The sequence below is a fragment of the Aquamicrobium soli genome, assembly GCF_042646345.1.
GTDB classification, from domain to species: Bacteria; Pseudomonadota; Alphaproteobacteria; order Rhizobiales; family Rhizobiaceae; genus Mesorhizobium; species Mesorhizobium soli_A.
In genome coordinates, this window is the sequence record NZ_JBHRTK010000001.1 from 112,422 (window position 1) to 224,305 (window position 111,884).

A 111,884-nucleotide genomic window follows, 5' to 3' on the forward strand; every position below is an offset into this window, starting at 1 on the left:
GGACGGTGCGCCAGTTCGGTCCGCGCAAGCGCCTCGCGGCACTGACGCTCGAGTTCCTCGCGCACCCGCACCGCGAACATTGACCTGAGATGGCAGAGCGCTGCACCAGCTCCCGCGATCTCCAGCAGGTCACCGATCCCGGCAAGGCCGAACAGGCCCCGATCGGGATCGCAGGCCTCGTCGGCCCCGTCGATGATGGCGATACCGACCTCCGAGACGGGCGGCGCCTTGCATTCGACATAGAGCCAGTCCGCCCCGATCAGCGCCACCGCCATCATCCGCTGGCGCAGCGCATCGAGCCGCCGCTCCTGGTAGGAGGCGATCGAGCGCTTGATGTCCATAATGAGTGCCCAATGGTGCTTGCGGTTCACCACCACCAGGTCCGGCGTATAGGTGGCGCGGTAATGGACATCCGAGCGCAACCGGATGCCTTCGAGCGAGGACCACTCGTTGCGTTCGAGGAAGGCCAGTGCCGCGGGCACGATCGGCATCGGCCGGTCCTGCGGCATCACCATGAGATCGGGATTGCAGGCGGCGATGCGCACGATGCCCGCCTCCAGCAGCTTGCCCTCGTGATAGGAGACCGAACGCGCCATGGAGATGAACGCGGCGAACTCGCCGAACACGGCGTCGGGCTTCGGATCGCCGGCAAGGATCGCGCCGATGGCCTTGTCGACCAGACGGGCAAAATCCTCTTCGAGATCGGCGATGACGGCCTCATGCGCATAGGCGGCAGCTGGTGATGCCGGCGGAATGGAATGAGTGGACATGGATACTCCCCTAAACAACGGCACGATCGGCCACCGGGGCGGCGCCTCGGGAATGAACGGGGAGAACCCGCCATCGCCGTCTGCGTCGACGCCGTTCGGTTTCGCACGGCCTCAGGCCGTCGCGCTGCCAGTCGTCTCGATAATGATGATGATGATGATACGGGTCAGCCGACCACGGCGACCGCGGAGACCGTCGGTCCTGCCTGTCCGGGCGCCGACATTCCGCCCGGCTTCTCGCCGCCGGGATGCGTCATCGATCCGGGAATAAAAGAACCTTCCCCGAGGGGAACGAACGCGATAGTGCTCGCCATAGCCCAATACCTCTCAATCAGGTTGCGGGTCAGGCCTTCGTCCGGTGTTGGTAGCACCGGCGGAGGCCGCCATTCCCGGCCGGATGGCGACGGGAACAGGGATGGCATACAGGGATCCGGATCGAATCTGAGCCCGTAAAATGCCGGGACGGCAAAATCAGCGATCGCATGGTTAACGCCGGGCTCGCGCCATCGACCGGGTTTGTTCCCTCGACAGGCGGTGAGACGCATCGGCGATGCGTTCCCACCGCTACCGGAGATCATCAGAGCACCGGGGCAAGGGAACGCAGCCGCGCCTCCAGTCCGTCGAGCTCGCATTCGGCAAGCTCGACCTCGGCGTCGAACCGGGCCAACGCCCGCCACAACGCATGAGGGCTTGCCGCATGGGCCGGGTTCTTCAGCTCGCTCCAGGCAGTATACAAACGCCGCACAAAGCCAAGCTCCGGTCCCGGCTTGAACCCGAACTCATCGTCCAGCTCGAACAGCCGCTCGATCGCCGCACGGAACCGCGCATGCAGGTCCCCAAACCGCGACGCATCCTCATAAATATCTGTTGAACGCACCATTCCCTCCTCACCGAATAGCAGCAGTCCGACCATCAGACCGCCTGCGACAAGGATGGGCGCAGGCCTTGCAAGCGACAAAAACCGGATCGTGTCGCGATGCAGGCCTGATCAATGATGGATTATGGTGACCCGGAGAACGCCTTGAAGGCGATCTCCAAAGCAAAGCCCCGCATCTCGCGGGGCTTCTGCAGCTTCGTCACCGGCCAGGAATTTTTATACGGCCTTCGATTTTGAACGGGGTCGCGCCCGGGTCTTTGGAGGTTTCCGGTTTGCGGCAGCACGGGACGCCCGGCCAGGCTTTGGCCAGGGAAGCCACGATACGCGCACCAGCTCATCGTCGTAGCGGACCGAGCCATCGGCAAAGACAACGCCGACACCCGCAAAGCCGGTGCCCGCGACGTTGAACGCGTGGTCGCATGCGCAAACGGATGAGGTAGTCTCGAACACCACCTCGTTCGCGACATTGAGCACGTGGTATCCAGCCACGATCTCCGACAGCGCTTTCCCGGGATCGGCCTTCCGGAAAGCGGCAAGACACAGCATCCTGCGGGCCCTTGCCAAGGCAGCCGGATCCCGTTCGCCATCGTCACCGCGCGGCCAGACCAGATCGTGGGAGCAACTGTCCAGATTGTCGTCAAGCGCGTCCTGGATATCGGCTTTCGAATCTGTCGACTGCTTCCCCCATGCAATGGTATCGACAAGATCTTCGATTGCGGCGTCTACACGCTTTGCCGGGATGCGGACAGCGGTGGTTTCGCTGACACGCCCCACAAGGTCGCCGTCACAAAGCCAGAGTTTTCCGTATCTGAACCCGCGTTTCCAGCCGGAGCCGCCCAGACGGATCTCAAACGTCTCGTTTTCCGGCACCGTCTCCAACGGCACATCGAGAAAGCTCAGATCACACTCGACCGCTTCGTTCTTCATCGCCTGCTCACATTCTTCGCAGAACCTGCTCCAGGCCCCGCCTCGTTGCAGAAGGCCACGTCAGCGCCTTCTCCAGCAGTTCCGGCAGCGGGCTGCCTCTTAGTCCGGCGTTTCGAAGAACCGTCGCCTTCTGTTCGGCGCTCAAGTAGTACGGCTTCAGGTCTGAAGGATCGCGCGGCTTTTCCAAGACTTGCCACAAGGAAGACCCTTTCGCGTCGTTGGGGCACGCCGAAATATTGAGCGTCGAGGACCGCCAGGCAATCTTGGCGTTGGGCCCAGACACCATACCTGCGTTCGTCCACCTTTTCCCTGGCGCAGGAATTTCACCGCCTTGCTTTTCGGCAAGCGCTCCCAGCAAGCAGCCGAACCCGTTGCCTTTCCTGGCATCCAAAACCCCCTTCACATTTTCCCATACGACGTATTTCAGCCCGTTCAGCTTCTGCATCCGGTAGGCGAGCTCGACAAACTGAAGCGTCAAATTACCCCGGTAGTCGTCCAGGCCAAGTCGCTTGCCTGCGATGCTGAAAGCCTGGCACGGCGATCCTCCCTCAAGAATGTCCACCGGACCAAGAGCAAGAAGGTCATCGTCCGTGATCTGAGACAAGTCGCCGAAATTCGGGACGCGCCCTCGGGGCCAGGCCTTGACCCGATTGTTTTTCCGCGCCGTCTCGTCGCGCCTCATCATCTCATCCGCGGCTGGCTGGCGCTGACCCCACCCCTCCAGGACCATCTCGGCAAACAAGTCCGGAAAATCAAATTCCGGGTCATTCCAATCGCGACCCGCAAATGCTGCCTGCCATTCCGTGAGAATTTCAGGCGTCGCATAATCGGCGAAAACCTCCCGGCAGACGGCCTCCATAATCGTCCTGTAATCGGGCAGGTATCGCGGCTTCGTCGCCCCGCATCGCTCGGAAAGAACCAGGCTCTGGAATGCCTCGGGCTCGCAGTAGCCCACAAACTCGAAGCCAAGCCTCTTCCACGCCGCTGTCGCAGCGGAAATGCCGCTAAAGGTAGAAAAAACCCGCATATGATCCCCCCCTCAGAAGGTCATACCGGGTCCCTTCCTGCCGAAGTATTAAAGGCTAGGCGATTTTTGTAACGTGCCCGTCACAGAGCTTAAGCGAAAGCGTCAGCCATCCGCCCGATCGGCGAACAAGATTTTCCTGACCTCCCCTCTGCCCTCTCCCGCCGCCACCTTCATTCTCATTGAATGCCGACATATTGACGTTATATTGCGTCTATGAACGCGTCATCAAGACGACAGGAGGCTAAAAGGATGGGCTTGGTACAATATTGCGACAACGGTTTCTTCGCGCCGCGTAAAATCGCTGACGCGTTTCGAACCACGAGCGAGGAGGTCGCTCGAACGGCAGGGCTCGGCAAGGACGCCGTTCAGCGCAAGGACCGCGTTCGATCGGACAAGACCCAACGCAGACTGCGTGAGGTGGTCGAGGTGATCAACAAGGTCGAGCCGCGTTTCGGCTCCACCTTGATGGCGTACGCTTGGTACCGGTCCGAACCGTTGCCCGGATTTTCTGGCCAGACGGCGATGCAACTCGTCCGCAGCGGGCGGACAGACGATGTGCTCGACTATGTCGACGCGATCGACGCCGGCATCCACGCCTGACGCGGCAGATGCTTTTTCGCGGCAAACTCTATCGAGCGCTGAACCCTGTTTACGCACGCGAACCGCTGTCAGGCCGAGGGGCTCAGCTTTATGGCGGACGCTTTAATCCGAAAGGCGTGCCCGCACTCTACGCATCATTGTCGGTGATGACGGCGCTGAGGGAAGCCAACCAGGTTGGCAACCTTCAGCCGACCACGCTCGTCTCTTACGACGCGGATATCGATGACATATTCGACTGCCGGGACGGAATGGCTCTCCAAGCGGAGGGCATGGATGACGCTGCGCTCGCCAGCGGCACATGGCGCGACCAGATGAAAGCGACCGGAGAAGCAAGAACGCAGGCGTTTGCTCGTAAGCTGATCGCCAGCGGCTATCGGGGCCTACTGGTGAGGAGTTTTGCGTCGGGCGCTAACGAGATCGATCTCAATCTCGTGCTTTGGACATGGAGTGATGCACCACCCTCACGCCTCATTCTGATCGATGACGAGAACCGGTTGCAACAGACGTGACCATGATTCTCGGTGTCCAGGTGGATCGTCGTGCGACCGACACCTTGTCGCTCTCCAGGACAGGGAAAGGCCGCACACGGACCGGTCACCGACCGCTTCCTGTGACTGGCGCAACCCGCGGAAATCCTGTGGGCGCACAGCTGCCGAGGCCTTCACCTCGATGCCGATGATCCGACCACACCTGATCTTTGGTGCGATAGTGGGAGAGCGACACGCGGCGCTCCTACCACGAGGCGAGTTTCAGCAGCTCCGAGACGACGAAGCTTTCCAGCACCGCGCCGAACCTGGACTGGCCCTGCCGCAAAGCCTGCTCCTCATTTTCGCGCAAGGCGGCAACAAGACCACTGTCGAGGAAATGCAGCTTCGGCGTTGATCAGGCGGCTAAGCCGGTTGCTCGACCACGGCGCCAATGTTCTGATCAGAAGAAGCCGCTCGAAGAGCGCGACATATTTCTGCGCGGTTATCAAAGGTCGATACTGCTCACTTACGGGTACAGCTTCGGCGTCCTAAAAACTGTCTGTGATCTGAACCCCGAAGACTGGACCGTTCAGAATTGGAGTTTTCCGCTGTAATTTCCTGGCTGGGAGAGGAGCGGAAGACGATGAAGGCATCGAAGTTTTCGGACGCCCAGAAGGCGTTCATTCTGAAGCAGGGGGCGGACGGGATTCCGGTGTCGGAGATCTGTCGCCGTGCCGGGATCAGCCATGCAACCTACTTCAACTGGAAAAAGAAATATGACGGGCTTCTGCCGACAGAGATGAAGCGGCTGAAGCAGCTTGAGGATGGGAACGGCAGGCTCAGGAAGCTGGTCGCCGACCTGTCGCTGGATAAGGAGATGCTGCAGGACGTTATCCGCCGAAAACTGTGAAGCCTGGTCGCAAACGCGAGCTGGTGGCGCAGACGTGTGGTGAGTGGAACGTGTCGATCCGGCGAGCCTGTCGGGTTCTGGAGTTCCACACCTCGACCTTTCATTACAAGTCCCGTCGCCGCGATCTGGCCGGCATCGAAGCTCGGATCAAAGACATCTGTGCAACGCGGGTTCCGTATGGCTACCGGCGCGTGCACGTGATGCTCACGCGCGAGGGCTGGGACATTAACGTGAAGCGGACCTATAGGATTTACAGGGGCTTAGGCCTTCAACTGCGAAACAAGACACCGAAAAGGCGCGTGAGGGCGAGCTGCGAGACGATCGCCAGCCCGCTGTCGAGCCCAACGACGTGTGGGTGTTGATTGCCACTGAGAACTGACCCGGCATTTCCACCGAGAATTGACCCGTTTATTAGATGTCGTTCGGGTCGGTGGTTGCGGTCAAGCTCTTCCTTTTCTCCTTCGTCATTTTGGGCTCATGAGCCGAACTATTCTTGAAGCGGAAGCTGTCGTTTCCGGTTTCAAGGATGTGGCAATGGTGGGTCAAGCGGTCGAGCAGCGCGGTTGTCATCTTGGGGTCGCCAAAGACGCTGGCCCATTCGCTGAAGCTCAGGTTGGTCGTGATGATGACGCTAGTATGCTCGTAGAGCTTGCTCAACAGATGGAAGAGCAGCGCCCCGCCTGAAGCGCTGAACGGCAGGTAGCCAAGTTCATCGAGGATGACGAGATCGGAATGCGCCAGGCGGTTGGCGATCTGGCCAGACCGTCCTATCGCCTTCTCCTGTTCGAGCGCGTTGACAAGCTCCACGGTCGAGAAGAACCGAACCCGCTTGTGATGATGTTCGATGGCTTGGACACCGATCGCCGTGGCGATATGCGTCTTGCCCGTGCCGGGACCGCCGACCAGAACGATGTTGTTGGCGTCATCGAGGAAGTCGCAGCGATGAAGCTGACGCACCAGCGCCTCGTTGATCTCGCTGCTGGTGAAGTCGAAGCCGTTCAGGTCACGATAGGCTGGAAAGCGTGCCGTCTTGAGCTGGTAGGCGGTCGATCGAACTTCACGTTCCGCAGTCTCGGCCTTGAGAAGCTGTGACAGGATCGGGATTGCCGCCTCGAACGCCGGCGATCCTTGCTCCGTGAGCTCGCCAACGGCCTGGGCCATGCCGTGCATCTTCAGTTGCCGCAACATGATGACGATAGCGCCGCTTGCCGGATTATGACGCATGGCGAGCCTCCGTCTTTCTCAGCGCATCGTAGCGTTCGACATTGGCCTTGGGCTCGTTGATGAGCGTCAGGGCCTGAGGCGCGTCGATGGTGGGCGGTGTGAAGGATTTGCCGTCGACGAGGCGATGCAGCAGGTTCAGCACGTGGGTCTTCGTGGGGACGCCGGACTTCAGCGCCATGTCCACGGCCGAGAGCACAGCCTGTTCATCGTGCTGGAGAACGAGGGCCAGGATATCGACCATCTCGCGGTCACCACCCGGCTTCTTCAGGAGGTATTGCTGCAAGGCTCGGAACGCATCGGGCAGTTCGGCAAAGGGTGCACCATTGCGAAGAGCGCCCGGCTTGCGTTGCACGACCGCCAGATAATGCCGCCAGTCGTAGATTGTCTGTCCCGGTCGATCATGAGAGCGATCGATGACACGGCGGTGCTCACAGACGATCTGGCCCTCCGCGGCGACAACGACACGATCCGGGTAGACGCGAAGGCTTACCGGTCGATTGGCGAAGGATGCCGGAACGCTGTAGCGGTTGCGCTCCAGATGAACGAGGCAGGTCGGCGTGACGCGCTTGGTATACTCGACGAAGCCATCGAACGGCCGGGAGACAGGCATCAATGCCAAAGCCTCCTCAGCCCAGATGTCGGCGATGGTGCCGCGCATCTGTCCGTGCGGGGTATTCGCCCACAATTCCTTGCAGCGCTGCTCCAGCCAGTCGTTCAACGCTTCCAGCGACGGAAAGCGCGGCGTGGGCTGCCAGAGACGATGACGGGCATCCTGAACGTTCTTCTCGACCTGTCCCTTCTCCCAGCCGGAGGCAGGATTGCAGAACTCGGGTTCGAACACATAGTGGCTGGCCATCGCCATGAAGCGCACGTTGACGTCGCGATCCTTCCCGCGACCAACCTTGTCGATCGCCGTGCGCATATTGTCGTAGATGCCGCGGCCAGGAATGCCGCCAAAGACGCGGAAGGCATGGTTGTGGGCATCGAACAGCATCTCGTGCGTCTGGAGGAGATAGGCTCTCACGATGAAGGCGCGGCTGTAGCTCAGCTTCGTATGCGCGACCTGCAGCTTGGTGCGCTCATTGCCGATGATGGCCCAGTCCTCCGACCAATCGAATTGGAACGCTTCGCCCGGTTCGAAGGCCAGAGGCACAAACGTGCCGCGTCCTGTGGTCTGAAGTTCCCTTTGCCTGTCGGCCTTCCACTCTCGGGCAAATGCCGCCACCCGATTATAAGAGCCCTCATAACCGAGGCCAACTAGCGCTCGTGGACAAAGGTTGACTGGGGAATCGGGTTTTGATTCAAGGCTTCCATTTGGAGGCAGCCTTGGGCGAACGGATTGGTCTGACGGACGATGAATGGGCGGTGATCGGTCCGCTTCTTCCCGCCGAGCAAGGACGCGGATGCCGCCCAGCCCAGGACAATCGGCGCTATTTCGAAGGCATGATGTGGATGGCGCGCACGGGAGCGCAATGGCGACACCTGCCAGATGAATACGGCAAATGGAACAGCGTCTTCCGCCGATATCGACGCTGGGTCGAAACCGGCGTGTTCGAAGCCATGCTCGAAACTCTGGCTGAATTGGTCGAGCGGGATCGAAGCGCCGACATGATCGACAGCACCATTGTCCGGGCACATCATTGTGCGGTCGGCATAAAAAGGGGACTCAGGAGACCGAGGCGCTTGGTCGATCGCGCGGCGGCTTCACCTCCAAGCTCCATGCCCGCTGCGATGCGAAAGGCCGTCCGCTCGGCTTCATCCTGACCCCCGGACAGACGCATGACACACAAGGCTTTGCGCCCTTGTTCCGGATGATCTCCAATCGGATCGAGGCTTTCCTCGCCGACAAAGGTTACGACGCCGATGCCATTCGCGACGAAATCGCCAGCGCCAGGGTCGAGGCCGTCATCCCCTCAAAAAGCAACAGGCGCGAGCTGATCCCACACGACAAAGCCAAGTACAAATGGCGCAACCAAATCGAGCGGCTCTTCAATAAGCTCAAGAACTGGCGGCGCGTTGCAACCCGCTATGACAAAACCAAGGAATCCTGCTTCGTCGCCATCGCCGCAGTCAAACTATGGATACCTTTTGTCCACGAGCGCTAGATCGGCATGCAGTTGCTTGATCGTCCGCTTCTGCTTGCGGCCCTTCTTCGATTCCGTCTTCAGCCATGCCGACAGCCGATCTGCAAACGGATCAAGCTTGCTCGGTCGCTCCGGCATGCGCGGCGACAATCAAGGTGAGATTCAGCGTCAATCAGGATGAGACTCGGCGGCGGGGGGTGTGACGTAGGGAGGGCGTAGCCCGACCGGAGTTACAGCCCCCCGCCGCGGCGCAATTTTTCGGCGTCTCATGATCGCGGTCGGCCCGGTAGCGTGAGTGGTTTTTTGGAATGGAGAATCACCTTTGTGCCGGGTCGCCATGTAACCGATCATCAGACGAGGCTTTTTATGAAGTACCGACAAACGCATTCTGTTGAGGTCGCCGCCGCGAAGGCGTCGATCAGCCGGGCGGCGGCTTACCGCATGGAGAAGGATGCACGTCTTCCATCGCAGAGCAGGCCGCCGCGCAGCCGGCGTCGCCCCGATCCGCTCGAGCATATCTTTGACGCGGAGGTCGTTCCGCTCCTGAAGGCCGCTCCCGGCACCTCGTGCTGCGCGTGAAGAACAGCGCGCAGGTCCCTCGGCCAGGAAGCTGGATCCTCCAGGATTATGACCTCCGCGCCCTGTGCGCTCAAGACGACGTCCCTTCTTCGTCGTAAACCAAACCCATATCAGCTTCTTCGTCGGTATCATCGATAGTCGGTTCGCCGTACGCGGCGACAGGAATATCGCCTGCCAGCAGTTTTTCTTTTGACAGCAGACCCGCGTCTTCGAGCGCCTCGAAATCCGGCAAATCCCGCAACGTCTCAAGCCCGAACTCCAACAGGAACTCCTTTGTCGTCACATAGGTATAGGGCGCGCCGGGCGTCGGACTGCGTGGCCCAGAGGCGATCAGGCCGGCACCGCGCAGATGACCGATAAGATCGCGCGAAACCTCCTTGCCGAAGAAGGAAGACAGCTCTCCGCGTGTAATCGGCTGGAAGTAAGCGATGCACATCAGCACCAGTATCTCCGACTGCGTCAGGTCGACCGCACGCTCGCTTGCGCCGACCGCGGCGCGGATGGCGTCGGCATAGGCTGGCCGGGTCAGGTGCGTCCAGCCGCCGGCCACAGTGACCAGATCATAGGGACGCCCGCGAAGTTCCTCACGGATGTCGTCGATCAAAAGATCAATGCTGCAGCTTCTGCCGACGATCTTCGCCAGCGTCTCGCGGCCGACCGGTTCTTGTGCCGCAAAGATGGTCGCCTCGACGCGGTGCATCCATTCACGCCATCGCGCTTCCGGCGGCAGATGATCCAGTTCCCGATCAAACAGACCGTCGTCTGGCCGGCGTTCGCTTCCCTGCCCTTCCTTCCGTCGCGTGGGCGCACTCTCCGCCATCGTTTTCAAAGTCCATAAATGCGGAAGGTTGGTCGGCCGGACAGCTCGCGCACGGCGCCGAGCTCGACCAGACGGTCGAACAGGCGGCGCAGACCACGGTCACTCATGCCGGCGACCTTGTCCGAAGCGACGATTGCGTCGTTGGACAACAGCCTCTCGACGACAAGATCGGATGACTGGGCACGCAACTTCGGTGCAACCGCGAGCAACCGCTCTGATCGGCGCCCAAGCTCGACCGCCCGATCAATCGCGCGCAACGCGGCACGTGTCTGTGCGGCCATCAGACTTTTCGACTGGGCGGTTCCATCCTCACTGCTTGCCGCGACGACGGTTGCGGATCGACGCGCGCGACCCGAACCCGCCGCATTGACCTCTGCACCGAGCAGCGGCAGCGCGTAGGCCCAGCCCAGCCGCTGCGCCAGCAGCCCGTCAGCCAGCCAGGCGCCAACGGCGCGCCCGAACCCATAGCGCTCGGCCGCGATCAAAGCGCCGGTCAGCATCTCAACCATCCCGCATGCGGCGAGCCGGCGAAGTTCGCCCGTCAGATCACTGACCGCCTCATCGTCGGGGGCATAGCCAAACTCCTCCAGCACCGCGCCGAGGTTTTTTCCCGCAAGCAAATCCTCCGTCGACCGTGTGGCCAACCGGCGCCACGCCAAAAGCATGCGGCCCGCCGGACCCACATCGTCACCCGCCTTCGTCAACAACGCGGCATCGCGCAGCGCCGCCTCGTCCTCGACGCGACCAGCCTGCTTTGCCGTCACCGCGGCGGCGGCAAGCGCCAGTCGCTGTCGCCAGGCCCCCGCCCACCGTTCCTGCCGGCGGACCACAGCGTCGAGTGCGCCGACAGCAGCGCCGGCAACGAGCGCGATATCTTCGATGTCTTTGCTGGCAAGGCTTTGCGCATCGGCGACGGCGCGGCGCAGCCAGGCCGGCACAAGGACCGCCAGCGGAACGGCTGTCCCCCCTGGCAGCGGGCCGGTGTGGCGGGAAACAGTTTTGGGCCGCAGAATCATCGCAAACAGGATGAATCAGTGCGGCGCTTTTGGCAATCAATTTGCGATAAATCCGCCGCGCTTGTCGTATGACAAAAACGACCGATAATGTTGCCTAATCGCTCCTCTTGGGCTTTAAAGGGCAATGGCCTCTTATAGCGATCAGATCCCGGAAGATCGGGCCCTGCCCTCTCCAATCCGACTAAAAGCAGCCGATCCCGTCCCGACCTCCGGCCTACCCTCTACCCTGCCGCCGGCAGCAGACAGCGCGGGTGGTCAGTCCCTAGGACATCAGGAAAAATCCGCTGGACCCACCCTCGGTCCTGCCGTGGCAGCCAGTTCCGCCAATACTCACCGCGCGTATCGATCGGACTGGAAGCAGTTCGCGAGCTGGTGTCGGCGCCAGGGGCATCCGCTCCTGCCGCCCGATCCGCACGTGGTCGGGCTTTATCTCACCGCACTGGTTTCCGATGCCATTGCCGGCGAGAGGAGGACTCTGTCAACGATCAAGCGCCGGCTTGCCGCGCTGGCATGGAATTACGCCCAGCGCGGCCAGAAGCTGGACCGGAAAGACCGCTCTATTGCTACCGCCATTGCCGACATTCGCGGCACCCAGGCTGCTCCTCCTCAACGGAAGGAAGTCGTGCGGCCGCAGGATCTTGCCGCCATGCTGGAAACGCTGGACCGTGGTACGCTCCGCGGCCTGCGCGACCGCGCCATGCTGCTGCTCGGTATCGCCGGCGGCCTGCGTCGCTCGGAAATCGTCGGGCTGGATGTCGGCCGCAACCAGACCGAAGATGCCATTGGCTGGATCGAAATTCTGGACAGGGGCGTGCTGGTGACGTTACGCGCTAACACAAGCTGGCGCGAGGTCGAGATCGGTCGGGGCTCTTCCAACGCCAACTGCCCCGTCGTGGCGCTGCAGACGTGGCTGAAATTCTCGCGAATCGCTAATGGCCCACTGTTCCGACGGGTGACGGGCAAAGGAAAAGCGGTCGGCGCCGATCGGCTAAATGGCCAGGAGATCGCTCGGCTGGTAAAACGAGCAGCGCTCGCCGCCGGCCTCCGTGGCGACCTGCCGGATGGCCAACGCGAAAGGCTGTTTAGCAGTCAGTCGTTGAAAGGCAGCTTTGCCTCATCCACGAAAGCCGGCCAGAGCAACGGGTAAAGCAGCCTCGCCACCTTCCACCGAAACCAAGATGATCGGTGACACTCGTGTCGGGGCCTGTACCACGAGACTGAAGTTCTTGAACGTCCGAGCGACGGGACATTAAGGTGCCCTGCCCCGCTCCTCCCCTCCCCTTTCGGCGCTTCCGCGATGGTGCGGTGGCCGCTCAGCAGCCTACGCGGGCCCTTCGCCGGCCGTCGGCAAGAGAACCGGCAAACCTCTCGAAAATGCGTACCAGGCGACGACTACCGTCCTAGCGGGTTTTCCAGAGGGACAACGCGCGGGTGCCCAGATTTTCTTGGTCGAGCGATTTTGATATGCAAGGTTCGCGCCGAGGCGGCTGGGACAGATCGCGCCTGCACTGGCGAAATCCGGCTCATCCAGACCGGCTAGTCGCCTTCCATAAGCCCGTCCAGTTTTTAACAGCCGCACCGTCGCTTGTGTTTTTTTCGAGACGGTCGGGCGGTGGCGCCATCCTCGCTCGTGGGGCAGGAACCAACTTTCCTGCGACCCCGAAGCCGCCTCCCCTAAGGACGGTTTGACCGTCAAGGTGGCCGTCAGCCGAATAGAGCGAAGCCGAACGGCGACGTCCCGCGCCTACTAGCTTGGCTTGGGGCCAGGCGTCATCGATTTCTGGCGCCGATCTGCGATCCTGGCTGCTGACGCCGGTGAATCGGTTGACAGCTGTCAACCCGGCCAGACTCATCGCACGAACCGGCCCTTCTAACACACTAATTTCCATTAACTATAAAGCGCTTGACCCGAATCGTCGCGTCCGTCATCTTCTTACGGTATCTACCGTATAAGATTGTCTTTCGCGTAACTGGCTGGCGTTCACGTTACCTGCGCTTCATTCCGTAGAAGATCGGACTGGCGTAGGCAGGATTCGGAATTGCCCACGAATCGGCGCATAAGGGGTGCAAAGATGGCTGTAGTCCATTCTGGAGAGGAAATGAGCGTGGCGCCTTCGAGCCTGCAAGCGGCCAATTCACGGGAAGACGGCCCCGATTCCTCCACCGACCGCGCCATCGCCAAGGACGCCGAAATGCTGTCGGCCCAGCTCCAGGCGATCCGCGACCGGCTTTATACGCCCGAGGCGAGCAAGACGCTACGCCGCTTTACCAGCGGTGAGGCTGCAAAGCTGATCGGCGTTTCCGACGGCTATCTGCGTCAGCTTTCCATCGCCGGCGAAGGGCCGCAGCCAGAGACCGGTGCCGGCGGGCGACGTTATTACTCATTGGAGAACATTAACGGGCTGCGCCGGCACTTGGCCGAGCAGAACCCAGCCAAGGCGCGGACCTACCTGCCGCGCCGCGATGCGGCTCGCGGCGAGCATCTGCAGGTGATCGCGGTCACCAACTTCAAGGGCGGTTCTGGCAAAACCACGACCAGCGCGCATCTGGCGCAGCATCTGGCGCTTGCCGGCTACCGGGTACTCGCCGTCGATCTAGACCCGCAAGCCTCGCTATCGGCATTGTTCGGCTATCAGCCGGAACTCGACCTTTCGGGCAACGACACGCTCTACGCCGCAATCCGCTACGACAACGAGGCTCTCGCGCTGTCGCAGGTGATCCGCCGGACCTATTTCGACGGGCTCGACATCGTTCCGGGCAACCTCGAACTGCAGGAGTTCGAGCATACGACGCCGCAGATGCTGGCGTCGCGCCATGCCGACAACGGCGCTGCCGGCGGACAGATGTTTTTCGCGCGAGTGCAAGCGGCGCTTGCCACCGTCTCCGACCGTTATGACGTGGTCGTCCTGGACTGCCCGCCGCAGCTCGGTTTCCTGACGCTGTCAGCGCTTTGCGCGGCGACCTCCGTGCTGGTCACTGTGCACCCGCAGATGCTCGACGTCGCCTCGATGAGCCAGTTCCTGTTCATGACCGCCGACCTGTTGTCGGTGGTGCGCGCGGCAGGCGGAGAGCTCAATTTCGACTTCATGCGCTATCTCGTCACCCGCTACGAGCCCAATGACGGGCCGCAGACGCAGATCGTCGGCTTCCTGCGCTCCCTATTCGGGGAACGGGTGCTGACCGCGCCGCTGGTCAAGTCCACGGCTTTTTCGGACGCCGGACTGACCAAGCAGACGCTGTACGAGGTTTCGCGGGAGAGCTTCAGCCGGGCTACCTATGACCGCGCGATGGAGTCGTTGACAGCTGTCAACGGGGAGATCGAAGGCCTTATCCTGAAGGCGTGGAACAGGCAGGCGTGAAGGAGACCCGAATGGCTGGACAAAACCGCAAGAACCAGTTGAAGGCGCTGTTCCAGGCGATGGAGCCGCCCGGCGAACGACCCGCCGCCGCCCCGCCTCCGGCGGCTCCCGCCGTACAGGCCCCTGCTCCGGCGCCGGAACCACGAGCCCGCACAGCGTCCGGGGCGATCAAGGCAATGGGGCTCTCGCTCGGCGGCCTGTCGCGGGAGATCGAGGACGCACGGCGGCTTAAAGAAAGCCTGAGCACGGCCGAACGCATCATCGAAATCGAGCCGGAGCTTATCGATTCCTCCTTCGTCAGCGACCGGCTCGGCCATGATGATGGCGACGAAGGCTTCTTGGCGCTGGTACAAAGCATCGAGACCAGCGGCCAGCAGGTGCCGGTGCTGGTGCGACCTCACCCGGAAAAGAGCGGCCGCTTCCAGACCGCCTATGGCCATCGCCGCATCCGCGCCGCAGCCAAGCTCGGCCAGCGCGTGCACGCCATCGTGCGCGAGCTTTCCGACACCGAGCTCGTGCTGGCGCAGGGCAAGGAGAACACCGAACGCCGTGACCTGTCCTTCATCGAGCGGGCGCTCTTTGCCTGGGCGCTGATCCGGCGCGGCTTCGAGCGCGGCGTCGTCCAGGAAGCGCTGTCGCTGCACAAAGCAGAAATGACACGTTATCTGCAGGTGGCGGAGGGGGTGCCGCACCGCATCGCCAACGCCATCGGCCCGGCCCCCAAGATCGGTCGGCCACGCTGGATGGCCCTAGCCGAGATGCTCAAAAGCGAAGCGGGTACGGTCAAGGCCGACGACGAGATCACGAGCGAACGTTTTCGCGCCACAACCGACAGCGACGCGCGCTTCAACCTGGTGTTTTCGCGGCTGCAGCGCAAGACGGCGGCCAAGGCCGGGGAAGCGCAAACGATCCGTGACGGGCAGGGCAGGGCGGTTGCCGTCGTCAGCGTCAGCAAGGGCAGGGCCCGTGTCGAGTTCGTGGACAAGTTAGTCGACGGCTTCGAGGTGTTTCTCGGCGAGGAACTGCCACGGCTGGTGGAGCGGTTCAGGCAGGAAGCAGGCGGCTCGACCGAACCGGAATGAGATCATCCCGGCGGTCAGGGGAGGATGCGCCGCATTCGCCCTTCGACCGAACGGGAGCGTAGAGCGTAAGTATCCAACGCGTAGCAGGTAGGAAACAGAAGGAAAAATCGGCAAGAAAAAGGCCCCCGAAACGTCGCCATTCCGGAAGCCCTCATCAATGTAGCAATTATGAGAGAATCATTTCCGGGCCGACTTGTCAACACTGGACGTGTTCCGGAACGCCTTCGGCTTGCCTTTTATTGAGGTGAACGAAGATGATCGAGCCTATTTCAACGACGCCGTTTGGGCGGCGATCGCTGACGTTTGCGATGTTGGCAGGGCAGGTGGCGTCCCAAAGATGCGAGCCCGGCGCCAGCGTCAACAAATGGCAGGTGTTTCGCGCCGTCTGCGAGGCCAAGAAGAAGCTTGGCGCCAGCGACAGGGCACTCGGCGTGCTCAACGCGCTGCTGAGCTTCCACCCCGAGACCGACCTTGTGGAAGGGGAGGGGCTGGTCGTCTTTCCATCCAATGCCCAGCTTTCGTTGCGCGCGCACGGCATGGCGGCGGCAACCCTGCGGCGGCATCTGGCCGTGCTGGTGGAATGCGGGCTCGTGGTGCGCCGCGACAGCCCGAACGGCAAGCGCTATGCCCGAAAGGACCAGAGCGGCGACATTCGGCAGGCTTTCGGCTTCGATCTGGCGCCGCTGCTGGCGCGGGCCCGGGAATTCGAGGCCATGGCCGAGGCCGTGCGCGGCGAACGGCGCGCCCTGCAGCTGCTCAAGGAGCGCATCACCATGCTGCGCCGCGATATCAGCAAGATGCTGTCCTTCGGCCCCGAGGAAGGGATTTTGACCGATTGGCAGGGCCACCGCCTTGCGTATCAAGAGATAGTCTCGCAGATTCCGCGCACGGCCAGCCACACGGAACTGGAGCCGATCGCACAGGCGCTCGCCCAACTGGCCCAGAGCGTACGCAAGGTGCTGGAAAACCATGTTAAAACACAAAATCCAAGCGCCAATGAGTCCCATAGTGAGCGCCACATACAGAATCCACAAACCGAATCTCATGGATTTGAACCGCGCGCCAAAAAAGCGCCGAAGCAAAATGTCCGCCCGACACCGGAGACTCGCAAGAAGCCGTCAACGGGTTACCCGCTTGGATTGGTGCTACGAGCCTGCCCCGACATTGCCCACTACGCCCGGAACGAAGTTTCGGATTGGGGAGGGCTGGTGGATGCCGCAAACCTGGTACGTGGGGCCCTCGGCATCAGTCCAGACGCCTGGCAACAAGCCTGTGCAACGATGGGACCCGTCGAGGCCGCCATCAGCGTGGCGACGATGCTGCAGCGGGCCGAGCAGATCAACAACCCCGGCGGCTATCTGCGCAGCCTGACCGAGAAGGCGAGGGCAGGGCAATTTTCCGCCGGACCAATGCTGATGGCATTGTTGCGGGCGGCAGAACGTGGGCAAAGAGCTAAGCCAAGTTGATCTCGTTCCTGGCACCCGCTCCATCCCGCGGCTTGCCCGACTGAACAGGAATCCCTGCAGTGTCAGAGAAAATGATCGAAGGATCAACGTCCGCGAGGATCAGTGCTAAGCAGAAAAAGCCGGTGCTTTTGGTGAAGCACACCACCATCGAAGTGCCTCAGACAGGCGTCTAAGATGTCCTCGGCGTTGACGGTAAGGGTAACAGGGCCCACCGCCAGGCCGATCTCGACGATGTCCGCATACGCATCGTCTTTGTCTCCGGCGGGAATTGGCGTATTATGCCTGCAGAAGGTTGTCGATGCGGATCCGGCTCTCCGATGGTGTTTTCTGCGACTTGCAGGAGAGGACGAAGCCCACTCTGCAGAACCTGGATTCACGCGGAAAGGCGTTCTCCCGTCAAGCTTGAGGAGAGCTGCTAAACACAAACATTATCGTTCGTTCTTGCCGGGTGACAGGCGCGGCGGATAGGGCGTAAATCGATTGCCAAAAGCGCCGCACTGATTCATCCTGCCATCGATGATTCTGCAACCCCAATCTCTCTCCCGCCATTCCGGCTCGCTTCCCGGAACTACGAGCGTTATGCAGGAAACCCGTGTGCCGAGCTGGCTGCGCCGCGCCGTCTCCGACACGCAAGGCCTTGCAGGCAAAGGCGTCGAAGAGGTCGCGCTCCTCGCCGGCGGCGCCATTGCCGCGCTCGATGCCGTGGTGCGCGCGCAGGGGAGATGGGCCGGTGCCTGGCGGCAGCGCCTGGCGCTCTCGGCTGCAGCGCTTGCCGCACGGCAGGCAGGCCGCGTCGAGGATCAATCCGCTCTGCGCGACGCTGTGCTGCTGACGCGACAGGGAGACGATGTCGGTCCTGCCGGCCGTATCCTTTTAGCTTGGCGCAGGCTGGCCGCGACGCCAGCGGACGAACTGTTGTCGGAGGTGAGTATCCGCATGGTGATGGATGATTTCGGGCTCGCCTATGACGACGGGAGCATGAGTTGCCTGATCGACGATCTTGGCCAGCTATCCGCCAATGACGGGACGGTTGCGATGACGACCAGGGCTTTCGCGGTCGCGGAACAATACGGCTTGGGGCGCGTCCTTGGGGCATGGCTAGCCGACGCTTTGCTCGCGCAGCGTCTGGGCTGGACGCAGGCGATGCCGCTGCTGGGTGCGGAGGCGGCACTGGGAACGACCCGTTCGCGTCGGGCGGTGACTGCCGGCCAGCCTCAGGCAGATGACGTGGAAGCCGGCAGGACCAAGAGCCTGCTTGCCGCACAGGCACGGGCGGCCCTGCGCGCCATCGACCTGTCGACCGAGCTCGGGCGCCGCGCGGACAAGCTTCTCGCCGTTGCGCCGAAGCTCCGGGCCAAGGCGTCCGACGCTGTCGTCGAGCGGCTTTTGTCGGATGACGCGGTCATCGCTTCGGAGAAGATAGCCGGAATGAGCGACCGCGGCCTGCGCCGCCTGTTCGATCGGTTGATGGAACTCGGCGCCGTGCGGGAGCTCTCCGGCCGGCCGGCCTTCCGCGTCTATGGACTGTGAATGCCATGGCGGAGACAGCACGCATTACACGGGGGAGAGGGCAACCGGGCGACGGCCGGCCAGACGGCCATTTGTTCGACCGGGAGCTAGCTCACCTGCCGCCGGAGGCGCGCTGGCGCGAATGGATGAACCGTGTCGAGGCGGCCATTTTTGCCGCGAGCGAGCCGGTCGGCCGCGAGACCCTGGCCCGCGTCGTCGGCGAGAATTGCAGCGTCGATCTTCTGATAGACGACATCCGGGAAGAGTTGCGCGGCCGGCCCTATGACCTCGTCGCCGTCGCCGGCGGCTGGAAGCATCTCACCCGACCTGCCTATGCCGATGTCATCCGCAGCGCATTCGGTACCGGCGCCGCCGGCAGCGGACGTGCCAGGGACCTCACCCAGTCCGACGTGCTGGTGTTGAATGCTATCGCCTATTTCCAGCCCATCACGCGCGGAGAGCTGTCGTCCTTCTTCGGCAAAGAGGTCAGCCGCGACCTGATCGGCCATCTGCGCGGCGCTGGCCTCATCGCCTTCGGGCCGCGCAGCCCGACGCCCGGCGCGCCCTATACCTATGTCACTACCAAAGAATTCTTGCTCGAGTTCGGCCTGGATACGCTGCGCGACCTGCCCGATTTCGAAGCGCTCGAAGACGCGGGCCTGCTGTCCGAGGAAAAGCTGCTGGCCGGGGATATTCCGGTCGGGCTCGCGGATGAAGAGGCCGGATAAAGCCGCCTCTAACCGCGACGGGTCGATTCCGCGCGAACCGCCGGATGACATTCAGACTGGCGAGGTTTCCGGCGACGGTTTCGGCTCACCGCGAAGCGCCAGATGGCTGTAACCTTTTTGTCGTGCTCACCTTGTCCCGAAACGTAGCCGCTTTCGGGAAATAGACGCCCCTCACAGGGAAATGACGAATCTCAGGGCGACCACGAGGAGGAATATCCCGAAGCTGATCTCCAGTTTTCTCTTGGACATGGCGTGAGCCATCCTGGCTCCCCAGGGGGCCGCCAGAGAGCTTGCCGGGAACACCAAAATGAGGCCGACCAAGGAAACATAGCCGATGCTGTAGGGCCACTGGAGCAAGGCTACATCGCCATATTGGCTCGACTTGCCCCATCCTGCCGCCATGTAGGACAGTGCGCCGGGAATGGCGATCAACGGCCCCAGGCCGGAGGAAGTCGCGACGGCGCGGTGGATGGACTGGCCGTAGAATGTCATGAACAGGCTTGAAAGCTGTCCGCCTCCAATCCCCATCAGGGCGGAAAGAACGCCGATCACCCCTCCGTAGAGGCGCATGACGAAGGCACCGGGCAGTTCCGAGGCGAACCGCCAAGTGTCGCGGCCGAATAGCAGCTTGATGGCGGAAACCGATGCCACTGCGATGAATACCAGCTTGAACAGGTTTTCGGGCGCGTACCGGGCAATGGCGCCGCCGACGATCACGCCGAGAACCACAGGAACGGCCCAGCTTCGCAGGATCGAGAAATCGACGGCTCCCTTTTTCCGGTGCGCCCGAAACGACAGGATAGAGGTCGGGATGATGATGGCGAGGGAGGTTCCGACGCAAAGCGGCATGCGAACTTCGTCGGGCACCTCGAACATGCGAAAGAACTCGTAGAGAATCGGCACCAGAACAGCGCCGCCTCCGACGCCGAAGACGCCCGCCAGCAAGCCGGTGAACGCCCCGGCGGCAAGGAGGCCACATACGATCAATATGAGTTCGGAAAGCGAAACATCCAAAATATGGCTCCAATCAGGGAAGAGGTGGCCTTGCGCTGAGACCCGCTCAGTTGTTGCGAGAGACGAACCGGGAAAATCGCTCGTTCGTCCCCTCGGCAAACAATTCGGCGGGTGTGCCTGACGCCTCTATGCGGCCACCATCCAAAAACACGATACGATTGGATACCTCGCGCGCGAAAGCGATCTCATGGGTAACGATGAGCATGGTGCGGCCTTCATCGGCAAGTTCGCGCATGACCTTCAGGACTTCGCCGACCAATTCCGGGTCGAGTGCAGAGGTCGGCTCGTCGAAAAGCAGCACCGATGGCTTTTGTGCCAACGCGCGAGCAATGGCGGCACGCTGCTGCTGCCCGCCGGACAAATGCCGCGGATAGCTTTCCTTCTTGGCGGACAGCCCGACCTTGGCCAGCAGCATTTCCGCCTCGGCGATGCATTCCTGCCGAGGCCGCTTTTGTACATGCACGGGCGCCTCGATGACGTTCTCCAGCACGGTCATGTGAGACCAGAGGTTGAAGCTCTGGAACACCATCGCGGCCTTGGAACGGATCCTGTCCACCTGCTTGCGGCTGGCCGGTTGGATACCCTGCCGGGTCGAGCGCATTTCAATGACTTCACCGTCGATCGCGATGGTTCCGGAGGTCGGCACCTCGAGCATGTTGACGCATCGCAGCATGGTCGACTTGCCCGACCCCGACGATCCGAGGATGGTGATGACCTCGCCCTGGTCGGCCGCGAGGCTTATGCCTTTCAGGACTTCGAGCCCGCCGAATTTCTTGCGAAGGTCGCTGATGGAAATAACCGGACGGGCCTTGCCCGCAGGTTCAGCTTGCCTGTTATCACGCATTGTTGGGCTCCGCTGTCGGCATGTCTCGAAGGTGGGGAGAAAGCCAGTATTCAATCCGGCCGATGACTTGCGCGATGAGGAAGTTGATCACCAGGTAGATCCCACCTGCGACGATGAACACCTCGAAGGCGCGAAACGTCTCGGAAATCAGCTTCGCGGCAAGACCGGTAACTTCCATCATGGTGATGATCGAGGCGAGCGAGGTGGCCTTGATCATCAGGACGATTTCGTTGGAATAGCCCGGCAAGGCCTGGCGAAAAGCGATCGGCAGGATGATCCGCCGGTAAAGAAGAAAACCCGACATGCCACAGGCCTTCGCTGCTTCGATTTGACCAGCGGGAACGGATTTAAGGCCGCCGCGAACGATCTCGCTGCCATAGGCTGCTGTGTTCACCGTGAGCGCGATGATCGCGCACCAGAACGGCTCGCGAAAAATGAACCACACGCCCCAGTCCTGCAGGAAGGGCCGGAACTGGCCCATGCCGTAGTAGACGATGAAGATCTGCACCAGCAGGGGGGTGCCCCGTATGCAGAAAACGTAGAAGGCAACGACCCGCGACACCACCGTTCCACCAATGGTCGCAAGAACGCCGAACAGCACCGAAAGGACGGCGCCCAGGGCAAGCGAAAGTGACGCCAGTTGGAAGGTGAGGGGAAGGCCGGGAACCAACGTCCTGAACGCTTCTGCCAGAAACGCGAAATCGATCACAGTGCTGCCCCCATCTTGCGTGCGGAATGCTGCTCGGCCCGCCTGAACAGAAGCGACGAGAAGAATGTGATGCACAGGTAAAGGGCGGCGGCCGTAATGAAGAACTCGAAGGGCCTGCGTGTAGACCCGGCCGCGATCTGGGCCTGCCGAACGAGCTCCACCAGCCCGACCACGGAGATCAGTGCCGTTTCCTTGAGGGCAAGCTGCCAGGTATTGCCGAGTCCGGGCAGCGCATAGCGCAGTACCTGCGGCGCGATGATCCGACGAAAAAGCAGGAAGCCGGACATCCCCACCGCCTTGCCGGCCTCCAATTCTCCGGGCGCAAGGGCGAGAAACGCGCCGCGGAAAACTTCGGCCTGATACGCGGCCGAGAGGATGCCGATGGCCAGAACACCCGTCAGATAGGTCGGCATCCCGACAAACCCGCCCGCCCCGAGCGCCTTGCCGACGGCGGTCAGCGCGGCGCTGCCGCCGAAATAGAGCAGATAGATGACAAGCAGGTCCGGAACGCCGCGGAAAACCGTCGTATAGCTGAAACCCAGGAAACGCATCGTCGCGCTTCGCGACAGGCGGGACCATGCCACGAACGTGCCGATTACCGATCCCAGCAGAAATCCACCGAGCGCAACCGAGAGCGTCACCGCTGCGGCTGCGAGCAAAAGATTGGCCCATCCGCCGGGTCCGAAGGAGATGAGGTCGAGGTAGCTCATCTTGGTTCCACGTTCATCGTTGTTGGTTGCGCGCGGCAGGCGTGGCCTGCCGGCGCCGGCCTGTCTAGGTTACGCATTCGGCGACACCATCGATCTGGACGAGAAAGTCCGGGTGGCTAAGCTCCGTGATGATTGTCGTTCTGGCCGGGAAACCCGCTGTAAAGGCCTCGCGGGAGATATCGTTCATCGCCGCGAAGTCCTGCTTGCGGCGCAGGTAGACGGTCGTCTTAACCATGAGGTCCATCCGGCTTCCCGCCGCTGCAAGAATCTCGGCGATGTTGGCGAGCACCTGCCTCAGCTGCGCGGGAAAATCCTCCCGTGCGATCTCGCGATCCCCCTTGAAAGGGGTGATGCCCGACAGGAATACGAGGTTGCCGGTTCGCACGGCATGGCTGATGGGATTGCGATAAGGCGTCACGTTCTCAGCGTTTATTCGTTCCATTGCCTTATCTCCCCAGCGCATAGCCCTGCATGCCACGAGGGTTGGCGGCGGCACGCAAAATTCCGTCGCGGATTGTCGCGGCCGACAGGCGGCCTTCGGACCAGGGGCCACCGACGATCACCTCGTGGCCGCGCCGTTCAAGTTCCGTGACCGTCGAAGCCGGCAACCGGCTCTCGACCACGAGTCGACCCGGATGGCCCGCACGCGGCCAGAACGAGGATGGGAAGTGCTCGCTGTGCCAGGCCGGCGCATCGATCGCCTGCTGCAGGTTCATGCCTGCATGGATATGCCGAAGCAGGAACTGCACGTTCCATTGATCCTGCTGGTCGCCGCCCGGCGTTCCCCAGGCCATGTAGGGCAGCCCGTCGCGGAGCGCCATCGTTGGCGTCAGCGTGGTGCGAGGCCGCTTGCCAGGTACCAGTGCGTTAGGGTGGGACCGGTCGAGGGAGAACATCTGGGCGCGCGTGCCCAATGCAAAACCCAGCCCGGGGATAGCCGGCGAGCTTTGCAGCCAGCCTCCCGAGGGAGTCGCGCAGACCATGTTTCCGTGGCGGTCGATGATGTCGAAGTGGCAGGTATCTCCACGCACGTCGCCCAGCCTGCCGGTCGTCGGCTCCCCGGCGCCGACAGTGGCGGCCTGTGCCTTCCCTTGCCGGATGCTTCCGCCGAAACCCTCGATGTCTCCAGGCCGCAGCTCGTTCGAAGACTCGTCGACGATGAGCTTGCGGCGCTCGTCATTGTAGGCCTTGGACAAAAGCTGCTCGACCGGGACGTCGGCGTACCGGGGATCGCCATAGAATTTTTCACGATCGGCGAAGGCGAGCTTCGCGGCCTCGACCTGCAGGTGGATGAATTCCGCACTCGTGACATCGGAGCCGCGCAGATCGAAGCCGCTCAACAGGGCGAATTGCTGGAGCGCCGCCAGACCCTGGGTCCACACTCCCGGTTTGAACACCCGGTATTCGCCATAGTCGTAGCCGATCGGGTCTTCGAGCGTGGCAGACCATCCGGCCATGTCCTCGCCTGTCAAGACCCCGCGATGCCTGCGGCCGCTCACGTCCATCATCGGTTCGCCCCGGCAGAACCGATCGACCGTTTCCGCCACGAAGCCCTCTGACCAGAGCTTGCGGGCACGCTCGATCTGCTGCTCGCGACCGCTGACGGCTTCCGCCTCGACGACGATCCTTTCATAGAGCGCTGCGAGAACCGGATTGCGCAGGAAGGAACCGATAGCGGGCGTCTTGCCGTCGGGGAGGAAAACGGCTGCGGAACTCGGCCACTCTTCGACGAAGAGCTGTTCAACCGTCGCGATCGTCGCGTGGATGCGTTCCAGAACCGGAATGCCGGCGTGCGCGTAGCCGATCGCCGCTTCCAGGACAGTCCGCAACGGCATTGTCCCATAGTCGCGCAGCAGCAGCATCCAAGCATCGAAGGCGCCTGGAATGCAGGGCGCCAGAAGGCCCGTCCCGGGAATGAGATCGAGATTCAGCGCTTCGAAATGTTCTATCGTGGCACCCTGCGGTGCCGGTCCTTGCCCACAGATGACGACGGTTTTGCCCGATGCTGCATGGTGCAGCATGATCGGTACGTCTCCTGCAGGGCCGTTGAGATGCGGCTCGACGATCTGAAGGGTAAAGCCCGCGGCGACGCCCGCATCGAACGCGTTGCCGCCGCGCTCCAGAATGCCCATGGCGACCGCTGAAGCGATCCAGTGCGTGGAAGCGGCAACTCCGAACCGGCCGACGATTTCCGGTCTTGTCGTAAAAGTCATCCTGACACCTAGAAGAAATGACGCTCGACATGGTCGAGCGCACGGTAATATCCGCCGACAAGCGGCAGGAACCACGGATTGCCGGAATAGAAAGGCATGGTGGGGAAGCCCAGCGTCTGGAAAGCGCTCGGCTCTTCTTCCGGGCGGGCGATCGACCTCCCAAGGCGAAAACCCAGGTAGTTCGACATCGCGACGCCGTTGCCCTGGCATCCGCCGGCAAAGTACACACCCTCATGCCGCGCTATGTGCGGCAGGTAATCGAAGGTGAAGCTGACATTGCCCTGCCAGGCATGCGTGACCCGGACAGTCCGAAGCTGTGGCCATACCGCGCACATGGCCCGATGCAGGATCCGGGCGATCTCCCTTTCATTGCAGGCGGTAAATCTCCCCCGGCCCCCGAACAGAATGCGCTTTCCGTCGGGTGATGCCCGGAAATAGTAGAGGACACGCTTCGTATCGGCGAAGAACCGGCCCTTCGGACTGATTTCACGCATCAGGTCGGGCGCAATTTCCTCCGTCGCGATCATATGGCTGGCTACGGGAACCAGCCTTCTCCGGAAGTGGGGAGACACGCCGCCGGTATAGGCATTGGTGGCCATGATCAACGTGTCCGCGTCGAGACGCCCGGCGGCGCCCGACAGCGAAAACCCGCCGGCTTTCCGCTCGACCTTGGTCACCGGAAAATGATTGTGAAGGGTTGCCCCGTTTCGTACGGCGGCCTCCGCAAGGCCCCGGTGAAGGCTGGCAGGATGCAGCCCTCCGGCGTGATCGATCAGCATTCCGCCATGGTAGAAGTCCGTATCGATCTCGCTGCGCAGATCGTCCTTGGAGAGCGCGCGTACCCCTGTTCCGGTCAGCCGGCTCAAGGGTTCGGCCATCCGTATCTGCGAGCGATGGGCGCGCTTCGAATATGCCAGCACCAGCCTTCCGCTCAGCTGCAGCGCGCAACTGATATTCTCCTGCGCAATCTTGCCTTCCAGATGCGCGAGCGACGCGACGGCCTCCCGGCGCAGCCGATCTGCCTTGTCGGCGCCGACACGTTTTTCGAGGTCGGCGGGCAGCTTGAGAGCCGCACTGATCATGCCGCCGTTTCGGGTGCTCGCACCTTCGCCGATCCTTCCCGCGTCGAGCACGGCCACGGACGCCCCGGATCGCGCAAGCTCGATCGCGGCGGACAGGCCGCAAAAGCCGCTGCCGACTATCGCAACGTCCACTTTGCGAGGCAGTGGCGCCGAAGCTTCGATTTCAGGCACGTCCTCCCACCAGTAGGGGGACGGCTTGAAATCCGGGTGAAGCATGGTTGAGCGGGCCATGGCTTTTTTCACCAGCCGATCGCGTAGGAGGGGCGGCGTGGATCGGCTCCGCCGAAATATCCGGCCTTGCCGGACACGACGGCGCACACGCCGCCGGCCAGCCAGCTATAATCGGGCCAACGCTCGACCTTGTGCCCCCGGTTAAGCAGATCGCCGTCGAGGCCCGGGTCGAGACGTGACTCGAGCTTGAGCAACTGCGGACGATCCTCATACGGATAGAATGAGGAAGGAAAACTGTAGGTGGCGAAACGCGGGGCCTCGATTGCAGCCTGAAGGTCCATCGAAAACAGCGACAGATTGAGAAACACCTGCAGCATCGCCTGTATCTGGACATCGCCACCCGGTGTCCCGAACGCGATGACGGACCCGTCGTCGGCCACGGCCAGCGCCGGGCTCGGCGTCAGACGCGGACGCTTGCCGGGAGCGAGGCCGGCCGGATGGTCCGGGTCCAGGCGGGACTGGGTCCCCCGGCAGGACGGCACCAGGCCGGTCCCCGGAACGACGGGGGCGTGCCACGAGCCGTCGCTTGGCGTTGCGGAAAAGGTGTTGCCCCAGCGATCGGCAACGCTCACATAGGACGTATCCGGCTCCGTGCCCGGCTCCGGTACCAGGTTCGCCCTGCCGGCATCCGATGCCTTTGCCGGATCGATGCCGGCGATGCATTCAGCGGCATATTTGTCGGAAAGAAGCGTCTGCAGGGGCACGTCCACAAACCGCGGGTCGCCATAGAAGCGTTCGCGGTCCCGGAAGGCGATCTTCAGGATTTCCGTCAGCAGATGGATGTAGTCGGCCCCGTTGCGGGGCAGGTGTTTCAGGTTTGAGTTCTCCACCATCTTGAGAGCCTGCAACAGGGTCGGGCCCTGGCACCAGGCATCGCAGGTATGGACGCTATAGGCGCCGAAGCGGCGCTCGACCGCATTTCCGACCTCCGAGCGATAGGCCGCCAGATCCTCCATGGCGAGAAGACCGCCGTTCGCCTGCTGGTGATCGACGATCTTCCTGGCGATATCGCCCAGGTAGAAGGCGCTTCGTGCGGCTTCATAACCGGTTCGCAGGTCACCGCCGGCAGCGCGTTCCTCGTCCGCCATATATTGGAGCGTCGCCGCGAGGTCCGATTGAACGAAAAGGTCGCCTGTGTTCGGGGGATTTCCGCTAGGCAGGTATATATCGCGGGTGCTCTCCCAGCGGCCGTAGTCTTCAGCCTTTTCCCGCAGCGTCTGCGCCATCAGGGCGTGCATGTGGAAGCCGTCCCGCGCGTAGCGGATGGCCGGTTCGACAATATCGGCAAACCGCATGGTGCCGAACCTGGAAAGGGCCGTGAGCCAGGCATCCGGGGCGGAGGGAACGACGGTGCGCAGGACGCCGATCGGCAGCTTGCCGCCGTGGCGGTTCATGAAGACGGCAGGGTCGAGCGCTGCCGGCCACCAGCCCAGTCCCGCAATGCTGACGACATCGGGGCTGTCGGTCATGCGCATCAGGATGGGCGCAACGCCCGCGACATTGACGATATCGCTTTGCAGTACGCCCAGGGCGATGCCCGCCGCGCAGCCGGCGTCCACGGCGTTGCCGCCGGCTTCCAGCATCGCGTGGCCGGCCAGGGTCGCAAGATAATGGCCGCTGGCCACCATCTGCCGCGTGCCTGTGATTGTCGGGCGGAGCGCCGCGCCGCTGGAAGCCGCTATCACCATGCGCGTTCCGCCACGAATTTGGTTACGAGATACTCGTCCAGGCCTTCGATGCCGCCCTCGCGGCCGAAGCCGGAATCCTTGACGCCTCCGAAGGGAGCTTCCGGCAGTCCGATGGGCTGGCCGTTGACCGAAACCATGCCCGCTTCAAGGGCCGAGCATAGCCGCCGGGTTCGGGCCGCGGATACCGTATAGACATAGCTGGCGAGGCCGTAGGGAAGACGATTGGCCTCGGCCACAGCTTCCTCCTCGTTGGCAAACGGATTGACGATTGCGATCGGGCCAAACGGCTCTTCGTTCATGATCCGGGCATCAAGCGGGACATTGGCGAGAACCGTTGGCTCGAAGAAAAAGCCTGCCCGATCGATGCGCTTGCCGCCGGTGACCAGCTTCGCACCCTTCTGAACGGCATCGGATACGAGTTCTTGCATGACGTGCAGGCGACGCTCATGAACGAGCGGCCCCATGTCGGAAACCGGATCGAACGCATCACCCACCCTCACCGCCGCTGCAAGTTCACTGAACCGGCGCAGGAAATCCGGGAAGACCTGGCTTTCGACGAGGAGCCGTGTCGGGGAAACACAGACCTGTCCTGCGTTGCGGTATTTGCCGGAAACGAGCGAACGGACCGCTTCTTCCAACGGCGCATCGGCAAATATGAGGGCTGGCGCGTGTCCGCCGAGCTCCATGGTCGCATACTTCAAGTGCTGTCCGGCTACCGCCGCGAGCATGCGTCCTACCGGAACCGATCCGGTGAATGAAACCTTGCGTACCGCCGGATGGGGAACGAGAATCTGCGAAATCCGGGCCGGCTCCCCGAACAGCAACTGGATGACACCGGCGGGCACGCCGGCGTCGATGAAAGCCTGGACGAACTGCACACAACAGAACGGAGCTTCCTCGGAGCCCTTGAGGATGACCGAGCACCCCGCCGCCAAGGCCGCGGCAACCTTTTTCGCCGATTGCGACAGGGGAAAGTTCCACGGTGTAAAGGCGGCAACAGGGCCGATGGGCTCTTTTTCGACGGCAAGCCGCACGGCCTGGTCTGCCACAGGAAGAAGGCGGCCGTAGATCCGGCGAGCCTCCTGGCCGTACCATTGCGTGACATCGGCGGAGCGCGCGACCTCGCCCATGGCTTCCGCTAGAGGCTTGCCCTGCTCCCGCGAAAGTGTGCGTGCGATCTCGTTCTGCCGTTCGAGCAGAAGCGAGGCAGCCTTTAGCAACACCTGCGAGCGTTCGGAGGCGGCAACGCCGCGCCAGTAGCGGAATCCGCGCACGGCATGGTCGACCGCAGCATGGATTTCCCCGTCGCCGACCATCGCGTGGTGGCCGATCAGCTGGCTGCTGGCCGGATTGATCACCGGACCGCCGCGCGCAGGAACGAACAGCCATTCGCCCCCGATCAGCGCGGGTGCGAATTCGTTCGAGGATTTCGCTTCACCAACCATGCCACCAACAACGTCCTTCAGGCGACCGCCTTGAAAGGAAGCATCATCATAAATTTCTTTCTTGCAACAAAAATCTTTATTGGATAAAAAGTTTTTTATTGATGAAAGGAAATGCCGTGAAGTCGATGGGCTTGAGAGAGAGACAAAGGCTTGCACGCAGGCAGGCGATCCTGTTCGCGGCCGGCGACCTGTTCGCGTCCGGAAGTTTCGACGCCACGAGCCTGGAGGATGTGGCCGCGTCGGCCGGCCTTTCGGTCCCGACCATCTACACCTTCTTCAAGTCCAAGCAGGAACTGCTGCTCGGGCTGTTGGAGGAAGACCGCATTTTGCTCGAGCCGAAGTTGGCGGCGATTGTCGGGCAGTTGCCGGGCGACGCCGTCGAGGCCTTTTTCGCCATAGGGCGGGCCATCATCGCGGACGGCTATGACGTGACGCGCAAGAACGTCTGGCGCGAGATACTCGCGGCCTCGCTTCGTTTCGGCTCCGAAGAACGCAACCAGTTCCGGGAATTGCAGTCGGTAAGCGCCAAATATATCGGCCTTGCGGTCGATGGGCTCCAACAGCGCGGGCTGCTCTCCCAGGACCTTGATCGCGATAGCGCCGTCAGGGTCGTTCACGGCCTCATTCGCCGGGTCTTCCAGCTCTATGTCGTGAACGACAGCGTGTCCGTCGAGGACATGATGGGGATGCTGCTCACCGACCTGAAGTCAGTCACCGCTGGCCTTGGGCAATAATACTACGAGGATAGAATGCTTGAGATCGCCCGGCGGAACACGAACCTCCGCGAGATGGATATCGCCTCCCATCTGCATGCCCAGACCAATCTGAAAGCGCATGAGACGACCGGCCCCCTGATCGTGGCGGGAGGCGAGGGCTGCTATTTCTACGATGACAGCGGCAAGCGCTATCTGGACATGCACGCGGGCCTTTGGAGCTTGTCGCTGGGGCTGGGCAACGAGCGCCTGGCCGAGGCGGCGGCCCGCCAGTTCAAGACGCTTGCCTACGCGCAGACCTTCGGGCACCGCTCCTCGGAACCCGTCATCGAGCTGTGCGACGCGCTCGTAAATCTCGCCCCCGTGCCGATGTCGAAAACGATGCTGCAGAGCTCGGGATCGGAAGCCAACGACACGGCCGTGAAGATCGCCTGGTACTACTGGAACTCGCGCAACGAGCCCGGCCGGCGAAAGATCATCGCCCGCAAGCGCGCCTATCACGGCACGACCGCGGTGGCTGCGAGCCTGACGGACCTTCCGCACATGCATGCCGGGTTCGGCCTGCCGCTTCCGGGCTTTCTCCACGTTTCCTGCCCAGACACCTACAGGGGCCCCAACGAGGGGGAAAGCGAGGCCGAATTTGCCACCCGCCTTGCCGAGGAACTGGATGCAACCATCCGCCGTGAAGGCCCCGAGACCATAGCGGCTTTCATTGCGGAGCCCGTCATGGGGGCCGGCGGTATCTATACGCCTCCGGATACCTACTTCCCAAAGATCCGCGAGGTGCTCGACCGCTACGGAATCCTCTTGATTGCCGACGAGGTGATCTGCGGGTTCGGCCGCACCGGCTCCTGGTGGGGGTCTCAATCCTACGGTGTCCAGCCGGACATGATCACCAGCGCCAAGGCGCTGTCGTCCTCCTACCTTCCGATCTCCGCCCTCATGATCAACCAGAAGATTTACGAGACGATCGCGGACAAGAGCGACAGCGTCGGCGTATTCGGCCACGGCTACACCTATGGCGGGCACCCTGTGTGCGCTGCCGTCGCCCTGGAGACGATCCGGATCTACCAGGAAGACGCACTCATCGATCGTGCCGCCGGGCTCGACGCGGTCATGCGTCGTCACCTCGAACCTCTGAAGGACCACCCTCTCGTCGGCGACGTACGCGGCAGAGGCCTGATGTGGGGTGTCGAAGTGGTTGCCGACAAGCAGACGAAAAAGGCATTCGAGCCGGCGCAGAAGGTCGGCGCGCGTGTCTCGAACGCCTGCTTCCAGAAGGGGCTCAACACCCGCGCCGTGGGAGGGCACGTCCTGGCTTTCACGCCGGCGCTGATCGTCACGGAAGAGGAAATCAGCACTGCTGCCGGCCTCCTGACGGACGCCCTGGATCAGGTCGAGGCAGAACTGAAGCAAGAGAACTGAAGCAAACCGAAAAACTATAAAACCGGAGGAAAATGAAAATGAAATCGCTACTTATCGGCCTGCTCGGCGCAGTGGCCATGTCCGTTGCCACGCCGGCGCCGGCGAAGGATTGGACCGATGTCGTGATCGGCATGGACCTCAGCTATAAGCCCTGGTCCTTCACGGATTCGGACGGCACGTTCATGGGCTTCGAAGTCGACCTGGCGAACGATCTGTGCGGACGCATGAAGGTGAAATGCGAACTCACCTCGCAAGCCTGGGACAGCATCATTCCCAGCCTCGAGGCCGGAAAGTTCGATGCCATCATCGCCGGCATGGCAATCACGCCGAAGCGCCTCGAGGTGATCGACTTCTCGAGCCCCTACGCCGACAGCCCCCGGGTCCTGCTGACGCTCAAGGACAGCCCCTACGCGAAGCTCGCGCTCTCCGACAAGATCTTCGACATCGAGAATGGCGGCGACGAGGCGAAGCAGCAGATCGAAATGTTACGCACCGAACTGAAGGGCGCGACGCTCGGCGTGCTGACCGCAACCGCCAATGTCAAGTTCATCGAGACCTATCTCGGCGACGTAGTCGAGGTGCGCCAGTACAAGACGGCCGAGCAGTATGTGCTCGATCTCGCAGCCGGGCGCATTGACGTCGCGCTGGACAACCTGGCTTATCTGGGCGGTGTCCTCACCGGTCCCGATGGCGGCGACATGGTGATCGTCGGGCCGAAGCTGTCGGGCGGCATGTTCGGCGTCGGCCGTGGTGTCGGCTTGAGGAAATCCGATACCGACCTCAAGGCGCTTTTCGACAAGGCGATCGAGGAAGCCAAGCAGGACGGCACCATCGCGAAAATTTCCGACAAGTGGTTCGGGGTCAACGTCGCTCCGCAATGACGGTGCCCTGCTGCCGGCGGCGGTCGCAGCCGGCAGCGCCCTTTTCTTTCTTTCAGGACGCTCATGATGGCGCAGCCTTACAATCGGCCCCTGAGTGCCGTCGAAATGCCGCGGGCAGGCGGCATCTCGACGATGATGCGACTGCCGTTCGCTGCAAGCCCGGAAGGCCTCGGCGCGTGCTTCATCGGCATCCCCCTCGACACGGGCACTTCCAATCGCTCCGGCACGCGGTTGGGACCGCGTCAGATCCGGGCCGAATCCGTGATGATCCGACCCTACAACTCGGCGACCCGGGCAGCCCCGTTCGACAGCATCCAGGTCGCGGACCTGGGAGACGTCGCCGTCAACAATTACAATCTGCCGGCAACGGTCGATATCATCGAGGCATTCTACCGCCCCGTGGTCGACGAGGGGGTCGTGCCCATTTCCCTCGGAGGCGACCATACGATCTCCTATCCGATCCTGAAGGCGCTGAGCCGCAAGCATGGCCCTCTGGCGATGATCCATGTCGATGCCCATGCGGATGTCGCCGATCGGATGTTCGGGGAGCCCATCGCCCACGGCACACCGTTCCGCAGGGCGGTGGAGGGCGGATGCCTGCAGACCGACGCTGTCTTCCAGATCGGATTGCGCGGGTCGGCGAATACGCTTGAGGACTACGACTGGGCGCACAAGCAAGGCTTTACGGCAATCCGTGCCGAACAATGCTGGGGTCAATCGCTTGTGGGACTCATGGAGGGAATCCGGCAGCGGATCGGCGATCGCAAGGTCTATCTTTCCTTCGATATCGACGGCATCGACCCGGCCTTCGCGCCGGGAACCGGCACGCCTGAGATCGGAGGGCTGACCGTCCCCCAGGCACTCGAGATCATCCGCGGGTGTCGCGGCCTCAACCTCGTCGGCGCCGATATCGTCGAGGTATCTCCGCCCTACGATCCTTTTGGGACCACGGCGTATACCGCTGCCAACCTTGCCTTTGAAATGCTGTGCGTATTGCCCAAGGTCGCGTATCTGTAACCGCTGGCCTTCGCGGCCAATGGCACCGCGTCACCAGCTCAGCGGGTCTTCAGGTAAAAGGTCTTGGATGTCGGCAGATGCGCCCGGCACAGCCTTGCCAGCAGCGCACCGTTGCCCTGCTTCAGCGCGTCGATCATGGCGTGGTGCTCGTTGCGGGCGGTTTCGCGCGCCTTAGCATCCTTGAGCGCCGCGAAGCGGATGGAATGGGCGCGCTGCGACGCGCTGTCGATGGCTTGCGCCAGGAACGGGTTGGCACAAAGCGAGAAAAGCAGCTTGTGGAAGGCTAGATTGCTCCTGAAAATGCCGACATAGTCGACGTCCTGGACAGAACGGTCATGGCCGGCCTGAACGGCCTCGAGTTCGGCAAGAGCAGCCGTGTCGACGGGAAACCGGATCTGAAGCGCCGCCTGCGTCTCCAGTAGTTCCCGCAGCTCGTAAAGCTGCTCGACCTCCAGCGCAGAGTAGGCGCGGACTTGCGCGCCGCGGTTCGGCACGCGCTCGATCAGCCCCATGCGGTCGAGTTCCATCAACGCCTGGCGGATGACATGGCGCTTGGTGTCGAAGCGCGCGAGAAGAGCGTCTTCCACCAACCGCTCGCGCGGCAGAAGCTCGCCCAGCACGATGTCTTCTTCGAGCCGGGCTACGATCTCTTCCAGCGTGGAGCCGGAGGATTTGCGCTGCGCGTCGTCCAAATCGGTCAGGCCCATTTCATGCCCTTGGTGTCGGTTAACGAATGACCTTCGCGTCTGATTGTCAATAATTGATGGCATCGGGCGGATGCCTTCCCTCCATGAACCGGGCGAGATTGTCCAGCGCACGCCAACCCATGGCATTGCGGGTTTCGATCGTGGCGCTGCCCATATGCGGTGTCAGGAATACGTTCGGAAAGTCCCTGAAGCGCAGGTCGAAGGCTGGCTCGCCGCGAAAGACATCCAGCCCGGCTGCCCCGACCTGGCCCGTCGCGAGCGCCGCCAGCAGCGCCTCTTCATCGATCAGGTCCCCGCGCGCGGTGTTGACGAGGATCGCGCCGCGCGGAAGCAGGTCGAGGCGCTCCCGGGTCATGACGGGAGAGCCGGCGGAGGGCATGTGCAGGCTGACGAAGGCACAGTGCGGCAGCATTTCCTCAAGCATATCGAAGTAGCGCGTGCCGATCGCCTCGTCGTCTGGCAGCCGGTGGCGGTTGTGGTAGAGGATATGCATGCCGAAGCCGCGCGCCCGGCTTGCAACGGCCCGGCCGATACGGCCCATGCCTATGATTCCAAGGTTTTTTCCGCCGGGCTGCACGCCGAGCATCTCGTTCAGGGCGAACCGTTTGCGCCAGCCTGCATCCATGACGGCGGCATATTCCTTTGCGCGGCGCGCGGCGCAAAGCAGGAGCATCATGGCAAGGTCGGCGGTCGCGTCCGTCAGCACGTCCGGCGTGTTGGTGACGACGATGCCCCGGGCCCTGGCTGCCTCATGGTCAATATGATCGAAACCGACGCTGCAGGTCGCGATGATCTTCACCGTCTCCGGAAGTGCCGCGATCGTCGTCGCATCGAGCTTTTGCCGTGACGAAACCAGCACGCCCCGCGCCGCACTCGACCGAAGGGTGGCGACGAGCGCCTCGGCGTCGAGTTCCCGCTCTTGCGACAGGACGGCATCGAATTCGGCCTCGGCGCGATCGGCCACGGCTTGGGGAACGGGGCTGGCAATGACAATCCGCATTTCGATCTCCTGTCAATAATATTATTGACAATCTGGACCCCGACAGTCAACTGTGGCCCAGCACGAGGAGCGCTGGAATGACGGGCCGGAAAGGAATGCATAAGAACGTCGCGCATTATGGCGACGCCGGCTTTTCCATTTATCTGCGAAAGGCGTTCATCAAGGCGATGGGCTATACCGACCAGGCTCTCGACCGGCCGATCGTCGGCATCATCGACACCGGTTCCGATTACAACGCCTGTCATCGCAACGTTCCCGACCTGATCGAGGCGGCCAAGCGCGGCGTCATGCTGGCTGGCGGCATCCCCATGGCCTTTCCGGTCATCTCGCTGCAGGAAAGCTTTTCCCACCCGACCAGCATGTACCTGCGCAATTTGATGGCGCTCGACGTGGAAGAGATGATCCGGGCCCAGCCCATGGATGCGGTGATCCTGCTCGGCGGCTGCGACAAGACCGTGCCGGCGCTGCTCATGGGCGCGGCAAGCGCCAATGTCCCGGCCATTCTTCTCGTGACCGGCCCGATGAGCGCCGGGAGCTGGCGTGGCGAAAAGATCGGCGCCTGTACCGATTGCCGCCGGTTCTGGGGCCGCCACCGCGCTGGCGAACTGAGTCGGGAGGAAATCACCGAGGTCAACGACGAATTGGCGCCGACGATCGGCACGTGCGGCGTCATGGGAACCGCCAGCACGATGGCCCTGGCGGCCGAAACCCTCGGGATCATGCTGCCGGACGGGGCCTGTACGCCCGCCGTGTTTGCCGAACGGCGCCGTCTGGCCGAGCGGACGGGTGAACGCGCGGTGCAGATCGCGGCCGAAGGCCTGACGCCGGACAAGATCATGACGCCGGCGGCATTCCGCAACGCCTTCCGGGTGGTGTTGGCGGCCGGAGGCTCGACCAACGCCATCATCCATTTGACGGCGATTGCCGGGCGGCTCGGCATCGAGGTCGATCTCGACCGCGTCGACGAGATCGGTCGCGAAATTCCGGTGCTGGTCGACCTCAAGCCGACGGGCCAGCATTATATGGAAGACCTCCACCGCGCGGGCGGGCTGACGCCGCTGCTGCGCCAGCTCAGCCCCCTGCTGGAACTGGACTGTCTGACGATTACCGGCAAGAGCCTCGGCGAAAATGTCCGCGCGGCGAGGCCGGACTGGCCGCAGACCGTGGTGCGGCCGCTGGAGAACCCTATCCATGCCGGCGGTGGCCTCGCGATCCTCAAGGGCAACATCGCCCCCAGGGGCGCCGTGATCAAGAAGGCCGCAGCGAACGCCGCTCTTTGCAGGCATCGCGGGCGGGCGGTGGTGTTCGAGAATCTCGCCGACCTTGCGGACCGGATCGATTCCGTCGACCTCGACGTAGGCCCGGACGATATCCTGGTGCTGCGCAACGCCGGCCCCAAGGGCGGGCCGGGAATGCCGGAGGCCGGCTATATCCCGATCCCGAAGAAGCTGGCGCAGCAGGGGGTCAAGGATATGGTCCGAATTTCGGATGCGCGCATGAGCGGAACGGCTTTCGGGACCATCGTGCTGCACATCACGCCCGAGGCTGCCGAGGGCGGCCCGCTGGCGCTGGTCGAGAACGGAGACGTCATCAGTCTCGACGTCAATGCGCGGCGGCTGGAACTGGAAGTCGATGCCGTGGAACTGGAGCGGCGGCGCTCCGCTGCGCGCAAGGCTACCGAGCCCGTGCAGCGAGGCTATGCGTTCCTGCATTTCCACTACGTTACCCAGGCCGACAGGGGATGCGACCTCGCCTTCGCCATCCCGCCCTATACGTCCAGGATGTAAGGCCGGATCGACCTTCGCCGCCGGATGGGGATGGGTCAGGGCTCGCCGTATCTGGCGCGGAGTTCCGCGATTTGCCGTGTGCTCAGGTGGCGCGGGCTTTGGCCGCGCAGCAGCATCTGCAGCTTTGCACTTTCCTCCAGTTCCTCGGCCGCATACACGGCGGAGGCGATGTCCGGGCCGCTGACGACCGGCCCGTGATTGCCGAGAAGCACCGCCGCGTGCCGCCCCTTCAGGCCACGGATCATCTCGCCGGTCAGCGGCGAGCCTGGCATGGTGTAGGGAAGGTATTTCAGGCGGCCGACGCGCATAATCAGATAGGGAGTGATCGGCTCGAGGAAGTCGTCTTCATCGTCCATCGGCAGGCACGAAAGGGCCGTGGCGTAGGTCGAATGCAGATGAACCACCGCCCTGCATTGCGGGCGCGTGGCGTAGAAGGCGAGATGAAGCGGCAGTTCCTTGGAGGGCGGCAGGCCGCCCACATGCTTTCCCTCAAAGTCGAGCTTCGACAGGCTTTCCGGATCAAGGTGCCCGAGCGAGGAATTGGTCGGGGTCATCAGATAGCCGTCCGCGACGGCGGCGCTTATGTTGCCGGCCGAGCCGACGGAATAGCCTCGCTCGAAAAGCGAGCGCGCCAGCCGGGTGATTTCCTGCCTGAGTTCCGCCTCGGTCATTCCGCAGCTTCCATCCTCGCCAGTGCCTTGTCGAAGAAGTCGATGGCCCCGAAATTGCCCGACTTGAGGGCAAGCGCCATTCCGGGGCCGGCCTCGGAGAGCAGGACCGGGACACCCGGATCGATCTCCCGGCCTATGGCGAGCGGCCCCACTCCGAGCGCCGACACCACGGCGCCGGAGGTTTCGCCGCCGGCGACGATGAGCCGGCGAACCCCGCCCGCAACCAGGTGCCGGGCGACCTTGCCGAAGAATCCGTCGACGGCCGCCGATGCGCGGGGCGCACCGTAGCGTGCCTGAATGTCGCCCACCATTGCGGGGTTGGCGGAGGTGAAGACGAGCGGCGCCCGCCCTTCGTTCTCCCGCAAGAACATGACCACGTCTTCGGGGTTCAACCGCTCCTCGACGATAGCGCCGACATCGAGAGCCAAAGTGGGATGAAGCCGCGCGTGGTATTCCACTTGTTCGCGCGTTCGTCCGGAACAGCTTCCGGCAAGGATGGCCTCCGGTCCGGATACTGCCGACGCTTGCGGGGCGCTGCCGCGCGCGTCGCCGGCGCGGATGAAATTCCGGGGCAGCCCAAGCGCGATACCGGAACCGCCCGTGACCAGCGGCTGCCCGGCACAGGCCGTTGCGATGGTGACGAGATCCGCATCGCCGATGCCGTCTACGATCACCAGCGTTTCGCCCCGCCCGGCGGCGGCTTCGAGCGCCGTCCTGACGGCCTCGGGGCCGCTGGACACGACACCGGCCGGGACGAAGCCGACCGGCGTGGCGCATTGCGGCTTCAGCCAGCGGCGCAGGTCGGCGTCCGTCATCGGGTTGATCGGATGGTTCTCGAGGCCGGATTCGTTGAGAAGCCGGTCGTGAACGAACAGGTGGCCCTGGTAGACGGTTCGGCCGGCGGCGGGAAAGGCTGGGCAGGCAACGACCCCGCGCACGCCCAACGCCTTGGCGAGGGCCTCGCCCACCGGACCGATATTGCCTTCGGGCGTCGAATCGAAGGTCGAGCAATATTTGAAAACGACCTGCCGGCACCCGTGCCGGCGCAGCCATTCCAGGGCCTGCAGCGATTGCGCGACCGCTTCGGCGGGCGCAATGGAACGGCTCTTGAGAGCGATGACGCAGGCTTCCTCGTCCGGTCCCGGGTCTTGCCGCGGGACACCGAGATGCTGGCTGGTGCGCAACCCGCCTTCGTCGCCGATGCCCTTGGCCAGCGTATTGGCGATATCGCTGGCGCCCGTGAAATCGTCCGCGATGACGCCGATCAGCATGTCGGGCCGCTGCCTTGGCCGATCAGGCGCTTCATTTGCTCAACGGCCGACCGGGGCGCCGTCAGCACGGGGAGAGGGAGTTTCGCCTGCACGGCCTCGGCGGCCGCGGAAGTCGAGAAGTGGGCCAGCATGACGGCATCCATGTCGGCCAGTTCGGGCGCGCGCCCGGCCACCAGGCGGTTGTGGGTTTCGTGGTCTCCCTTGCGCAGGCGGTCGATCGCGTCGTCCACGAGCACGGTGGTGAGGGTGGCGTCCGGATACCGGTCGGCGGCATAGGCGGCGAACTCCGCTTCCATCGTGGGCACGGAGGGGCTGAAGGTCGCCAGCATCCCGATGCGCCGGCCCTTCTCCAGGGCGGCGGCGAACATCGCCTCGTTGGGCTTCACCACGGGGATCGGCAGGTCCTGGGCCATCCGCTCTATGGCGGGGCCGAAGGCCGAACAGGTCACCAGCACGCCGTCCGCGCCGATAAGATGAGCGTATCGGCCGAACGCCACGAAGCGCGCGATCAGCTTCTCGGACAGCGTGTCCGCCTCCCTGGCCCGGTCAATGGTCAACCCGTCATCGAGGAGGTTGACGGTTTCGGCCTCCGGCCAGTCCTGCGCGAAGGCGGCATGGACCGGCGCCATCGCCACCGGCGTGGCGTGAAGAAGAACGATCCGTGGCTTTGCCATTCCTGCCTCCGAAAAAACTATTGCCTGGGCGACAGGCCAGCCGCCGCATAGGCCTTCATGGCATCGGCGGAAGACAGGGCCTGCACCAGTTGCCGTGCCTGTTCCTGCCGTGGCGACGAGCGCAGCACGGCGGCGGAAAATCCGGTGACGCTGGCGACTTCCGGCGGCAGCGGGCCGACCAGGTCGACACCCTTCACCATGATGAGCTCGCTGATCTGCTGGATGGCGAGGTCGGCCTCGCCGCTGACCAGTTTTTCCGCCGTCAGCCCCTCGGGGATGACGACCGCCTTCTGCCGTACCGCCTCGCCGATGCCGAGTCGGTCGATGAGCTTCTCGAAATAGATGCCGCTCGCGCCAGCCCTCGAATAGGCAATGGCGGAACAGGACAGCAGGGCCTGCCGGAACGCCTCCGTCGTGGCGATATCCGGCTTGGGCTTTCCGGCCAGCACCGCGAGACCTACCGTGGCGTCGGCAAGGGCCACGCGCGTCTCGGGGACAAGGATGCCGCTTTCGCAAAGGTCATCGATGGCAGGGTCCGCAAGCACCACCACGTCAGCCTCCGAGCCCTCGTTGAGGGCCTTTACGGCGAGCGTGGTAGGTGTCCACCGGGCATCGACCCTGACGCCGGTGTCGCGCTCGAAGGCGGGGATGACGATCGGCTCGATCGCCCCCTGCAGCGCGAATCCGCTCATGAAAACCAGTGCGTCAGCCATTGCCTTGTCCTCCGATTGTCGTGTTCTGCCTTTGCCGCGCCGCGACGAGATGATCGGTGCTGAGCTCGGAAAGCGTGTTGAGCCCGAGCAGCGCCATGTCGCGGTCCACTTCTTCCTTGAGAAGATGCGTCGCATGGCGGACGGCTTCCGCCTGGCCCACCGTCGCTGCGTAGAGAAACGGCCTGCCGACAAAGACAGCGTTTGCCCCCAGCGCCATCGCCTTGATGACATCGCTGCCGCGCCGGATTCCCCCGTCGATCATGATCGGGAAATCGGGCAGGGCCGGCCTGATTTTTTCGAGCGCGCGCAGGGGCGCCACAGCATAGTCGAGCTGGCGCCCGCCATGGCTCGACAGGATGACGCCGTCGGCGCCGCTATCGCGGGCGATGCGAACGTCTTCCAGGCTGAGCAGGCCCTTGACGACGAGCGTGCCCGGCCAGAGCTTTCGGATCAGTCGGACGTGGTCCCAGGAAAAGCGGTCGCGGCCGCTGAAGTTGCGCTCCAGGCTGCGTGACAGCATCGGCGGCCCCCGCTCGGCCTCCATGTTCTCGAAATGCGGAAGGCCGCGCGCGGCCAGCGTACGCCCGAACGTCCCAAGCAGCCAGCGCGGATGCAGGGCGCAGTCCAGCGCCACGCGCGGTGTGACCTTGATCGGCATGCTGTAGCCGTTGCGGACATTATTCTCGCGGTTGCCGGGCACGGGGGTGTCGGCGGTCAGCACAAGGGTGTCGTAGCCGGCTTTTGCCACGCGCTCGATCATCGGCACGATGCGGGCCTCGTCCCCGGCGAGATAGGGCTGGAACCACGCCTGCGGATAAGCCCGCCGCACCTCCTCCAGGGGAATGAGCGAGGTGGCGCTCATGATCATCGGCTGGTTCATCTGCGCCGCCGCCTCGGCCAGCGCCAGGTCGCCGCAATAGGCCGCTATGGCCGAGCCCCCCATCGGGGCTATCCCGAACGGCACCGAGTAGCGTTGCCCGAACAGGGTAATGCCGGTGTCGCGGGCGGAGACGTCTCGCAGCACGCGGGGGACGAAGGCGTAGCCCTCGTAGGCTTCGGCCGCGAAGCGCGCCGCCGCTCCCCTTTCGACCACGCCCGAGATAAAGCCGTAGATCATCCACGGCAGGTAGGCGCGCGCCTCGGCCTCGAAATCGTCCAGCGACAGGACATGGCGCCAGCGCCTCGACGACGGGGCCGTGCGCGGTTGCGCAAGAAGGTTGCTCATGCCCGCAGGCCCCATGCCGGCCGTCGTGGCGACAGGACCCGTTGGCGCTTCGATGCGCGCTGCTTTCCGGCAAAGGCTGTCACGTCAGTCGATCCTGCCCAGCGATCCGTCGAATTCCGCCGAGCAATAGGGGCCGCCCTGGAAGGCCGCCTCGACCGGGTCTTCGCGCATGGCTTCCTCGCCGAGTTCGGCCGCGTAGTCCTCGGCGCAATCCTTGGGCTCGTAACCGATCTTGCGGCCGCCGGGATTGTCGTACCAGACCCGCTTGTTGGCGGAGATGCCGTATACCACCTCGAAATGGATGTCCTCGGCGTTCAGGCAGCTTACGCCGAGGCGCCCCATGTCGGCGGGGCTCAGCCACAGGCTGAGCATGCGGCGGTTGGTCGGCCGTGGCCGAAACTGCCCGATGCGCAGGCTGATGGTCTCGAGGCCGTGCTTGTCGGCATAGAGCCGCCCGAGCGCCTCGGCGAATACCTTGCTGACGCCATAGCGGGAATCCGGCCGCGGCGTCTCTCCCTGCCCGACGGTGGTCGAGCGGCGGTAGAAGCCCATGGCATGGTTGGAACTGGCGAAGACGACTCGCTTGACCCCCTTCACCCGCGCGGCCTCGTAGATGTTGTAGGTCCCCTCGATATTGACGTCGCGGATGTTCTCCCAGTTGTCCTCGAGCGGAATGCCGCCCATGTGGTAGACGATGTCGATCCCCTCCATCGCCTTCATCGCGCTTTCGGCGTCGCGCAGGTCGAATGCGAACGATTCCTCGTGCGAAGCCTGCGGCTCGATCTCGCCAAGGTCGCTGCAGCGCATCAGGCGGCAATGCGGGCGGAGCGCATCGCGGAGGACGGATCCGATTCCCCCGGCGGCGCCGGTGATCAGGATAGTGTTGAAACGGCTCATGGTTCCCTGCGCTCAGGCTGGCGTGACGAAGAAGGCGGAGTTTTCCTTGTCGTGCCTCGACAAGAAAACGCTTACAAAAACTTTCTAGAAGCTGGCTGATGAGGTGTCAAGGCGGCTTCGGGGCAGGGAAGATAAATGTCTCGGCGCCGGCTGCCGAGGAAGTAGCGGAATTCCATGGGAAATCCACTAACTGGCGGATATTGCGCTTAAAAATGGCCTGCGTCGCTCGGGGCTCGATAAAATAAAATTCATGAAGCCGCCCTGTTGACTTATCTGTCTCGGTCGGTCAATCATGTAAACGCTTTCTTGAAAGGGCGGCGATTGACCCCGGAGCAAGGCGCCGGCAGTCGGCAGAGGGAGGTTGGACGAGATGGGAACGCTTATGAAGCTGGGGTCGCTGACGACGCCCCCGCAGCGCAACGAGAATCACCGCCTGGTGCGTGTCGTGTTCTCGAACGCCGATCTCGTCGACAGCAACATCATGGGCGTGGAGCGGTCGATGTATTTTGCCTCCGGAAGTTCGCCCATCCATGCTGAAAGCCCGACCGAGGAAATCATCTATTTCCGCCGCGGCCACGGCAAGGTCCTGCTCTGCGACGTCTATGTCGATGTCGGCCCGGGTAGCGCTGTAGCCATTCCGAGCGGGATCGAGCATCACGTGGTGAACTCGGGCAAGGACGTGCTGGAGCATATCCTGACCTCGGCGGCGATCGGCGATCGTCCGACGGAAAAGGACTACCGGAAGCAGCCGGGCGACTGCCTGCCGGAAGATCAGTCCCGCCTGCTCAGCCGCCTGAAATGCCGGCGCATGACCATTGCCGAAGAACAGGCGGGCGCGTCCTTCGATTTCCCCGATCAAGAAAGCGTTTACACGATTTCTGCAGGATTTACGATAGCGCATGTGAAGCTGGCGGGAACGGACTATGAATGGCAGTATGCGCTCGATGCGTCGGATTGCCTCTGGATTCCGCCGGGCGTGCCGCACTACTTCCGCAACGTCGGCGACACCCCCCTCAGCCTCGTACAGTTCCAGTGCCGGACCTGAGCCCGGATCGGCGCGAGCGTGCCATGCAGCCGGCTTTGCCGAGAGGGGTTGATCCGTGATGAAACTGCCGAAGATCGATGGCGAACGACTGTGGTCGGCCCACATGGCGATGGCGCAGGTCGGCCGCATCGAGGGCGACGGCGTCTGCCGGCTGGCTGCCTCCGACGAGGACAGGGCGGGGCGCGACCTCTTCGCCCGCTGGTGCGAGGAAGCCGGGCTGTCGGTGCGGATCGACGGGATTGGCAACATGTTTGCGCGCCGGCCGGCCCGCGACGATACGCTGGCGCCGGTGCTGATCGGCAGCCACCTGGACTCGCAGCCGACCGGAGGCCGTTTCGACGGCGCCTTTGGCGTCCTGTCGGGCCTCGAAATCGTGCGCACGCTCAACGATGCCGCTATCGAGACCGAGGCGCCCATCGAGATCGTCAACTGGACCAACGAGGAAGGGTGCCGTTTCCAGCCTTCCAGCTTGGGAGCTGAAGTGGCCGCGGGCCATATCGCGCTCGAGCAGGGGCTCGCGGCCGAAGACGAAAACGGAATCACGCTGGGGGTCGAACTCGACCGGATCGGGTACCGGGGGGATTCCGGGATTGCCCTGAACGCCAGGGCTTATCTGGAGGGCCATATCGAGCAGGGGCCGATTCTGGAGGAAAATGGAGAGGACGTCAGCATCGTCCAGGGCTCCATGGGTGTCAATGCCTATAGCGTCACCTTGATGGGCGTCGAGGCGCATACCGGTACCACGCCCGTCACCCGCCGAAAGGACGCGCTTTATGCCGCCGCCCGCTGCATCACCGAGGTACGGGCGCTCGCCGAGGAATTCGAGCCGGACGGACGCGCCACGGTGGCCAGGCTGCTGGTCGAGCCCAACGCCCGCAGCGTCGTTGCCAGCAAGGTCGTCTTCACCACCGATTGCCGGCATCGGTCGCCGGCCAGCCTCGACGAGATGTCGCGGCGGTTGCGGCAGATCGTCGACAGGGTCAGCGCCGAGTGCGGCCTCGGCTATACGATGACGCCTTACTGGACCGTGCCGCCCCGCAACTTCGATGCCGATTGCGTCGGCGCGCTGGAGGCGGCCGCGTCGGCGATGGGCCTGAGGCACAGGCGCATGGTGAGCGGCGCCGGCCACGACGCAATCCCGGTGTCGGCCGTGGTGCCCACGGCGATGATCTTCGTGCCGAGCAGGGGCGGCGTCAGCCACCACGTTTCGGAATATACGGCGCCGGAACATCTCGAGGCGGGCTGCAACGTGCTTTTCCAGGCCGCCGTCAGGCTGGCGGGAATTGCCGATGCCGGCGGGCAGCGGGCCTGAGCGCCAGGGAAAGCAGAGGCGGCCGGCAGGTTCAGGAAAACAAAGCCGGCCCGGTAGATTGACAAGGTTTGGACCATCATGCATGCTGCATTCTTGAAAGCGTTTACATAACTTTCTGCAAAGAAAGCCCAGGCAGCCGGCAAGATGCCGGTCTGTCGATGACAGAGGTCGTGCCGCTTGCCGCTCATGTGGCAACCGGCATTGGGTTCGGGCATGCGACCCGTCCCGAGACATATCCGGGAGCGGCCCTGCCGTGCTCCGGACATGAGCAGACACACGACAATGAGAAGGCGCGCGAAAGCGCCCGGCAAGAACGCCTGTTTTCCACACTGCAACCAAAAGAGGGAACCGATGAAAGTTTCTTTTACCACCGGGATTGCCGCGAGCGCCGTTAGCCTGTTGGCCGCCGGCATGGCCGGGACGGCCTTTGCGCAGGATGCGAAACCCGCCTGTGAGGCGCCGACCGAGGTGCAGGGTTTTCTGACCTGCGCGGACGTCGAAGCCGCCAAGAAGGAGGGCGCCGTGGTGCTTTACGCTCCCGCCGGGCAGGCCCAGCAGCTTGCCGTCCTCAACGAATTCAACAAGCTCTTTCCCGAGATCAAGGCCCAGTCCGTCTGGGCCCAGACCGGAGCGCTTTTCGCCAAGGTCGAGCAGGAGGTGAATACCAACAACACCCTGGTCGATACGCTCGTGCTTTCCGACCCGACGCTTCTCAACGATCTGCAGAAGAAGGAAGTGCTCGCAGAGTACGTTTCGCCGGCGCTGGCCGGCTATGCGGACGTGAACGTGCAGAGCAAGCCGAAGGGATACTGGACGTCCTGGGGCCTGGTGGCGACCACCGTCGTCTACAATACCGACACGATCGGCGAGAATCCGCCGAAGAGCTGGAAGGATCTGGCCGGGGACGAGCGCTTCAAGGGCCGCAAGGCAAGCCTGAAGAATACCACGTCCGGCCTGCAGTTCGCGCAATGGGCGACGTTGGCGGACCTCTACGGTCCCGAATTCTGGACGCAGGGCATTGCCGGGCTCCGGCCGGTCGCCTTCGATTCCTTTACCCAGCAGTTCGACCGCCTGGTCGGCGGCACCGACATGGTCGCCATCAACGGCCAGATTTCGGGCGCGATGCAGTATACCGAAAAGGGCGCGCCGCTGACGATCCTCTATCCGGAGGACGGGGTTCCGGCGACGCTGGAGGGCGTCGGCGTCGTCAAGTCCGCGCCGCATCCGCAGGCTGCCCGCCTGCTCGTCGACTTTCTCCTCTCCAAGCAGGGCCAGGAGACCATCGTCAAGGAAATGCACTACTTCTCGCCTCGCACCGACGTAGCGGCACCGGCGAATTCCGGCGCTCCCGAGAGCGTGAAGTTCCTGGTTCCTGACTGGGAAAAGATGGGGGATCGTCGCAAGACCTTCGAGGCCGATTGGCAAAAGGTTCTCGGCCAGTAAGCGCCCGCCAGCGAGGAGTCGTCGATGCGCCAGGCTTTCTTCAACCGCCTGAAGGGCGAATTATCGGTCCAGCAACTGACCGCCTATGCCGCTCTCCTGGTGGTGGTGCTGCTGGTCGCCTACCCGATGGTCTACCTCATCGAGGTGGCCCTGCGGGTCAGCGCGCCGAACGAGCCGGCCCGCTACGGGCTCGACAACTTCTCGCTGGTCTTCTCGCCGCGAAACATCGACACCATCCTCAATACGATCCAGCTCGCGGTGATCTCGACAGCCATCGCCATTCCATGCGGCTTCCTCGCCGCATGGATCATCTATCGCACGGACATTCCCGGAAAGCGCTTTTTCGAGCGGCTTTTCGTTCTGCCCTATTACGTGACGCCGCTGGTGCCGGCGCTTGCCTGGCTCGCCCTTGCCGCGCCGCAGTCGGGCCTGATCAACCAGATCGCGGCCCGGCTCGGCCACGACGGTCCGCTCGTCAACATTTCCAGCCTCACCGGCATCGCCATCGTCATGGCCTTTACCGGCGGTGCGGTCGCCTTCGCCATCATGGGCGCGGCGATGCAGCTCCTGAACCCTGCACTGGAAGAGTGTTCGCAGGTTTTCGGGGCCTCCAAGCGCCAGACCCTGTGGCGGGTCACCATCCCGCTGATGCGCCCGGCGCTGCTCAGCGCCACCATCTTCGTGTTCGCCGAAGGCCTCGGCGCCTTTGCCGAGCCGCTGATCCTTGGCGCGACCGACAACATCCAGACCATCAGCACCCGCATCTACATCCTCGCCGGCTCCTATCCTCCCGCCTATGGCGAGGCAGCGGCGCTCGGCATATCGCTGCTGTTCATTGTCGTGCCGCTGATGTTCGTCTATTTCCGCCTGCTCAAGAACCGCGACTTCGCGACGGTGACGGGCAAGGCCTACCGCATGGCCGCGATCGAGACCGGCCGCTCGCGGGCCGGCCTGTTCACGCTGGTGCTGGTCTACGGGTTCGTCGCCGTCATCCTGCCGGTACTCATGCTGGTCATCAACTCGTTCCAACGCCTCTCGACGATCTACTTCTCGACCAAGGTGTGGACGCTGAGCAACTACGTCCAGGTCTTCAATTCGGCCGACCACTGGAACAGCATCGTCAACAGCCTGATCCTCGGTGTTACGACGGCGACCACAGGCCTGCTGTTGATGGGGTTCGTCGTCTGGGTGATCTATCGCTCGCCCCTGCCGCCGCGCGTCGGCCGCTTCATCGAATATGTGGTCATGGTGCCGGTCGCCATTCCGCGCCTCGTCTTCGCCTTCGGCCTGCTGTGGGCGTGGCTGCAGTTTCCCGGCAAGATGTACGGAACGCTGTGGCTGCTGTGGCTGGCCTACCTCACGGTGTTCCTGCCGCTGGGCGTGCGCACCATCGCCAGCGTGGTCTTCCAGCTCGACAAGAGCCTGGAGGAAGCCGCCAAGGTGACGGGGGCCTCGCGCTTCTACCACCTGCGCACTATCACCGTGCCTTTGCTCAAGCCCGGCCTGATCGCCGCATGGATCCTGCTTTTCATCGTCAGCGTGCGCGAACTCGGCTCGTCCATCCTCCTGATCGGTCCGAATTCCAAGGTCATCTCGCCGTCCATCGTCGAGGCCTACCAGGTCATCGGGCGCGAGCAGGCGGCCACGCTCGCCGTGATCCAACTCGCCGTTCTGTTGCTGGCGCTCATGGTGATGCTGCGCTTCACCCGGCGCGAAACGTTCTAGATGCCGAGAAAAAACCAGAAGGCCGCGCACCGATGCGGGCCGAAACCTTGATGGGGTATGAACTGATGGCGACCGCTAAAAGTGCCGCCGGGACGGAAAATGACTACATCGTCGAAGTCACCGATCTGGTCATAAAATATGGCAGCTATACTGCCGTCAAAGGGGTGAGCTTCAAGATCAGGAGGGGCGAGTTCCTGACGCTGCTGGGCCCCTCCGGCTGCGGCAAGACGACGATCCTGCGCTCGATCGCCGGCCTGGAGCGCCCGAGTTCGGGCGAGATCAAGATCGACGGGACCGTCGTCTACTCGTCGGTGCAGGGGATCGACATTCCGGCCGAGAAGCGGGACATGTCGATGGTCTTCCAGTCCTATGCGATCTGGCCTCACCTGACCACGTTCGAAAACGCCGTCTACGGGCTACGTGTGCGCAAGCGGCCGAAGGAAGAGGTTCGCCGCCAGGGCGACTGGGCGCTGGGGCTGGTGCGCATGGACCAGTATGCGGAGCGCCGCGCCTCGGCCCTGTCGGGCGGGCAGCAGCAGCGCGTCGCGCTCGCCCGGGCCGTCGCCTTTTCCCCGAAGGTCATTCTCTTCGACGAGCCGCTTTCCAATCTCGACGCCAACCTGCGTGTCCAGATGCGCAGCGAGATCAAGGAGTTGCAGACGAGGCTGGGGGTCACCTCCATCTATGTCACGCACGACCAGGAAGAGGCGCTGACGATGTCGGACCGCATCATCGTCATGTCGGAAGGCAGGGTGCAGCAGGAATCGACGCCTGAGGAACTCTACAACTTCCCCGGCAACAGCTTCGTCGCCAGCTTCATCGGCTCCGCCAACCTGATCGAGGGGCAGGTCGAGGAAGCGACCCGGTCGGGAGAGCACGTCGATTTCGTCACCAAACAGGGCACGCGCATCCGCGCTTTGGACAACCGTCCGGCCGGCAGCACCGGGGAAGCCCTCCTGGCGCTAAGGGGCGTCTACCCGCAGCTCGAAGCGGGTCACGGCGCAAAGGAAGGCGCCAACAGATGGGCCTGCGAAGTGACGGAAGCGATCTTCAGCGGCGATTTCATCGAATATGTCATCGCCGCCCCCTGGGGGCCCGTCGTCGTCCGCCGCCCGCCGACCGACCGTTACCCGGTCAATTCTCCGATCACCATGAGCGTCGACCCGGCGCACTGCGTGGTCATCGTCCGCTAGAGGAAAAAAGTAATCGATGAGCAAGCATCAGGAAATCGCCTATCTCGGCATCGCAGATCTGCATCGGCTCTACCTTGCCGGCGAGCTTTCGCCGGTCGACGTGGTCGATGCCTGCCTTGCCATGATCAAGACGCGCGACAAGGCCGTCAACGCCTTCGTCACCGTCACCGAGGAGATCGCCTACGAGACGGCCCGGCGGCAGGAAGCGGAACTGGCGAAAAAGCCGGCCGCTCTGCCGCGCCTGTTCGGCGTTCCGATCGGTCTGAAGGACCTGTCAGACTCGCTTGCCGGCGTGCGCAACACCTATGGCAGCCGCGCTTTTTCCGATCTTACCGCGGCCCGCACCGCCGACCATGTGCAGCGCCTGCTCGATGCCGGCGCCATCCCGATCGGCAAGACCAATACCTCCGAGTTCGGCCACAAGAATACCACCGACAACTATGTCGTCGGCCCGACCAGCACGCCGTTCTCGATCGGCCATAATGCGGGCGGCTCCTCCGGCGGCGGTGCGGCCGCGGCTGCTGCCGGCATGGTCTCGATCGGCCTCGGTTCGGACGGCGGCGGCTCGATCCGCGTACCCGCCGCTGCCTGCGGAGTCTATGGCTTCAAGGCGACCTTCGGGCGCATTCCATGGACGAACAGGTCCAACGCCTTCGGCACGCTGGCACCCTTCACCCACAAGGGGCCGATCGCCCGCAGCGTCGCCGACGCCATCGCCATGGTCGACGTCATGGGGCAGCCGCTGGCGACCGACCCCTTCGGCCCGGTCGGCCCGCAAGAGAGTCTGGAAGGCGCTTTGCAGGGAAGCCTCAAGGGCCTGCGGGTGGCCTATGCGCCGACGTTGTGCGACCTTGCGCCCAACCCCGATGTCGGCGCGCTGGTGCGTGCCGCCGCCGAGACCTTCGCCGCCGAGGGAGCCATCGTCGAGGATGTCGGCTCGGCCATCCCCTACCACTACACCGATATCGAGCGCATCTGGGGCGGCGTCTACGACGTGTTTGCCGCCGACACCGCCCGTGGCCTGAAGGGGCTCGGATTCGACGTCGATACCCCGCAGCGAGAACTGCTCAGCCCCAGTTTCCTTACCCTGGTCGATCGCGGCATGAAGATGTCGGCGATGACCTATATGGGCTTCAACCACGAGCGTTCCGGCGTGTTCGATGCCGTCAACGCGATCTTTCAGAAATACGATCTCCTGGTGACGCCGACCAATCTCGTTGCGGCGATCCCCAATGCCAAGGCGTTCGGCGAGACCTTCGGGCCGGACCGGATCGGCGACCAGGCCATCAATCCGACCATCGGCTGGAGCCTGACCTACCTGTTCAACCTGACGGGGCATCCGATCGCTTCGGTGCCGGTGGGGCTTACGCCCGACGGACTTCCCGTCGGAATGCAGATCGTCGGCCCCCGGCATGCCGATTTCGCCGTCCTGAGCGCCAGTGCAGGATTCGAGCGCGCCAAGCCATGGGCCGGTACCTACAGCAGGCTGGCCTGACCCGACCACCCAATCAAGCACACGACGGAGCATTTCATGGGAACCGAAAGCCGTATCTCCCATCTCGGCGCCTTGCCGTTTTCAAACGAGAACTCCCGCCTGGTGCGGACGATCTGGTCGCCCCACCAGATTCCGCACACGTCCCTCATGGGAGTTGAGCAGACGCAGTATTTCCCGGGGGGGCGGTCGGCGACCCATAGCGACGACCGTTCGGAAGAAATCATCTATTTCCGCCAGGGGCACGGCCAGATCCAGCTTGACGACAGGATCGTCGAGGTCGGGCCGGGAACGGCGGTGGCGGTGCCGAAGGACGTCGTCCACACGGTGCGCAATACCGGCCCGGACATGCTGGAGCATATTCTGGTGACCGGCAACCTGACGCTCGGCAGCCTTCCCGCTTCTCCCTTGCCCGCTTCGCTCGACTATCTGATCGGGGAAGGGCCGCACGGCCTTCAGCGCCTGTCCGCCTTCCGGGTCGAGATTCCGCCGGGCGGAACCACCGAGCCGTTGACCCTGCTCGACCGCGAATGCGTTTACGTCCTGTCCAGCGGCTATGTGGTCGCGAAGGTCCTGACCCACGATTTCCTCTATGATTTCGAATATGCGCTCACCGTGAACAGCTCGATGTGGGTGCCGGCAGGGCCTCGCCATTCGTTCCGCAACATCGGCGACACCACGGCGGTTCTGATCGGCTTCATGTGCCTGGCGCGGCCGGATGTGCCGATCAACTGAGCCACCGTTTCGTGATCCTGGCCGCGGCTCCGGGAGGACGTATCCGGCGCCGCGGCGAAGGTGTCCTCCTGGTTGTGGAACCACGGCGACCCGGCTAAGGTTCTGCTTTTTATGGGTGCGCGGACGATGAAAGCGGTTTCGGGCAGGTCACCGAGGCGACCGGAAGGCTTGGTCGGGTTGCAGGACGTCGCGCGCGCGGCCAATGTCTCGATCGCCAGCGTTTCGCGGGTCATCAACGGCACGGCGAAGGTCAGCGAGGTCGTCCGCCAGCGCGTCGAGCGGGCCTGCGCCGAACTCGGCTACGTACCCAACGGCGCCGCCCGGGCGCTCTCCTCTCGCCGTACCCGTGCCGTCGGCGCTGTGGTTCCCGCCATCGAGAACAGCGGTTTCGCGATCACCATCGGCGCCTTGCAGAGCCGCCTCGAACAGGCGGGCTACACGCTGCTTCTGGCCAATAGCGGCTACGATCCCGAGGTCGAGCTGCGGATGGTGACGGCGCTGCTCACGCAAGGCGTCGACGGGCTGGTCCTGGTCGGCCATCGCCACGATCCGCGCCTCATGCCGATGCTGAAGCGCATGGGCGTCGTGTTCGTCGAGACATGGACGCTGGCCAGCGACAGGCCCTGTGTCGGTTTCGACAACGAGAAGGCGGCGCGCCAGATCACCGAATACCTCGTCAGCCTCGGCCATACTTCGATCAGCACCATCGCCGGCCGCACCCAGTTCAACGACCGCTCGGCCTCCCGTATCGCCAGCATGGAAGCCTTCCTCAACCAGCGCGGCCTCAAGCTGCATTCGGAACGGCTGGTGGAGCACCCCTACCGCATCCTCGACGGGCGGCTGGCCATGCGCTCGCTGCTGTCCTCCGCGGACCGGCCCACGGCCGTGGTGTGCGGCAACGACCAGCTTGCGTTCGGCGCGCTCATCGAGGCGGCGTCGCTCGGTGTGGACGTGCCTGGCGAGATTTCCATTACCGGCTTCAACGACCTCGACTACGCCGCCCATCTCGATCCGCCCCTGACCACGTTGCGCGTTCCGGTAGAGCAGATGGGGGCGATGGCGGGCGATTATATCGTGTCCAGCCTGCAGGGCGAGCCCGTCGCGGCCGTTGCCGAAATCGATGTCAGCCTCATCGTGCGCGGCAGCACCGCACCGCCGCCGGCGCGGCGTTCCACCACCTGACGCCCGGCCGTCCGGCACCCGGCGTCTTCATCCAGGAGTTCGAATGTTTGCTTCGCCACCGGTCATCGTCGCGGAATGCTTTGCACGCCTTCCCGATCATCTGCGCCGTGCGGGCCAACGCTCCGCCTGGCTCGATCTCCATCTGCGCGGCGCCAACCGCCATTCGCTTCTGGAGGGCCCCTCCTTCGATGCCGCCGGCCGCCTGTATCTGGTGGATGTGCCCTTCGGGCGTGTGTTGCGGGTAACGCCCGAAGGTGAATTCAGCGTCGTGGCCGAATATGACGGCCAGCCCAACGGCCTCAAGATTCATCGCGACGGCCGCATCTTCATCGCCGACCACATTCGCGGCCTGATGCTGCTCGATCCCGATGCCGGGCAGGTCACGCCGCTGCTCGAGCAGGCCCCGGATGGTCCCTTCAAGGGGGTGAACGATCTCTTCTTCGCCTCCAACGGCGACCTCTATTTCACCGACCAGGGCCAGACGGGCCAGCAGGACCCGTCCGGGCGGGTTTTCCGCCTCGACGCGGCCGGTGCGCTGCATCTCGTGATGGACGGAATCCCCAGTCCGAACGGGCTTACCATGAACCGTGACGAATCCTGTCTCTATGTCGCAGTGACCCGCGACAACGCCATCTGGCGGTTGCCCCGCCTTCTTGACGGCTCCGTATCGAAGGTCGGCGCGTTCATCCGCATGAGCGGCGGCGTGGGGCCTGACGGCATCGCCCTGGATTCGGCCGATGGCCTGGCAGTCGCCCATATCGGCCTCGGCGCGGTCTGGGTGTTCAACGCGGTCGGAGAACCGACGCTGCGGATCAACATGCCCGAAGGGCGCTCGCCGACCAATCTCGCTTATGGCGGGCCTGACGGGCGGACCCTGTTCATCACCGAAGCCGAAAGCGGCCGCGTGATGATGGCCCGCGTCGAGGTTCCCGGCAACCCGATGTTCGGCGGCAATAACCTGCCGCCGGCAAACTGGCTTGCCTGAAGAGGGTGTAAGCATAATTGCCCGGCATTCGGGCCGGGAAGACCTCTCATGAAGGCAGCCTTCGGCGTGCAAGCAAACCGGCCCGCGACCCATTGGTATTGAAGCCCTGCCGCCTGTTCACGAAGCGGCTATTCGACGGTTTCAGCTCGTTAATGCGATGTGATTTGCGCTAGCCTGCCGAGCCTTGGTTGAGCCTTAGTTCCGCCTAAAGCTTTTTTGCGCGGAAGGGCTGTTTGGAGGTATTAACCCATGCAGTGCTCAAAACGAATCCTGGTGACGGGAGGTGCCGGGTTCCTCGGCTCGTTCCTGTGCGAACGGCTTCTGGCCCAGGGCCACGAAGTCATCTGCGTCGACAATTTCTTCACCGGCAGCCGCTGGAACATCGCGCATCTCGTTGCCAATCCGAGCTTCGAGATCATCCGCCACGACGTGACGTTCCCGCTTTATGTGGAAGTCGACGAGATCTACAACCTGGCTTGCCCCGCGAGCCCCATCCACTACCAGCACGACCCGGTGCAGACCACCAAGAGCAGTGTCCATGGCGCGATCAACATGCTGGGTCTCGCCAAGCGCTTGGGGGCGAGGATACTCCAGGCCTCCACGTCCGAGGTCTATGGCAATCCCGGCATCCATCCGCAGCCGGAAGCCTATTGGGGGAACGTCAACCCGATCGGGCCGCGCTCCTGTTACGACGAAGGCAAGCGATGCGCGGAAACGCTTTTCTTCGATTACTGGCGCCACATGCGCTGCCGATCAAGGTGGCGCGCATCTTCAACACCTACGGGCCGAGAATGCGGCTGGACGACGGGCGCGTGGTATCCAATTTCATCGTCCAGGCACTCCGCAACCGGCCGATCACCGTCCACGGAAATGGCAAGCAGACACGTTCGTTCTGCTATGTCGACGACCTCAATACCGGCTCCAGGATCGAATTTCTGCCCTTGCCGGTCGACGATCCCGAGCATCGGCGCCCGGAGATCGCTTCGGCGCAATCCCTCCTCGACTGGGAGCCCAAGATGCAACTGCGGGAGGGTCTAGGCCAGACGATCGCCTATTTCGAGCGGCTTCTGGCTTCCGCCTCCGGCAGCCCCGTCGCCGCCGAATGAAGACGGTCCTCGTCACCGGCGGCGCCGGCTATGTCGGCTCGCATTGCTGCAAGGCCTTCGCGCGGGCCGGCTGGACGGTCGTGGTGTTCGACAATCTCTCGCGCGGCTGGCGCGAGGCGGTGAAATGGGGGCCGCTGGTCGAAGGCGACATCACGGATGCGAAACAGGTTGGGGCTGCCCTCGACCGTTATCGTCCGGATGTCGTCGCCCATTTCGCCGCCTACGCCTATGTCGGAGAATCCCTCACGCGGCCGGAAATCTACTACAGGAATAACAGCTTCGGGACGCTCGTCCTGCTCGAGAAGATGCAAAGGGCAGGCGTCGGCAAGCTGATCTTCTCGAGCACCTGCGCGTCCTACGGCATCCCTGTGCGCACGCCGATCGACGAAGCGCATCCGCAGGCGCCGATCAATCCCTACGGATGGTCGAAGTTCATGATCGAGAAGATGATCGAGGACTTTTCGCGGGCCCATGGGCTTGATGCGGTCATGCTGCGCTATTTCAACGCCGCAGGCTGCGACCCCGACGGGGAGATCGGCGAACGCCACGAGCCGGAAACGCATGTCATTCCCTTGGTGATCGAGGCGGCGCTGCGGCAGGATCGGGTGTTCACCGTCAACGGAACCGGTTTCGACACGCGTGATGGAACCGCGATCCGCGATTATGTGCATGTCTGCGATCTCGCAGACGCCCATGTGCTGGCCGCCGGCAAACTGGCGGCCGAGCGTGGCGTGCATGTCTACAACCTCGGAACCGGTAGCGGAACGACGGTTCGGGAACTGGTCGAGGCCGTCGGCCGGATATCGGGATCGAAGCCGCGTGTGGCCTACGGGCCGGCCCGGCCCGGCGATCCCCCGGTATTGGTGGCGGCGCGCGGCAAGGCCGAGCGGGAATTGGGCTGGGCCCCGCGGCAGTCCGGCATGGACCGGATCGTCGAGACGGCGCTGGCCTGGTATCGCCCTCGGCTTTAGCGGGCCTCGGCCGTCAGCAGGCGATCGAGCGCCGCGCCGACGGCCGCCAGCGAGAACTCCTGTTCGACGCGGCGGCGTGCGGCAAGGCCGAGCCGATGGCGTAGTTGCGGATCGGTGCGCAGCTGCTTCAGGCCGTCGGCGATCTCGTGCGGCCTCTCCTTGCGCACCAGAAGGCCGCCCGAGGCTTCGCCCTCGGCGAGGATATCCGGCAGCCCTTGCGCGTCGGTCGCCACCACGGGCAGGCCGCAGGCCATCGCTTCGAGCGGCGCGACCGGCATCCCCTCGATGCGGGAAGCCGTGACATATACGTCCGCGGCCGACAGCCACTGCCGCAGGAACCCGCGATCCGTCGTGTAGCTGGAAAGCCAGCGCACATTTGCGAGGCCGCTGTCGCACAGCAGTTGCGAAAAGCGCTTGTCGTCCTGGCCGGAGCCGATGATCACCAGTTGCGCCCGTGGGTCGTCGGCAAAGGCGGACCATGCCTCGACGAGCACGTCGAAGCCCTTGCGAAAGATGTCGATGCGTCCGTGGTTGACGGCGATGAAATTGTCGGCGGGCAGGTCGAGTACGGTGCGCGCCTGCTCGCGCTCAAGCGCTTGCCATTCCTGCGCATCGATCGGATTGGGAATGTCGGCTATGTCCAGCCGAAGGCGCGGGTAGGCGTGCGAAAGCCTGTCGCGCTCTGCCGCCGAGGCGACGATCAGGCCGCGGCAGCTACGCAACGATGCCTGCCGGGCAACGGTCTCGATCCAGGAAAGCGTGCGATCGCCGCCCTGGAACGTCGCGTAGAGCGGCACGCCCATACGCCGCGCAAGCAGGGCCAGAGCATCGAAGCGCGTGTACTCGTATTCCTGAGCCAGGATCGCGTTGCAACCGGCGTCGGCGAGCACTTCGCGAAACGCCGCAAGTGGTGTCGCGCGCCAGCGCCGAAGGCTGTAGGCGGCGTCATATTGACCCTTTCGCGCACGCTTGCCGGGCACGACCTCGATCGGCGTGCCGGTCGCTGCGTGGCGGCGGTGCGTGATGCGATCCACGCATTCCGAGGCGCAGACGATGACGGGGGCATGGCCCGCAAGCTGCAGGGCAGCCGCATAGCCGAACAGCCAGCCGCCGCTCATGCGCTCCACGAAATCGTCGAGCGCGAGGCTGATCGGGTCGAGGAACTCTTCCACGACGTCGCCCCAGGGAAACAGCGCGACGACCTTGGTCGGGCCGTTCATTTGCGCCAGGCGAACGCCGTTTCGGTGCCGCGTGTTGAGGGACGGTGCAGCAGGTAGCCGACCGCCGTCAGTGGGGCCGCCAGCGCGTAGATGAGCTTGCGGCGGCGCCGGCCGAGCCGGGAAAAGGCGACGTCGTGGAAGAATGCGGTGACCGGGTTGATGAAGGTCGCCCGCCGCTCGGCCGGCCGGCCGAAGAGCGCGGCAAGCTCGGGGTCGCGATAGCCCCGCCGCACATGCCCCCATTCCTGCATCAGCTCGGATTCATGCGGGCAGTAGGGCCGCATCACCTTGTAGTAGGGGTAGTGCCATTCGGCCTCGGGCGTCGAGACGAGCACGCGGCCGCCCGGCCGGACTACGCGCAGGGCCTCCTCGGCGGCGCGGTTGTCCTCTTCGATATGTTCCAGTACGTCGAACAGCGTCACGACGTCGAAGCTGTTGTCCTCGAACGGCAGCGAACGCGCGTCGCCACACACGAAAGTGGAGCGTTCCCAGGCGGGCTGGCTGTCGGCGAGCGCGGGGTCTATGTCCAGCGTGACGATGTCGGCCTCCGGATAGAGCAGGCTCGCCAGCCCGCTGCGTCCGCCGCCGACCTCCAGCACGCGTCCGCGCCCTTGCAGTTCCATGGGGGCGACACGATGGATCGCCCGCATCTTCTCGCGATAGAACAGCCCGTCGGTAAGGCCGTTGGGGAACGGGTTGCCGGAAAGGAAAACACCGAGCGGCGCCTTGCTGCTCATCAGATCGCTCCGTTCTCAAAATAGCGTGGGGCCCGTTGCCGGCGCCAGCCGGGGCGGCACAGGAACTGCAGGCCGGCGGCCCAGCCCGCGACCTCGGACACCAGCGTTTCCGGCCGGCCGCACTGCTTTTCCACCAACCCCTTGAGAAAGGTTTTCAGGAAATAGACCGGAAGCTGGCCGAAGATGCGGGTGAGGTTGCCCCGATCGCCGAACGCGTCATACTGCGCGACGAGCGCCGCGACATGGCCCTTCATGTAGGACCGCATCTGCCGGCGCAGTTCCGGCAACTCGCGGCGATGATGATGAAACACCACGGCGCGCGGCTCGTAGAGGCAGGTGCCACCTTCGGCGAGTAGCCTGTACCAGAGTTCGGAATCCTCGGAGCAGCCGGACGCTCCGGCGCCGAGACGTTCATCGAACAGGCCGATGCGTTCAAACAGCGTGCGCCGGAAGGCCATGTTGGCGCCGGCGCCGATCTTCCAGACATGGGCTCCGTGCGGCCGCGTCTCCTCGAAAAACCGACGGTCGAAGCGCAGCGGAACGAAGGTCGTGCCGAAGCCCCCCATCTCCAGCTGGAAGATGCGCTGCGCGCGCGTGTCCAGCCGGGCCGGCAGCACGAGGCCGGCCAGCGCCTCGATATCCTCGTTCGAGAAGGCACGCGCGATCTCGGCGGTCCAGTTCGGGTGAAGTTCGACGTCGTCGTCGGTAAAGGCGATGATCTCGCCGCGGCTTGCATGAATGCCGGCATTGCGTGCGACGCTGAGCCCCGGGCGCGGCTCATGCACGTGTCGGATCTCGGGAAATCGCCGGCATATCGGTTCGGCGCCGCCGTGTTTGGAATTGTCGATGACGACGATTTCCCCTGCCGCGCTTGCCTGCGCCACAACACTTTTCAGGCACCCGGCCAGCGCCTCGCCACGCTCGCGCGTGCAGATGACGACCGAGATATCCTCGGCGGGCACCGGCGGCATGGTCGCCAGCGCGTCCAGTTCCTCGACCAGCTTGCCCGAACCGAGCACGTGGGGCAGCGTCAGCGCCTGTCTTGGCCTGCCCTCGAAGGTGGCCCTGAGCGGGGCGCCGAGGGCAGGGCAGCGCGCCGCAAGCTGTTCGGCCCCATATTCGGCCGTGAACTGCCGCAGTTGCGCCTCGCCGAAGGGCAGTTCCTCCGGCAGCGAGGCGCGCATCCCCAGGGGCAGGTCCTTCCACCAGAAGATGGAGAACGCGGCTGCATCGCCGGGGTGGGCGTCGTTGCGCGCCGTGCTCAGGTCGACGTGCCGCACCGGAAGGCTGTGCGCCGTCATTGGTTCGCCTCCCGTATCGTCTGCACGCGCGAGCGCGAACGGTCGTACTCCCCGGCCAGGCCGCGTATGCCGCCCCAGATTTCGGCCATGCCGAAATTGACGTCGCGCCCGCGAAGGTCGCGAATGGCGCGCGCGAGTGCCTTGGCCTGATCCACGAACCACCAGCGCACCATCGCGCCGTGCTGGGGCCGCAATTCGTGGTCGCTGCGCCGGCTTTTGACGAGGAACGCCATCATGCCGAGACCCCAGGACCAGTATTGCCGCCTGAGTTGCGGGATCGTTTCGCGATGCTCGTGATAGACGGCGAGCTCCGGCTCGTAGACCATCGTCCGCCCGGAGCGCAGGACGCGGTAGAAGATGTCGAGGTCGCCACCGCCGGGCAGCGGGCTGCCGGTGTCGAGCGCTTCGTCGAAGCCGCCCAGCGAAACCAGCAGGTTCCGCCGGAAGGCCATGTTGCAGCCCGCGCCGAGCACGCCCGCGCCGATGGGGTGAAGCGGATTGTCGAAGCGGGCGCTGCGGAATTCGTTTCGATGGAAGCCGCGGCCGAAGCCGCCGCGACGCTCGAAATAAATCTGCGCCTCGGTATCGAGCCGGTAGGGCAGCACCAGCCCGGTGAACCCGCCGGCGGTGGGATTGTCGCGGCACGCCTTGGCGAGGCCCGCGAGCCAGTTGCGGTCGACCACAACGTCGTCGTCGAGAAAGGCGATAAAGATGCCGGTGGCGGTCCGCAGCGCGGTGTTGCGGGCGAAGTCGAGCCCGGCTTTGGGCTCGAAAACGTAGCGGACCCCGGCATAGCGCCCAACCGTTTCGCGTGTGGCCGAATCGACCGAGGCATTGTCCACGACGACGATCTCGACCGCACCGAAGGGAGAATTTTCGCGCACCGCTTCGAGGGAATCGAGCAGCCGGGCAAGCCGCTGCGCCCGGTCCTTGGTGCAGATAGCGATGCTGAGCGAGGGCAATTCGGTATCCGGACCGGGGCTCGCCGCCAACTCGTCCTCGACCTTCGCGACAAGGACGCGGGTGGCAAAATGCCGGTCCGCCAATGCGCGCAGTTCCTCTAGCGGAAGGGGCTCGCCGGGGGCTCGGTCGACCATTGCAAAACCGACCAGCCGGTCCCGCCAGCGCGCGACCAGCCCGATGCCGCTCTGGTCCAGCGCAATCTCGATCGCCTGCAGCGGCCTGGAGAGTTCGATTTCAACCAGCCTGTAGCCCATGGCGCGTCCTAGCTCGCCGCTGCCGCCGACAGGCGTCCGGTCTGGAGGTTATACAGGTGCGCGAAATGGCCGGGCCGCTCCAGCAGTTGATCGGGCGGGCCGACCTCGATGACGCGCCCCTTCGACAGGACGATGATCTGGTCTGCCGCCCGCACCGTCGAAAGGCGATGCGCAATGACCACCATGGTCCGGTTCTTCGAAAACTGCTCGAGCGCGAGCTGGAAGGCCTGTTCCGTCTCGACATCCAGCGCATTCGTCGCCTCGTCGAGCAGCAGGATGTCGGGGTCGCGCAGGATGGCGCGGGCCAGCGCGATGCGCTGCCGCTGCCCACCGGAAAGCCGCATGCCTTGGTCGCCGATCCGGGTTTCATAGCCGTCGGGCAGCCCGGCGATGAAGCCGTCGGCCGTGGCGATCCGCGCTGCCTGCTTGATCTGATCGGCCCCGGCGTCGAAATCGGCATAGCCGATATTGCCGGCGATCGTGTCGTTGAACAGGTGCACATCCTGCGACATCACCGACAGGCGCTCGCGCCAGCTATGCAGGTCGAAGGCGGGCAGGGCGGTTCCATCGGCGAGGATCTCGCCCGACGTGGGATCCCTGAAGCGGAAAAGCAGCGACATGATGGTGGACTTGCCGGCGCCGGATTCGCCGACAATGGCGGTGGTCGTGCCGGCGGGTATGCTGAACGAGACGCCGTCGAGCGCCAGGGGCTCGCCGGGCGCATAGCGGAAGGATACATCGCGGAATTCCACCGCCCGCCGGAGTTGTGGGGCAGGGAGGCTTCCGCTGGCGAGGAAAGGCGTATCGGTAGCGCGCAGGAAATCGTCCACGTCATCGATGGCCGCGCCGATGCCGTCCAGGGCGATCTTCGACTGGAGAAGCTCCCGCACCGGGCCTTGCAGGCGATAGAGCAGCGACAGGAAGGCTGCCAGCGCGGCGACGCCGGTGCCGGTTCGTTCCGCGGCGAGGATGAGGACGCCGATCATGAGCGCGATCGACATTTCGGAGACCGGGCCCGGGGCGGCCCACAGCATGTCGAGGCGCAACAGCCGTTGGCGCACGCGCTGCGATACCTGCCTAAGACGCTGGCTCTCATATCCCTCGCGGGCGAACGCGCGGATAAGTTGCAAGGAGTTGATGCTTTCCCACATGCGCAGCCCGAACTGCCTGTTCTCCTCCACGACGGCCTTGCCGGTCTCATCGGCCCGGCGCGTCGCAAAGCGGATCGCCAGCGCGGCGAGCCCAATGAACAGCAGCGAAAGCAATGTCAGGCTGGCGGAGATCGCCAGCATCAGCGCGATGAAGACGACGAAGGTGCAGGCACAGATGATCAACCGGTAGCAGAGGCCCAGGCCCTGGCTGAGCTTCCAGGTGTTGTTCGCGATCGTGGTGACGATGTCTGCGCGCCTGCTCTCGACCCGGTAGTCGACGCACGAACTGATGGTCTGGTCAAAGACGCGACATCGAAGCTGGTGCGCGACCAGCCCGTCGACATATCTCGTCACCCAGGTGTTGGCGAGGTTCACCGCGATCTTGAGCAGGATGCTGGCGCACACCACCCCGACGAGGGTCGCCGTCCTGTAGTGCTCTGGAATGGGCGACATCAGATAGTCGAAGAGCGGCTTCCACCGGTTCGGCTCTGCTATCGCGCCCAGGCTCTCGATGAGCGGGATGAAAAGGAACAGCCCGGCGCCTTCCAGCACCGCCGCGAGGAGGCCGAGGGCGACGATGGCCGGCCCGGCCCAGGGCGGCGCGGCGGCCAGGCGGATGATTCTTCGCATCCGGGCGATCAGCGGCGGACTCACCACGCCATCTCCCCATAGGGCGGCCGCGGCTGTGCCCCGCTGAGGCGCCGCCAGCCGTTCTTGGCCCACCGCGGCACGAGACAGGCGCGGCAGTACGTGTCGAGCATGCGGGGCAGGCGCGAAAGGGCGCCGCCCGGCTCCAGCGTTCCCAGCCGCCGAAGCAATTGGGCGGCTACCGGGATACGGCCGCCGACCAGCGCCCGCACGACCAGCCACTGCAGCATGTCGACCAGATGGGCGTCGAGCTCGGTGCGCAGTTCCGGATATTTTTCCCGGAACTCGGCGAAGACGATCTCGCAGGAGCGCAGCATCTGCTGCACGTCGCTCGACATGTTGGTGTTGGTCATGCGGTAGCCGACCAGGAACTGGGGCACCACCCGGAATTCGAATTGCTCGGCAACGCGTAAGCACATCAGCATGTCTTCGCAGCCTTGCGCATTACGTGCCCGCAAGGACGGATCGAACCCGCCGGCCGCGGCGAAGGCGGTGCGGCGCAGCATCATGGAGCTGCCGTTGCCGACGAAATTGTTGCGGCATATGGTTTGCAGCACCCAGCCCTGGGTCAAGGGCTGGTTTTTGAGCGAATAGACCCGGCTTTCGGCGTCAATCTGCGCGAACCAGCAATAGGCAAGGCCAGCGATCGGGCCGCCTTGCTGCAGAGCGGCGAGTTGCTGCGCGATCTTGGTGGGCGCCCACAGATCGTCGGCGTCGACGAAGGCCAGGAACTCCGCCCCTGTCGAAGCAGCGCCGAGATTGCGCGCGGCCGCTACGCCGGCGTTTTCCTGCCGCAGCAGGCGAATGCGCGGGTCGAGGCGGGCGAGGCTTTCAACGATCGAGGCTGACGTGTCGGTCGAGCCATCGTCAACGACGATGATGTCCAGTGCGGGGTAGGTCTGTAGGCAAACGCTTTCTAGCGTCGCCTTGACGGTACGCTCGGCATTGTACATCGGCACGATCACGCCGACCGGAACGTCCTCGATCTCCACCAGTCGCTCGCCTCCAATCGTCAGGCTTGCGGCCGTGCATAGCTCAAGCCGAACGGACTTCTGAACATATGCAATCGTTGCCCAACAAGCCCGATGCCGCCCGAAATTGCGTAGATGGAAGATGAGGCTTTCTCGCGCCGGTTGCCACGGCGCGTCGTTTGAACGCCGATGAAACTAGGTCAACAAAAATGATGATATTACTGCACGGGATACCGCGAATGGGGGCACTCGTTCAGCTTTTCTATTAACGCGAAACACCCTTTTGGAACAGACGGCTCATCCATTTTAGGTAGCGTGTGAAGGAAAAGGGGCGGCCACCAAGGTCTGGAGCACGGCCGGCGCGCGTCCATCAACCAGCCGGGCGCTGGCCGCCCTCGTTTTAGGGCGGAACGGCGTCGGCCTGAGCCGCGCGCCGATGGCGCCGTAGGCGGCGTTGGGGCTCACCGCCGCCGCCGGACGGACATTCTGGCCGGGTGTTGGCCAACACGATGTTGATCGTGTGCGGGGCCTCGTTGAAGCGCGGGATCGGTAGCCCTCCCGTTCACGGCTCGTCCCGTGGGCTTTGTCGAATGCCACTTCCTCGTGCAGCGTGCGGCCGAGCGACTGGATGACGTTGCCCTCGATCTGGTTGTGCAGCCCGTCGGAGTTGACCACCAGGCCGCAACATGCGCCACCACCCCGCGCTTGACGCTGATGGCGCCGCTGTCGTGGTCTACCTTGTCTCCGGCGATGGTGGCCACCCAAACGTCATCGTGGTTGGCCTAGCCCAGGCGATGCCACGCCCTTGGCGGCTTGCCGTGCTGCTCCGGGGCCGGTGACGGCCGGTTCTCCCAGCCAACAATCAGGATGAAATGCTCGCGGTCCTGGCAGAATGGGTGTGGCTCGATCCGCCGAACGGCAACCGAGTCTTGATAACGGATAGCTGGACGAACGACGCCTACCGTCTGCCTGAAATCCAGCCGGCCGATCGCCTGCCCGATTCCGGGTTCTCCGCGGAGGCGACGACTTGGGTCGCGGCTCAAAATGAATTCGTCAAGATCGCATTCGACGAGAGCGGGGGAGTTCGTTCGCGCCGAACTTATGATGCACGCAGGCTTCGCCCGGGTTGACTTCACACCCCGGCAGGTCGACGCCTTATTCACGGCCGCTGCCGCGCTGTAAAAGCCCGGTCGCCGACTTGGATAGGCGGCCGGGCTCTCAGCTTACCGGCGGGTGCCTAAGACCGGCGGTCGGATCATACTCCGACGTGCAGAAGGGGCAATGGAAAAGCCCGGCCGCCGAAGAGGGCCAAGGCGACCGGACCGGGGACGCCCGACTGCAGTTCCGAGACAGCCGAGCAATCGAATCGTATTCCTTGCCGAACCCGATGGAAACCACCCGGCCATCCACCATTTGGCTGATGGCATGCGGTATCGGTAAATAAAAAGCCCGGTCGCGCGGTTGGAGGCGTGCGACCGGGCAGAAGTCACCCGGAGTTGTAAACCCGCCGGGGAAGGCCAGCATAGCCAAAGCCGTGTCGAAAGCAAATGACCCGGTCGGCGTAGAAGGTAGCGACGGCCGGGTCACTGGGGCGGGGGTGGAAGCCCGACTGTCATTCCGAGACAGCCGATCGAATTAATCTTATTCCGTGCTGAACCGAAAGAAAATGACCCGGCCATCAGCCAAACGGCGGATGACGGCCGGGTCACGCTGTCCCGGCGGGGCAATCTACCGGGCTAGACAAGACGGACTGTACACCTGCCGCGAAGTTAGACAAGCCGAACGCTTTACGAAGCTGGGTCGCTTAACTGGGGATCGGACTGAGTTCCGATGCCAATATCCAGGAGCTTCACTCTGGCGGACGAAAACGTCCGCTTTGCGGTCAAAACTATATCGTCGGCATGTTGAGCGCCAGAATACTCATCGTCGACCTCAACCATGATGGAGAGGACGACCTCCACGGATCTCGTCAATTATTTCCTCCGGCCAAAAATTCCCGCTCAGCATAGCCCTGGCGGTTGGATAAAAATCACCACAACCACCACGCAACCAGCACAATGATTGCCATCCAGACAACCCCACGCACTATACCGCTGCTGGCGCCCTTGAGCGTGCGGAAGTGAGCTTCTAGCGTCATTTCTCCCCGGCCCGCCATCAGATCACGTCATCATCCATGCCGCTAACAGGGCGATGGCTCCAACGACCCCGAGCGAGATGAAAGCAGCCGGATAGCGCTCCCAAGGATAGGGCGCTCGATCCCAATTGTAGTGCATGGACTGACCTTTCTCACACGAAACGGGGAGCTTAGCCAGCACCGTTCCCCTTCGTCAACGACAACGGCGGCGCCGTCACCTCGAAGAGTATCGCCATGGACCGCAATTTTTAGCGGGCGCTTCGCTCGTCCTGCAGCATGAAGGTGAATGGAGCGACCATCCAAAGGACCCCCGCGGCGCGCCACGAAAGGCGTCACGCTGGCGACCTTCAACGCTACGTGAGGGCGGACGCGACGATGGTTGATCTGCGCAAGATCACGGAAGAGCACGTCGCGACGGTCTACCGCCGTTTCTATTGGGATGCCGTCGCGCGTCCTGAACTCTCCGGCGGCGTCGATTAGGCCGTGCTTGATTTCGCGGTGAACAGCGGTCCTTCGCGAGCGGCGAAGTACCTTCAGACTGCTGCCGGTGCAAAGCAGGACGGCAAGATCGGTTCGCCACCCTCGCCGCGGTCCCAACTCTCCGGTAAGTGCTCCGGGCTAACCGCCCGGCGCCGATGATCACAAGCGGGCGCTGGCCTCACCGTTGTCGAGCAATTTACCTCAGTTCGGTACTGCTCACTTTTGCCTACGGTGGGAACGCTCGCTTCTCTCGCGTGTTTGCCTACAGGCCAACCATTGGCCTCTAACACCAGGCAAACGTGACGGATGAAAGGTAAAGGAACATGGGCTTCTTCTCCAAAGACATAAAGACGTTGGAAGACCTCTTCGTGCATACGCTGCGGGACATTTACTACGCGGAAAGACAGATTGTGGCGGGGCTGCCGAAAATGATCGACAAGTCGACCGCGCCGGATTTGAAGGCAGGCTTCGAGCAGCACCTTAGGGAAACCGAAGCTCACGTCGAACGGCTCGAAGAAGTTTTCGACATGTGCGGCTTCGAGGCCAAGGAAGTCGATTGTCCCGCGATCGACGGCATTCTCGAAGAAGCAGACGAGGTAAGCGGCGAGGTCGATGATAAGTTGGTTCTTGACGCCGCCCTAATCGCATCTGCGCAGGCTGTCGAGCACTACGAGATCACCCGGTATGGGACACTGATCGCTTGGGCAAAACAGCTTGGGCGGCAGGACTGTGCTGACCTACTCGCTCAAAATCTAGCAGAGGAGGAGGCTGCTGACAGGAAACTGACAGGGCTGGCCGAATCGAGAGTGAACCCCCAAGCGGCGTGAGGGCAAGCTAACGTCCTATCTTTATGTCCGCTCCGGTCACCGCCGCAAAGCCCGGAATAGCCAGCTCAAGCGGTCTGCCCTTGTCAATCTGCAGGGGAGAAAGGAGTTTGAACCGGTACCGGGCCCAGTAAGTCATCGATTTGCTCCCGTAGCGCTTCTCGCAAACCATGGCTCTGGTTGCAGCGCGTCACGCAACCGGGGTGACGACGAGATCGGGTGCCCGCCAGACATACTCCGCTGCGTCGGGTTTCACATCGGCTGGTAGCGACTGAAGGTGGTGAATGGCGTTCTGCACATACCATGCGAGTCGCCTCAGTGTGAGATGCTGCCTGTAATTGGTGGCTGGCCACGGCGTGTGCCGTCCCTGAAAAAGACGCCGACATGTCGCATAACGGTTCCTTCGCGGCAGCGCAGGTCCGCCATGGCATAGTCTGGATTTCGGCGCGTGCTGAATGCGTAGGCTGAACGGCAGGGAGCGCCGTTCACCTCGTCGATGACGAGGGTCAGCGCGCGCCTTTGCGGGGCCGTCGAACCGCCAACGTTCGTGGTGTTCATCGAATTCCAGTCGCTTGTCCCACAGCAGCGAGCCCCATCCGATTATGGCAATCTTCAGTCTGGGCTCACGTATCGGCGCTCTCCTCTGACGTTTTGGTTAGGAGTGCCGACCGGCCGTTAACGGCCGCACGAACCGATTTGATGAGTTGATCGGGGAACCCGCGCGGCAGCGTAGCGATAACGGCGTCGGTTTGTTTTTCGACGTTTGCGGCGAGGTCTTCGAAGATCGTGCGCATCAGCGGCGTGCCGACGCCCGCGAGTTCGGCGGTCTGGAGGAAGTGGCGCGGCATGATGGTGTCGACGGGGTAGTGACAGTTCTTACCGACGGACATAGCGAGCTTGAATTTCTTCTGCTGGATTTGCCCGGCATCGAGGCGCGGCTGCGCCGTCAGCACGTCATAGAGCGGCGTCAGGCGGAAGCGTCCGCCGGGGCCGAGCGTGATGCTGAAATTCTTCGCGTGACCGTCGGTAGCGCCCAGCATCCAGAACAGGATGCAGGCGCGCATGAAGGTGGCGATATCCTGATCGGGCGCGTCGCTGCCCTTTAAGAACTGGATGATATCGCGCATCCCGGGGCCGCCGTCGGATTGGTATTTGCGCGTGGGCGGGACAGAGAGGGCCTGGCACATGTCCTCCTGCGGCAGGCGCAGGAGGCGGCCATCGCTCGTCCAGCGGCGGTCGAAGCGTTCGACGATGAGCGTGCGGCGGTCGCCGAAATCGGCGATCTCGGTGTGAGCAGTCGGCACGCCGAGGGCGGCGAGCAGCTTCAGGCAGAGATATTCGTTCTCAACGCTGTTTGAGAGGTCAATGCCGTTCGACAGCTGACCGATTTGCGGCTTGAAAATGTGCGTGGTGGCGGTGGTGCCAGCGGGTTTGAACCATTTTTTGTCCTTGCGCAGCAGCGCGGTCTTTTCCTGCGCGCCCGCAATAGAGATGCGGAAATCTTCATCCTCGCCCATGCCGAGAGGGGCGGCAGCGAGGTTGTTGATGATGGCGGCGACCTCATCATCGGTGACCGGGTTGCCGTCGGTGGCGCCGGCCTTCCCGGGATCGACGCCATCGGGGAGGAATTGCAGCGCGCCGACGCAGTCATGGCCAAGGGCGGTCAGCAGGCTGTAAGCGTCCGTTCCGCCTGCGCCGACGCGCTCGGCGACGCGCTTGCGGATGGCGTCACTGTCCGGCAGCAAATTGTCGAAGACGTTGATGACGGGCGTGCCGATATAGCGGTCTTCGCGCAAAGGTAGGGAAAGAGAGACCGGGAAGGTGTTCTCCCAGGCGAGCCAGTCTTTCGCGTACTGAAAATCGATCGCGCCGGTGGATTTGCGGCGCAGGGTTCCGACGAGGCGGGCGTTCAGGAAGACATTGAGGGGCGCGTGCGCCCGGCGGCGCGCCATCAGAACATATCCTCAATATCGGCGGCGCTCGCCTTGCTGCGGGGGCGGACGACGAGTTCAAGGTCAAGAGCCGACAGTGCTGCCATCAGCGTGCGCAGCTGGACGGCGGGTTCACCGGCCTCAAGGCGGGAGACCGTGCCTTGGCGCAGGCGGATATGGTCGCCGAGTGTGCCTTGCGTCAGGCCGGCTTGTTTGCGGGCGCGGCGCAGGATAGCGCCGAGCTGTTTTTCGTTACGGGCGATCTGGTCGGTCATGGGTGCCTCCATCGTCAATATACGTGAGTGCGTCTAAAATGTCAATATACGGATTCGCGTATGAGTCCTGCTTATGCGCGTTTGCGTATAAAGCTAGAATATACGCTTATGCGTATCGCCGGTCACACGTCTGAGCGGGTCTGTCGGGAGGCTTGGCAGGTGAGATAAGAGAGCGCCCGGGTAACGGCGGCCTCTCTTTCCATAGGATTGCGGAGTGTCAAGGCGCGGCGGAAATGCGCGGCGGCGCTGCTGTAACCGTTCATCTTTACAGCGGGCGGGTGGTTGACGTTGGCACCCCGGTTCCTATATACACCCTAAGACAACCAGCGCGGTTATTCATGGCTCGCACCGCACCAAACCCGAGTAGCACGCGTTCTGATTCCCTGCAGGCGGCCTTTCTTCGGCGCGCCGCATCAGCGCTTGAGCGCATGGCGGCCACTGCTTCGCCGAAGACCCTATCCGACGCTTTGGCGGCCTCAACCGATGCGGGTTCGCTTGCATGGCTGCTCAGTCGGTCCGAGGTCGTCGGTCCGGCCGTCATCGAACTCGACCCGCTCGTTCCCGCCTTGGCAAGGAACGTCGAACACCGCAAGCGCCTGATTGAACATGCTGGCGGCACCTTGGCGGCCGAAGAAGCGGGCCGGCTTCTCGGCATCTCGCGTCAAGCTGTCGACAAACGCCGGCGAGCCGGAGCGTTGCTAGCTGTTCGCCAGGGAAGCGACTGGCGCTATCCAGCCTGTCAATTCGATGAGACGGAGATCGTCGCCGGTATCGCGGATATCATTCAAGCCTACGCTTCGGCCGGGCCTTGGGTGGCGCTCGATTTCCTGCTCGCGCCCGACTCAGCGCTTGGAGGGCGGTCAGCTCTGGAAGCGCTGAAGTCCGGCGATCGGGACGCGGTCCTGCGCGTCCTGCGTAGTGAGGCGCAGGACGGGTTTGCATGACGCCGAAGACGCGGGCCGCCCCCCGCGGTCCCTCCGGTCTGGCGCCTCCTCCCCCCGAATGGCTCGCTGACATATTGCTGCCGATCGACGAGATCCAGGCCGGACAGGTGTTGCACCGTGTCCACCGTTCGTCGCTCGATTCAATCTTCTATGGCCCGGGCCCCAGCGTGCCACCGACGAATCGCTTTGACAGTGCCAGCGGACGGTTTGGAGTCCTTTATGCCGGTCTCACCCTTCGCGGCGCCTTGGCTGAAACGCTCGTGCGCAACCCGCAACGCCTCATGGTCGCCATGACCGATATCGTTGGGCGCTCCGTATCCGGGCTCGTCTCTGACCGACCCTTGCGGATTGTCCGGCTGTATGGATCGGGGCTGCAGACTGTCGGGACGGACAACTCGACTTCGACCGGACCCTATGAGCCTTGCGGCCTCTGGTCGGATGCCCTCCGGGACCATCCAGACCGCCCGGATGGCATAGCCTACCAGTCGCGGCATGACTCCAGCGAGATCTGCCTCGCCATCTTTGACAGGACCGATGTTCGACTTAAGGCTCAGGGAATCCGCACATTGTCGAGCATGCTTGGAGACGTTGCCGCCGTGCTCGACAGCTATGGCAAATCCGTGTCCCGGTCAGTCGAATAACCGGTGGTACGATGTCGGGGGCAGGCCCTCATCAACCAACTTCCGGCTGACCGCGAGCAGGTCGACCGGAAACACATCCACCAGGTGGAGCGCTGGATAATTAGGTGGTCGCTCTGCCACATGACTTGCCGCCAGCGGCTCGTGTATTTCGGCGAGACAGCCGATGACACCTTGCGGAGGGAGCGCATGCAGTTTCTCCCAGGCCGCACGTGCCTGTTCCCTGTCGACGTCGCGGCCGGACTCGGCCGCATAGTGTTCAACTGTGTCGTCGCTGCCTGTGCACGGCTGAGGGATCGGGACGTCCCCCTGTCGGGGGAAGCCGTTGAGGAATTCGCAGCCAGCTATGGCTATGAAGAAGAGAGCGACCTTTCACATGTCGTCGACGGCAGGCTGGCTGCATCGGCTGGCAGCATCGACCAGCTCCTGACGGACATTATGAAATCCACGCCGAGCCGCGACGCGGCTGGGAATCTTTGAGCTATGCGCTCCAGGCGCGCACTGCGGTGCAGCGTTGCACGATGTCCTCGACTGCCAGCGCCAGCAGCTTGCTGTCGGCCTCGGTCCCCTTCAGTTCCGCCAGCACCTTCTCGGCTGCCGGGATCATGCGCTCGGCCATATCGAGCAATTGCCGAAGCACGAAGCGGGGACGGAAGTCGGTATCCTTGGCGAAGGCTTCCCAGTTTTCCGGCGTCAGCGTGAGCGGATCACGATTGCCCCCGACGAACCATCGCCAGCCGCGGACGCTGCTCGTTGTAGAAGGACCGGAAGGCGGCGGCGTTGTTGACATCATAGAGCTGGCTGAGCTCGATGCGATCGAGCCGATAGAGCAGTGAGTAGTTCTTCGCGTGGGCGTCCGGGTTGCCGACCAGGAACTGGAAGATCGCGCGATCAAGAAGTTGCGTGCGGGCCGTGACGACATCGGTGACTTTCTTCATCAGCTCGAAGCATTCCTGCCAGCCCGGCCCACCATCCTTTTCGTACTTCGCTCGATCCAGGTTACGGGCTGCCTCAGCGCAAGGGCTTCAGCGGCTCGCTTGTCTGGAATACCAATTTCGTGCGGCCTGTTACTACGGGCCATGAATGGAAGCCCGAATATGCCGAGGTAACGGGTATCGTATGGGGCTGGCCATCATCGGCAGCCTGCATCATCGCCACGCGGATCGAGTATGTTCGCTCGTTTCTCCTATATGCGCTTGAGGAAATGATGGCGGCCGGTGAAACTACTCTCACCTGAGTCTTATTGAGTCGGGCTTTCAGGGCACCGTTCGCGGTTAATCATTCTTCATCCTTCCCAGCCTCGATAAAGGCGACCAGCTCTTTATAGGCATCGCCGACCATCCGTCTTCGGGTGACGGGATGCGGTATCGCCACCGCTGCCCGGAATACTCCCGCGGCGGCAATGCGGGAACCGGCAAGCTCTTCGAGGCAGTCGAGCGCTTCAAGTGTGATGCGATCATGCCGAAGGTCGATGTCTTGCGCCGGGCCAACGCCCTGGCGAGTATCACCAGCGCCGCGGCGACTTCGCCGGGCGAACCTGTACCGTCGCTGCAAGGTGATCTCGCTTCAATTTCTACGCTTTCCACATCTGCCCTCCTGTATGAGAACAAATATAGAACATTGCGCGCGAAATTAGCTTTCAAAATCGCCGCTGCCTTGGGAAGGGCCGAGAGTTACCTGTCCCGCCCCTGATCGCGGTCGTGCCCGCCTGCGGGGAAGCCCTGCTCATGCCGGCTCTTCTCGTCCGAGATACGCCGGTCCCCCGCAGCGTCCTCCCTCCGACGTGCGGCCCCCGGAGAACGGCTTTTGCCATGGCGCACACAGGCGCGTCGGTAGCTCTGGGATCGACACGCACACACAATAAACCGCGTCCGACACCACCAGCTCCGGCCCTTCTTCGAACAGCCATGTTGTCGGCTGGGCGTCCTTTTTGTCAACGCGCTTTCCAACGGTTACATGCTAGGTCCGGCCGTCGGGGTCGGGGCGCTCGATCAATATTTCATTCGGGGCGAGCTCGAAGTGTCGATGTGCCAGATGGATCGCGAACCGCTTCAGCTTGCCGTGCCGGGCGAGCGCATCACGGACATCCCGCAGGCAGGCAAGATCGTCGTTATCTAGCGGCGGCGCATCCTGAAGCTCTGGCAACACCGACCATTGCATGGGCTGAATTGAAAGCTGCATGATTTCGGCCCCGTGAGCATGCGTGGAGATCAAAACAACATGCTTCGCGTTCAATGTCACCGCCGCTCCAGTCTTCAGGAGCCGTCTGTGACCTGGTCGATTCCGGGTTTCATGCCGCAGGCGTCAACGAGTCTGCGCGGCGACGGGACCGGCAATAGGATTCGTCTCCGCGAAGATCGCTTCGATCTCAGCCGCTTCCTGGTCGGTCAGACCGGCGAATTCGCGTTCGCGCGCGCGCTTTGACAGAGTTCCGCCATTTTGCCGCAGGAAGCGGAACAGCAGGTCGAGCAGGCGGTCCGGCATGTCGGCGATATTGAGGACGCGCGCTTTGAACGTGTCGTAAGCTTTCAGGAAAGAGGTTTCTGCCGGCAGATCGACGTCGATTGTCCGCGCGACGCAGGAGAACAGAAACTCTGCATGCGGCGTCGCATCGAAGTAGCGGTAGAAGTCGGCAGTGTCGTTCAAAACCTCGACGTTGTTGCGGTCGGTCGGCCGCCAGCGAACCAGCGGCAGCATCCTCTGCGAATAACTTTCGAGTGTGCGCCGGTACTCCTCGATGCGGTCGAGAATGACGGTGGAGACCGGAAACACGACGCCGGGCGGATTGAAGCCGCGCTCCGCCAGAACATGATGGATCAAAAAGCGATGCAGTCGTCCGTTTCCGTCCTCGAAGGGATGGATATAGACAAAGCCGAAAGCGAGCACGGCCGCCGCCAGCACAGGGTCGAGCGCCGGCGCGACCGTCCTGTCGAAGGCGGTGAGGCCATCCACCAGGCTACTGAGGTCTTCATGCCGCGCGCTGATATGATCGGGGATCGGCGCGCCGGTCGTGCGATCATGCTCACCGACGAACCCGCCTTCGGTGCGTAACCCCAGATGAACGAAACGCGCATCGCCGATAACAACCCTTTGCAGGCGTTCGAGCTCGGCCCGGTCGACCGGGCGCCGTCCGGCTTCTGCAATCGCCTGGCCCCAGCGCTGGATACGATCCTGCGGCGGGTCCTCGCCTTCGATCTCGAAGCTGGAGCGTGAATCCTTAAGCAGCAGGAACGCCGCCGTCCGTGCCAGCAGATCGGCGGGAACGTCTGCGACCAGCGCGCGCGCTTCCTCGGCAAGATTCCTGGTGACGAACGCCTCAAGGGTGGGCGTCCGGAAGATCATCGGACAAAAGGCGGGCGTGCCCGGAAGGTTGTTTTTGACGCGGTGGCGCGTGGATGTGACGCCTCCTGTTGCCCATTGCTGTTCGGGGTCGACGATAAGCGCATATGCGCCGCTGGCCGCGTCCGGCAGATCGAGGCGGGCCTGCATCAGCCATTCGTAGAGAAACCAGACGCGGCGCGCGAACGAGCCCGTCGGTGCGGCGCGGACAATGTCGGCGACAGGTTCTGGCCCCGTTGCCGTGAACAGGGCTTTGAGGACGCACAAATCCAGCCCCTCATAGCGCAGGGCGAATGTCAGGTGGCCGGCCAGGTCGGCGTGCGGCGCGTGGCGGGGCGTGAATATCCGCCAGCCGTCCGCCTCATAGATCTTATGGCGCTGCCCGATGGCAGCCAGTCTCAGGGGCACGGGCACGGCAAGCCGGTAGGCATCGATCAGGGCGGCATACCCTGCGGGCAGCGCCTCCACCGGCAGCCTGCGGTCGTGAAAAACAGTAACCAGGCCTGAAAACTGATTCTTTAGGCCGTCACCCATGAAAATCGATACCTTGCCGTGAAAATTGAGCACTGCCCCCATAATCACATGAAAATAGATGACATTCAATGAAAACAGCTTAAAGATACCCTGCTGGCCTGAATTTCGATAACCAGCCAGACAGCTGGTGAGGCATAGAGATCGCCATGATGACCAGCCAACGGCCAGGAAAATCGGGATGCCCTTCGGCACACTGCGGGCATGGCCAAGGTCCCGCACCATACACGGCAGTAGGCAGACGGCGTCACCCAGACTTGGCGTGTCGTCGACGATCTGCCTTTGCACCCTGCCGTCGGTGCTACAGAGCTGGATGCGGTCGAGGCCTTCCTGATGCCGCTGCTCAACGCGATTTTGTCGGACGCGGCAGGCGAGGCGGATGGTGCTTCGCCGGCCACGCCGCAAAGCGGGCGCGCGGACTCACAAAAGCTTCAAGCCTCGGGACGATATCGCCGCTAAAACGAGCACGCCGATGACCATCACCAGTAAAGAGGAAGGCGGCCAAGCCCTCGGCAAACGTGCGGCGCTCTATCTGCGCGTTTCGACAGGCCGTCAGGCCGAAGCCGATCTTTCGATCCCGGATCAGCGCCGGCAGGCGGCTGCCTTCTGCGCCGCGCGAGGCTGGGACGTGGTCATCGAATTCACGGAGCTGGGCGCGAGCGGTGGATGTACAACCGCGTGGCGGCCTTCGCTCGAGACTGGAAAGCCGATCGGCAGAGAGAACCGCAGATGTCAGGACGCGGGACCTTCGTGCCGCTGGCCTTCGAGCCAGGTGAAGCGTTCCAGTTCGACTGGTCGGAGGATTGGGCCATCATCGGCAATGAGCGCACGAAGCTGCAGGTGGCGCATACGAAGCTCAGCTACAGCCGCGCCCTCATCGTCCGGGCCTATCTCCTGCAGACGCACGAGATGCTGTTCGACGCCCACAATCACGCCTTCCGTGTTTTCGGCGGTGTCCCCCGGCGCGGCATCTACGACAATATGCGCACCGCGGTTGACAAGGTCGGCCGCGGCAAGGAGCGCGACGTCAACATCCGCTTCCAGGTGATGGCCAGCCACTATCTCTACGAACCCCGAGTTCTGCAATCCGGCGTCGGGCTGGGAGAAGGGGCAGGTGGAGAAGAACGTGCAGGATGCGCGCCATCGACTGTGGCAGCCGGTGCCGCGCTTTCCATCGCTGGAAGCCCTGAATGACTGGCTGGAGCATCGCTGCAAGGAACTCTGGGCGCAGACCGCCCATGGCCACATGCGCGGCACCATTGCCGATATTTGGGCCGAGGAGGCGCAGACCCTCATGCCAATGTCACGTCCATTCGATGGCTTCGTCGAATACACCAAGCGGGTCTCTCCGACCTGCCTCGTGCATCTGGAGCGCAACCGCTACTGCGTTCCGGCATCCCTCGCCAATCGGCCGGTAAGCCTTCGGGTTTATCCGGATCGGGTCGTCGTCGCCGCTGAAGGCCAGATCGTGTGCGAGCATCGCCGCATCATCGACCGTTCGCGTGATCGCCCCGGCCAGACGGTCTACGACTGGCGGCATTATCTGGCGGTCGTGCAGCGCAAACCGGGCGCGCTGCGCAACGGCGCACCGTTCACCGAGCTTCCAGACGGGCGTCCAGCGCAAGCACGTCAACGAGCTGTGCGGCAATCGCAGGAGCGTGACGGCGGCGACGGCGCTGATTCTCGCCCGTGTGTTCGGCACCAGCCCCGACTTCTGGCTCAACGTGCAGCGGCGCAGCGATCTTTGGGAGGTGATGAACACGCCCAAGGAGCGTGAGCGGGTTGAGCGCGCCCGCCCGTTGCAGAACGCCGCCTGAGCGCGGCCAGCGGTCCACCAGTTTGGGACGCGCCAGGATTTGAGAAGGAGACATTGCCATGACCGTGTCCCTGCGCGCCGCCCTCTATCTTCGCGTCTCGACGGCGCGGCAGGCCGAGCATGACGTGTCGATCCCCGACCAGAAGCGGCAGGGCGAAGCAATTTCGCGCTGATCGTCACCGGCGCGTTCCTCGGTCTTGGCGGCTACGCGATAAAGGATGGCGGCGTCGTCAAACTCTCCGGGCTGGAGGTGTCGATCTCCGGGCTGGTGGTAGTGTCGGCGATCTTCCCGCTCGCCGCCTTCTACTTCATGGACCGGCTCTGGTATGACCGACCGCTCGATGGCTCGGTCTATGCTGGCATAGAGGCGGAAACGGCACTCAAGGATCTCGGCTACAAGGTCGACCTCGGCTCCAAGATCAAGGAGCACAGCCCGTTCAAACTGTGGCTCACCAAGAAGACGATGATCCGGTCAGCGACCAAGATGGACCTGTTTTACGCGATCTTGGCAGGGTCGCTGTTGCTGGTCGCTGGCTTTCTCGGGTTCGGGATCCAGCCGCAGGCGGTCGTGGACAAGACGCCACCGCCCATCGTCGCGCCACCGGAAGCTAATCTGCCGGCCGACGCTGCATCACCCGCGCTCCCCACCAATACGTCGGCGCCCGCATTGCCAGTACCCCAGCCGACCGTTGCGGCCGGGCCGTCCACGTGGCCGAACGATCGTCGGAAATTCTCAGGCTAGCAAGTGAAATCGACGGCGCCGCCATGATCAGGGGTCGTTGGCGGATTCGGCAGCTTTGGCGGGCGTTTCGGCTTAGTAGACGCTTTTTTTTTTACAAATGGCTGCGCATCTTAATAGCGAAAGCAATCGCCCATCCGATCAGAAAACGTCCCGCACGGGACGATTCGGCGGCTGGTCGATACGGGGTGACGTCCTAAGACGCCGCCCTACGACATCATGTTGGTTTTATTATATAAAATCTGTAAATCCCGATATCCATGGGAGCAAGAAGCTTGACTTTCGCGTACCTCAGGTACGGGAAAGTTATATTGCTGATGGCTTTTATGAGCGCCGTATGCTAACTTTCTCGTACCTGAGGTACGCGAAAGTTAGAACAATCCCCCTTAATTTGGTAGGCGAAACGCTCGACAAGACCCGCAGCCACTACATGGCGGAGGCGGGGAAACTCGTGCAGTTGATGCGGGGCATTTACGTGAACGCGGATGACGACATCGACGCCACGGTCATCAAGCACGCCGTCCGTATCGCTCGCTACCTCTACCCTCAGACTTATCTCTCCGCTGCCAGCGCGGTTGCGCTCGGTCCCACGCGTGACGGTCGCCTTTTCCTGAGTGGCCGCCGCAAACAGCGCACGAGGCTCCGCACGCTGGAGATAATTCAGAACGAAGCGCCTGCGCATCCCTCCGTTGCCCAGGCCATCATCGACGACGGGATGGGAGAGTTTCGCGTTGATGTTTCATCCATGCGGCAACGTTTCCTCGAAGCCTTTCGCCTGCGCAGCGAGCACGCGGCCTCGATCGACGAGACGGCGCGGGCGGCCATCGCGGCAAGGCTCATCGAAGAGCACGGCAGCGCTCAAGACGCGGCCGATGCGGTCTGGGCGCTCGCCCGCCAGAATCAGTGGTATCGCGAAGGCGAAGCGGCTGAGAGATATTTCCTGCAGCGGCCGGCGGCAGCGCCGGCGCGCAACGAAGCCGCGCTCGACCTGATCGTGGCATGGCATGGCAAGCCGGTCGGCAATCTTGTCCATGACGGCTTCGAATGGCGATGGCAGCAGACGGCAGAGAATGGTCCCCCGCTCATCCGGCAAACCACGCCCGGCAAGTTGCCTCCGTTTATACTCTCGCTTCTTCCTGAAGGATGGCTGGAGTCAGTTCTGAACGACCGGGACGAGCGCGCCACGCTGCGCTCCGGCAGGCGGTATATGTCCAGCATCACCATCGTTGAAAAGCGCAGCGAACTGGCGGCTCTTCCGTCCGACATTCTGCAAACGCGCCTTGCTTCCTACTCCGAAGGTGGGGTCTTTACAGGCCGCTATGCGGGCCCCGGCCGCGACCACATCGAGAAGAGTTTCGAGCAAAACCTGGCGCAGATATTTGCAAACGCCGAAACCCCGCGTCTTTCCGGCGTGCAGATTAAAGCGCCGATGTTCCTCGATGGCGATGGCACGCTGTCACCCAGCATAACAACCCCGTTCACTCACATCCTGAAGCCCGCCGGCACAAGCGGGTTTGAAGCTTTGCCCGTGATCGAATGGCAATCCCTCACGCTAGGAACGGCCGCCGGCTTCAAGACTCCCGTAATGGCGCTCCTATCCATGCCGGACGGAATGCCCCCCGCTCTGCTGGTTGAGCGCTTCGATATCCGCGTCGGCAAGAAAGATACCGCGCTTCTGGCCATGGAGGATTTCTGTTCGGTCCTGGATGTCCCCACCAGCGCCAAATATGACGGCACGATGGAGCGCATAGCGCGGGCCATTAGGCCGCTATCCACTTCTCCTGACGAAGATGTCCTGCTTCTTCTGAGGCGCGCGCTGTTCGCATGGCTTATTGCTGACGGCGACATGCACCTGAAGAACATGGCCCTGCTGAAAATCGCCGAACCGGGCAGCACGCGCTTCAGCTCCGTGCGGATGGCCCCTCTTTATGATGCCGTCACAACACGGGTGTTCCCGCGTCTGGAAAGGGATCGCATGGCCCTCAAAATGAACGGCAAAGATGACCGCCTGCGCCGGTCTGACTTTAAGGCATTCGCGAGCACAGCAGGCATAAAGGCATCCGATGCCGATGAAGCCATGGACGAACTTGTTGCACAGCTCCAGGTGGGGCTCGATGCCATAGCGCTCCCCTCGGCGGTGCCTGCCGCGACGCCGATAAGCGACGCAGCAGAACGTATGCTCACCTTGATTAAAGAACGGCTGAAAGAATTTTCCTAGCGCCCCCGCGCGCCTTCATCCGGCAAAAAGCCCGAGAGAAAAGATAGGCGACACGATCATCGGGAATACCGCGCAGTAGAGCGCGGCCGGTTGTAAGCGGCCGTCAGGCGGCGGCCGCATCGTGTTCGGCCTTAGCGGGTTTGCCGCGCAGCACCTCCGGCAGCCAGCCGGTTCCGGCGATTTGTCGCCTTTCTCCGCTCGCTCGCTCATTCCTGACATGTTGATGATCAACCGGTGAACTCGGCGGAACTGGAGTGCTCAGCCGCATCGCCGTTTTTTTTGTCGTCAGGCACGGCCAGTTCCTCGCCGAGTACGGCGATCAGCGCCGACACGCGAGTGCGCACTCGCGGGCGAAGGCCCACAAGTCCTTCGACCAAGCGCCGGCCTTCCGCGCTGGCAATGAATTCGATGCGCTCATCGACCGGCAGCGGCGATGCTCGAACACCGGCTTCGTTGCCCGGAAGACCCTCGAAGAAGCGGCTCGCAGGTTACTCCGAGCGCCATGGCGATCTCGAAGAGCATGGAAGCGCTCACGCGATTCCTGGCGTTCTCGTATTTCTGGAGTTGCTGAAAGCTGATGCCGATGGAACGGGCGAGTTGAGCCTGTGAAACGTCTGACTGGACGCGAACCGCGGCGATCTGCCTGCCGACATGCCTATCCGCAGGGTGAGGGGAATCGTCGGCTTCGGGCTTTGCCTTTGCCTCGACGAGGTGAGCGCGTTTGATCTGTGACAGTACGTTTTGATGCTGGATCGGTCTCTCCCCAGATGGAGAGTTTGTCGTGGGCGTGCCCCGCCATCGGGGCACGCCCGCGCCGCTCCTATTCGCACCGAGCTGGCACGTCAGAAGGCTGGTGACTAACAAACATGAGGTCGTCCATCGCCCAAGGTTGCGGGATCGGCCTCCTTGAAAAGAACCGCGTCAACTGTCATATTTGAAAGCGACAGTTGACGTAAAGAAGTGAGAGATGACTATCGCGGCTGAAATGGTTCCTGACAGAGAAGTCGGTGACCTGCAGAAGGTCGCGGAGCTACTAGGTGGCGCTCGCGTCCTATCACGCCGTGTGACCAGCACGCTCGACGCACATGAGTTGCTGCTGCACGGCCTGCCGGGATCGGCGTTGGACCACCTCGTCGGGCGGCTGGTGTTTATTCACAAGACCGAGTCGCTCGAAAAGGCGGTCGGCATGAGTCTGCGGACCTATCAGCGGCGCAAGGATACGCCGTCGAAACCGCTCAGTCAGGAACAGAGCGGGCGAACGTGGAAGTTCGCCGAAATCCTTGCCAAGGCGACAGACGTGCTGGGATCGCAGGCCGAGGCGGAACAGTGGCTGGAACGCCCTGCGATCGGTCTGGACCAGCGCCGTCCGATCGATCTCCTGTCGACGCCTGCCGGCATCGAACTTGTCGAGGATTATCTGGAACGGCTCGAATATGGTGTCTATGCATGACGCCGTTGCCCGCGGCGCTCGGCGGCACGGAGTTTCTCGTCTGGCGCCTTGACCAAGCTCGCTTTGCGCCCACCTGGGACAGTGGAGAAGGCGCCTACCGTGTCGGCGGTCGTTGGAACAGCAGGGGCGTGCGCGCCGTCTATTGTTCTATCGATCCTTCGACCGCGATCCTCGAAGTGGCGGTCCACAAAGGGTTCAGAGCGCTCGACACGGTCCCGCATGTGATGACAGCGGCTGTCATCAGCGACGCAACCGACGTCCATGTTGTAGAACCTGCCTCGGTGCTGAATCCCAACTGGCTGCGTCCTGGTATTCCCAGCGCCGGGCAGCAGACCTTCGGCGACGATCTTCTGCGGCATCATCGTTTTGTCGTCATCCCAAGCGCGGTTTCCTTGCATAGCTGGAACCTCGTCTTCGTTGCAAGTGTCGCGACAGGCGCGTATGCCCTGAAACTTCAGGAGCCTTTTGCGCTCGACACGCGCCTGCATCCGCCGGCTTCATGAACGACAGGCCGTCAGCTCATGACAGGTTTTCCGACGTTCACGCCACGCCCACTTGCTCATTGGTCGCCGCGAAGATCGTCTCCGAAAGCCATTTCTTGAACGGTGAGTTATCGCTGAACTGCTTGAACAGCTCGGTGCGAGCCGAGCTTCGCTTGGCTTTCGCCCGTCGGTGCCCGATTCCGTCCCCGTTATCCAGCAATCAAGGGTAGGGCAGGACGCTTAGGTCACGGGGACTTTCGGACCATGCGTCTCCATGTGTTGCCAGGCGGCCGCGCCGCTGCGGATATCTGGAAGCAGAGGCGGGAGAAGCCGAGATCTTGGGTTGCCGGATCACCCCGGCGCAGATCCAGGAGACGTTCGGTCGGCCGAAACACCATGGCGTCGTTCGACAATGTGGCAGCGAAGTCGGGTGTGCCGTCGCCACGCATCCTACGCAGCGCCGCCTGCAGGATAGGCACGCCGAGCCGCGCTGCTTGCAGCGCGTTGCTCTTTCCGCTGGTGTTCCCTGCGCGGCGACAATCAAGGTGAGATTCAGCGTCAATCAGGATGAGACTCGGCGGCGGGGGTGTGGCGAAGGGAGGGCGTAGCCCGACCGGAGTTACATCCCCGCTGCGGCGCAACTTTTCGGCGTCTCATGATCGCGGTCGGCCCAGTAGCGTGGGTGGTTTTTCTGGAATGGAGAATCACCTTTGTGCCGGGTCGCCATGTAACCGATCATCAGACGAGGCTTTTTATGAAGTACCGACAAATGCATTCTGTTGGGGTCGCCGCCGCGAAAGCGTCGATCAGCCGGGCGACGGCTTACCGCATGGAGAAGGACGCACGTCTTCCATCGCAAAACAGACCGCCGCGCGGCCGGCGTCGCCCCGATCCGCTCGAGCATATCTTTGACGCGGAGGTCGTTCCGCTCCTGAAGGCCGCTCCCGGTATCCGTGCGGTCGCCATTTACGACGAGATGCTGCGGCGCCATCCGGAACTGTCCGAAGGCATTCGCCGCACGCTTGAGCGGCGTATCCGGTCATGGCGGGCCGTTCACGGTGAGGCACAGGAAGTGATCTTCCGCCAGGCGCACGAGCCCGGTCGGCTGGGGTTGTCGGATTTTACCGACATGAGCAGCCTCGGCATCACGATCGCCGGTCAACCGCTCGACCATCTCCTTTACCACTTTCGGCTCGCCTGGTCGGGCTTTGAGCACGCCCATGTCATCCTCGGCGGCGAAAGCTTCATCGCCCTGGCCGAGGGGTGCAGAACGCGTTGTGGTCTGTTGGCGGCGCGCCGCTCTATCACCGCAGCGACAGCTTGTCGGCAGCCTTCCGCAACCTCGATGCCGACGCCAAGGCCGATCTGACGCATCGTTACGAGGAACTGTGTGCCCACTACCGCATGACGCCAACCCGCAACAACAAAGGCATCGCGCACGAGAACGGCTCGATCGAAAGCTCCCACGGCCATCTCAAGAACGCCGTTCGTGACGCCCTGCTGATGCGCGGAACAAGGGACTTCGACGATCTCGGCTCCTACCGCATCTTCATCGATGAGATTGTCAGCCGCCGCAATGCGGCACACGGCAAGCGCATCGACGCCGAGCGGCCTCATTTGCAAGAGCTTCCCGAACGCCGCACCACGGACTTCGAAGAGGTGGTCGTTACGGTGTCGCGCACCGGCGGCTTCACCTTGCGCAAGGTCTCTACACCGTGCCTTCCCGCCTGATCGGACACCGGCTGGGCGTGCGCCTCTTCGACGATCGCCTCGAAGTCTTCATCGGCGGCACGCATCTGATGACGTTGCCCGGCGGGCGGGGCCATGCCGACGGACGGCATGACCAGGTCGTCAATTACCCCCACGTCATCCATTCCCTGCGCAAAAAGCCGATGGCGCTTCGCGGGCTCGTCTATCGCGACAAGCTGTTCCCACGGCAGGAATATCGCAGGGGCTTTTGAGGCCCTCATAGGGCATGTTCCCGACAAGCAGGCCTGCAAGATCACCGTCGAGCTGCTGGCATTGGCCCATGACCGCGGTTGCGAGCGCGAACTGGCCGAGGAGCTTGCCAGAACGCTCGATGCCGGCAGTCTGCCTGACCTCGCCGCCCTGCGAGCGCTCTTCGCTCCGGACCCGGCCCGGTTGCCGACCATCCATGTGCAACTGGCATCGCTCAATGGCTATGAAGCCCTGATCGGCACGGCCTATGCGGGAGAAGCCGCATGAAGGGTGCCCACACCATCGACGAAGCGCGCCTCGGCATTATGCTCAACGAACTGAGGCTGCCGACGATCAAAACGCTCTGGCCGCAATTTGCCGAGCAGGCGGATCGGGAAGGATGGCCGGCCGCTCGCTTCCTGTCAGCCATCGCCGAACATGAACTGGCCGAACGTGCCCACCGCAGGATCGAAAGGCATCTCGCCGAGGCGCACCTGCCGCCCGGAAAGACGCTCGACAGCTTTGCCTTCGATGCCGTGCCCATGGTCTCCAAGGCCCAGGTCATGGCGATCACCGCCGGCGACAGTTGGCTCGCAAAGGGCGCCAACGTCCTCATGTTCGGGCCGCCCGGCGGCGGAAAGAGCCATCTCGCCGCGGCCATCGGCCTTGCGCTGATCGAGAACGGCTGGCGCGTGATGTTCACCCGCACCACCGACCTCGTCCAGAAGCTTCAGGTCGCGCGACGCGAGTTGCAGCTGGAATCCGCCATCGACAAGCTCGACAAGTTCGATTTGCTCATCCTCGACGATCTGGCCTACGTCACCAAGGACCAGGCGGAAACGAGCGTGCTCTTCAAGCTCATCTCCGCCCGTTACGAGCGGCGTTCCATCATGATCACTGCCAATCAACCCTTTGGGGAATGGAACAGGGTCTTCCCGGACCCCGCTATGACGCTCGCCGCGGTCGACCGCCTCGTCCATCACGCAACGATCTTCGAGATGAATGTCGAAAGCTATCGGCGCAGATCCGCAATGGAAGCCAAACGCCAGCGCGGCAGACCAGCCTCATACGCGACAATCAAAAACACCCAGGAACTTGTCGCGGAGCGGCAATCAGAAACCAGCGAAGTTCTTGCCAGCGACAATCAGCGTGATAACTTCCAATCGACCGCGACATAAGAGTCTCATCTAGATTGTCGCCGCCGTCTCATCCTGATCGCCGCGCCATAGTTCCCGCCGACAAGTGCCGTGACGGGCTTCAGATTTATGGTGAGCTGTTCAATCCGTTTGAAGTGTCTGACCGTGATCTGGTCGAGCCGAACCTGCATGTATCCCCCACCATATAGGAGCTGCGGTCGATAAGAAATGGTCACCCCGCAAAGTGAAACGTCAATCGCATCATCGGACCCTAACGAATGACTGCTTCCCGACATAGCGCGCCCGAACCTGTCAGTCCGCGGCCCCCGACCTGCCCAAAGGAGTCTTCCAAAAAGGGATGATCGAGGATTCGTATTGGTCTCGATCGGGGTGAAAGCGAAATGACAAGTTTTGGGCGATCGGCTTAGGGGAAGGACATTCTACGAACATTCGCATCCAGCTTTGCGCGCCCATCTTGGCTATCCCTGCGCCCTTGTCAGGATCTCGCGGTCCGTCTTCAGCTTCGGATTCCTTTGCGCAGCCGGTCGTTCCTTGCTGACGTGGCATCAACTGTACATTGCCGGGAAAACCCTGCTCCCGCCCACTCCTATCTCGCGGGTCCAGGTCGCCTTTCTGTCCTCGCTTCTCGCCATCGCGGTATCCGAGCCGGAAACCTATTGTTTTACAAATAAAAATACCTATCTCTGTAATGTAACATGGAGAATAGAAATAATGAAGAGAGTACACCTAGAAAAACCAGAAAACAGGCATGAGCGCTCTGACAGAATTGCGCGGGAATATGTTTCTGCCGAACGTAAACGGCGCGATGAAAAAACTGCCAGACTCCGCGATATGCGTCTGAAGATGGAGAGGATGGCAGCATGAAGACTATCGGATATAAGGATCTGGGTTGCCCCGTCGTTGCCGGGCAATACCCCTACAACACCATCCTGGTCGACGTCGGCGCCGCTCAAGCGCGCGAATGGGAGCGCGATCCGCAGATTCGGTTCGCGCTCGTCCACACCTATGATAACCGCTACTCGATGGAACGCATTCCGGCCTCAGTCCGCCCATGACTGGCCCACTATGTTCTCGTAATGTTCTTTTGCTGCTGGTCCCGCAGTCGGCCCAACCGCCCTCGTCCCCCACGCTTCTCCTGGTTGGGCCGCCTTCGACAGCTTGCTTTAATTTATTTCAGACCTACATTGGTCTCATACGCTTCGCCTGACGCCGGATGTACGCGCAGGAGGAGGCACCATAGGCCGGCGCTACCTTTTAGCCGGCCTTTTCCTCGGCCTCAATTTGCGCTCCGTTAGCTCCGTCTCCTGGCGTTGAGTTGCGTGACGGTGCAGTTGAGGCCGAGGGTCAGATTACTGACGTCGTACCGGTAGAAGCCCAACCCTACTCATCCGTCCAGATGATCTTTCGCACATACTCGATCCGGTCGATTTTTCTGATCTTGATCTGCTGCCGCACCGCTGCCGGCGGGTCGCCGATTTGCATATCCAAGGTGTTGCGCTCCTTGCAACTGGTGCACCGCCAATCCCGCATGTAGAGCATGTCGTCGCATTCGACGTTGCCGAACACGGTAATTAAATCCGCTATCAGATAGTACCGCTCGATCTTGCAGTAACGGCAACGCAGGCGCGCGAACTGCGAATTCCGCGACGCCGCGGCTAGCGTGTACGATCCCTTTCGTTTCGGCCAATAGGGTTCCGGCATGACGGGAACAAAATAGGAACAAAATCCTTGACCCCGTCAAGCCGGCAAGGCAAAGTATCCATCCAATCACGGAGAGATCGAAATGGCGGCGCACGCCCATGCACCGAACGGTGAAGCTTTTTCTGATGCCGCGGTCACACTGACGCTGATTTGGCAGGAAACGCTGCCGGACAGGACGGCCGACTATTCTGCCTATTCCACCGTCTATCCGGGCGCAGTCGGCCGCATATTTCGTTTCGATTCCGGGGAAATGCAGGGCCAATGGCTCTGGTCCATGACGGCAGACGGCTATGACATTTCCCGTAACGCAGGCCACTGCTCAGGGTACGAGCAATCGCCTCGCCGAGCCGCGCAATGCGTCGAGGAAGCGTGGTTTGCCGCGATCCGCGGATCCTCGCTGGATCGCGCTGAAAGGAGGAATTCCTATGCCATGGCGAAGGCCGGGGAGTAGTGGAGCGGCTACAACGCGCAGTACATGCTAGGGAGATGATGTCATGCAAAATTTGCGCCTCACGTGGTCCCATACCTGGCCCGACAGACCTCGGGATTTCGTCGGAATGGCAGCGGGCGGTTTAAGGGCGGGGCGCATCTATCATGTGGTCGGAACCACCAATAATCCAGAGCATTGGTTTTGGGCTTGCAATGGCTGGTATCGCGGTCGAGGCATGAATGCATCGGGGCAAGCCCCCGACAAGAACACGGCGGCGCGTATGGTCGAGGACGCGTGGTTCAAGGCCGTCGAGCGGATCGATAAGGATATGGGGCCGATGATCCCCTGAGGCCACGAGCAACACCCTCCAGCGCCTGGACGTCGTCCTCATAATAGGCCGCTTGCACAGAAAAACGCTCCTTTTGAAGCCAATCGAATGCAATCTGTTCGGGCAAGTCTGTTAAGGCTAGTATCTGTGACCACGCGCCTCTTGCGAGGTGATCGTGTTGGTGCCCGAATCGAATGTAGCTGTCGTTTGCATGCGGATGGCATAGCGGGATCACGGGCTGCCAAACGACGGAAGCCATAGCTGCGCTTAATCGAACTAATGGCCCACGGATAAAGATGTGCGCCTATTTCGGGGTTTCTGAAAGCGCCTCGCGAGCCGCTGCGACCACTTTGAGCTGGTCCATCAGGTCCATTATGCCCTGGCAGGGCGGCGCGATTTTCGACCCACGCGACACCGGCCAGCGGTGAAAGAGAAAAGCTGCCGCTTGTCCAATTCGCGTTACGGTGAGGTATCGGCTCGTCTGCTCCCTCTTGTCGGCGGCATAGATATCAAAATACTCATCGCGCATGGCAAGTATTCCAACGGAGCGACTCAATCGCTTGGGTTCGCCTCAATTCCTCTGCGCAACCGTTTCCGCCAATCTCCGTTAAGTCGTGGTCGCCGAATAAGTGAAGCCACGCCGCAGGAGACGGAACTGCGATGATCCAGCGTATAAAAAACAGTACGGACGAAACCGTTGCACAAACCCTCAAACAAGAGCGAATGGATCGCGATGCAAAGACTCGACGTTTGCGAGAGCTAAGGCTTGAACGTGATCGACAGGCAGCCACGGAATCAGCTGACGACGCAGCGACCTCCGAGAAAAAGAAAACGCGATCGACCGAGCATAGCCCGAAACGAAAAAAGCCCGCATCGAAGTGAGCGGGAACAGGCGTCGACAAGCACGCCGGCGTGATCGCCTGACCTTGGCGCAACACCGGGGCGAGAAGTTCATCGCTCGTGGTCGTTTCCCCGTCAAACCGGCTAAAGCAGGTCGAAATGCCTCTCGCTCTTCCGGACAAGGCGGTCGATCAGTCGGCCACTTGCGCCGCGAAGTCCGAGAGAATGGCTTTCTGCCCCTCCAGGATTTTGCCATTAGCTTCGGCGAGGGCGAACCAGCCGGCGCGATCCACTTCGGGGAATTCCTTCATCGTGCCGGACCGCGGCGGCCACTCCAACGCAAACGTATTACTTGCAATCGCCGAGACGTCGATATCGGCGTCCGCTTCGACCGACCAAGCAATGACGATTTTTCCGCCGCGTTGCTTGTATTCGCCAAGGCGCTCGAAGCGACCACAAATCCTTGTTCCGATTTCCTCCTCGACCTCACGACGGGCTGCTGCCAGTTCGTCCTCGCCGTCGTCGACAAGTCCTTTTGGTATCGACCAGGCTCCGGCGTCCTTTTTCGCCCAGAACGGCCCACCGGGATGGACAAGCAGCACCTCAAGTCGTCCGTCCTTCCGTCGGAAAATCAGCAATCCAGCACTGCGCTTTGACATGTCTTTGCCCCAGGCTCCACTAAGAGAACGGGCTAGCTAGTCCGAGCCGGCTCGCACGGTTTCGACAGCGAGCGAGCCTGCCGGAAGCGGCCTGAGCAGTTCCGCTTCCGGCTTGGTGAGACGGATCCATGACGTCCAGTCCTGCGGCGAGAGCACTGCGACCTGCCGATTGTGGTAGAGCTCGACGTCCGGCCCCGGTTCGGTCGTCAGCATTGTAAAGGATGGCGGCTGGTTACCCCGGCCATCTCGCCACAGACCGGCGATCGCCATGAAGGGCGCGTTTCGCAGGGTGAACCGGTGCTTAGCCTTCGGGTATTTCTTGCCCGTGAACTCGAAGAAGGCGCTGGCGGGGACAAGACAGCGATTGCTGTCGCCAAACCGTCGGCCCTCCGAGCGGAAGTTAAAGATGGGGCCGCCTTTGGGATTGGCTGCGGGAAAACCGAAGCGCATCGCAGCAAGCTCTATCGCATCGCCCGCAGCGCGCATGACTGGTCCGACGTCTCCGATCTTGATGTCATCCGCCGTCGGCAGATCGAGTTCGCTTTGGTGCGGCGGAATGCCGAGTTCCAGCGACCGCATGAGTTCGCAGTATTCGGCCCAGGCAATGTGTTGCTCGAAATCGTTGCACATCCGGCCAACATAGGTCGGATCACCATGACTGACGAGGGGCGACTAAGGGGGGTCCTTCGTTCACTCACAATCGCCAAGCTCTCAGATACGATCGCCTGGCACCGCAGGCTGGCAAGCGCCTTTCGTCCCACGGTCGGATGCCCTAAACTAGATTGCCTGCCCGCCCGACACCTCGATACGCTGCGCGTTCACCCAGCGATTATCTTCCGAAAGAAGTGACGCGATCATCGGGCCGATGTCGTCTGGCAGGCCAGGGCGGCCGAGTGCCGTTACCTCGGCGATGTGCCGGGCCACCTCGGGGTCGTCGCGCACCACGCCCCCTGAGAAGTCGGTCTGGATGGCGCCTGGCGCAACCGTATTGACGGTGATACGGCGAGGCCCCAGTTCCTTCGCCATGTACCGGGTCATCACCTCGACGGCGCCCTTCATGGAGCCATAAGCGATACGGCCCGGATAAATGATGCGGGTCAGGCCGGAGGAAATGTTCACGATCCGGCCTCCATCTGCGATCAGCGGCAGCAACGTTTGCGTCAGGAAGAACGGGCCTTTCAGGTGGACGCGGTAAGCGGCATCAAAATCCTCTTCCCTCACCTCATCGATCAGGCCGCTGTGCGATGTGCCGGCCATGTTGACGAGGAAGTCGAAGCGCTCCGCTTCCCATTCGCCGAGCACGCGTCGAACTTTGTCGGCGAAGCCGGGAAACGCTCCTGTGTCGCCCGTATCCAGTTGCAGGGCGACTGCACGTGCGCCAGCTTGCCGGACTTCTGCCACCACCTCCTCGGCGGCGGCTCGGTTCCTATTGAAGGTCAGGATCGATGATACGCTGCGGCGCGCGAGCGCCGCCACGGTGGCGCGCCCGAGACCGCGACTGCCGCCGGTGACTAGCGCGATGGGATGTGCTGGCATGGGGAAACCTCCATTCTTTCAAGACCTCCCTGACCTAGTCTTCGTGCCGGCAAATGATTAGATCGCGCTTTCGGTCAACATTGTTTTGGGTGATAGAATAATCCGTATGGATTGGCTCGCCACGCTCAACCTTTTCGTCCGCATAGTCGAACGAGGCAGCTTCAGCGCGGCAGCGTCGGATCATGGTGTTTCGCGTCCCGTCGCGACCGCAGCTATCAAGGCGCTGGAGGAGCAACTGGGCACACGGCTGTTGCAGCGTTCCACCCGCCACGTCCGGACCACCGTCGAAGGCCAAGCCTATTACCATCGCTGCGTTGCCATCCTCGCCGATCTTGAGGACGCTGATCGAGATGCTGGCGGGGCGGTCGCCGGACTGGTCCGTGTCGATGCCGCCGGTCATCTCGTCCGCAAGGTACTGCTGCCGGAATTGCCCGATTTCCTGGCTCAGCATCCAAAGTTGACCGTTTATCTCGGCGGAGGTGAGCGCTTCGTCGATCTGGTGCGCGAAGGCGTCGATTGCGTTGTACGCGCCGGCGAACTAGTCGACAGCGACATGGTGGTCCGACGGTTAGGCGTAATGGAGGAGATCACCGTTGCGAGCCCCGCCTATCTGGCGCAGTACGGGACACCGCATGCTCCAGACGAACTGGACGGCCATCGAATGATTGGCTTCGTCTCCTCGCGCACAGGCCAGCCGCTTCCATTGGAACTCACACGCGATGGCAGCATCATCGAGGTGGCATTGCCAGCGCGCGTCCTGGTCGGCAGTGCTGATACCAGCGCTGCGGCAGCACGGCTTGGTCTTGGGCTTTGCCAAGCTCCTCGTTATCGTTTCGCCGACGACCTGGCGAGTGGCACACTGGTCGAGGTACTCGCCGGTTTTGCGCCCTCGCCAACGCCCTTGTCCGTGCTTTACCCGAGCAACCGACAGCTTTCCCCACGCGTGCGGGTGTTCGTCGATTGGTTGGTTAAGACGATCAGTCCTCGGCTAGACATGGATTGAACTGGATCCGAACGCGAAGCAGCCTGGCGGCTGTGCGCCTTCACTTCGGTCGTCAGACGAATTCCGGCGGAGCCCTAGAAGCGGACATCCGCAAAAGCGTACCTCGACCACAAGACCCAGGTGGTTGTTGATCGAGGTGGGGGCGACGGAAGAGGCAGTCAAGGCGGCCGCGATAAGAAGGGCGGGGGCCGCAGCATTAACGGCGCCCCGTCTCGAAAAAGATGGTTGGTTGCCAGCGCATCGCTTGAAATTTTACAAAACCGTCAAAGCCGTGCGGTAGGCGACTTTGAGGCAATCGTGCTGCCGGCTGCCTCTACAGGCAGCGCTTGATATAGTTCACCACTCGGCATGATTTCTCAATCTCCTCGTCAAACAGCTTGAGGAACTCCTGCGCGGCTGCCGAAAGCGGTGCCTCCGGCGAAGAGACGATGCACATGTCGAACGGGATGGTGCCGTCCAGTGGTCGGACTTCGATGCCGCGCGGCGCGCAGTGCATGGCCGTGAACGGATCGACGATTGCCACCCCGACGCCTTCAGCGACCAGCGCACAGGCCACAATGGACTGATGCACCTGAATGCGCAGGCGCGAAGCCAGCGCCTCATACAATTTTGCGCCGGGAGGGTATCGGGAAAGGAACTCCCGCTCCAGGCCGATGACGCTCTCGTTGGCCAATTGCGGGACGGAGACACTGTCGCTAGCAGCTAGCGGATGCCCGGCAGGCATGACGCAAACGCACTGGAATTGCCATCGCCGTTCCATCCTTACAATCTCGCTTACCGCCATCGGATCGACAATACCGAGATCAGCGAAACGTGAGGCGATGAGGTCGACAATCTGGCGTGACTGCGCCGTCGTGCATGAAACGTGCATCTGCGGATGGGCGCTGTTGAATTTCTTGATCACCGCCGGCGTCACGGCAATCGAAAGGGCGATGAATGAGCCAAGCCGCAACTGGCCGCGAGCCAGCGCGCGGATATCCGCCGCCGTATGTGCCAGTTTCTGGAGATTGCGAAAGTATTTCTGGATTTCGTCATAGAACAGTAAAGCTTCCGGCGTCGCCAGCAGCCGCCCTTTGCGGCGCTCGAAGAGATTGAAACCGATATTTTCCTCAAGGCTCCGCAGCAGCCGGCTTACGCTCGGTTGCGAGACGTACATGGCGGAAGCGGCGGCCGTGACCGAAGCGGTTTCCACGATGGCCTTGAAGGCTTCGATCTGCCGCAGGCTGATGGTGGCCGACTTTGACGTCTCGTTGCGCATCCTCAATGCCCTCATTGTCGGTAAGGTCATAGCATTGGTGCATGACATGCGTAAATATTGATCTTTGACTTTATGATATTGGGCCCCGATACTCGATCCCAAGAAGGAGAAAAAAGGAGGAGAAACCGATGGAATTCAAATTTCCAAACACCGTCCGAACTTTGTTCGCCGGTCTGATCTTGTCGAGCGCCATAGGCCTGGGCAGCACGGCGGCGCAGGCGGAAGAGCTGACGGTCTACAGCGCCCTGGCCAAGGAACATTTCGCTGAGCTGATCGCGGCCTTTCAGACAAAAGAACCCGACATCAAAGTCAATCAATTGTTGGATTCCAATGGCCCCGTCATCGCGCGGATATTGGCCGAGAAAGAAAACCCGCGCGCCGACATCATCTTGGGAGCCTCCGTGCCGGGGCTCGTCATGCTGGAGCAAAAGAGCATGTTGATGCCCTATGCCCCGTCAGGCTTGAGCGAAATCAAGGATCGTTTCTACGACCACAAGGGCGACGTGCCGAAATGGGTCGGCACCGATGCATGGGCATCGGCCGTTTGCTTCAACAAGGTCGAGGGCGCAAACCACGGCGCGGAAGAGCCCAAAAGCTGGAAGGATCTGATCAAATCCGAATACAAGGGTGCGATCGTCATGCCGAACCCGAACTCGTCCGCAACCGGGCTTCTTGCAATCGTCGGCTGGATGAAGATCCTCGGTGAGGATGCGGCCTGGAAATACATGGACGCGCTGCACGAAAATATCGCGCAATATGTCCATTCCGGCAGCAAGCCATGCCGGATGGCCGCCGCCGGCGAGGCGATGGTCGGCATTGCGTATCCGGCCCCAGGCGTCAAAGCGATCAATGATGGTGCGCCCCTCAGCATCGTGATCCCGGAAGAGGGCGTCGGGTCCGAAGTGGAGGGCGTCGCCATCCTGGCCGGCGCACGCCATCCGGATGCGGCCAAGAAGCTGGCTGACTTCGCGTCCAGCCAGGAGGGCAACGAGATCCACAACAAGTACTATGCGCTCGTGGCACGCAAAGGTGTCTCCTCGACGGTTCCGAATTATCCGGCCGGAGAAGAAGCCGCCCTCGTCAGCATGGACTTCTACTGGGTCGCGGAAAACCGGGATCGCATCCTGGCCGAATGGCAGAAGCGCTACGGTTCGAAAGACGAGCCCAAATAGCTAAGCGGTACACACTAGAGAGTTGGAGCGGTTCCCTTGATCCGGTGAACCGCTCCAGTATCCGCCTTCATTCATAAACCGAAGGGAAAAGGCTCATGGTTGAACAGGCCACGACCATGCCCGCGTCAAAGGCCGGCATCAGGTTCGGCGGCGAGGATCTTTTGCCTCGCCTGTGCCTGCTCGGGCTGGGCCTGTTCTTGACGGTAGGGCTGTTGCTGCCCGTCTACACGCTGCTGTCGAAGGGGGTGCAGAACGAGAGCGGCAATTTCGTCGGGCTGGAGAATTTCGTCCGCTATTTTGCGGAGCCAGGCGTCTCGACTGTCTTCTGGAACAGCTTGCGCATCTCCGTCGTATCGACCGTTTTGACCATCCTGATCGCAGGCGCCTACGCTTTCGCGCTAACCCACAGCCGGATGCCGGGGCGCGGTTTTTTTCGCGCGGTGGCGCTGGTACCCCTTTTGACGCCTTCGCTTCTGCCCGGCATCGCGTTGATCTACCTGTTCGGCAATCAGGGCTTCTTTCGCGGCGCATTGTTCGGCCATAGCCTCTACGGTCCGATCGGAATCGTCATGGGCGAGGTGTTCTTCACCTTTCCGATAGCGCTGATGATCATCCTGACATCGCTGCTGACGATCGACCGCCGATTGTACGAGGCGGCGACCGCCCTGCGGGCCGGATCGCTACGCCGCTTTTTTTCCGTGACCATGCCGGCTATGCGCTTTGGACTGGGCGCGGCGTTCTTTGCCACCTTCACCAAGGTGTTTACCGATTTCGGCGTGCCGATCGTCGTCGGCGGGTCCTATCCCGTTCTCGCCACGGACCTGTACCAGAAGGTGATTGGCGGCTTCGATTTCCAGATGGGGGCCGTCGTCGGTATCCTGCTGTTCATTCCGGCAGCGGTCGCCTTCATTATCAGCCATCTGCTCCAACGCGGCCAAGCGGACGGAATTAGCGGACGGGCGGTGATCTATGTTCCGGCCCGGCACACGACACGTGACCTTGCCAGCCTCGCTTTCTGTTCCATCGTCGCGCTCGCGATACTCGGTGTGCTGTTGATGGCGGCGCTCGGATCGCTGTTTCGCCTATGGCCATATGACCTTAGTTTTTCCCTGGCGAGCTACCGGTTTTCGGAGCACGAGCCGAGCGGATGGGGCGCCTACAGCAACAGCCTGCGTCTGGCTGGCTCGGTGGCGGTATTCGGAACCGCCCTTGTCTTCTTCGGCGCGTACCTCCTGGACAGGGTCAATGGGGCCGTGTGGCTGAGGGGTGTGATAGGTTTCTGCTGCATGGCCCCGCTGGCATTGCCCGGCATGGTGCTGGGCCTGTCTTACATCTTCTTCTTCAACAGCCCGTCCAACCCGCTTGGAGCGATCTATGGAACGTTGGCCATCCTGGTCCTGAGCACCATCATTCATCTCTATACGGTGCCGCACCTGACCGCGTTGACGGCGCTCAAGCAACTGGATAGCGGGCTCGAAGCGGTTGGCGCTTCGCTCAAGGTTTCGCGTTTCACCACTTTCCGGAAAGTCATCGTGCCGGTGTGCCTACCGACGATCCTGCGGATCGCTAGCTACTTTTTCATGAATGCGATGACGACGATCTCCGCGCTGGTGTTTCTCTATTCAGCCGACACCAAGGTCGCGACCGTCAGTGTCGTTCTGCTGAATGACAACGCCATGCTTGGTCCGGCGGCGGCGATGAGCATCCTGATCGTGGGAACCTCGGCAACCGTCGTTGGCCTTCAGTGGCTGCTCATGCGTGGATTTTTGCGGCGAACGCAGGCCTGGCGCGGCTCCGAAGCTTGAGCTCAGGGGTCAGCCCCCGCCTTACTCCCTCCCAATTCAAGGATCAGTCCATGACGGCCTCTCTCAAGACCACGCCAGAAGAATACATCCGGTTCGCCGAAGAACTTGCCGACGCGAGCCGGGCGCTGATCCGTGCCCGCTTCCGCCAGAAGACGGAAGTCGATATGAAGGCCGACGATACGCCCGTCACCCGGACCGATCTGGAGGTCGAAACCCTGATCCGGGAGATGATCGCCGACCGTTACCCCACGCATGGGGTGATCGGCGAGGAACACCCCGCGAGCGCCGCCGACGCCGACCACGTATGGGTGATCGATCCCATCGACGGCACGCGCTCCTTCATCGCCGGGCGTCCCGTTTTCGGCACGCTCATCGCCCTGACGGTGGACACCGTGCCGATGCTGGGGGTCGTTGACGTACCGATCATGGGCGAGCGCTGGGTCGGCGCGACAGGGCACGAGACGCTGCTCAACGGTCAGGCTGCCACGACGCGCAAATGCCCGAGCACCGCCCACGCCATTCTCCTTGCCACATCGCCCGAATATCTCGGCGGCGACGCAGCAGGCCCTTTCAGTCATGTCGCCGACATGGCCAAGTTCACGATCTACGACGCAGGCACTCAAGCCTATGGCCTGGTTGCCAGCGGTCATGCCGATATCATGATCGCGGCCACCTACGGGATCGTCGACTATCTCGCGGCGGTTCCCGTCATCGAAGGGGCAGGCGGGGCCATTAGGGACTGGAGCGGCGGACCCTTGACGCTGCATTCAGGTGACCGTTTCGTGGCTGTCGGCGACACTGGACTTCTGCCCGAGATGTTGACACTGCTCGGGCGCAGTGAAACGGGGGGCTTGGCTCATGCTAAACGTGCCTGAAACGGTCACACACCTCTGCCAGGAGGGGACGAACGCGGACGGTCCAAAGGCGTTGCAGGTTCGCGACCTCTCGAAGTCGTTCGGAAAATTCTTGGCCCTCGATGGGATCGATCTCGATATCGAGCGGGGCGAATTCGTCTGCTTTTTGGGGCCTTCCGGATGTGGCAAAACAACCCTGCTTCGCGCGATAGCCGGGCTAGACATGCAGGAACGCGGCACTATTCATCAAAATGGTCGTGACATTTCACGATTGCCCGTCGCGCGCCGGGATTTCGGGATCGTGTTCCAATCCTATGCGCTTTTTCCAAATCTGACAGTCGAATGCAATATCGGCTACGGCCTGCATGGTGCCGGCACGTCGAAGCAGCAAAGAACGGCCCGTGTCAGCGAACTCCTCGCACTGGTCGGATTGCAGGACCAGGCCGGCAAATACCCGGCCCAGCTTTCGGGCGGCCAGCAACAACGGGTAGCCCTGGCCCGCGCGCTTGCACCCTCGCCGGGACTGCTGCTGCTGGACGAACCGTTAAGCGCGCTGGACGCACAGGTCCGGCTGCATCTGCGCGACCAGTTGAGGCATTTGCAGCGTCGGCTGGGTGTCACGACGATCATGGTCACGCACGATCAGGACGAAGCGCTTGCGATCGCCGATCGCATCGTGGTGATGAACCGCGGCGTGATCGATCAGGTCGGCACGCCGGAAGAGGTCTTTTCGCTACCCACGTCGCCATTCGTGGCCGGCTTCCTCGGCGACATGAATTTCATTCCCGCAGTTGTGCTTGCCGGGGGCGATGTATCGACTGGAAATGTGACATTTCCGGTTGCAGGGAAGCTTGTGGCCGGAACCGAGGTCAGCCTTTGCATACGTCCAGCCGACATCGTGATTGATGCTACTGCCTCGCGCGATCCTTCGGGCCTTCAGGCGGAAGTTAAAGCCGTCTCGTTTCGTGGGAATTTCTACAGGCTATCGTTGCAATGCGATCAGATCGTTCAGCCGTTGGAAATGGAAGTCACGCGTACCGTGTGGAAAGGGCTCGGTGTAGGCGAGGGCTCTATTGTGATGATCAAGCTTCCGCCAAGCAAAATTATAGTGTTCCCTCGAGCGATGTAAGCCGTAGGGTCGCATTCGCTTTGCCCAAGTGCTCAGATTGTAGCTGATGGTTCAATGGGGATTTCCGCTTGCTCTGCACACACCTGACTTGAGAATGCAAGGAATGGTCGTTTCTGACCAATGCCGACATCTACTCCCGCACACGGGATGTTAGCTTCGCGCCCTCATTTCGGACGTTCGACTGGCACTTGAGACTTCCCGAAAGCGACATTGCTTATGGAGTAGCCGAGCGCCAGCAGATTTCTTCGGCGTATGTGTTCGAATCCCACGCAGTCCGCCAAACACCGCCGATTACCGCACAAATTGGTCAGTTATCTTTTTAATTATCTAATAGATACGCTGCATGGGGGTGCTCAACCTGCTTGCCGGGGTTCTCACATGCCCTACCAGTCGCATGCCCCTTCGATATACCCGCCGATAGCACGCTACGGCGCGAACAGCGGCGGTTCCTTCCCAACACGATAACCCAGTGCGTATCAAGCGTAGTGCTTCCCCTCCAACGGCGATACTAAGTCGTGCCTTATCTGGTCGTGGGTCTTGATTTATCCGGCCAATGGCCGTACATTACCTTCAAATTTGGAGGCAGCTATGGCTGAAGCAGCAAAAGGATCCCCATCTAGTCGTGTTCGAGGCGAGCGCCTTGAGACACGCGTAACCGCTGACCAGAAGCGCCTGATCGAACACGCTGCAGCCTTGCAGGGCCGCTCGGTGACGGATTTCGTTCTGTCGAGCCTTCAGGATGCGGCGCGACGTGCCATCGACGAATATCAGCGTCTGGAGCTTTCGATTCGGGACAGTCAGGCCTTTGTGCAGGCCTTGATCGAGCCGCAACCCGTCAACGAACGGCTGAGTGATACGGTTCGCCGTTATCGTGAGAGAACAGGCGTCTGACGCGTGGGAGAGGCGGATGACATCCTGCGGGTGGAGCTTCTCGGCCCACAACATGACCGTTCAGGCTTCGCAAGTGGTGTGGAACCACTCGACCGATATTTTCAGACGCAGGCTGGACAGGACGCCAGAAAAAAGATGGCAGCGCCATTCGTCCTTGTGCTGAAGGACGGCAGCGTTGCCGGATATTACACGCTCTCGTCTACGGCGGTGAGGCTTCCGGATCTGCCGGAGGCCACTGTGCGAAAGCTGCCGCGCTACCCCCTGATCCCGGCGACATTGTTGGGGCGTCTCGCTGTAGATCGGCGCTGCCAAGGAAAAGGATACGGCCGCTTTCTTCTCGCGGATGCGCTCTATCGGGCTGTGCGCAGCGAGATCGCATCCTTTGCGGTGGTCGTGGACGCCAAAGATGAGGGCGCTAAAAACTTCTATGAGCGAGAGAGCTTTTTGCCGTTTCCGGATCAGCCGATGAAATTGTTTCGGCCGGTGGCGGATATCGAAGCATTGTTCAAATAAGTGCGATATCTTGCTAAAGAGATTTCGAAATGGCCCGCAGATTATTCTGCCAGTCAGCGGCTTCTCAAACAACGCAATCAGAGGTCACTTCGGTTATAGACGGCGCTGATTGACGCTGTTCGCTACGCGCTTTCTGTGAATTCAGGGGAATGGATTCGTATTCAGGACCGCGATTTCAGCAAGGCCGCCGCATCTTTTTCCATTCAGATGAAGTTCGAGGCGATAAGCCCGCGGCAGGCGGCTGCGTTCGCCGAACTCACTCATGAGTTGATTCCGGGTACGGACAGCAGGAGGTCAGTTCTCTACCTGAACTACTCTGCGGAGCAGACCACACATCTTGTGCGTGGAGTTCGGCAGATCCGAACGGAACTTCGCTCGTGAGCCAACGCAGAGGGACCTGTCATCGAGAGGGAGGTGAGACGGCGAGAACATCCTGCTCTCAACGCTTGCCGACCTTCTCGGCATGCCGTTTGAGGAGTTTGGGTCTCGGTGGTCAATGTCGGCAGCGTAGCGTTCGCGCATTTCGCGCGAATCTTTCAAAGGCAGGGTCTCGACGATCAGGCACGCGCCGTAAAGTGGCTCGGAACCCGAGTTGTCTGCGTGCGGGACCTCGACCGAAGCGGCGCGCAAAGCGGAAGACAATCCCTACGGGTTCGAGGTGCCGCAAGCGGGAAATCAGCACTACTGGGAGAGTCACTACGCAGACAACCCGCAAGGCAGGGCGAACTGGATCGCCAAACCAACAGGGCGTTCATCGTGCGTTTCAGGCCGACATGAAACTCGTTGATCTCGCCTTCGGACAGAGTGACGATCGTCACGCCTGCGAACCGCGGGCGCTTGAACACGGCAGCCACATCCTCCTGATCGCGGCTCATGCGGCCGAGCGCTTGGGACAGCACAATCGAACCGGCCCATCTGCGCATCGGCCAGAAGGTTCTGGATGCCGGCGCGGATCATGGATGAGCCGGATATTGCCGGGTCGGAATACGTCTTCACCACGGTCCAGCCCTCACGCTCCGCACGCTCGCGGCGCTGACGCAACTGATCCTCGATGGAGGCGTCACGCTGGTCCTCGGAGGAAAAGCGGGCGTAAAGGGCAACGCGGGTAATGACGGAATCCTGGTGATCGGTTATTCGCTTCGGGCAGCATCCAGAGCGTCGATGATGGTCTTGAATGGCAGGATCAGGCTAAGCGGGCTGCTGTCGAGCAACGGCATCGCGCCGAAACGCTCGTACCAGCGCGCCGCCTTCTCATCCCTGGCGTCGATAGCCAGCGCCACGCCTCCGACCTGTGCAGCCACGGCAAGCGCTCGCGCGCCCGCCGCCAGCAACAGATCGCCGCCAAGCCCCTGACCTCGCACTGGCAGCGAGACAGCCAGACGCGCAAGCCGGAACACAGCAACCTCGTAGCGCCCTAATCCCTTGGTCAGCGATGCGGGGACTTTTGCGAAAGCAATCGAGGCGGGGCTGATGGAATAGTAGCCGAGGATGGTCTGCGGCTTCGATGGAGCAACCGCCACGAAGGTCTTGGAGCCGCCGCCCTCATGGTTCTGACGGGCGTGCCGGCGCAGATATTCATTCAGTTCCGGTGTGCCGCAATCGAACGCCTTGCGGTCATGGTGGCGTCCTATAGGTTCTTCCCGCCAGTCAAGCACCCTTGCCGCCTCGGGCGATACGTCGGCGTGCTGCGGCAAGCAGCACCGGCGTCGGTGCCGGCGGATTTTCCAGAAGGTCGAGCACGCGCAGGGAATCCCGCTCCGAAAGCGATATACGTTCAGCCTTCTCGACTACATCGCGCGCAGCCGGCAGGACGGCCCGCATGATGAAGCTGGTCACGTCCAGCCGCTCATGGGCGGCGGCGGCGGTCAAAAGCCGCTTTTCGTCGCGTGTGGCGCGCAACTCGATGCGGTCATCGCGATTGGCTTGCATCTGGGCCATAATGATCTCCATTCACTACGTACGGATGATAACCGTACTTCTGGAGATATCAAGATGGCTCCTGCTCATCGACGGAGTTCGCAGGCTTTATCAAGGACCTCGCTATCAGACGTATCGCGGCCAGCTCGGGCCGGTGGAGAACGGCGAGGCAGGAAGCGGTCGAGCCGCCTATGGCTATCGCGTCATCCACCAGCTCGACGCCAATGGCGATACGGGGTGAGCGGGCGATTGTCGAAGAACAGGCCGAGATCGTGCGTCGTATCTTCCGTGGATACGCCGGCGGCAGAAGCCCGAAGGAAATCGCTTTCCGGTCGGACCGGGAAGGCATTCCCGCGACGACAAGCATCGCTGCCCTTCGTGAGGAACAGGCGATGGCGGAGTGGAGGAACAATCTGGTTCAGACTACCAGCACGTTCCTGGTGAGGGACGCGGCCGATAGCGACACCGCCAAGCGCTAACGTTCTACGAACAAGCGGTCAATCTGACCGACTCCTCCAGCGCTCATGGTCCGTCCCGAAAACTCCCCAGTTAAATGAGCCCAGCCTCCTGGAAATATATGGGATCGGGGCAACGCTGGGACCGGACTCGCAGCGCGAGCGCGAACAGAAGCGTCCGCTTTGGAAACACAAGAGGATGATCCGCTGCCGGGAACCAGCGCGATTGCCCGACGTTGCGTTGCTAATTACACCGGAGAGAACCGGGATGGCTGCCGACAGTGATCGCGAACGCGTTTGGAGACTGATCGAGAAGATCGGTTACTGCATGCTCGCGGCTCGAGAGGGTCGGGACATTCGGGCGCGCCCGATGGCGGCGTTTGCGGCTCCCGACGAGAATGCGATCTATTTTCTCGTCGATGGCGGAAGCCAGAAGCAAGCACAGTCGCAATCGAACGTCTGCCTTGCATTCGCCGACGTTGAGTGCCAGAACTACGTTTCCCTCAGCAGCCACGCGGAATTGTCGAACGATCGGGCCAAGATCAAGGAATTGTGGTCGACCCCCGCAAGGGCGTGGTGGGAAAGCCCGGACGATCCGGCGATACGTGTCCTCAAGGTCACGCCGAAAGATGCGCAATACTGGGATAGCCCTGGCACGATCATGAGCTATGTCGAGATGCTGGCTGCTGCTGTAGCCGATAACCGGCCGGACTCCTCCGGCAGGTGAAACAATGAGCCCGGCGGCGTGTTGTGTGATCCTAATGGGCGTGCTGGGCGGCTTCTTATTGGGGAGGCGACGATGAGCGCGGGCGGCTCGATATTTTCGACAAGACCGTTGCCAGGAAGCGATCACCTCACGAGATGCCGTTCACATTAGCTACCCCGGCGAAGATCATCTCCGAAAACCGATCCGCATTCGGAGCCGGTACCTCAACGATCGGATCGAACAGGATCACCGGCGCATCAAACGCCGTCTCCGAGCCACGGGTGGTCAGAAGTTTCCGAAGCCTGAGAGGTCAGGGGAAGGTGAGCGTCCCAAAACTGTTTCGAATGCACGGGCGAGGGAGAGAAGCTGTTCGTCTGCTCTTCCAGGGCAAATCAGTTGCAGACCCACAGGCAATGTCGACATAGCGTGGGGGAGCGGCAAGCTAGCCGCACAGAGGCCGAGGACATTTGCCGATCGCGTAGGGCCGGCACAGGCGTCGAGAAGAGCGGCAGATGCCGACAGGGATGTAAAGTCTCCCGGGAATGCCGGCGGCAGCCCCCACTTTACCGGTCCGACCCACGCATCGATCCCGTCAAACCAGGCGGTGCTGATCTGCATAAGTTCCTGCTGCCGCCTGCGCGCGTTCGCATAGGACGTCGGCGTGATGTCGAACCCGGCGGCGATGCTGGCGGCGATGTCCGGGTTCATCAACTCGCTCGTGCGGCGGAACCGCTCGCGACCGAACGAGGCGGCCATTTCGGCTAAACTGATCGTGCGGAAGAGCGGGTCGATCTCGGTGAGTTCAGGAATGTCCACGTCCACGATCGTGACGCCGGCGGCTGCAAGCCTCGACAACGCATCTTCGAGTCGGGCCGCTACACTGCAATCCAGACGGTCGCTGAAAAGATTCCGGGGCCGGCCGAGCTTTATTCCTTTTATCGTTGCTGCCGCAGGCACGGAGGTGCCGCAAAGAGCGGCCCAAACGATGGCGGCGTCCTCGGCCGAACGGGTTAGCGGACCAATGGTGTCGAGTGTCGCCGAGACGGGGAAGCTGCCGTCGACCGGCCAGATGCCCGCCGTTGGCTTCAGGCCGAACACGCCGCAGAATGCAGCCGGGCCGCGGATCGAGCCACCCGTGTCGGTGCCAATCGCAAATCCGCAAAGGCCTGCTGCCACGGCGGCCGCCGAGCCGCTGGAAGAGCCGGCAGTCATTCGAAACACGGCGGCATCCCAGGGGTTGCGCGGCGTGCCCCGCCGATAATTGGCACCCGTACCGCTCATCGCGAACTCGACAGCCTTGGTCTTTCCGATGACGATGCAGCCGGCGGCGGCAAGACTGCGCATGAAACCGCCAGGGGGGCCGATCAGGTCCGAAACATCGACGTCCGAGCCAGCCGTTGTCGGCATTCCTTCGACGGCTATGATGTCCTTGACCGCGACGGGAATTCCCATCAGGGGCCCGAAATCAATGCCGGACGCGAGGGCTTCGTCGATGGCTTCGGCCGCCTGCAACGCGGCCGGCGCCGCCACGTGTTCATAGGTTTGCAACTGGGGATCGAGGGCAGCGATCCGCGCCAGGTAGGCTGCGGTTGTGGCAACGGCCGTCGTCTCGCCGGTCCGCAACCGGCGCCCGAAGCCACGGATGCCACCTGAATCGAGCGGGTCCGCCGGAATGGTCATCGGAATTCAGTCTCCCGTAATAATGCGCCTGCAATCACGTCGAAAAAAACCCTCGGGGAATGCACCAGGTTTCCTCCCGCACCGCGCGTGCCTGAGGCGTAGCACGGCGTCTAAGGAGCGGCCGGTGGCTGGGCAGGGGCGGCTCGGCTGGCTTGCGCCACCGCAATGATATGCGCCAGGGCCTTTTCGACTGCGCTGTCATGGCTGCGTTCCGGAATTAGTCCCGACAGCGTCGCAACCAACGCTGGACCACCGCCGGTAGCATGCTCCAGCCATTTTTCGGCGAAATCGACTTGCAGCCGCTCCGCCATCAACTCTGCCTTTTTGATCTGGGTGCGCAGCTGTTCTTTCGCATTGTCCGCGACATCCTTGCGTGCCGTCTTCAATGTGCGGCGAAGCGCGCGCAGCGGGAGCACCACGTCCTGACGCCAGCTCGACATTGCGGCTCGCAGCGTCGAGAGCTCGCTGCCCGAAAGGGACTTGCCCAAGGCTGTGTCGGCATAGATGAGCATCAGCATCTCCACCACGTCCACACCTGCCTCATCCTGCAGCACGAGGCAGGCTTGGGAAACGCCCTCGCGCCCATAGAAGTCGTTCAGGAATGCCCATGCTGCATCCGCAGGGGAGGACTGTTCGTTCAAGTCAATCCTCCTCGTATTGGCTGGCCAGTTCGCCGATCGAGACGGGCTTCAGGGGCGGGCGGATACGGTAATACCCCGTTGCGCCGGGGGTCTGTCCGGTTTCGCGCGCAACGATGGCGCTGACTGTGGGGCCGCACATACGGCCCTGGCAAGGACCCATCCCGCAACGCAGGAACGCCTTGGCCTGGTTCGGTCCAAGACAGCCCCGCTGAACGATGTCGCGAATGGCACCGGCGCGAATAGCCTCGCAACGACATACGACCACCTCGTTCGCTGGAACGAGCACTTCGTCGCGCGGGCGATAGAGCCGGTCGAGGAAAGGCCTGACCGTCAGGTGGGCGTCAAAGGCCTGCTGCGCGACGGCCTTTCGATCTGCAAATTCGGTCTCGGTAATCTTGCCGAGACGCTTGAGGATCGCAAGCGCGCAAAACGCACCGGTGTGAGCGCTTGCCACCGCGCCCACGATGCCGCCGCCGTCGCCGGCGATGAAGATGCCCGCAATGGAGCTTTCCCGCATCGGGTCGAGGATCGGCAGGAAGCACCGTTGCTCTTCATCCCATCGATGGGCGCAGCCGAGGGATCGAGCTATCTGCTGGTTCGGTATTACGCCCTCGTGCAGGGCAACCAGATCGAGGTCGATGCGCAGCGTACGTGCCCCGGTCCGGAAGCTGGCCGCGGCAGCGCGCTCGGTTCCCTCGATGCGGAGGTTGGAAACGCCTCGGTAGATTTTTACGCCGTGCCGGCGCAACGCTGTCATCAGGCCGAAGCCCTTGCGAAGGTAGCCCGGACCGTGACCGGAAACGGCTTTCGGTAGATGCCGCAGCGCGGGGATGAGATTGGCGCGCTCAGCGGTGTCGAGAAGCACGAGGTCGGAAACGCCGGCCTCAAGGCACTGGACTGCGAACAGATAGAGGAGCGGACCGCAGCCGGCCAGCACGAGACGGCCGCAAGGGCGAAGCCCGGCATCCTTGAGCATGATCTGCAAGGCGCCGACCGTCATGACGCCGGGCAGTGTCCAGCCTGGCACCGGAATTGGCCGCTCTATCGCGCCCGAGGCGATGACGAGGTTCCTTGCCCGCAGCCGCTCAATCTTGCCGTCGGCCTTCGTCCAGACCGTGCCGTCGGCATCCACGCGCCAGACGCTCGTGCTGAAGCGCAGTTCCGCGGCGCTGGCGCGCAATCTGGTCACCAGAGCAGCGCCGTCCGCATAGTCGGGCCCGAGGAGCGCGGAAAGGCTCGCATTGTCCATATTGCGTTCGACCGCGCGGTAGATCTGGCCACCGGGCGCGGGCTGCTCGTCAACGACGAGGGTGCGGGCACCACCTTCGGACAGAGCAGTAGCCGCTGTCATTCCAGCGGGCCCGGCTCCGATCACGATAGCATCCCACAGACCGTTCATCCGAGCGTCCTCGCACCGTGCTGGCGCTTGACGATCATCCCCGGGCGGGCCGTTGTCAGGCAGGATTGCTGATTCTGCCTGCCGTCGATTTCGACCAGGCACTCGAAGCACACGCCCATCATGCAATAGGGAGCGCGCAGGCTGTCGTCGACAGGGCTTTCTCTGAAAGGTGAGGCTCCGGCCGCCAGCAACGCCGCGGCGACGCTGTCGCCGGGCTGGAAAGGGACGGGAGAGCCCTCGAAGTGGAGGACGTTGCCGCCAGCCGGCAATGCCGAATTGCGTTCAACCCTGGTGAACATCGAACCTGCCGCTTGTGAAGCTCGAAAGATGTTCGGGCAGCCGGCCTTTCGCCAGCGACGGGCCGATTTCCAGCGCGTGTACGCTGGCGAGGGTGACACCGCTGTGGCAAGTGACGGCAAAGGCGCCTGGAAAAAGAGTGGATTCCTCGTAGATGGGACGTCCGTCAGGCGTCATGACGCGCAGCGAGCCCCAACTGCGCACCACCGTGGCCTCAGCCAGCGCCGGAAAGACACGAGCCGCAGTCCTGCAAAGCATGGCCGCGGTAGGCACATCTGTCCCGTCGTCGAAACCTCGGTCTTCATGACTGCTGCCAAGCAGGACCGTTCCTTCGACCGTTTGCCGGATGCAATTGGTGGCATAGGGCAGGAACGGCTTAACCCGTTCGGTGACGACAATCTGTCCCCGTTCGGGCTTCACCGGCATTGAAAGCCCCACATGCGGGGCAAGGCTGGCCGCGCCCAGGCCAGCGGTCAGCGCGATCCGCTTGCCGGTAACGCTACCAGTCCGGCTGACTGCCTTGAACCCATCTCTTTCCGCGTCGATATGCTCGACCCGGAATCCCGGGCGATAGCGGCCGCCGGCGTCTTGCAACCCCTGTTGCAGAGCGCGGAGCAGGTACAGCGGATTGACGTGGCCATCGAGCGAGGAAAACGAAGCGCCGACCACGTCGCCGCCGATACCGGGCAGCAGATCCCGCAGGTCGGCACGGTCGAGGATGGATATGTCGATGTCACCGCCATCGGCTTGGGTGCGGGCGATGACGTCGCGGCGCTTGTCCAGTTCCGCCGCGCTCAAGCAGAATTGCAGTCCGCCAGGTTGTCGCCACCCGATGTCGAAAGAAACGGCGTTGCTCAGTCTTGCGGCGAATTCCGGCCAGATCCGGCCCGCGTGTAGCGACCATTGCATATAGGCCGGGGTGCCGACGCCCTTTCCCTGTAACCAGACAAGACCGAAGTTGCCACGAGCGGCGCGATGGGCCTGGTCGCCTTCGTCGAGCAGCACGACGTTGGCTCCAGCAGTCTGCGCTCCCCATGCAAGTGCCGACCCGACGAGGCCACCACCCACGACGATCAGGTCGAACGCCTCCATCGCGCTGTACCTCAGCAGGTTTCCGGGTGGAAACCACGAGGCATCAGGCCTGCATGAAGCCATTCGACCAGCGACACGACATCGTAGACAGGCACGCCAAGGGTCCTCTCGATTGCTTGCGAATAGGGAGGAAGATTGGCGCATTCGCTGACCAGAGCGCCTATCGACGGCGTTTCGGCAAGCATGCGCTCCACGGTCTCCAGGGCGTCGCGCTCCTGTGCCGCGTAGGAGACCTGGGAGGCGTTATTGCGCATATTGGCGCGGATCGGCCCGTCGAAGGCGAGCTCACCGAGCGGAAGACCGACAGGAGCCCCGACATTGATGAAATGGTTGTCGGTGATGGCCTTGCGGTCCGAAACGATGACGCCGACCGTCTTGTCCGCCGGCAATGTCTGCAGCACGAGCGGAATCTGCATCAGACTGGATGAGGCTATCGGCAGCCCGCTGTAGGCGCGCAATTGCGGATGTACCATCGCCAGGAAACCGCAACTGGTGGCGATGCCGTCCACGCCCAATTCGGTCAGCCGGTCTATCGCATCGTAAAAAGCCGGCAAGATTTTTTCGGGGGCGCCCTCGATCACGTCCTGCGGGCGCACGCCTGTGACGACATGATATTGCACCGGGAAACGCCAGGTCAGGGCGTTGGCGACATCGCCGGGAAGGCGCTGGAATCCGGTGTCGAGCACGATAATGCCGATACGCGCGCCGTGGACCGGGCGACGGCGACGAGGGCGATCAGAGGCTTTCTCGACTTTTATGATAGGTTGCATCGGTAAGGGCCCTGCCTGGTCAATCGTCGTCGCCGGGCCTCGGACAGGCTTCGCGGTCGACGCTCATTCCCTGCCATCGCACCACCTTGCCGCTGTCGATGCCGAAGAGGTCGAGGGCACGGCCAACGCTGTGGTCCACCATCTCTTCGAGCGAACGTGGCCCGGCGTAGAACGCAGGAACGGGCGGCATGATGACCGCACCCATTTCGGCGAGCGCGGTCATTGTCCGAAGGTGCCCAAGGTGTAGAGGGGTCTCGCGCAGCATCAGGACGAGCTTACGGCGTTCCTTCAATACCACGTCCGCGGCGCGGCTCATGAGGCTGGAAGTGACGCCCGAGGCGATTTCAGACATCGTCCTGACCGAGCAGGGCGCGATCAGCATGCCGAGCGTCCGGAAGGATCCGCTGGAAATCGAGGCGCCGATGTTTTGAACGTTGTGGCAGACGCTGGCGCGCTCGGCGATCTCTGCCGGGCGCATGCCGAGTTCCTGGGAAAGCGTCAGATGCGCCGATCGCGTCACTACCAGATGCGTTTCGATGCCGGCGGCCCTCAGCTGGTCGAGCGCCCTGACACCATAAACGGCTCCGGAGGCGCCGGTAATGCCGACGATGATCCTGGGAGGCTGTGGCCTGCCGGCGCTGCTCTGCGAGGATGAAGCCGATCCGCTCACGCGTTTTCGAACCAGTCCGCGAGATCGACCTGGTCGGCAAGCCGAATCTTCTTGCGTTCGAATTCGGCCTTGCGATGGAACGGCTTGGTGGCGTCGATGAGCAGGCGTCCCCAATGATCCTTGGCCTCGTCGCGATAGAAGGAAGGCGTGTCGGGAATGATGAGCATGTCCTTATCGGGGCGGCAACGGGTCAGGGTCGCCCACATGACATCGTCCATGCTGTAGATGTTCACGTCTTCATCGACGACGGTGACCACCTTGGCCCAGATCGGCTCCGCGCCAATGGTTGCAAGCATCACTTGGCGCGCGTGGCCCTCGAACTGCTGGTCGACCTTGATCACGGCATGGTTGACAAAAGGCTGGCAGGTGACATCGAGAATGCCAGGCAGCGCTGCGCTTAACCGCTGGAAGATGTTGGCGGACACCGACAGTTCCAGCGTCAGCACTTCCTCGGCCGAGCCGCACAGGATGCTGTGGAACATGGCGTCGCGCCGCACCGTCACCCCCAACACCTCGAATACCGCATTCGGACCTTCGGGGACGTAGTAGCCCATGAATTCGCCGAAAGGGCCTTCAGGTCGGCGTTCGTTCGGCAGGAAGCGGCCCTCGATGACGATTTCGGTGTCGGCCGGAACCTCGAGGTCGATGTACTTGCACTTGCGCATGGCGATGGGGCTGCCCTTCAGCCGGGCCGCGACCTCGAGTTCATCCACGTCATAGGGCAGCGGTGCCGCCGCGGTGAGGAAGGATGTCGCCGGCGCGCCGATCAACATCGCCGCCTCCAGCGGCTTGCCCATTTTCTCGGCCTTCTCATGGTAGATGGTGAGGTGATGGCGCGGTGCCAGGCGGCAGCGTAGTTCGCTGTCGCTGACATACATCGAACGGTGATATGACAGGTTGCCGATCCCCGTCTCGGGATCCTTGGCGATGAACATGGCCGAGGTGAAATAGGGCGCCGCGTCGCGATCGGAGTAGGTGATGAGCGGCAGGTCGGACAGCTTGCATTCGGTCAGTTCCGGGTCTTCGACCTTGACGAAGGGATCGCCGACGCTTGCCGAGCCGAGATTGGCAAGATTGCTCCATTGGCGGCAGAAATCGGCCGAATCGATGCCGATCACCTCCGCCAGGCGCTCGCGCGAGCCATAGACGTTGGTAATGACGGGAAAGCGTGTGCCCTTGACGTTGGTGAAAAGGATGGGCTTGCCCCACCGTTTCTGGGCCACATGGGTGACCGCCGCCAGTTCATGGAACGGGTCGATCTCCTTGTCCACAACGAGTAGGTCGCCGCGTTCACGCAATCGGGCAACATAGTCTCTCATCGGATTCTCCTGGATGCCGCGGCGCTTCGCTGTGGGGTGGTGCCGCCGCGGTTCGGTGTGGCTTCATGCGAACTGCGCAGCCGGTAACGGTCGCCGGGATAGAGGAAGCGGCTGCGGGTGACGGGTACGCCTTCGCGCCATGTACGGCGGTCGAGCAGAAGGCAGGGCTGGTTACCGTCGATCTCCAGGGCGCGCCTGCTTTCCTCGTCGGCCCGGATGGCCCGGATCGTGTTGTCGACATAGGTGACTTCGGTTTCCCGCAAGAGGTAGGCGTGAGGGGTGATGCGGGTGAAGTCCTGCTTCAGATAGTCGGGAGCTTCCGCCTGGTTGACGAAGCGATCCTCGATTTGGATGGGCGTTCCGTCTTCCTTGTGGAGCAGGCGTGAGTGGCAGACCGGCCCCTCGTAGGGCAGGGGCAGCATGCCGGCGAACGGACTGTCGGGAGGCACGAAGCCGAGAAAGAGCACTTCGCTGGTATGCACGCCGCCGCTGAGGGCAATTTCCTCCGAAACGTCGGGCAGATCAAATATGGCGCACTGCATCCGGGGGCCGACGACGAAAGTGCCGCGACCCTGGATGCGGACCAGCATACCTTCCGACTGAAGCTCCCGCAGGGCCCGGCGCACCGTCAGGGAAGAGGCGCCGAACTCCTCGGCCAAGGATTCTTCGGAAGGCACCCGGAAATCGGCCGGCCATTCGTCTCCGCGTATGCGCTTTTCGATGGCCGATTTGATCTGTTCGTAAAGGGGTTGCGAGCTTTGAAGTTCGTTCGCCATTCCTTCTCTCAATCCCATTATAATATCATATATTAGTTGGATTAATACGACGAGTTTACACGAGTTGTCCAGCGTCATTTGGTTGGCGATGATCGGGGCGAGGCCGGAATCGATGGAAGCTCCAAGGGAAAATTGCGAAATTTGCGGTGGCTCTGAAGCGGCGTCGTTATCGTCAAGGAGCCGCTTCCATCTGCTTGACAATGGGGACACGGAACTTACACTATCATATATATTGGAATGTGATATATAATTTTTGGAACGACCCTTCGGGAGGTGGGAATGAGCGGCGATATCGTTCGGCATGACGAGAACAATCGCATGAGCCTTGCTGTGGAGGCCGGTGGTTTCGTCTTTCTGGCGGGCCTTACCGCGGTCGAGACGCGCGGCGGTACCGTCGCCGCGCAGACAAAAGAGATTCTTCAGAGAATCGACCATCACCTCGCCCAAGCAGGCACGAGCAAAGCGAAACTCGTCAGTGCGCAGATCTGGCTGGCCGATGCCGCTACGTTCAACGAGCTCAACCCGGTGTGGGAGGCCTGGGTTGCCGATGTCGGCAAGCCCGTTCGCGCCTGCGTGGAATCGCGCCTGGCGGACCCGGCCCTTACCGTGGAAATCATGGTCACGGCATTGCGGTGACCGGCCAGCCGTGATCGATAGATGAGATGTCTTTTGCGCAGCATGCCTGCCAAGGTTGCGGCTGATCCCGCAGCCTAACGATGTGACTTTTTCTGTAGAGCAGGGGCGCGGCGAGTTGATGGAAGCGGCATCCACACGTAATTGGGACGTAATCGTTGTCGGCGGCGGCATCGTCGGCTGCTCCGCAGCGTATTATGCCGCCAGGAATGGGATGCGCGTCCTGCTTGTCGAGCGAGACGCGCCTGGGTCGGCGCAGTCCGGCCGCAACCTGGGCTTTGTCCGTCAGCAGAACCGCGACTTTCGGGAACTTCCACTGATGATCGGCGCCCTGTCGATCTGGAAGGAAATCGAAGCGGAACTGGGGTGCCGGGTGGGATGGCAACAAGGCGGAAATCTGTCGCTGGCGTTCAGCGAAGCCGATCTCGTTTCCCGGCGTGAGTGGCAAAAGCGCGCGGCCGAAGAATTTGGCCTCGATACCCGTATATTGTCGGCAGCTGAGACCCAGGCGCTGGTGCCCCAACTGGCAACTGATCGCGGCGTTGTCGGGGCGATGTATACGCCAAGCGACGGCAAGGCTGAGCCTGCACGAGCGACCCGTGCATTTTTTGATGCGGCGCTCGCGGCCGGTGTGGCATTCGCCTTCGGCGAACCGGTGACGCGCATGGACACCAGCGCTGGGAAAATCTCCGGGGTCCAGATTCGCGACAGGCTTTACCGCGCGAGCACGGTGATCACCGCCGCAGGGGCGGGGAGCGCCGCCCTGTTGAGGAAAGCGGGATTGGATCTGCCGCAGGAGTTCGTTCGAGCGACGGTTGCAAGAACGGTAGCACGGCCCGAACTGAAAATACCGCCATGCATCTCAGGACAGCAAACCGGAATCCGGCAGGATTTGAACGGTGCCTATGTGATCTCGGTCGCGGGAGGGGAATATGACCTCCGCCTCGATTCCTGGCGTCATATGCGGTGGTACGAGGCTACCCGAAAATCCAATCCCGATGCGGCCCGCATAGATTATCTTGCGCCGATAAAGCGGCTTCTCCCGTCGCGGATGCCCTTGCCGGTCGCCGACTTTCCACCCAGCCGCGACCGTCCGCGCCCCGAACCCTTTCGCGTGGAACAGGCAAGCCGGGAGTTTTGCCGGCTCTTCCCGGGGCTGGCCGATTTGGAGATCGAGACCTCTTGGGCAGGAATCATTGACACGATGCCGGATGTCGTTCCGGTTCTCGGCCCAGTCGCGGGCATATCGGGCATGCTCGTCGGAACTGGATTCAGCGGTCACGGCTTTGGCCCGGGCCCGATGGCTGGGAAGGTTCTTGCAGACCTAGCCGCAGGCAGGCAATCGCTCGTCGATATTTCGAGCCTGTCGCCAATGCGCTTCGACAAAAAATGGACCTCGGCAAAGGCGGGATGAACACGTCGCGATGGATGGGGTGGCGGTAAGGGGCGCTTGCCGACTTGGCCGCGGACTTGCACCTGACCGAAACTTGGTTTCGGCCTGATTGATCGCAGCTGTTCAAAATGGTGCGCGACCATGACCCGCAGCGGCCGAGGCAGGCTACGGGCGGCCGCCAGGAGGGGTGCCATAGAGTCAGGAAGCGAAGCGGTCCGCTTCTGGTGATTGTCCGTTCAGCCCGGGTCTACGGAGCTTGATCTGGACGCGGTAATCTCAATCTCGACCCGCGCGCCGGGTGCAGGAATCTGGCAGATGAGGAAGGTAC

General features: G+C 62.5%; 107 protein-coding genes and 11 pseudogenes (2 of these 118 cut by a window edge). 58 read left to right on the forward strand and 60 right to left on the reverse strand.

The window, feature by feature from the left end; genetic code table 11:
* The 5 genes and pseudogenes from ACFOHJ_RS00595 to ACFOHJ_RS00615 form a co-directional block, all read right to left on the reverse strand.
* On the reverse strand, positions 1-770 hold the 5' portion of the coding sequence (locus tag ACFOHJ_RS00595) for a hypothetical protein (RefSeq protein ID WP_378217446.1). 172 nt of this gene lie to the left of the window's left edge; 770 of the gene's 942 nt are visible here — the first part of the coding sequence; the start codon lies at positions 768-770; its stop codon lies beyond the left edge, outside the window.
* Between the two features lie 574 nt (positions 771-1,344).
* Complete coding sequence (locus ACFOHJ_RS00600) at positions 1,345-1,680, reverse strand: hypothetical protein (protein WP_378217448.1); 336 nt, start codon at positions 1,678-1,680, stop codon at positions 1,345-1,347.
* Between the two features lie 180 nt (positions 1,681-1,860).
* Entirely contained in the window at positions 1,861-2,571 is a 711-nt protein-coding gene (locus ACFOHJ_RS00605) for a hypothetical protein (RefSeq protein WP_378217450.1), read from the reverse strand.
* Complete coding sequence (locus ACFOHJ_RS00610; protein ID WP_378218030.1) at positions 2,568-2,873, reverse strand: DNA cytosine methyltransferase; 306 nt, start codon at positions 2,871-2,873, stop codon at positions 2,568-2,570. Before ACFOHJ_RS00610 ends, ACFOHJ_RS00605 begins: the two co-directional genes overlap by 4 nt.
* 62 nt (positions 2,874-2,935) lie before the next feature.
* Positions 2,936-3,598, reverse strand: a pseudogene (locus ACFOHJ_RS00615) (DNA cytosine methyltransferase); the annotation flags it as partial.
* Positions 3,599-3,847: 249 nt separating this feature from the next.
* Here ACFOHJ_RS00615 and ACFOHJ_RS00620 point away from each other — a divergent pair.
* Entirely contained in the window at positions 3,848-4,198 is a 351-nt protein-coding gene (locus ACFOHJ_RS00620; protein ID WP_378217452.1) for an MbcA/ParS/Xre antitoxin family protein, read from the forward strand.
* Between the two features lie 8 nt (positions 4,199-4,206).
* Positions 4,207-4,707 (forward strand): RES family NAD+ phosphorylase, encoded by a 501-nt coding sequence (locus ACFOHJ_RS00625; protein WP_378217454.1) that lies wholly within the window; start codon positions 4,207-4,209, stop codon positions 4,705-4,707.
* 223 nt (positions 4,708-4,930) lie between these two features.
* On the opposite strand, the gene ACFOHJ_RS00630 is transcribed toward ACFOHJ_RS00625, so the two are convergent.
* Entirely contained in the window at positions 4,931-5,035 is a 105-nt protein-coding gene (locus ACFOHJ_RS00630) for a hypothetical protein (protein ID WP_378217456.1), read from the reverse strand.
* A gap of 273 nt (positions 5,036-5,308) precedes the next feature.
* On the opposite strand from ACFOHJ_RS00630, the pseudogene ACFOHJ_RS00635 reads away from it, so the two are divergent.
* A pseudogene (locus ACFOHJ_RS00635) lies at positions 5,309-5,936 on the forward strand (transposase); the annotation flags it as partial.
* Between the two features lie 50 nt (positions 5,937-5,986).
* On the opposite strand, the gene istB (ACFOHJ_RS00640) reads toward ACFOHJ_RS00635, so the two are convergent.
* Together istB (ACFOHJ_RS00640) and istA (ACFOHJ_RS00645) are read right to left on the reverse strand one after the other, a co-directional pair.
* Positions 5,987-6,799: an IS21-like element helper ATPase IstB gene (gene istB / locus ACFOHJ_RS00640; protein ID WP_378217458.1), complete on the reverse strand. Its 813-nt coding sequence runs from the start codon at positions 6,797-6,799 to the stop codon at positions 5,987-5,989.
* Positions 6,789-8,273 carry an IS21 family transposase gene (gene istA / locus ACFOHJ_RS00645; RefSeq protein ID WP_449224158.1) on the reverse strand — a complete coding sequence of 495 codons (1,485 nt, stop codon included), beginning with the start codon at positions 8,271-8,273 and terminating at the stop codon, positions 6,789-6,791. The genes istB (ACFOHJ_RS00640) and istA (ACFOHJ_RS00645) overlap by 11 nt, the downstream gene beginning before the upstream one ends.
* Between istA (ACFOHJ_RS00645) and ACFOHJ_RS00650 the strand changes: the two are divergent.
* A pseudogene (locus ACFOHJ_RS00650) lies at positions 8,165-8,904 on the forward strand (IS5 family transposase). The gene istA (ACFOHJ_RS00645) and the pseudogene ACFOHJ_RS00650 overlap by 109 nt on opposite strands.
* A 303-nt stretch (positions 8,905-9,207) precedes the next feature.
* A pseudogene (locus ACFOHJ_RS00655) lies at positions 9,208-9,459 on the forward strand (IS21 family transposase); the annotation flags it as partial.
* A gap of 73 nt (positions 9,460-9,532) precedes the next feature.
* Here ACFOHJ_RS00655 and scpB (ACFOHJ_RS00660) read toward each other — a convergent pair.
* Both scpB (ACFOHJ_RS00660) and ACFOHJ_RS00665 read right to left on the reverse strand, forming a co-directional pair.
* Positions 9,533-10,282 (reverse strand): SMC-Scp complex subunit ScpB, encoded by a 750-nt coding sequence (scpB, locus tag ACFOHJ_RS00660; RefSeq protein ID WP_378217460.1) that lies wholly within the window; start codon positions 10,280-10,282, stop codon positions 9,533-9,535.
* A 5-nt stretch (positions 10,283-10,287) separates the two neighbouring features.
* Complete coding sequence (locus ACFOHJ_RS00665) at positions 10,288-11,220, reverse strand: DUF1403 family protein (protein ID WP_378217462.1); 933 nt, start codon at positions 11,218-11,220, stop codon at positions 10,288-10,290.
* A gap of 202 nt (positions 11,221-11,422) precedes the next feature.
* On the opposite strand from ACFOHJ_RS00665, the pseudogene ACFOHJ_RS00670 reads away from it, so the two are divergent.
* The 6 genes and pseudogenes from ACFOHJ_RS00670 to scpB (ACFOHJ_RS00695) form a co-directional block, all read left to right on the forward strand.
* A pseudogene (locus tag ACFOHJ_RS00670) lies at positions 11,423-12,433 on the forward strand (integrase); the annotation flags it as partial.
* A gap of 964 nt (positions 12,434-13,397) precedes the next feature.
* Complete coding sequence (gene repA, locus ACFOHJ_RS00675; RefSeq protein WP_378217464.1) at positions 13,398-14,657, forward strand: plasmid partitioning protein RepA; 1,260 nt, start codon at positions 13,398-13,400, stop codon at positions 14,655-14,657.
* An 11-nt stretch (positions 14,658-14,668) separates the two neighbouring features.
* The gene (gene repB / locus ACFOHJ_RS00680) at positions 14,669-15,739 is read left to right on the forward strand and encodes a plasmid partitioning protein RepB (RefSeq protein WP_378217466.1); all 1,071 of its coding nucleotides are present in this window, start codon (positions 14,669-14,671) and stop codon (positions 15,737-15,739) included.
* Between the two features lie 254 nt (positions 15,740-15,993).
* Positions 15,994-17,205, forward strand: a complete 1,212-nt coding sequence (gene repC, locus ACFOHJ_RS00685; RefSeq protein WP_378217468.1) for a plasmid replication protein RepC — start codon at positions 15,994-15,996, stop codon at positions 17,203-17,205.
* 579 nt (positions 17,206-17,784) lie between these two features.
* A complete protein-coding gene (locus tag ACFOHJ_RS00690; RefSeq protein WP_378217470.1) occupies positions 17,785-18,735 on the forward strand; it encodes a DUF1403 family protein in 951 nt (316 codons plus the stop codon).
* Positions 18,736-18,740: 5 nt separating this feature from the next.
* The gene (scpB, locus tag ACFOHJ_RS00695) at positions 18,741-19,442 is read left to right on the forward strand and encodes an SMC-Scp complex subunit ScpB (RefSeq protein WP_378218035.1); all 702 of its coding nucleotides are present in this window, start codon (positions 18,741-18,743) and stop codon (positions 19,440-19,442) included.
* A gap of 171 nt (positions 19,443-19,613) precedes the next feature.
* Here the strand turns inward: scpB (ACFOHJ_RS00695) and ACFOHJ_RS00700 are convergent, their stop codons facing one another.
* The 9 genes from ACFOHJ_RS00700 to ACFOHJ_RS00740 all read right to left on the reverse strand — a co-directional run bounded on the left by ACFOHJ_RS00700 (position 19,614) and on the right by ACFOHJ_RS00740 (position 29,378).
* Positions 19,614-20,459: a sulfite exporter TauE/SafE family protein gene (locus ACFOHJ_RS00700; RefSeq protein ID WP_378218037.1), complete on the reverse strand. Its 846-nt coding sequence runs from the start codon at positions 20,457-20,459 to the stop codon at positions 19,614-19,616.
* Between the two features lie 43 nt (positions 20,460-20,502).
* Positions 20,503-21,300: an ABC transporter ATP-binding protein gene (locus ACFOHJ_RS00705; RefSeq protein WP_378218039.1), complete on the reverse strand. Its 798-nt coding sequence runs from the start codon at positions 21,298-21,300 to the stop codon at positions 20,503-20,505.
* Complete coding sequence (locus tag ACFOHJ_RS00710; protein WP_378218041.1) at positions 21,293-22,006, reverse strand: ABC transporter permease; 714 nt, start codon at positions 22,004-22,006, stop codon at positions 21,293-21,295. Before ACFOHJ_RS00710 ends, ACFOHJ_RS00705 begins: the two co-directional genes overlap by 8 nt.
* Positions 22,006-22,719: an ABC transporter permease gene (locus tag ACFOHJ_RS00715; protein WP_378217472.1), complete on the reverse strand. Its 714-nt coding sequence runs from the start codon at positions 22,717-22,719 to the stop codon at positions 22,006-22,008. Before ACFOHJ_RS00715 ends, ACFOHJ_RS00710 begins: the two co-directional genes overlap by 1 nt.
* Positions 22,720-22,783: 64 nt before the next feature.
* Complete coding sequence (locus ACFOHJ_RS00720) at positions 22,784-23,182, reverse strand: RidA family protein (RefSeq protein ID WP_378217474.1); 399 nt, start codon at positions 23,180-23,182, stop codon at positions 22,784-22,786.
* Positions 23,166-24,932 (reverse strand): gamma-glutamyltransferase family protein, encoded by a 1,767-nt coding sequence (locus ACFOHJ_RS00725; protein ID WP_378217477.1) that lies wholly within the window; start codon positions 24,930-24,932, stop codon positions 23,166-23,168. The genes ACFOHJ_RS00720 and ACFOHJ_RS00725 overlap by 17 nt, the downstream gene beginning before the upstream one ends.
* 8 nt (positions 24,933-24,940) lie before the next feature.
* Positions 24,941-26,257, reverse strand: a complete 1,317-nt coding sequence (locus ACFOHJ_RS00730) for an NAD(P)/FAD-dependent oxidoreductase (protein ID WP_378217479.1) — start codon at positions 26,255-26,257, stop codon at positions 24,941-24,943.
* Positions 26,254-27,933, reverse strand: coding sequence for a gamma-glutamyltransferase family protein (locus ACFOHJ_RS00735; RefSeq protein ID WP_378217482.1), 1,680 nt, complete (start codon positions 27,931-27,933; stop codon positions 26,254-26,256). Before ACFOHJ_RS00735 ends, ACFOHJ_RS00730 begins: the two co-directional genes overlap by 4 nt.
* Positions 27,927-29,378: an NAD-dependent succinate-semialdehyde dehydrogenase gene (locus ACFOHJ_RS00740; protein ID WP_378218043.1), complete on the reverse strand. Its 1,452-nt coding sequence runs from the start codon at positions 29,376-29,378 to the stop codon at positions 27,927-27,929. Before ACFOHJ_RS00740 ends, ACFOHJ_RS00735 begins: the two co-directional genes overlap by 7 nt.
* Positions 29,379-29,509: 131 nt before the next feature.
* Here ACFOHJ_RS00740 and ACFOHJ_RS00745 point away from each other — a divergent pair, with 131 nt between their 5' ends.
* The 4 genes from ACFOHJ_RS00745 to speB all read left to right on the forward strand — a co-directional run bounded on the left by ACFOHJ_RS00745 (position 29,510) and on the right by speB (position 33,414).
* The gene (locus ACFOHJ_RS00745; protein WP_378217485.1) at positions 29,510-30,112 is read left to right on the forward strand and encodes a TetR/AcrR family transcriptional regulator; all 603 of its coding nucleotides are present in this window, start codon (positions 29,510-29,512) and stop codon (positions 30,110-30,112) included.
* A gap of 24 nt (positions 30,113-30,136) precedes the next feature.
* Entirely contained in the window at positions 30,137-31,516 is a 1,380-nt protein-coding gene (locus tag ACFOHJ_RS00750) for an aminotransferase (protein ID WP_378218045.1), read from the forward strand.
* Positions 31,517-31,554: 38 nt separating this feature from the next.
* Entirely contained in the window at positions 31,555-32,397 is an 843-nt protein-coding gene (locus ACFOHJ_RS00755) for a transporter substrate-binding domain-containing protein (RefSeq protein WP_378217488.1), read from the forward strand.
* A gap of 63 nt (positions 32,398-32,460) precedes the next feature.
* Positions 32,461-33,414, forward strand: coding sequence for an agmatinase (gene speB, locus ACFOHJ_RS00760; RefSeq protein WP_378217490.1), 954 nt, complete (start codon positions 32,461-32,463; stop codon positions 33,412-33,414).
* 38 nt (positions 33,415-33,452) lie between these two features.
* On the opposite strand, the gene ACFOHJ_RS00765 is transcribed toward speB, so the two are convergent.
* Both ACFOHJ_RS00765 and ACFOHJ_RS00770 read right to left on the reverse strand, forming a co-directional pair.
* The gene (locus ACFOHJ_RS00765; RefSeq protein ID WP_378217492.1) at positions 33,453-34,121 is read right to left on the reverse strand and encodes a GntR family transcriptional regulator; all 669 of its coding nucleotides are present in this window, start codon (positions 34,119-34,121) and stop codon (positions 33,453-33,455) included.
* Between the two features lie 46 nt (positions 34,122-34,167).
* Positions 34,168-35,121, reverse strand: coding sequence for a 2-hydroxyacid dehydrogenase (locus ACFOHJ_RS00770; RefSeq protein WP_378217494.1), 954 nt, complete (start codon positions 35,119-35,121; stop codon positions 34,168-34,170).
* Positions 35,122-35,216: 95 nt separating this feature from the next.
* Here ACFOHJ_RS00770 and ACFOHJ_RS00775 point away from each other — a divergent pair, with 95 nt between their 5' ends.
* Positions 35,217-36,908, forward strand: a complete 1,692-nt coding sequence (locus tag ACFOHJ_RS00775) for an IlvD/Edd family dehydratase (RefSeq protein WP_378217496.1) — start codon at positions 35,217-35,219, stop codon at positions 36,906-36,908.
* A gap of 35 nt (positions 36,909-36,943) precedes the next feature.
* Here the strand turns inward: ACFOHJ_RS00775 and otnC are convergent, their stop codons facing one another.
* From otnC to ACFOHJ_RS00805, 6 genes are all read right to left on the reverse strand, one after another.
* The gene (otnC, locus tag ACFOHJ_RS00780; RefSeq protein WP_378217498.1) at positions 36,944-37,579 is read right to left on the reverse strand and encodes a 3-oxo-tetronate 4-phosphate decarboxylase; all 636 of its coding nucleotides are present in this window, start codon (positions 37,577-37,579) and stop codon (positions 36,944-36,946) included.
* Positions 37,576-38,850, reverse strand: coding sequence for a 3-oxo-tetronate kinase (otnK, locus tag ACFOHJ_RS00785; RefSeq protein ID WP_378217500.1), 1,275 nt, complete (start codon positions 38,848-38,850; stop codon positions 37,576-37,578). The genes otnC and otnK overlap by 4 nt, the downstream gene beginning before the upstream one ends.
* Positions 38,844-39,524 (reverse strand): aspartate/glutamate racemase family protein, encoded by a 681-nt coding sequence (locus ACFOHJ_RS00790; RefSeq protein ID WP_378217502.1) that lies wholly within the window; start codon positions 39,522-39,524, stop codon positions 38,844-38,846. Before ACFOHJ_RS00790 ends, otnK begins: the two co-directional genes overlap by 7 nt.
* Positions 39,525-39,541: 17 nt before the next feature.
* A complete protein-coding gene (locus tag ACFOHJ_RS00795) occupies positions 39,542-40,237 on the reverse strand; it encodes a substrate-binding domain-containing protein (RefSeq protein ID WP_378217504.1) in 696 nt (231 codons plus the stop codon).
* Positions 40,230-41,462 (reverse strand): alpha-hydroxy acid oxidase, encoded by a 1,233-nt coding sequence (locus tag ACFOHJ_RS00800; protein WP_378217506.1) that lies wholly within the window; start codon positions 41,460-41,462, stop codon positions 40,230-40,232. The genes ACFOHJ_RS00795 and ACFOHJ_RS00800 overlap by 8 nt, the downstream gene beginning before the upstream one ends.
* An 84-nt stretch (positions 41,463-41,546) precedes the next feature.
* Entirely contained in the window at positions 41,547-42,359 is an 813-nt protein-coding gene (locus ACFOHJ_RS00805) for an NAD-dependent epimerase/dehydratase family protein (protein ID WP_378217508.1), read from the reverse strand.
* A 445-nt stretch (positions 42,360-42,804) separates the two neighbouring features.
* Here ACFOHJ_RS00805 and ACFOHJ_RS00810 point away from each other — a divergent pair, with 445 nt between their 5' ends.
* From ACFOHJ_RS00810 to galE, 11 genes and pseudogenes are all read left to right on the forward strand, one after another.
* On the forward strand, positions 42,805-43,404 hold the full coding sequence (locus ACFOHJ_RS00810; protein ID WP_378217510.1) for a cupin domain-containing protein: 600 nt from the start codon (positions 42,805-42,807) through the stop codon (positions 43,402-43,404).
* A 58-nt stretch (positions 43,405-43,462) separates the two neighbouring features.
* A complete protein-coding gene (locus ACFOHJ_RS00815; protein WP_378218048.1) occupies positions 43,463-44,716 on the forward strand; it encodes a Zn-dependent hydrolase in 1,254 nt (417 codons plus the stop codon).
* A gap of 351 nt (positions 44,717-45,067) precedes the next feature.
* The gene (locus tag ACFOHJ_RS00820) at positions 45,068-46,159 is read left to right on the forward strand and encodes an ABC transporter substrate-binding protein (RefSeq protein ID WP_378217512.1); all 1,092 of its coding nucleotides are present in this window, start codon (positions 45,068-45,070) and stop codon (positions 46,157-46,159) included.
* Between the two features lie 24 nt (positions 46,160-46,183).
* Complete coding sequence (locus ACFOHJ_RS00825; protein WP_378217513.1) at positions 46,184-47,884, forward strand: ABC transporter permease; 1,701 nt, start codon at positions 46,184-46,186, stop codon at positions 47,882-47,884.
* A gap of 65 nt (positions 47,885-47,949) precedes the next feature.
* Entirely contained in the window at positions 47,950-49,077 is a 1,128-nt protein-coding gene (locus ACFOHJ_RS00830; protein WP_378217515.1) for an ABC transporter ATP-binding protein, read from the forward strand.
* 16 nt (positions 49,078-49,093) lie between these two features.
* Positions 49,094-50,572, forward strand: a complete 1,479-nt coding sequence (locus tag ACFOHJ_RS00835; RefSeq protein WP_378217517.1) for an amidase — start codon at positions 49,094-49,096, stop codon at positions 50,570-50,572.
* 36 nt (positions 50,573-50,608) lie between these two features.
* Positions 50,609-51,304 carry a cupin domain-containing protein gene (locus ACFOHJ_RS00840; RefSeq protein ID WP_378217518.1) on the forward strand — a complete coding sequence of 232 codons (696 nt, stop codon included), beginning with the start codon at positions 50,609-50,611 and terminating at the stop codon, positions 51,302-51,304.
* 126 nt (positions 51,305-51,430) lie between these two features.
* The gene (locus ACFOHJ_RS00845; RefSeq protein ID WP_378217520.1) at positions 51,431-52,486 is read left to right on the forward strand and encodes a LacI family DNA-binding transcriptional regulator; all 1,056 of its coding nucleotides are present in this window, start codon (positions 51,431-51,433) and stop codon (positions 52,484-52,486) included.
* Positions 52,487-52,529: 43 nt separating this feature from the next.
* Complete coding sequence (locus ACFOHJ_RS00850) at positions 52,530-53,471, forward strand: SMP-30/gluconolactonase/LRE family protein (RefSeq protein ID WP_378217522.1); 942 nt, start codon at positions 52,530-52,532, stop codon at positions 53,469-53,471.
* 249 nt (positions 53,472-53,720) lie between these two features.
* Positions 53,721-54,577: pseudogene (locus tag ACFOHJ_RS00855) on the forward strand (UDP-glucuronic acid decarboxylase family protein).
* On the forward strand, positions 54,574-55,548 hold the full coding sequence (gene galE, locus ACFOHJ_RS00860; protein WP_378217523.1) for a UDP-glucose 4-epimerase GalE: 975 nt from the start codon (positions 54,574-54,576) through the stop codon (positions 55,546-55,548). Before ACFOHJ_RS00855 ends, galE begins: the two are co-directional and overlap by 4 nt.
* On the opposite strand, the gene ACFOHJ_RS00865 is transcribed toward galE, so the two are convergent.
* From ACFOHJ_RS00865 to ACFOHJ_RS00890, 6 genes are read right to left on the reverse strand one after another with little or no spacing between them, the layout of a single operon-like run.
* Positions 55,545-56,768, reverse strand: a complete 1,224-nt coding sequence (locus ACFOHJ_RS00865; protein ID WP_378217525.1) for a glycosyltransferase family 4 protein — start codon at positions 56,766-56,768, stop codon at positions 55,545-55,547. The two genes, galE and ACFOHJ_RS00865, sit on opposite strands and share 4 nt — an antisense overlap.
* Entirely contained in the window at positions 56,765-57,505 is a 741-nt protein-coding gene (locus ACFOHJ_RS00870; protein WP_378217527.1) for a class I SAM-dependent methyltransferase, read from the reverse strand. Before ACFOHJ_RS00870 ends, ACFOHJ_RS00865 begins: the two co-directional genes overlap by 4 nt.
* Positions 57,505-58,806 carry a glycosyltransferase family 2 protein gene (locus tag ACFOHJ_RS00875; protein ID WP_378217529.1) on the reverse strand — a complete coding sequence of 434 codons (1,302 nt, stop codon included), beginning with the start codon at positions 58,804-58,806 and terminating at the stop codon, positions 57,505-57,507. Before ACFOHJ_RS00875 ends, ACFOHJ_RS00870 begins: the two co-directional genes overlap by 1 nt.
* On the reverse strand, positions 58,803-60,023 hold the full coding sequence (locus ACFOHJ_RS00880) for a glycosyltransferase (protein ID WP_378217531.1): 1,221 nt from the start codon (positions 60,021-60,023) through the stop codon (positions 58,803-58,805). Before ACFOHJ_RS00880 ends, ACFOHJ_RS00875 begins: the two co-directional genes overlap by 4 nt.
* Positions 60,024-60,031: 8 nt before the next feature.
* Complete coding sequence (locus ACFOHJ_RS00885) at positions 60,032-61,831, reverse strand: ABC transporter ATP-binding protein (protein WP_378217533.1); 1,800 nt, start codon at positions 61,829-61,831, stop codon at positions 60,032-60,034.
* Positions 61,825-62,814 carry a glycosyltransferase family 2 protein gene (locus ACFOHJ_RS00890; protein WP_378217536.1) on the reverse strand — a complete coding sequence of 330 codons (990 nt, stop codon included), beginning with the start codon at positions 62,812-62,814 and terminating at the stop codon, positions 61,825-61,827. The genes ACFOHJ_RS00885 and ACFOHJ_RS00890 overlap by 7 nt, the downstream gene beginning before the upstream one ends.
* An 851-nt stretch (positions 62,815-63,665) precedes the next feature.
* Here ACFOHJ_RS00890 and ACFOHJ_RS00895 point away from each other — a divergent pair.
* From ACFOHJ_RS00895 to ACFOHJ_RS00905, 3 genes are all read left to right on the forward strand, one after another.
* Positions 63,666-63,923 carry a hypothetical protein gene (locus ACFOHJ_RS00895; protein WP_378217539.1) on the forward strand — a complete coding sequence of 86 codons (258 nt, stop codon included), beginning with the start codon at positions 63,666-63,668 and terminating at the stop codon, positions 63,921-63,923.
* Between the two features lie 1,280 nt (positions 63,924-65,203).
* Positions 65,204-65,407: a glycosyl hydrolase 108 family protein gene (locus ACFOHJ_RS00900; RefSeq protein ID WP_378217541.1), complete on the forward strand. Its 204-nt coding sequence runs from the start codon at positions 65,204-65,206 to the stop codon at positions 65,405-65,407.
* Positions 65,408-65,730: 323 nt separating this feature from the next.
* The gene (locus tag ACFOHJ_RS00905) at positions 65,731-66,234 is read left to right on the forward strand and encodes a YciE/YciF ferroxidase family protein (RefSeq protein ID WP_378217544.1); all 504 of its coding nucleotides are present in this window, start codon (positions 65,731-65,733) and stop codon (positions 66,232-66,234) included.
* A 620-nt stretch (positions 66,235-66,854) separates the two neighbouring features.
* Here ACFOHJ_RS00905 and ACFOHJ_RS00910 read toward each other — a convergent pair.
* Both ACFOHJ_RS00910 and ACFOHJ_RS00915 read right to left on the reverse strand, forming a co-directional pair.
* Entirely contained in the window at positions 66,855-68,183 is a 1,329-nt protein-coding gene (locus ACFOHJ_RS00910) for a type II toxin-antitoxin system HipA family toxin (RefSeq protein ID WP_378217546.1), read from the reverse strand.
* Positions 68,183-68,437, reverse strand: coding sequence for a helix-turn-helix domain-containing protein (locus tag ACFOHJ_RS00915; RefSeq protein WP_378217548.1), 255 nt, complete (start codon positions 68,435-68,437; stop codon positions 68,183-68,185). Before ACFOHJ_RS00915 ends, ACFOHJ_RS00910 begins: the two co-directional genes overlap by 1 nt.
* Before the next feature lie 338 nt (positions 68,438-68,775).
* On the opposite strand from ACFOHJ_RS00915, the gene ACFOHJ_RS00920 reads away from it, so the two are divergent.
* The 3 genes from ACFOHJ_RS00920 to ACFOHJ_RS00930 all read left to right on the forward strand — a co-directional run bounded on the left by ACFOHJ_RS00920 (position 68,776) and on the right by ACFOHJ_RS00930 (position 70,499).
* Complete coding sequence (locus ACFOHJ_RS00920; RefSeq protein ID WP_378217550.1) at positions 68,776-69,381, forward strand: helix-turn-helix domain-containing protein; 606 nt, start codon at positions 68,776-68,778, stop codon at positions 69,379-69,381.
* Complete coding sequence (locus ACFOHJ_RS00925) at positions 69,378-70,022, forward strand: RES family NAD+ phosphorylase (RefSeq protein ID WP_378217552.1); 645 nt, start codon at positions 69,378-69,380, stop codon at positions 70,020-70,022. Before ACFOHJ_RS00920 ends, ACFOHJ_RS00925 begins: the two co-directional genes overlap by 4 nt.
* A gap of 186 nt (positions 70,023-70,208) precedes the next feature.
* Positions 70,209-70,499, forward strand: coding sequence for a hypothetical protein (locus ACFOHJ_RS00930; RefSeq protein WP_378217554.1), 291 nt, complete (start codon positions 70,209-70,211; stop codon positions 70,497-70,499).
* A gap of 1 nt (position 70,500) precedes the next feature.
* On the opposite strand, the gene ACFOHJ_RS00935 is transcribed toward ACFOHJ_RS00930, so the two are convergent.
* Together ACFOHJ_RS00935 and ACFOHJ_RS00940 are read right to left on the reverse strand one after the other, a co-directional pair.
* Complete coding sequence (locus tag ACFOHJ_RS00935) at positions 70,501-70,647, reverse strand: hypothetical protein (protein ID WP_378217556.1); 147 nt, start codon at positions 70,645-70,647, stop codon at positions 70,501-70,503.
* Between the two features lie 79 nt (positions 70,648-70,726).
* Positions 70,727-71,017, reverse strand: coding sequence for a HipA domain-containing protein (locus ACFOHJ_RS00940; protein ID WP_378218050.1), 291 nt, complete (start codon positions 71,015-71,017; stop codon positions 70,727-70,729).
* Between the two features lie 361 nt (positions 71,018-71,378).
* Here ACFOHJ_RS00940 and ACFOHJ_RS00945 point away from each other — a divergent pair, with 361 nt between their 5' ends.
* The gene (locus tag ACFOHJ_RS00945) at positions 71,379-71,711 is read left to right on the forward strand and encodes a hypothetical protein (RefSeq protein ID WP_378217558.1); all 333 of its coding nucleotides are present in this window, start codon (positions 71,379-71,381) and stop codon (positions 71,709-71,711) included.
* Between the two features lie 267 nt (positions 71,712-71,978).
* Here the strand turns inward: ACFOHJ_RS00945 and ACFOHJ_RS00950 are convergent, their stop codons facing one another.
* Positions 71,979-72,260, reverse strand: a complete 282-nt coding sequence (locus tag ACFOHJ_RS00950; RefSeq protein ID WP_378217559.1) for a hypothetical protein — start codon at positions 72,258-72,260, stop codon at positions 71,979-71,981.
* 63 nt (positions 72,261-72,323) lie between these two features.
* On the reverse strand, positions 72,324-73,892 hold the full coding sequence (locus ACFOHJ_RS00955) for a Fic family protein (protein ID WP_378218052.1): 1,569 nt from the start codon (positions 73,890-73,892) through the stop codon (positions 72,324-72,326).
* Positions 73,893-74,361: 469 nt separating this feature from the next.
* Here ACFOHJ_RS00955 and ACFOHJ_RS00960 point away from each other — a divergent pair.
* The 5 genes and pseudogenes from ACFOHJ_RS00960 to ACFOHJ_RS00980 all read left to right on the forward strand — a co-directional run.
* Positions 74,362-74,586: pseudogene (locus tag ACFOHJ_RS00960) on the forward strand (recombinase family protein); the annotation flags it as partial.
* Positions 74,559-75,498: pseudogene (gene istA, locus ACFOHJ_RS00965) on the forward strand (IS21 family transposase); the annotation flags it as partial. The pseudogenes ACFOHJ_RS00960 and istA (ACFOHJ_RS00965), both read left to right, overlap by 28 nt.
* A gap of 1 nt (position 75,499) precedes the next feature.
* Positions 75,500-75,706 (forward strand): annotated as a pseudogene (locus ACFOHJ_RS00970) (HigA family addiction module antitoxin); the annotation flags it as partial.
* Between the two features lie 249 nt (positions 75,707-75,955).
* Complete coding sequence (locus ACFOHJ_RS00975) at positions 75,956-76,447, forward strand: hypothetical protein (RefSeq protein WP_378217561.1); 492 nt, start codon at positions 75,956-75,958, stop codon at positions 76,445-76,447.
* A gap of 334 nt (positions 76,448-76,781) precedes the next feature.
* Positions 76,782-78,662: a type II toxin-antitoxin system HipA family toxin gene (locus ACFOHJ_RS00980; protein ID WP_378217564.1), complete on the forward strand. Its 1,881-nt coding sequence runs from the start codon at positions 76,782-76,784 to the stop codon at positions 78,660-78,662.
* Positions 78,663-79,076: 414 nt separating this feature from the next.
* On the opposite strand, the gene ACFOHJ_RS00985 is transcribed toward ACFOHJ_RS00980, so the two are convergent.
* Positions 79,077-79,469: a helix-turn-helix domain-containing protein gene (locus ACFOHJ_RS00985; RefSeq protein ID WP_378217566.1), complete on the reverse strand. Its 393-nt coding sequence runs from the start codon at positions 79,467-79,469 to the stop codon at positions 79,077-79,079.
* A gap of 160 nt (positions 79,470-79,629) precedes the next feature.
* On the opposite strand from ACFOHJ_RS00985, the gene parS reads away from it, so the two are divergent.
* From parS to ACFOHJ_RS01010, 5 genes and pseudogenes are all read left to right on the forward strand, one after another.
* Entirely contained in the window at positions 79,630-80,112 is a 483-nt protein-coding gene (gene parS, locus ACFOHJ_RS00990; protein ID WP_378217568.1) for a type II RES/Xre toxin-antitoxin system antitoxin, read from the forward strand.
* The gene (locus tag ACFOHJ_RS00995) at positions 80,109-80,615 is read left to right on the forward strand and encodes an RES family NAD+ phosphorylase (RefSeq protein ID WP_378217570.1); all 507 of its coding nucleotides are present in this window, start codon (positions 80,109-80,111) and stop codon (positions 80,613-80,615) included. Before parS ends, ACFOHJ_RS00995 begins: the two co-directional genes overlap by 4 nt.
* 691 nt (positions 80,616-81,306) lie before the next feature.
* Positions 81,307-82,820: pseudogene (gene istA, locus ACFOHJ_RS01000) on the forward strand (IS21 family transposase).
* Positions 82,817-83,710 (forward strand): IS21-like element helper ATPase IstB, encoded by an 894-nt coding sequence (gene istB / locus ACFOHJ_RS01005; RefSeq protein ID WP_378217572.1) that lies wholly within the window; start codon positions 82,817-82,819, stop codon positions 83,708-83,710. Before istA (ACFOHJ_RS01000) ends, istB (ACFOHJ_RS01005) begins: the two are co-directional and overlap by 4 nt.
* A gap of 839 nt (positions 83,711-84,549) precedes the next feature.
* Positions 84,550-84,744 (forward strand): hypothetical protein, encoded by a 195-nt coding sequence (locus ACFOHJ_RS01010; RefSeq protein ID WP_378217574.1) that lies wholly within the window; start codon positions 84,550-84,552, stop codon positions 84,742-84,744.
* Between the two features lie 325 nt (positions 84,745-85,069).
* On the opposite strand, the gene ACFOHJ_RS01015 is transcribed toward ACFOHJ_RS01010, so the two are convergent.
* A complete protein-coding gene (locus tag ACFOHJ_RS01015; RefSeq protein ID WP_378217576.1) occupies positions 85,070-85,390 on the reverse strand; it encodes a hypothetical protein in 321 nt (106 codons plus the stop codon).
* Between the two features lie 82 nt (positions 85,391-85,472).
* Here ACFOHJ_RS01015 and ACFOHJ_RS01020 point away from each other — a divergent pair, with 82 nt between their 5' ends.
* A complete protein-coding gene (locus tag ACFOHJ_RS01020; RefSeq protein WP_378217578.1) occupies positions 85,473-85,841 on the forward strand; it encodes a hypothetical protein in 369 nt (122 codons plus the stop codon).
* Positions 85,842-85,884: 43 nt separating this feature from the next.
* Positions 85,885-86,169 carry a hypothetical protein gene (locus ACFOHJ_RS01025; RefSeq protein WP_378217580.1) on the forward strand — a complete coding sequence of 95 codons (285 nt, stop codon included), beginning with the start codon at positions 85,885-85,887 and terminating at the stop codon, positions 86,167-86,169.
* A 283-nt stretch (positions 86,170-86,452) separates the two neighbouring features.
* Here the strand turns inward: ACFOHJ_RS01025 and ACFOHJ_RS01030 are convergent, their stop codons facing one another.
* A complete protein-coding gene (locus ACFOHJ_RS01030; protein ID WP_378217582.1) occupies positions 86,453-86,677 on the reverse strand; it encodes a DUF982 domain-containing protein in 225 nt (74 codons plus the stop codon).
* A 131-nt stretch (positions 86,678-86,808) separates the two neighbouring features.
* On the opposite strand from ACFOHJ_RS01030, the gene ACFOHJ_RS01035 reads away from it, so the two are divergent.
* Positions 86,809-87,030: a hypothetical protein gene (locus ACFOHJ_RS01035; protein WP_378217584.1), complete on the forward strand. Its 222-nt coding sequence runs from the start codon at positions 86,809-86,811 to the stop codon at positions 87,028-87,030.
* 149 nt (positions 87,031-87,179) lie between these two features.
* On the opposite strand, the gene ACFOHJ_RS01040 is transcribed toward ACFOHJ_RS01035, so the two are convergent.
* The 3 genes from ACFOHJ_RS01040 to ACFOHJ_RS01050 form a co-directional block, all read right to left on the reverse strand.
* Positions 87,180-87,647, reverse strand: a complete 468-nt coding sequence (locus tag ACFOHJ_RS01040) for an NUDIX domain-containing protein (protein ID WP_378217586.1) — start codon at positions 87,645-87,647, stop codon at positions 87,180-87,182.
* A 36-nt stretch (positions 87,648-87,683) separates the two neighbouring features.
* Positions 87,684-88,277: an SOS response-associated peptidase family protein gene (locus ACFOHJ_RS01045; RefSeq protein WP_378217588.1), complete on the reverse strand. Its 594-nt coding sequence runs from the start codon at positions 88,275-88,277 to the stop codon at positions 87,684-87,686.
* Between the two features lie 147 nt (positions 88,278-88,424).
* Complete coding sequence (locus ACFOHJ_RS01050; RefSeq protein ID WP_378217590.1) at positions 88,425-89,183, reverse strand: SDR family NAD(P)-dependent oxidoreductase; 759 nt, start codon at positions 89,181-89,183, stop codon at positions 88,425-88,427.
* A gap of 106 nt (positions 89,184-89,289) precedes the next feature.
* Between ACFOHJ_RS01050 and ACFOHJ_RS01055 the strand changes: the two genes are divergently transcribed.
* The gene (locus tag ACFOHJ_RS01055; RefSeq protein WP_378217592.1) at positions 89,290-90,186 is read left to right on the forward strand and encodes a LysR family transcriptional regulator; all 897 of its coding nucleotides are present in this window, start codon (positions 89,290-89,292) and stop codon (positions 90,184-90,186) included.
* A 313-nt stretch (positions 90,187-90,499) separates the two neighbouring features.
* Here ACFOHJ_RS01055 and ACFOHJ_RS01060 read toward each other — a convergent pair whose 3' ends face one another.
* On the reverse strand, positions 90,500-91,444 hold the full coding sequence (locus tag ACFOHJ_RS01060) for a LysR family transcriptional regulator (protein WP_378217595.1): 945 nt from the start codon (positions 91,442-91,444) through the stop codon (positions 90,500-90,502).
* A 128-nt stretch (positions 91,445-91,572) separates the two neighbouring features.
* On the opposite strand from ACFOHJ_RS01060, the gene ACFOHJ_RS01065 reads away from it, so the two are divergent.
* The 6 genes from ACFOHJ_RS01065 (at position 91,573) to ACFOHJ_RS01090 (ending at position 97,808) form a co-directional block, all read left to right on the forward strand.
* The gene (locus ACFOHJ_RS01065) at positions 91,573-92,616 is read left to right on the forward strand and encodes an extracellular solute-binding protein (protein WP_378217598.1); all 1,044 of its coding nucleotides are present in this window, start codon (positions 91,573-91,575) and stop codon (positions 92,614-92,616) included.
* A 95-nt stretch (positions 92,617-92,711) separates the two neighbouring features.
* Entirely contained in the window at positions 92,712-94,421 is a 1,710-nt protein-coding gene (locus ACFOHJ_RS01070; RefSeq protein WP_378217601.1) for a putative 2-aminoethylphosphonate ABC transporter permease subunit, read from the forward strand.
* Between the two features lie 50 nt (positions 94,422-94,471).
* Positions 94,472-95,296 (forward strand): inositol monophosphatase family protein, encoded by an 825-nt coding sequence (locus ACFOHJ_RS01075; protein ID WP_378217604.1) that lies wholly within the window; start codon positions 94,472-94,474, stop codon positions 95,294-95,296.
* Positions 95,280-96,404: a putative 2-aminoethylphosphonate ABC transporter ATP-binding protein gene (locus tag ACFOHJ_RS01080; RefSeq protein ID WP_378217607.1), complete on the forward strand. Its 1,125-nt coding sequence runs from the start codon at positions 95,280-95,282 to the stop codon at positions 96,402-96,404. The genes ACFOHJ_RS01075 and ACFOHJ_RS01080 overlap by 17 nt, the downstream gene beginning before the upstream one ends.
* Positions 96,405-96,992: 588 nt before the next feature.
* Complete coding sequence (locus ACFOHJ_RS01085) at positions 96,993-97,295, forward strand: type II toxin-antitoxin system TacA family antitoxin (protein WP_378217610.1); 303 nt, start codon at positions 96,993-96,995, stop codon at positions 97,293-97,295.
* Positions 97,296-97,298: 3 nt separating this feature from the next.
* Positions 97,299-97,808, forward strand: coding sequence for a GNAT family N-acetyltransferase (locus ACFOHJ_RS01090; protein ID WP_378217613.1), 510 nt, complete (start codon positions 97,299-97,301; stop codon positions 97,806-97,808).
* Between the two features lie 141 nt (positions 97,809-97,949).
* Here ACFOHJ_RS01090 and ACFOHJ_RS01095 read toward each other — a convergent pair whose 3' ends face one another.
* The 4 genes and pseudogenes from ACFOHJ_RS01095 to ACFOHJ_RS01110 all read right to left on the reverse strand — a co-directional run bounded on the left by ACFOHJ_RS01095 (position 97,950) and on the right by ACFOHJ_RS01110 (position 99,746).
* Entirely contained in the window at positions 97,950-98,072 is a 123-nt protein-coding gene (locus ACFOHJ_RS01095; protein ID WP_378217616.1) for a hypothetical protein, read from the reverse strand.
* Positions 98,073-98,545: 473 nt separating this feature from the next.
* Positions 98,546-98,918, reverse strand: a pseudogene (locus ACFOHJ_RS01100) (recombinase family protein); the annotation flags it as partial.
* A gap of 20 nt (positions 98,919-98,938) precedes the next feature.
* Complete coding sequence (locus ACFOHJ_RS01105; protein WP_378217619.1) at positions 98,939-99,463, reverse strand: GNAT family N-acetyltransferase; 525 nt, start codon at positions 99,461-99,463, stop codon at positions 98,939-98,941.
* Positions 99,456-99,746 (reverse strand): type II toxin-antitoxin system TacA family antitoxin, encoded by a 291-nt coding sequence (locus tag ACFOHJ_RS01110; RefSeq protein ID WP_378217621.1) that lies wholly within the window; start codon positions 99,744-99,746, stop codon positions 99,456-99,458. Before ACFOHJ_RS01110 ends, ACFOHJ_RS01105 begins: the two co-directional genes overlap by 8 nt.
* A 170-nt stretch (positions 99,747-99,916) precedes the next feature.
* Between ACFOHJ_RS01110 and ACFOHJ_RS01115 the strand changes: the two genes are divergently transcribed.
* Together ACFOHJ_RS01115 and ACFOHJ_RS01120 are read left to right on the forward strand one after the other, a co-directional pair.
* On the forward strand, positions 99,917-100,204 hold the full coding sequence (locus ACFOHJ_RS01115) for a recombinase family protein (protein WP_378217623.1): 288 nt from the start codon (positions 99,917-99,919) through the stop codon (positions 100,202-100,204).
* Positions 100,205-100,448: 244 nt separating this feature from the next.
* The gene (locus ACFOHJ_RS01120) at positions 100,449-100,907 is read left to right on the forward strand and encodes a pyridoxamine 5'-phosphate oxidase family protein (protein ID WP_378217625.1); all 459 of its coding nucleotides are present in this window, start codon (positions 100,449-100,451) and stop codon (positions 100,905-100,907) included.
* 264 nt (positions 100,908-101,171) lie between these two features.
* On the opposite strand, the gene ACFOHJ_RS01125 is transcribed toward ACFOHJ_RS01120, so the two are convergent.
* From ACFOHJ_RS01125 to hutC, 9 genes are all read right to left on the reverse strand, one after another.
* Entirely contained in the window at positions 101,172-102,566 is a 1,395-nt protein-coding gene (locus tag ACFOHJ_RS01125) for an amidase (protein ID WP_378217627.1), read from the reverse strand.
* Positions 102,567-102,676: 110 nt separating this feature from the next.
* Complete coding sequence (locus ACFOHJ_RS01130) at positions 102,677-103,207, reverse strand: TIGR02444 family protein (protein ID WP_378217628.1); 531 nt, start codon at positions 103,205-103,207, stop codon at positions 102,677-102,679.
* 1 nt (position 103,208) lies between these two features.
* Entirely contained in the window at positions 103,209-104,606 is a 1,398-nt protein-coding gene (locus tag ACFOHJ_RS01135) for an FAD-dependent oxidoreductase (RefSeq protein ID WP_378217630.1), read from the reverse strand.
* Positions 104,603-104,905, reverse strand: a complete 303-nt coding sequence (locus ACFOHJ_RS01140; protein ID WP_378217632.1) for a (2Fe-2S)-binding protein — start codon at positions 104,903-104,905, stop codon at positions 104,603-104,605. Before ACFOHJ_RS01140 ends, ACFOHJ_RS01135 begins: the two co-directional genes overlap by 4 nt.
* A complete protein-coding gene (locus tag ACFOHJ_RS01145; RefSeq protein WP_378217634.1) occupies positions 104,889-105,995 on the reverse strand; it encodes an NAD(P)/FAD-dependent oxidoreductase in 1,107 nt (368 codons plus the stop codon). Before ACFOHJ_RS01145 ends, ACFOHJ_RS01140 begins: the two co-directional genes overlap by 17 nt.
* Positions 105,996-106,006: 11 nt before the next feature.
* Positions 106,007-106,765 carry an aspartate/glutamate racemase family protein gene (locus ACFOHJ_RS01150; protein ID WP_378217636.1) on the reverse strand — a complete coding sequence of 253 codons (759 nt, stop codon included), beginning with the start codon at positions 106,763-106,765 and terminating at the stop codon, positions 106,007-106,009.
* 19 nt (positions 106,766-106,784) lie between these two features.
* Complete coding sequence (locus ACFOHJ_RS01155) at positions 106,785-107,435, reverse strand: UbiX family flavin prenyltransferase (protein ID WP_378217638.1); 651 nt, start codon at positions 107,433-107,435, stop codon at positions 106,785-106,787.
* A complete protein-coding gene (locus tag ACFOHJ_RS01160; protein ID WP_378217640.1) occupies positions 107,432-108,754 on the reverse strand; it encodes a UbiD family decarboxylase in 1,323 nt (440 codons plus the stop codon). The genes ACFOHJ_RS01155 and ACFOHJ_RS01160 overlap by 4 nt, the downstream gene beginning before the upstream one ends.
* Positions 108,751-109,530, reverse strand: coding sequence for a histidine utilization repressor (gene hutC / locus ACFOHJ_RS01165; protein ID WP_378217642.1), 780 nt, complete (start codon positions 109,528-109,530; stop codon positions 108,751-108,753). Before hutC ends, ACFOHJ_RS01160 begins: the two co-directional genes overlap by 4 nt.
* A gap of 279 nt (positions 109,531-109,809) precedes the next feature.
* Between hutC and ACFOHJ_RS01170 the strand changes: the two genes are divergently transcribed.
* Both ACFOHJ_RS01170 and ACFOHJ_RS01175 read left to right on the forward strand, forming a co-directional pair.
* Positions 109,810-110,166: a RidA family protein gene (locus ACFOHJ_RS01170; protein WP_378217644.1), complete on the forward strand. Its 357-nt coding sequence runs from the start codon at positions 109,810-109,812 to the stop codon at positions 110,164-110,166.
* A 118-nt stretch (positions 110,167-110,284) separates the two neighbouring features.
* On the forward strand, positions 110,285-111,577 hold the full coding sequence (locus ACFOHJ_RS01175; protein WP_378217646.1) for an NAD(P)/FAD-dependent oxidoreductase: 1,293 nt from the start codon (positions 110,285-110,287) through the stop codon (positions 111,575-111,577).
* A 215-nt stretch (positions 111,578-111,792) separates the two neighbouring features.
* Here ACFOHJ_RS01175 and ACFOHJ_RS01180 read toward each other — a convergent pair whose 3' ends face one another.
* Positions 111,793-111,884, reverse strand: the end of a protein-coding gene (locus ACFOHJ_RS01180) for a RidA family protein (protein ID WP_378217648.1). The gene runs 304 nt beyond the window's last position; only the last 92 of its 396 coding nucleotides appear in the window; the start codon falls outside the window, past its right edge; its stop codon occupies positions 111,793-111,795.

Coding starts and splice junctions, on each gene's coding strand:
- ACFOHJ_RS00800 (WP_378217506.1), bottom strand. CDS start 41,462: ATGAGCAACCTTCTTGCGCAACCGCGCACGGCCCCGTCGTCGAGGCGC.
- parS (WP_378217568.1), top strand. CDS start 79,630: ATGACTATCGCGGCTGAAATGGTTCCTGACAGAGAAGTCGGTGACCTG.
- ACFOHJ_RS01010 (WP_378217574.1), top strand. CDS start 84,550: ATGAAGACTATCGGATATAAGGATCTGGGTTGCCCCGTCGTTGCCGGG.
- ACFOHJ_RS00920 (WP_378217550.1), top strand. CDS start 68,776: ATGGCTCGCACCGCACCAAACCCGAGTAGCACGCGTTCTGATTCCCTG.
- ACFOHJ_RS00830 (WP_378217515.1), top strand. CDS start 47,950: ATGGCGACCGCTAAAAGTGCCGCCGGGACGGAAAATGACTACATCGTC.
- ACFOHJ_RS00605 (WP_378217450.1), bottom strand. CDS start 2,571: ATGAAGAACGAAGCGGTCGAGTGTGATCTGAGCTTTCTCGATGTGCCG.
- ACFOHJ_RS01015 (WP_378217576.1), bottom strand. CDS start 85,390: ATGCCGGAACCCTATTGGCCGAAACGAAAGGGATCGTACACGCTAGCC.
- ACFOHJ_RS00775 (WP_378217496.1), top strand. CDS start 35,217: ATGCATAAGAACGTCGCGCATTATGGCGACGCCGGCTTTTCCATTTAT.
- ACFOHJ_RS01150 (WP_378217636.1), bottom strand. CDS start 106,765: ATGCAACCTATCATAAAAGTCGAGAAAGCCTCTGATCGCCCTCGTCGC.
- repB (WP_378217466.1), top strand. CDS start 14,669: ATGGCTGGACAAAACCGCAAGAACCAGTTGAAGGCGCTGTTCCAGGCG.
- repA (WP_378217464.1), top strand. CDS start 13,398: ATGAGCGTGGCGCCTTCGAGCCTGCAAGCGGCCAATTCACGGGAAGAC.
- otnC (WP_378217498.1), bottom strand. CDS start 37,579: ATGACCGAGGCGGAACTCAGGCAGGAAATCACCCGGCTGGCGCGCTCG.
- ACFOHJ_RS01070 (WP_378217601.1), top strand. CDS start 92,712: ATGGTTGAACAGGCCACGACCATGCCCGCGTCAAAGGCCGGCATCAGG.
- ACFOHJ_RS00875 (WP_378217529.1), bottom strand. CDS start 58,806: ATGACGGCGCACAGCCTTCCGGTGCGGCACGTCGACCTGAGCACGGCG.
- ACFOHJ_RS01060 (WP_378217595.1), bottom strand. CDS start 91,444: ATGCGCAACGAGACGTCAAAGTCGGCCACCATCAGCCTGCGGCAGATC.
- ACFOHJ_RS00925 (WP_378217552.1), top strand. CDS start 69,378: ATGACGCCGAAGACGCGGGCCGCCCCCCGCGGTCCCTCCGGTCTGGCG.
- ACFOHJ_RS00740 (WP_378218043.1), bottom strand. CDS start 29,378: ATGGTTGGTGAAGCGAAATCCTCGAACGAATTCGCACCCGCGCTGATC.
- ACFOHJ_RS01065 (WP_378217598.1), top strand. CDS start 91,573: ATGGAATTCAAATTTCCAAACACCGTCCGAACTTTGTTCGCCGGTCTG.
- ACFOHJ_RS01160 (WP_378217640.1), bottom strand. CDS start 108,754: ATGAGAGACTATGTTGCCCGATTGCGTGAACGCGGCGACCTACTCGTT.
- ACFOHJ_RS00900 (WP_378217541.1), top strand. CDS start 65,204: ATGAAGGTGAATGGAGCGACCATCCAAAGGACCCCCGCGGCGCGCCAC.
- ACFOHJ_RS01045 (WP_378217588.1), bottom strand. CDS start 88,277: ATGTGCAACGATTTCGAGCAACACATTGCCTGGGCCGAATACTGCGAA.
- ACFOHJ_RS00815 (WP_378218048.1), top strand. CDS start 43,463: ATGAAACTGCCGAAGATCGATGGCGAACGACTGTGGTCGGCCCACATG.
- ACFOHJ_RS00715 (WP_378217472.1), bottom strand. CDS start 22,719: ATGAGCTACCTCGACCTCATCTCCTTCGGACCCGGCGGATGGGCCAAT.
- ACFOHJ_RS01085 (WP_378217610.1), top strand. CDS start 96,993: ATGGCTGAAGCAGCAAAAGGATCCCCATCTAGTCGTGTTCGAGGCGAG.
- scpB (WP_378217460.1), bottom strand. CDS start 10,282: ATGGCGGAGAGTGCGCCCACGCGACGGAAGGAAGGGCAGGGAAGCGAA.
- ACFOHJ_RS00620 (WP_378217452.1), top strand. CDS start 3,848: ATGGGCTTGGTACAATATTGCGACAACGGTTTCTTCGCGCCGCGTAAA.
- ACFOHJ_RS00735 (WP_378217482.1), bottom strand. CDS start 27,933: ATGGTGATAGCGGCTTCCAGCGGCGCGGCGCTCCGCCCGACAATCACA.
- repC (WP_378217468.1), top strand. CDS start 15,994: ATGATCGAGCCTATTTCAACGACGCCGTTTGGGCGGCGATCGCTGACG.
- ACFOHJ_RS00820 (WP_378217512.1), top strand. CDS start 45,068: ATGAAAGTTTCTTTTACCACCGGGATTGCCGCGAGCGCCGTTAGCCTG.
- ACFOHJ_RS00850 (WP_378217522.1), top strand. CDS start 52,530: ATGTTTGCTTCGCCACCGGTCATCGTCGCGGAATGCTTTGCACGCCTT.
- ACFOHJ_RS00805 (WP_378217508.1), bottom strand. CDS start 42,359: ATGAGCCGTTTCAACACTATCCTGATCACCGGCGCCGCCGGGGGAATC.
- ACFOHJ_RS00840 (WP_378217518.1), top strand. CDS start 50,609: ATGGGAACCGAAAGCCGTATCTCCCATCTCGGCGCCTTGCCGTTTTCA.
- ACFOHJ_RS01025 (WP_378217580.1), top strand. CDS start 85,885: ATGCAAAATTTGCGCCTCACGTGGTCCCATACCTGGCCCGACAGACCT.
- ACFOHJ_RS00865 (WP_378217525.1), bottom strand. CDS start 56,768: ATGAACGGCCCGACCAAGGTCGTCGCGCTGTTTCCCTGGGGCGACGTC.
- ACFOHJ_RS00945 (WP_378217558.1), top strand. CDS start 71,379: ATGCGGTATCGCCACCGCTGCCCGGAATACTCCCGCGGCGGCAATGCG.
- ACFOHJ_RS00725 (WP_378217477.1), bottom strand. CDS start 24,932: ATGACTTTTACGACAAGACCGGAAATCGTCGGCCGGTTCGGAGTTGCC.
- ACFOHJ_RS01125 (WP_378217627.1), bottom strand. CDS start 102,566: ATGACCATTCCGGCGGACCCGCTCGATTCAGGTGGCATCCGTGGCTTC.
- ACFOHJ_RS00905 (WP_378217544.1), top strand. CDS start 65,731: ATGGGCTTCTTCTCCAAAGACATAAAGACGTTGGAAGACCTCTTCGTG.
- ACFOHJ_RS00795 (WP_378217504.1), bottom strand. CDS start 40,237: ATGGCTGACGCACTGGTTTTCATGAGCGGATTCGCGCTGCAGGGGGCG.
- ACFOHJ_RS01175 (WP_378217646.1), top strand. CDS start 110,285: ATGGAAGCGGCATCCACACGTAATTGGGACGTAATCGTTGTCGGCGGC.
- ACFOHJ_RS00930 (WP_378217554.1), top strand. CDS start 70,209: ATGCAGTTTCTCCCAGGCCGCACGTGCCTGTTCCCTGTCGACGTCGCG.
- ACFOHJ_RS01120 (WP_378217625.1), top strand. CDS start 100,449: ATGGCTGCCGACAGTGATCGCGAACGCGTTTGGAGACTGATCGAGAAG.
- ACFOHJ_RS00880 (WP_378217531.1), bottom strand. CDS start 60,023: ATGGGCTACAGGCTGGTTGAAATCGAACTCTCCAGGCCGCTGCAGGCG.
- istB (WP_378217458.1), bottom strand. CDS start 6,799: ATGCGTCATAATCCGGCAAGCGGCGCTATCGTCATCATGTTGCGGCAA.
- ACFOHJ_RS01135 (WP_378217630.1), bottom strand. CDS start 104,606: ATGAACGGTCTGTGGGATGCTATCGTGATCGGAGCCGGGCCCGCTGGA.
- ACFOHJ_RS01145 (WP_378217634.1), bottom strand. CDS start 105,995: ATGGAGGCGTTCGACCTGATCGTCGTGGGTGGTGGCCTCGTCGGGTCG.
- ACFOHJ_RS01055 (WP_378217592.1), top strand. CDS start 89,290: ATGGATTGGCTCGCCACGCTCAACCTTTTCGTCCGCATAGTCGAACGA.
- ACFOHJ_RS00910 (WP_378217546.1), bottom strand. CDS start 68,183: ATGGCGCGCCGCCGGGCGCACGCGCCCCTCAATGTCTTCCTGAACGCC.
- istB (WP_378217572.1), top strand. CDS start 82,817: ATGAAGGGTGCCCACACCATCGACGAAGCGCGCCTCGGCATTATGCTC.
- ACFOHJ_RS01080 (WP_378217607.1), top strand. CDS start 95,280: ATGCTAAACGTGCCTGAAACGGTCACACACCTCTGCCAGGAGGGGACG.
- ACFOHJ_RS00895 (WP_378217539.1), top strand. CDS start 63,666: ATGCTCGCGGTCCTGGCAGAATGGGTGTGGCTCGATCCGCCGAACGGC.
- ACFOHJ_RS01110 (WP_378217621.1), bottom strand. CDS start 99,746: ATGGCCCAGATGCAAGCCAATCGCGATGACCGCATCGAGTTGCGCGCC.
- ACFOHJ_RS00690 (WP_378217470.1), top strand. CDS start 17,785: ATGCAGGAAACCCGTGTGCCGAGCTGGCTGCGCCGCGCCGTCTCCGAC.
- galE (WP_378217523.1), top strand. CDS start 54,574: ATGAAGACGGTCCTCGTCACCGGCGGCGCCGGCTATGTCGGCTCGCAT.
- otnK (WP_378217500.1), bottom strand. CDS start 38,850: ATGCTGATCGGCGTCATCGCGGACGATTTCACGGGCGCCAGCGATATC.
- ACFOHJ_RS00770 (WP_378217494.1), bottom strand. CDS start 35,121: ATGCGGATTGTCATTGCCAGCCCCGTTCCCCAAGCCGTGGCCGATCGC.
- ACFOHJ_RS00705 (WP_378218039.1), bottom strand. CDS start 21,300: ATGCGTGATAACAGGCAAGCTGAACCTGCGGGCAAGGCCCGTCCGGTT.
- ACFOHJ_RS00765 (WP_378217492.1), bottom strand. CDS start 34,121: ATGGGCCTGACCGATTTGGACGACGCGCAGCGCAAATCCTCCGGCTCC.
- ACFOHJ_RS00835 (WP_378217517.1), top strand. CDS start 49,094: ATGAGCAAGCATCAGGAAATCGCCTATCTCGGCATCGCAGATCTGCAT.
- ACFOHJ_RS00825 (WP_378217513.1), top strand. CDS start 46,184: ATGCGCCAGGCTTTCTTCAACCGCCTGAAGGGCGAATTATCGGTCCAG.
- ACFOHJ_RS00720 (WP_378217474.1), bottom strand. CDS start 23,182: ATGCGCTGGGGAGATAAGGCAATGGAACGAATAAACGCTGAGAACGTG.
- ACFOHJ_RS01115 (WP_378217623.1), top strand. CDS start 99,917: ATGGCTATCGCGTCATCCACCAGCTCGACGCCAATGGCGATACGGGGT.
- ACFOHJ_RS00915 (WP_378217548.1), bottom strand. CDS start 68,437: ATGACCGACCAGATCGCCCGTAACGAAAAACAGCTCGGCGCTATCCTG.
- ACFOHJ_RS01075 (WP_378217604.1), top strand. CDS start 94,472: ATGACGGCCTCTCTCAAGACCACGCCAGAAGAATACATCCGGTTCGCC.
- ACFOHJ_RS01050 (WP_378217590.1), bottom strand. CDS start 89,183: ATGCCAGCACATCCCATCGCGCTAGTCACCGGCGGCAGTCGCGGTCTC.
- ACFOHJ_RS01095 (WP_378217616.1), bottom strand. CDS start 98,072: ATGAGTGAGTTCGGCGAACGCAGCCGCCTGCCGCGGGCTTATCGCCTC.
- ACFOHJ_RS01170 (WP_378217644.1), top strand. CDS start 109,810: ATGAGCGGCGATATCGTTCGGCATGACGAGAACAATCGCATGAGCCTT.
- ACFOHJ_RS00625 (WP_378217454.1), top strand. CDS start 4,207: ATGCTTTTTCGCGGCAAACTCTATCGAGCGCTGAACCCTGTTTACGCA.
- ACFOHJ_RS01140 (WP_378217632.1), bottom strand. CDS start 104,905: ATGTTCACCAGGGTTGAACGCAATTCGGCATTGCCGGCTGGCGGCAAC.
- speB (WP_378217490.1), top strand. CDS start 32,461: ATGATGGCGCAGCCTTACAATCGGCCCCTGAGTGCCGTCGAAATGCCG.
- ACFOHJ_RS00755 (WP_378217488.1), top strand. CDS start 31,555: ATGAAATCGCTACTTATCGGCCTGCTCGGCGCAGTGGCCATGTCCGTT.
- ACFOHJ_RS00995 (WP_378217570.1), top strand. CDS start 80,109: ATGACGCCGTTGCCCGCGGCGCTCGGCGGCACGGAGTTTCTCGTCTGG.
- ACFOHJ_RS01020 (WP_378217578.1), top strand. CDS start 85,473: ATGGCGGCGCACGCCCATGCACCGAACGGTGAAGCTTTTTCTGATGCC.
- ACFOHJ_RS00845 (WP_378217520.1), top strand. CDS start 51,431: ATGAAAGCGGTTTCGGGCAGGTCACCGAGGCGACCGGAAGGCTTGGTC.
- hutC (WP_378217642.1), bottom strand. CDS start 109,530: ATGGCGAACGAACTTCAAAGCTCGCAACCCCTTTACGAACAGATCAAA.
- ACFOHJ_RS00955 (WP_378218052.1), bottom strand. CDS start 73,892: ATGGGTGACGGCCTAAAGAATCAGTTTTCAGGCCTGGTTACTGTTTTT.
- ACFOHJ_RS01035 (WP_378217584.1), top strand. CDS start 86,809: ATGATCCAGCGTATAAAAAACAGTACGGACGAAACCGTTGCACAAACC.
- ACFOHJ_RS00600 (WP_378217448.1), bottom strand. CDS start 1,680: ATGGTCGGACTGCTGCTATTCGGTGAGGAGGGAATGGTGCGTTCAACA.
- ACFOHJ_RS00790 (WP_378217502.1), bottom strand. CDS start 39,524: ATGGCAAAGCCACGGATCGTTCTTCTTCACGCCACGCCGGTGGCGATG.
- scpB (WP_378218035.1), top strand. CDS start 18,741: ATGGCGGAGACAGCACGCATTACACGGGGGAGAGGGCAACCGGGCGAC.
- ACFOHJ_RS00980 (WP_378217564.1), top strand. CDS start 76,782: ATGCTAACTTTCTCGTACCTGAGGTACGCGAAAGTTAGAACAATCCCC.
- ACFOHJ_RS01030 (WP_378217582.1), bottom strand. CDS start 86,677: ATGCGCGATGAGTATTTTGATATCTATGCCGCCGACAAGAGGGAGCAG.
- ACFOHJ_RS01040 (WP_378217586.1), bottom strand. CDS start 87,647: ATGTCAAAGCGCAGTGCTGGATTGCTGATTTTCCGACGGAAGGACGGA.
- ACFOHJ_RS00870 (WP_378217527.1), bottom strand. CDS start 57,505: ATGAGCAGCAAGGCGCCGCTCGGTGTTTTCCTTTCCGGCAACCCGTTC.